92 protein-coding genes and 1 pseudogene (2 of these 93 running past the window's edge) are annotated in these 115,343 nt (G+C 57.1%); 56 read left to right on the top strand and 37 right to left on the bottom strand.

Annotation, left to right across the window (positions count from 1 at the left end; translation table 11 throughout):
* The 4 genes from F1C16_RS06645 to F1C16_RS06630 all read left to right on the top strand — a co-directional run.
* A protein-coding gene (locus F1C16_RS06645; RefSeq protein ID WP_185283561.1) for a carboxypeptidase-like regulatory domain-containing protein crosses the window boundary here: on the top strand, nt 1-357 show its end. It extends 516 nt beyond the left edge of the window; only the last 357 of its 873 coding nucleotides appear in the window; its start codon lies off the left edge, out of view; the stop codon is at nt 355-357.
* A gap of 140 nt (nt 358-497) precedes the next feature.
* Nucleotides 498-3,980 carry a methylmalonyl-CoA mutase family protein gene (locus tag F1C16_RS06640; RefSeq protein WP_185283560.1) on the top strand — a complete coding sequence of 1,161 codons (3,483 nt, stop codon included), beginning with the start codon at nt 498-500 and terminating at the stop codon, nt 3,978-3,980.
* 104 nt (nt 3,981-4,084) lie between these two features.
* Entirely contained in the window at nt 4,085-4,846 is a 762-nt protein-coding gene (locus F1C16_RS06635; protein WP_185283559.1) for a hypothetical protein, read from the top strand.
* A 201-nt stretch (nt 4,847-5,047) separates the two neighbouring features.
* Nucleotides 5,048-6,088, top strand: a complete 1,041-nt coding sequence (locus F1C16_RS06630; RefSeq protein WP_185283558.1) for a Fic family protein — start codon at nt 5,048-5,050, stop codon at nt 6,086-6,088.
* Nucleotides 6,089-6,195: 107 nt separating this feature from the next.
* Here F1C16_RS06630 and F1C16_RS06625 read toward each other — a convergent pair whose 3' ends face one another.
* The gene (locus F1C16_RS06625) at nt 6,196-6,684 is read right to left on the bottom strand and encodes a ferritin-like domain-containing protein (protein WP_185283557.1); all 489 of its coding nucleotides are present in this window, start codon (nt 6,682-6,684) and stop codon (nt 6,196-6,198) included.
* Nucleotides 6,685-7,349: 665 nt separating this feature from the next.
* Nucleotides 7,350-8,390, bottom strand: a complete 1,041-nt coding sequence (locus F1C16_RS06620; RefSeq protein ID WP_185283556.1) for a M50 family metallopeptidase — start codon at nt 8,388-8,390, stop codon at nt 7,350-7,352.
* Between the two features lie 242 nt (nt 8,391-8,632).
* Here F1C16_RS06620 and F1C16_RS06615 point away from each other — a divergent pair, with 242 nt between their 5' ends.
* The 11 genes from F1C16_RS06615 (at nt 8,633) to F1C16_RS06570 (ending at nt 20,449) form a co-directional block, all read left to right on the top strand.
* Nucleotides 8,633-10,456, top strand: a complete 1,824-nt coding sequence (locus F1C16_RS06615) for a penicillin-binding protein 2 (RefSeq protein WP_185283555.1) — start codon at nt 8,633-8,635, stop codon at nt 10,454-10,456.
* Nucleotides 10,457-10,622: 166 nt separating this feature from the next.
* On the top strand, nt 10,623-11,027 hold the full coding sequence (locus F1C16_RS06610; RefSeq protein WP_185283554.1) for a hypothetical protein: 405 nt from the start codon (nt 10,623-10,625) through the stop codon (nt 11,025-11,027).
* A gap of 195 nt (nt 11,028-11,222) precedes the next feature.
* On the top strand, nt 11,223-12,098 hold the full coding sequence (locus tag F1C16_RS06605; RefSeq protein ID WP_185283553.1) for an aldo/keto reductase: 876 nt from the start codon (nt 11,223-11,225) through the stop codon (nt 12,096-12,098).
* Nucleotides 12,099-12,258: 160 nt separating this feature from the next.
* The gene (locus F1C16_RS06600) at nt 12,259-13,689 is read left to right on the top strand and encodes an alpha-L-fucosidase (protein ID WP_258049047.1); all 1,431 of its coding nucleotides are present in this window, start codon (nt 12,259-12,261) and stop codon (nt 13,687-13,689) included.
* Nucleotides 13,690-14,022: 333 nt separating this feature from the next.
* The gene (locus F1C16_RS06595; RefSeq protein WP_246601615.1) at nt 14,023-14,808 is read left to right on the top strand and encodes a DUF2279 domain-containing protein; all 786 of its coding nucleotides are present in this window, start codon (nt 14,023-14,025) and stop codon (nt 14,806-14,808) included.
* Nucleotides 14,809-14,896: 88 nt separating this feature from the next.
* The gene (locus F1C16_RS22945) at nt 14,897-15,031 is read left to right on the top strand and encodes a hypothetical protein (RefSeq protein WP_258049046.1); all 135 of its coding nucleotides are present in this window, start codon (nt 14,897-14,899) and stop codon (nt 15,029-15,031) included.
* A gap of 272 nt (nt 15,032-15,303) precedes the next feature.
* Nucleotides 15,304-16,017: a bifunctional 2-polyprenyl-6-hydroxyphenol methylase/3-demethylubiquinol 3-O-methyltransferase UbiG gene (locus tag F1C16_RS06590; protein ID WP_185283551.1), complete on the top strand. Its 714-nt coding sequence runs from the start codon at nt 15,304-15,306 to the stop codon at nt 16,015-16,017.
* Between the two features lie 209 nt (nt 16,018-16,226).
* Nucleotides 16,227-16,856: an FKBP-type peptidyl-prolyl cis-trans isomerase gene (locus F1C16_RS06585; RefSeq protein ID WP_185283550.1), complete on the top strand. Its 630-nt coding sequence runs from the start codon at nt 16,227-16,229 to the stop codon at nt 16,854-16,856.
* 106 nt (nt 16,857-16,962) lie between these two features.
* A complete protein-coding gene (locus F1C16_RS06580; RefSeq protein WP_185283549.1) occupies nt 16,963-17,427 on the top strand; it encodes a hypothetical protein in 465 nt (154 codons plus the stop codon).
* Between the two features lie 95 nt (nt 17,428-17,522).
* Nucleotides 17,523-19,457: a KUP/HAK/KT family potassium transporter gene (locus F1C16_RS06575; RefSeq protein WP_185283548.1), complete on the top strand. Its 1,935-nt coding sequence runs from the start codon at nt 17,523-17,525 to the stop codon at nt 19,455-19,457.
* A 23-nt stretch (nt 19,458-19,480) separates the two neighbouring features.
* Complete coding sequence (locus tag F1C16_RS06570) at nt 19,481-20,449, top strand: class I SAM-dependent methyltransferase (RefSeq protein ID WP_185283547.1); 969 nt, start codon at nt 19,481-19,483, stop codon at nt 20,447-20,449.
* A 141-nt stretch (nt 20,450-20,590) separates the two neighbouring features.
* On the opposite strand, the gene F1C16_RS06565 is transcribed toward F1C16_RS06570, so the two are convergent.
* Nucleotides 20,591-22,399: a M61 family metallopeptidase gene (locus F1C16_RS06565; protein WP_258049045.1), complete on the bottom strand. Its 1,809-nt coding sequence runs from the start codon at nt 22,397-22,399 to the stop codon at nt 20,591-20,593.
* Between the two features lie 164 nt (nt 22,400-22,563).
* Here F1C16_RS06565 and F1C16_RS06560 point away from each other — a divergent pair, with 164 nt between their 5' ends.
* The 5 genes from F1C16_RS06560 to F1C16_RS06540 all read left to right on the top strand — a co-directional run bounded on the left by F1C16_RS06560 (nt 22,564) and on the right by F1C16_RS06540 (nt 27,732).
* The gene (locus F1C16_RS06560) at nt 22,564-23,127 is read left to right on the top strand and encodes a C40 family peptidase (RefSeq protein WP_185283546.1); all 564 of its coding nucleotides are present in this window, start codon (nt 22,564-22,566) and stop codon (nt 23,125-23,127) included.
* Nucleotides 23,128-23,961: 834 nt separating this feature from the next.
* On the top strand, nt 23,962-24,405 hold the full coding sequence (locus tag F1C16_RS06555; protein WP_185283545.1) for a DUF2147 domain-containing protein: 444 nt from the start codon (nt 23,962-23,964) through the stop codon (nt 24,403-24,405).
* A 131-nt stretch (nt 24,406-24,536) separates the two neighbouring features.
* The gene (locus F1C16_RS06550) at nt 24,537-25,028 is read left to right on the top strand and encodes a DUF2147 domain-containing protein (protein WP_185283544.1); all 492 of its coding nucleotides are present in this window, start codon (nt 24,537-24,539) and stop codon (nt 25,026-25,028) included.
* A gap of 87 nt (nt 25,029-25,115) precedes the next feature.
* A complete protein-coding gene (locus F1C16_RS06545) occupies nt 25,116-25,742 on the top strand; it encodes a hypothetical protein (protein WP_185283543.1) in 627 nt (208 codons plus the stop codon).
* A gap of 82 nt (nt 25,743-25,824) precedes the next feature.
* Nucleotides 25,825-27,732 carry a gliding motility-associated C-terminal domain-containing protein gene (locus F1C16_RS06540; RefSeq protein ID WP_185283542.1) on the top strand — a complete coding sequence of 636 codons (1,908 nt, stop codon included), beginning with the start codon at nt 25,825-25,827 and terminating at the stop codon, nt 27,730-27,732.
* A 78-nt stretch (nt 27,733-27,810) separates the two neighbouring features.
* On the opposite strand, the gene F1C16_RS06535 is transcribed toward F1C16_RS06540, so the two are convergent.
* From F1C16_RS06535 to F1C16_RS06515, 5 genes are all read right to left on the bottom strand, one after another.
* A complete protein-coding gene (locus tag F1C16_RS06535; protein ID WP_185283541.1) occupies nt 27,811-30,618 on the bottom strand; it encodes a pitrilysin family protein in 2,808 nt (935 codons plus the stop codon).
* A gap of 156 nt (nt 30,619-30,774) precedes the next feature.
* Nucleotides 30,775-31,194: a GNAT family N-acetyltransferase gene (locus F1C16_RS06530; protein ID WP_185283540.1), complete on the bottom strand. Its 420-nt coding sequence runs from the start codon at nt 31,192-31,194 to the stop codon at nt 30,775-30,777.
* A 155-nt stretch (nt 31,195-31,349) separates the two neighbouring features.
* The gene (locus tag F1C16_RS06525) at nt 31,350-31,997 is read right to left on the bottom strand and encodes a cytochrome c oxidase subunit 3 (protein ID WP_185283539.1); all 648 of its coding nucleotides are present in this window, start codon (nt 31,995-31,997) and stop codon (nt 31,350-31,352) included.
* A 128-nt stretch (nt 31,998-32,125) separates the two neighbouring features.
* On the bottom strand, nt 32,126-32,467 hold the full coding sequence (locus tag F1C16_RS06520) for a hypothetical protein (RefSeq protein WP_185283538.1): 342 nt from the start codon (nt 32,465-32,467) through the stop codon (nt 32,126-32,128).
* Complete coding sequence (locus tag F1C16_RS06515; protein ID WP_185283537.1) at nt 32,460-32,693, bottom strand: hypothetical protein; 234 nt, start codon at nt 32,691-32,693, stop codon at nt 32,460-32,462. Before F1C16_RS06515 ends, F1C16_RS06520 begins: the two co-directional genes overlap by 8 nt.
* A gap of 183 nt (nt 32,694-32,876) precedes the next feature.
* On the opposite strand from F1C16_RS06515, the gene F1C16_RS06510 reads away from it, so the two are divergent.
* The 6 genes from F1C16_RS06510 to F1C16_RS06485 all read left to right on the top strand — a co-directional run bounded on the left by F1C16_RS06510 (nt 32,877) and on the right by F1C16_RS06485 (nt 40,322).
* Entirely contained in the window at nt 32,877-33,617 is a 741-nt protein-coding gene (locus F1C16_RS06510; protein ID WP_185283536.1) for a hypothetical protein, read from the top strand.
* Nucleotides 33,618-33,782: 165 nt separating this feature from the next.
* Nucleotides 33,783-34,259 (top strand): DUF4920 domain-containing protein, encoded by a 477-nt coding sequence (locus F1C16_RS06505; RefSeq protein WP_185283535.1) that lies wholly within the window; start codon nt 33,783-33,785, stop codon nt 34,257-34,259.
* 118 nt (nt 34,260-34,377) lie between these two features.
* On the top strand, nt 34,378-36,498 hold the full coding sequence (gene ligA, locus F1C16_RS06500) for an NAD-dependent DNA ligase LigA (RefSeq protein ID WP_185283534.1): 2,121 nt from the start codon (nt 34,378-34,380) through the stop codon (nt 36,496-36,498).
* A 263-nt stretch (nt 36,499-36,761) separates the two neighbouring features.
* Nucleotides 36,762-37,136, top strand: a complete 375-nt coding sequence (locus F1C16_RS06495; protein WP_185283533.1) for a rhodanese-like domain-containing protein — start codon at nt 36,762-36,764, stop codon at nt 37,134-37,136.
* A gap of 58 nt (nt 37,137-37,194) precedes the next feature.
* Complete coding sequence (locus F1C16_RS06490; RefSeq protein ID WP_258049044.1) at nt 37,195-38,136, top strand: alpha/beta hydrolase; 942 nt, start codon at nt 37,195-37,197, stop codon at nt 38,134-38,136.
* 290 nt (nt 38,137-38,426) lie between these two features.
* Nucleotides 38,427-40,322 (top strand): T9SS type A sorting domain-containing protein, encoded by a 1,896-nt coding sequence (locus F1C16_RS06485; RefSeq protein WP_185283531.1) that lies wholly within the window; start codon nt 38,427-38,429, stop codon nt 40,320-40,322.
* Between the two features lie 3 nt (nt 40,323-40,325).
* Here the strand turns inward: F1C16_RS06485 and F1C16_RS06480 are convergent, their stop codons facing one another.
* Complete coding sequence (locus F1C16_RS06480; protein ID WP_185283530.1) at nt 40,326-41,654, bottom strand: glycoside hydrolase family 2 TIM barrel-domain containing protein; 1,329 nt, start codon at nt 41,652-41,654, stop codon at nt 40,326-40,328.
* A 309-nt stretch (nt 41,655-41,963) separates the two neighbouring features.
* Between F1C16_RS06480 and F1C16_RS06475 the strand changes: the two genes are divergently transcribed.
* Nucleotides 41,964-44,417 (top strand): glycosyltransferase, encoded by a 2,454-nt coding sequence (locus tag F1C16_RS06475; RefSeq protein ID WP_185283529.1) that lies wholly within the window; start codon nt 41,964-41,966, stop codon nt 44,415-44,417.
* 135 nt (nt 44,418-44,552) lie between these two features.
* Here the strand turns inward: F1C16_RS06475 and F1C16_RS06470 are convergent, their stop codons facing one another.
* Nucleotides 44,553-45,449, bottom strand: coding sequence for a polysaccharide deacetylase family protein (locus F1C16_RS06470; RefSeq protein WP_219733438.1), 897 nt, complete (start codon nt 45,447-45,449; stop codon nt 44,553-44,555).
* A 139-nt stretch (nt 45,450-45,588) separates the two neighbouring features.
* Between F1C16_RS06470 and dapA the strand changes: the two genes are divergently transcribed.
* Entirely contained in the window at nt 45,589-46,485 is an 897-nt protein-coding gene (gene dapA, locus F1C16_RS06465) for a 4-hydroxy-tetrahydrodipicolinate synthase (RefSeq protein ID WP_185283528.1), read from the top strand.
* A 162-nt stretch (nt 46,486-46,647) separates the two neighbouring features.
* Here the strand turns inward: dapA and F1C16_RS06460 are convergent, their stop codons facing one another.
* The 3 genes from F1C16_RS06460 to F1C16_RS06450 all read right to left on the bottom strand — a co-directional run bounded on the left by F1C16_RS06460 (nt 46,648) and on the right by F1C16_RS06450 (nt 49,979).
* Nucleotides 46,648-47,379, bottom strand: a complete 732-nt coding sequence (locus tag F1C16_RS06460) for a (Fe-S)-binding protein (protein ID WP_185283527.1) — start codon at nt 47,377-47,379, stop codon at nt 46,648-46,650.
* 179 nt (nt 47,380-47,558) lie between these two features.
* Nucleotides 47,559-49,055 carry a TlpA disulfide reductase family protein gene (locus F1C16_RS06455; protein ID WP_185283526.1) on the bottom strand — a complete coding sequence of 499 codons (1,497 nt, stop codon included), beginning with the start codon at nt 49,053-49,055 and terminating at the stop codon, nt 47,559-47,561.
* A gap of 81 nt (nt 49,056-49,136) precedes the next feature.
* A complete protein-coding gene (locus tag F1C16_RS06450) occupies nt 49,137-49,979 on the bottom strand; it encodes a hydroxymethylglutaryl-CoA lyase (protein ID WP_185283525.1) in 843 nt (280 codons plus the stop codon).
* Between the two features lie 324 nt (nt 49,980-50,303).
* Between F1C16_RS06450 and F1C16_RS06445 the strand changes: the two genes are divergently transcribed.
* Nucleotides 50,304-51,587: a hypothetical protein gene (locus tag F1C16_RS06445; protein WP_185283524.1), complete on the top strand. Its 1,284-nt coding sequence runs from the start codon at nt 50,304-50,306 to the stop codon at nt 51,585-51,587.
* Nucleotides 51,588-51,630: 43 nt separating this feature from the next.
* A complete protein-coding gene (locus tag F1C16_RS06440) occupies nt 51,631-52,983 on the top strand; it encodes a M23 family metallopeptidase (RefSeq protein WP_185283523.1) in 1,353 nt (450 codons plus the stop codon).
* A 275-nt stretch (nt 52,984-53,258) separates the two neighbouring features.
* On the opposite strand, the gene F1C16_RS06435 is transcribed toward F1C16_RS06440, so the two are convergent.
* The 3 genes from F1C16_RS06435 to F1C16_RS06425 all read right to left on the bottom strand — a co-directional run bounded on the left by F1C16_RS06435 (nt 53,259) and on the right by F1C16_RS06425 (nt 56,515).
* Nucleotides 53,259-53,855, bottom strand: coding sequence for a hypothetical protein (locus F1C16_RS06435; protein ID WP_185283522.1), 597 nt, complete (start codon nt 53,853-53,855; stop codon nt 53,259-53,261).
* A gap of 174 nt (nt 53,856-54,029) precedes the next feature.
* Entirely contained in the window at nt 54,030-54,755 is a 726-nt protein-coding gene (locus F1C16_RS06430; RefSeq protein WP_185283521.1) for a hypothetical protein, read from the bottom strand.
* The gene (locus F1C16_RS06425) at nt 54,752-56,515 is read right to left on the bottom strand and encodes a S8 family serine peptidase (RefSeq protein WP_185283520.1); all 1,764 of its coding nucleotides are present in this window, start codon (nt 56,513-56,515) and stop codon (nt 54,752-54,754) included. Before F1C16_RS06425 ends, F1C16_RS06430 begins: the two co-directional genes overlap by 4 nt.
* 278 nt (nt 56,516-56,793) lie before the next feature.
* On the opposite strand from F1C16_RS06425, the gene F1C16_RS06420 reads away from it, so the two are divergent.
* Nucleotides 56,794-57,600 carry an OmpA family protein gene (locus tag F1C16_RS06420; protein ID WP_185283519.1) on the top strand — a complete coding sequence of 269 codons (807 nt, stop codon included), beginning with the start codon at nt 56,794-56,796 and terminating at the stop codon, nt 57,598-57,600.
* Between the two features lie 189 nt (nt 57,601-57,789).
* Here the strand turns inward: F1C16_RS06420 and F1C16_RS06415 are convergent, their stop codons facing one another.
* From F1C16_RS06415 to F1C16_RS06395, 5 genes are all read right to left on the bottom strand, one after another.
* Nucleotides 57,790-59,175, bottom strand: a complete 1,386-nt coding sequence (locus F1C16_RS06415) for a M20/M25/M40 family metallo-hydrolase (RefSeq protein ID WP_185283518.1) — start codon at nt 59,173-59,175, stop codon at nt 57,790-57,792.
* 89 nt (nt 59,176-59,264) lie between these two features.
* Nucleotides 59,265-59,804 carry a phosphoglycerate mutase family protein gene (locus F1C16_RS06410; RefSeq protein ID WP_185283517.1) on the bottom strand — a complete coding sequence of 180 codons (540 nt, stop codon included), beginning with the start codon at nt 59,802-59,804 and terminating at the stop codon, nt 59,265-59,267.
* Nucleotides 59,805-59,925: 121 nt separating this feature from the next.
* Entirely contained in the window at nt 59,926-60,915 is a 990-nt protein-coding gene (locus F1C16_RS06405; RefSeq protein WP_185283516.1) for a DUF1028 domain-containing protein, read from the bottom strand.
* A 174-nt stretch (nt 60,916-61,089) separates the two neighbouring features.
* The gene (locus tag F1C16_RS06400; protein ID WP_185283515.1) at nt 61,090-63,993 is read right to left on the bottom strand and encodes a GEVED domain-containing protein; all 2,904 of its coding nucleotides are present in this window, start codon (nt 63,991-63,993) and stop codon (nt 61,090-61,092) included.
* A 101-nt stretch (nt 63,994-64,094) separates the two neighbouring features.
* A complete protein-coding gene (locus tag F1C16_RS06395; RefSeq protein ID WP_185283514.1) occupies nt 64,095-64,520 on the bottom strand; it encodes a hypothetical protein in 426 nt (141 codons plus the stop codon).
* 432 nt (nt 64,521-64,952) lie between these two features.
* Between F1C16_RS06395 and F1C16_RS06390 the strand changes: the two genes are divergently transcribed.
* The 8 genes from F1C16_RS06390 to F1C16_RS06355 all read left to right on the top strand — a co-directional run bounded on the left by F1C16_RS06390 (nt 64,953) and on the right by F1C16_RS06355 (nt 73,438).
* Nucleotides 64,953-65,921 (top strand): ABC transporter ATP-binding protein, encoded by a 969-nt coding sequence (locus F1C16_RS06390; RefSeq protein ID WP_185283513.1) that lies wholly within the window; start codon nt 64,953-64,955, stop codon nt 65,919-65,921.
* Between the two features lie 162 nt (nt 65,922-66,083).
* Nucleotides 66,084-66,536, top strand: coding sequence for a hypothetical protein (locus tag F1C16_RS06385; protein ID WP_185283512.1), 453 nt, complete (start codon nt 66,084-66,086; stop codon nt 66,534-66,536).
* Between the two features lie 108 nt (nt 66,537-66,644).
* Entirely contained in the window at nt 66,645-68,213 is a 1,569-nt protein-coding gene (locus F1C16_RS06380) for an ABC transporter permease/substrate-binding protein (RefSeq protein WP_185283511.1), read from the top strand.
* A 117-nt stretch (nt 68,214-68,330) separates the two neighbouring features.
* Nucleotides 68,331-69,239 (top strand): NAD(P)/FAD-dependent oxidoreductase, encoded by a 909-nt coding sequence (locus F1C16_RS06375; RefSeq protein ID WP_185283510.1) that lies wholly within the window; start codon nt 68,331-68,333, stop codon nt 69,237-69,239.
* Between the two features lie 91 nt (nt 69,240-69,330).
* Nucleotides 69,331-70,464 (top strand): AI-2E family transporter, encoded by a 1,134-nt coding sequence (locus F1C16_RS06370; protein ID WP_185283509.1) that lies wholly within the window; start codon nt 69,331-69,333, stop codon nt 70,462-70,464.
* A 440-nt stretch (nt 70,465-70,904) separates the two neighbouring features.
* Complete coding sequence (locus F1C16_RS06365; RefSeq protein WP_185283508.1) at nt 70,905-71,591, top strand: response regulator transcription factor; 687 nt, start codon at nt 70,905-70,907, stop codon at nt 71,589-71,591.
* A gap of 137 nt (nt 71,592-71,728) precedes the next feature.
* Nucleotides 71,729-73,060: a HAMP domain-containing sensor histidine kinase gene (locus F1C16_RS06360; protein WP_185283507.1), complete on the top strand. Its 1,332-nt coding sequence runs from the start codon at nt 71,729-71,731 to the stop codon at nt 73,058-73,060.
* Nucleotides 73,061-73,234: 174 nt separating this feature from the next.
* On the top strand, nt 73,235-73,438 hold the full coding sequence (locus F1C16_RS06355) for a hypothetical protein (RefSeq protein WP_185283506.1): 204 nt from the start codon (nt 73,235-73,237) through the stop codon (nt 73,436-73,438).
* A 184-nt stretch (nt 73,439-73,622) separates the two neighbouring features.
* Here F1C16_RS06355 and F1C16_RS06350 read toward each other — a convergent pair whose 3' ends face one another.
* The 3 genes from F1C16_RS06350 to surE form a co-directional block, all read right to left on the bottom strand.
* Complete coding sequence (locus F1C16_RS06350; RefSeq protein ID WP_185283505.1) at nt 73,623-73,982, bottom strand: putative immunity protein; 360 nt, start codon at nt 73,980-73,982, stop codon at nt 73,623-73,625.
* Between the two features lie 164 nt (nt 73,983-74,146).
* Entirely contained in the window at nt 74,147-74,695 is a 549-nt protein-coding gene (locus F1C16_RS06345) for a 2'-5' RNA ligase family protein (RefSeq protein ID WP_185283504.1), read from the bottom strand.
* A gap of 16 nt (nt 74,696-74,711) precedes the next feature.
* The gene (gene surE, locus F1C16_RS06340) at nt 74,712-75,596 is read right to left on the bottom strand and encodes a 5'/3'-nucleotidase SurE (RefSeq protein ID WP_374940598.1); all 885 of its coding nucleotides are present in this window, start codon (nt 75,594-75,596) and stop codon (nt 74,712-74,714) included.
* Between the two features lie 119 nt (nt 75,597-75,715).
* On the opposite strand from surE, the gene F1C16_RS06335 reads away from it, so the two are divergent.
* Nucleotides 75,716-76,396, top strand: a complete 681-nt coding sequence (locus F1C16_RS06335) for a hypothetical protein (RefSeq protein ID WP_185283502.1) — start codon at nt 75,716-75,718, stop codon at nt 76,394-76,396.
* A gap of 190 nt (nt 76,397-76,586) precedes the next feature.
* Here F1C16_RS06335 and F1C16_RS06330 read toward each other — a convergent pair.
* From F1C16_RS06330 to F1C16_RS06320, 3 genes and pseudogenes are all read right to left on the bottom strand, one after another.
* Nucleotides 76,587-77,091, bottom strand: a pseudogene (locus tag F1C16_RS06330) (phosphoheptose isomerase).
* Between the two features lie 41 nt (nt 77,092-77,132).
* Complete coding sequence (locus F1C16_RS06325) at nt 77,133-78,158, bottom strand: LacI family DNA-binding transcriptional regulator (RefSeq protein WP_219733435.1); 1,026 nt, start codon at nt 78,156-78,158, stop codon at nt 77,133-77,135.
* A gap of 86 nt (nt 78,159-78,244) precedes the next feature.
* Nucleotides 78,245-80,527 (bottom strand): GH92 family glycosyl hydrolase, encoded by a 2,283-nt coding sequence (locus F1C16_RS06320; protein WP_185283500.1) that lies wholly within the window; start codon nt 80,525-80,527, stop codon nt 78,245-78,247.
* A 535-nt stretch (nt 80,528-81,062) separates the two neighbouring features.
* Between F1C16_RS06320 and F1C16_RS06315 the strand changes: the two genes are divergently transcribed.
* From F1C16_RS06315 to F1C16_RS06295, 5 genes are all read left to right on the top strand, one after another.
* On the top strand, nt 81,063-84,218 hold the full coding sequence (locus F1C16_RS06315; RefSeq protein WP_185283499.1) for a TonB-dependent receptor: 3,156 nt from the start codon (nt 81,063-81,065) through the stop codon (nt 84,216-84,218).
* Between the two features lie 154 nt (nt 84,219-84,372).
* Nucleotides 84,373-85,839 carry a RagB/SusD family nutrient uptake outer membrane protein gene (locus tag F1C16_RS06310; RefSeq protein ID WP_185283498.1) on the top strand — a complete coding sequence of 489 codons (1,467 nt, stop codon included), beginning with the start codon at nt 84,373-84,375 and terminating at the stop codon, nt 85,837-85,839.
* Between the two features lie 212 nt (nt 85,840-86,051).
* Complete coding sequence (locus tag F1C16_RS06305) at nt 86,052-86,771, top strand: basic secretory protein-like protein (protein WP_185283497.1); 720 nt, start codon at nt 86,052-86,054, stop codon at nt 86,769-86,771.
* Between the two features lie 160 nt (nt 86,772-86,931).
* Nucleotides 86,932-89,220: a GH92 family glycosyl hydrolase gene (locus F1C16_RS06300; RefSeq protein WP_185283496.1), complete on the top strand. Its 2,289-nt coding sequence runs from the start codon at nt 86,932-86,934 to the stop codon at nt 89,218-89,220.
* A gap of 166 nt (nt 89,221-89,386) precedes the next feature.
* Entirely contained in the window at nt 89,387-90,805 is a 1,419-nt protein-coding gene (locus F1C16_RS06295) for a glycoside hydrolase family 125 protein (RefSeq protein WP_185283495.1), read from the top strand.
* Between the two features lie 206 nt (nt 90,806-91,011).
* Here F1C16_RS06295 and F1C16_RS06290 read toward each other — a convergent pair whose 3' ends face one another.
* A complete protein-coding gene (locus tag F1C16_RS06290; protein WP_185283494.1) occupies nt 91,012-92,040 on the bottom strand; it encodes a patatin-like phospholipase family protein in 1,029 nt (342 codons plus the stop codon).
* Between the two features lie 447 nt (nt 92,041-92,487).
* On the opposite strand from F1C16_RS06290, the gene F1C16_RS06285 reads away from it, so the two are divergent.
* The 3 genes from F1C16_RS06285 to F1C16_RS06275 all read left to right on the top strand — a co-directional run bounded on the left by F1C16_RS06285 (nt 92,488) and on the right by F1C16_RS06275 (nt 95,820).
* Complete coding sequence (locus F1C16_RS06285) at nt 92,488-93,699, top strand: fumarylacetoacetate hydrolase family protein (protein WP_185283493.1); 1,212 nt, start codon at nt 92,488-92,490, stop codon at nt 93,697-93,699.
* A 430-nt stretch (nt 93,700-94,129) separates the two neighbouring features.
* The gene (locus F1C16_RS06280; protein ID WP_185283492.1) at nt 94,130-95,284 is read left to right on the top strand and encodes a zinc-dependent alcohol dehydrogenase; all 1,155 of its coding nucleotides are present in this window, start codon (nt 94,130-94,132) and stop codon (nt 95,282-95,284) included.
* 11 nt (nt 95,285-95,295) lie between these two features.
* On the top strand, nt 95,296-95,820 hold the full coding sequence (locus F1C16_RS06275) for a hypothetical protein (protein WP_185283491.1): 525 nt from the start codon (nt 95,296-95,298) through the stop codon (nt 95,818-95,820).
* Nucleotides 95,821-96,045: 225 nt separating this feature from the next.
* On the opposite strand, the gene acs is transcribed toward F1C16_RS06275, so the two are convergent.
* The 7 genes from acs to F1C16_RS06240 all read right to left on the bottom strand — a co-directional run bounded on the left by acs (nt 96,046) and on the right by F1C16_RS06240 (nt 105,758).
* Complete coding sequence (gene acs, locus F1C16_RS06270; RefSeq protein ID WP_185283490.1) at nt 96,046-97,962, bottom strand: acetate--CoA ligase; 1,917 nt, start codon at nt 97,960-97,962, stop codon at nt 96,046-96,048.
* A gap of 216 nt (nt 97,963-98,178) precedes the next feature.
* The gene (locus F1C16_RS06265; protein WP_185283489.1) at nt 98,179-98,550 is read right to left on the bottom strand and encodes a response regulator transcription factor; all 372 of its coding nucleotides are present in this window, start codon (nt 98,548-98,550) and stop codon (nt 98,179-98,181) included.
* A gap of 37 nt (nt 98,551-98,587) precedes the next feature.
* Nucleotides 98,588-101,335, bottom strand: coding sequence for a sensor histidine kinase (locus F1C16_RS06260; RefSeq protein ID WP_185283488.1), 2,748 nt, complete (start codon nt 101,333-101,335; stop codon nt 98,588-98,590).
* A gap of 166 nt (nt 101,336-101,501) precedes the next feature.
* A complete protein-coding gene (locus tag F1C16_RS06255) occupies nt 101,502-101,714 on the bottom strand; it encodes a hypothetical protein (protein WP_185283487.1) in 213 nt (70 codons plus the stop codon).
* Nucleotides 101,715-101,847: 133 nt separating this feature from the next.
* Complete coding sequence (locus F1C16_RS06250; RefSeq protein ID WP_185283486.1) at nt 101,848-103,335, bottom strand: MFS transporter; 1,488 nt, start codon at nt 103,333-103,335, stop codon at nt 101,848-101,850.
* A 302-nt stretch (nt 103,336-103,637) separates the two neighbouring features.
* Complete coding sequence (locus F1C16_RS06245; RefSeq protein ID WP_258049042.1) at nt 103,638-105,194, bottom strand: hypothetical protein; 1,557 nt, start codon at nt 105,192-105,194, stop codon at nt 103,638-103,640.
* A gap of 141 nt (nt 105,195-105,335) precedes the next feature.
* Nucleotides 105,336-105,758 carry a helix-turn-helix domain-containing protein gene (locus F1C16_RS06240; RefSeq protein ID WP_185283485.1) on the bottom strand — a complete coding sequence of 141 codons (423 nt, stop codon included), beginning with the start codon at nt 105,756-105,758 and terminating at the stop codon, nt 105,336-105,338.
* 262 nt (nt 105,759-106,020) lie between these two features.
* On the opposite strand from F1C16_RS06240, the gene F1C16_RS06235 reads away from it, so the two are divergent.
* From F1C16_RS06235 to F1C16_RS06215, 5 genes are all read left to right on the top strand, one after another.
* On the top strand, nt 106,021-106,287 hold the full coding sequence (locus tag F1C16_RS06235) for a hypothetical protein (RefSeq protein ID WP_185283484.1): 267 nt from the start codon (nt 106,021-106,023) through the stop codon (nt 106,285-106,287).
* Between the two features lie 250 nt (nt 106,288-106,537).
* Entirely contained in the window at nt 106,538-107,005 is a 468-nt protein-coding gene (locus F1C16_RS06230) for a BLUF domain-containing protein (protein WP_185283483.1), read from the top strand.
* Between the two features lie 73 nt (nt 107,006-107,078).
* Entirely contained in the window at nt 107,079-107,402 is a 324-nt protein-coding gene (locus F1C16_RS06225) for a PAS domain-containing protein (protein WP_185283482.1), read from the top strand.
* 18 nt (nt 107,403-107,420) lie between these two features.
* Nucleotides 107,421-108,947, top strand: a complete 1,527-nt coding sequence (locus F1C16_RS06220) for a PAS domain-containing protein (protein ID WP_185283481.1) — start codon at nt 107,421-107,423, stop codon at nt 108,945-108,947.
* Nucleotides 108,948-108,991: 44 nt separating this feature from the next.
* Complete coding sequence (locus F1C16_RS06215; protein WP_185283480.1) at nt 108,992-109,255, top strand: circadian clock KaiB family protein; 264 nt, start codon at nt 108,992-108,994, stop codon at nt 109,253-109,255.
* Nucleotides 109,256-109,293: 38 nt separating this feature from the next.
* On the opposite strand, the gene F1C16_RS06210 is transcribed toward F1C16_RS06215, so the two are convergent.
* Both F1C16_RS06210 and tsaE read right to left on the bottom strand, forming a co-directional pair.
* Nucleotides 109,294-110,520: an alanine dehydrogenase gene (locus tag F1C16_RS06210; RefSeq protein WP_185283479.1), complete on the bottom strand. Its 1,227-nt coding sequence runs from the start codon at nt 110,518-110,520 to the stop codon at nt 109,294-109,296.
* Between the two features lie 97 nt (nt 110,521-110,617).
* Nucleotides 110,618-111,049, bottom strand: a complete 432-nt coding sequence (tsaE, locus tag F1C16_RS06205) for a tRNA (adenosine(37)-N6)-threonylcarbamoyltransferase complex ATPase subunit type 1 TsaE (RefSeq protein WP_185283478.1) — start codon at nt 111,047-111,049, stop codon at nt 110,618-110,620.
* A gap of 327 nt (nt 111,050-111,376) precedes the next feature.
* On the opposite strand from tsaE, the gene F1C16_RS06200 reads away from it, so the two are divergent.
* From F1C16_RS06200 to F1C16_RS06190, 3 genes are all read left to right on the top strand, one after another.
* Nucleotides 111,377-112,528 carry a serine hydrolase gene (locus tag F1C16_RS06200; protein WP_185283477.1) on the top strand — a complete coding sequence of 384 codons (1,152 nt, stop codon included), beginning with the start codon at nt 111,377-111,379 and terminating at the stop codon, nt 112,526-112,528.
* Between the two features lie 208 nt (nt 112,529-112,736).
* The gene (locus F1C16_RS06195; protein ID WP_185283476.1) at nt 112,737-113,993 is read left to right on the top strand and encodes a pyridoxal phosphate-dependent aminotransferase; all 1,257 of its coding nucleotides are present in this window, start codon (nt 112,737-112,739) and stop codon (nt 113,991-113,993) included.
* Between the two features lie 393 nt (nt 113,994-114,386).
* Nucleotides 114,387-115,343: the start of a TonB-dependent receptor domain-containing protein gene (locus F1C16_RS06190; RefSeq protein ID WP_258049040.1), read on the top strand. 1,443 nt of this gene lie beyond the right edge of the window; only the first 957 of its 2,400 coding nucleotides appear in the window; it begins with the start codon at nt 114,387-114,389; its stop codon lies off the right edge, out of view.

Genomic DNA, 115,343 nt, shown 5'->3' with positions numbered 1-115,343 from the left:
AGAAATCCGTTCCGGCAGGTCCGCCTGCGGCTGCTGTTCTACGCCGTCCGCAACAGCCGGCCGGCGGAGTTGTTGCTGCCCGCCGATATTCAACTGGTGCTTACCGAACAGCAGCACGGCTGGATTAGCGTCGATTTGAGGCCTTATAATCTGCAACTCAACAAAGGTCAAAAGATAGTAGTGGCGCTGCAATGGCTCGACGCGGTGGGAGAAACAGCTAGCTATGATTCCTTCGATGTTCCAGCGGCCTTCCCGACTCCCCTGCATCTGGTCTACACCCGGAATAAAAGCCAGGACCAGTGGAAATTCTACCCCGGACAGCCCAGCCTGTACCTGAATGTGCAGAGCTGGCGGTAGGGGCGCGTTGCACGCGCTCGTCGTTGCTGACGTTGTTAGGTAGCACGAGCTGAATGAGATAGCGCAGCACGGACGCTTGCACGCGCCCCCGCTGCCTATTTCGTACCTTAGCCTACCCAAACTACCCTACCCCACCCACTATGCAAACCACCCCCGTTGCTCCTTATAAGCCCCAAAACCACGTTCGCATCGTAACGGCTGCTGCCCTGTTCGATGGGCACGACGCGGCCATTAACATCATGCGACGCATCATCCAGAGCAGCGGCGCCGAAGTCATTCACCTGGGCCACAATCGCTCGGTGCAGGAAATCGTGGACTGCGCCATTCAGGAGGATGCGCAGGCCATTGCCATTACTTCCTACCAGGGCGGGCACAACGAGTACTTCAAGTACATGCACGACCTGCTGCACGAGCGCGGCGCGGGCCACGTAAAGATCTTTGGCGGCGGCGGCGGCGTGATTCTGCCCACGGAGATAGAGGAGCTGGAAGCCTACGGCATCGAGCGCATTTACTCGCCCGACCACGGCCGCGCTATGGGCCTACAGGGCATGATCAACGACCTACTCCAGCGCTCCGACTTCCCGACTGGCCAGCACCTCAACGGCGAAGTCGGCCACGTGAAGGAGAAAGACGCCCGCAGCATCGGCCGCCTGATTTCGGCCGCCGAAAACTTCCCGGAGGAGTATGAGCGGGTGAAGTCGCAGCTTATTTCCGACTTTCAGCAGAGCGAAAACGGAGTGGAGTCTCCCAACTCCCGAACTCCTACCCCTACAACCGCCTACCCTACAACCGCCCCCATTCTCGGCATTACCGGCACGGGCGGCGCGGGCAAGTCGAGCTTGGTGGATGAGCTGGTAAGGCGCTTCCTGCTCGATTTTCCGGAGAAGACCATTGCCATTATTTCCGTCGACCCCAGCAAGCGTAAGACCGGCGGCGCCCTACTCGGCGACCGGATTCGGATGAACGCCATCAACTCGCCGCGGGTGTATATGCGCAGCCTCGCTACCCGTCAGAGCAATCTGGCCCTCAGCAAGTACGTGCAGGACGCCGTGGACGTGGTGCGCGCCGCCGACTTCGACCTGATTATCCTTGAGACCTCGGGCATTGGGCAGTCGGACACGGAAATCACCGAGCACTCCGACGCCAGCCTCTACGTGATGACGCCCGAGTACGGCGCGGCCACCCAGCTGGAAAAAATTGACATGCTGGACTTTGCCGATGTCATCGCCCTCAACAAGTTCGACAAGCGCGGCGCCCTTGATGCTCTGCGCGACGTGCGCAAGCAATACCAGCGCAACCACCAGCAATGGGATGCGCCGCTGGACCAGATGCCGGTGTTCGGCACCATTGCCAGCCAGTTCAACGACCCCGGTATGAATCGCCTGTACCGGGCCGTGTTGCACGTGCTGGAAGAGAAAACGGGCGCTACCTTTGCCTCGCACCTGGAAACCCCGGTAGGGGAATCGGAGAAGATCTATATCATTCCGCCCCACCGCACGCGTTATCTTTCCGAAATAGCCGAAACCAACCGCCAATATGACCAGTGGGTCCACCAACAATCCGCAACTGCCCAGCAGCTTTTCGGACTTCAGCAAAGTGTCGACGCCGTCCGCAGCCTCGGGGCCGGAAGCCCTAGCGGAACCAGCGGGGGCAGCCCAGCCCTCGACGCCGGCGCACTCGTGGCCGGCCTGGAGGCCGCATTCGAGGAAATCAAGCTGCGGCTGGACGGGCAAAACTGGAAACTCCTGGAAACCTGGCCGCACAAGGTAGCCGCATACAAGGCTCCGGAGTTTGTATTTAAGGTGCGCGACAAGGAAATCCGCATCCAGACGCACACCCAGAGCCTCTCGGGCCAGCAGATTCCGAAGGTTTCCCTACCCCGCTACACGGCCTGGGGCGACTTGCTGCGCTGGCAGTTGCAGGAAAACGTGCCCGGCGAGTTTCCCTACACGGCCGGCGTGTTCCCGTTTAAGCGTGAGGGCGAAGACCCTACCCGCATGTTTGCGGGCGAAGGTGGCCCCGAGCGCACCAACCGGCGCTTCCACTACGTCAGCATGGGCCTACCCGCCAAGCGCCTGAGCACGGCCTTCGACTCGGTGACGCTCTACGGCGAAGACCCCGACCTGCGGCCCGATATCTACGGCAAAATCGGCAATGCCGGCGTGAGCATCGCCTGCCTCGACGACGCCAAGAAGCTCTACTCCGGCTTCAACCTAGCCAACCCCAGCACGTCGGTGTCGATGACCATTAACGGTCCGGCCGCCACGCTGGCGGCGTTCTTCATGAATGCGGCCATCGATCAGCAGTGCGAACTCTATATTAAGGAGAACGGGCTGGAAAGCGAGGTCGACACCAAAATCAACCAGCTCTACCAGGAGAAAAACCTGGAGCGACCTCGCTACCAAGGCGCTCTACCCGAAGGCAACGACGGCCTCGGCCTGATGCTGCTCGGCGTGACCGGCGACCAGGTCCTACCCGCCGACGTGTACGCCACCATCAAGGCGCGCACGCTCTCGCAGGTGCGCGGCACCGTGCAGGCCGACATTCTGAAGGAAGACCAGGCCCAGAACACCTGCATCTTCTCCACAGAGTTTGCCCTGCGCCTGATGGGCGACGTGCAGGAATACTTCATCACGGAAAAGGTGCGCAACTTCTACTCGGTGTCGATTTCGGGCTACCACATTGCCGAGGCGGGCGCCAACCCCATTACCCAGCTGGCCCTTACCCTCAGCAACGGCTTCACCTTTGTGGAGTACTACGTGAGCCGGGGCATGGACGTGAACGACTTCGCGCCCAACCTGTCGTTCTTCTTCTCCAACGGCATCGACCCTGAGTACGCCGTGATTGGCCGCGTGGCGCGCCGCATCTGGGCCAAGGCCATGAAGCTGAAGTACGGCGCCAACGCCCGCTCGCAGATGTTGAAGTACCACATCCAGACCAGCGGCCGCTCGCTGCACGCCCAGGAAATCGACTTCAACGATATCCGCACCACGTTGCAGGCGCTCTACGCCATCTACGACAACTGCAACTCCCTGCATACCAACGCCTACGACGAGGCCATCACCACGCCCACCGAGGAATCGGTGCGCCGGGCCATGGCCATCCAGCTCATCATCAACCGCGAGCTGGGCCTGGCCAAAAACGAAAACCCGCTGCAGGGTTCCTTCATCATCGAGGAGCTGACCGACCTGGTAGAAGAAGCCGTATTGGCCGAGTTTGACCGCATCACGGAGCGCGGCGGCGTGCTGGGTGCTATGGAAACCATGTACCAGCGCGGCAAGATTCAGGAGGAAAGCATGCACTATGAGATGCTCAAGCACACGGGCGAGTATCCCATCATCGGCGTGAACACCTTCCTCTCCTCCAAAGGCTCACCCACGGTCATCCCGGCCGAGGTAATCCGCGCCACGGAAGAGGAAAAGCAGTACCAAATCACGATGCTGCAAAACCTGCACGTCCGCAACCATGGCACCACCGAGCAGCGCCTGAAGCAGCTGCAACAGGTAGCCATTGCCAATGGAAACCTATTCGAGGAGCTAATAGAAACCGTGAAGTTCTGCTCGCTCGGGCAGATTACGAATGCGTTGTTTGAGGTAGGTGGGCAGTATAGAAGGAATATGTAGGAAGCGTAATAGAGATAATAATGCGACCAAGTACAGGAAACCCACCAGGCAGCAAGACAGGCTTCAAACGCATATGCACGTTATACTCTTCTTACAGAGTAACAATGAATGATATCTGGCGTGTATTTAATTGCAACAACTTTTTTTATGACATTTTACGAAAGGACATAAAATCCTTTGAACACAAATATCAAATACAGTACCCTGACGCGAATGCTGGGAACACTCTTCTTGTAACTAGAGATGACTTATTTGCTGTAATTGAGCAACAGCAGAAAGTTGGCAATTATGAAAAAGTATTTATAGAAGCAATTATAACGACTGAAAACTTCTTAAAAGACGTTTCACTGATTGTTTATAAAAACTTCCCAAATAAGCTGACTGTTGGAAGCTCTGAACAAGAGAGCGAAAAACGTGAGTCTAAATTATTGTCGATTATTATCAACAGTTTCGACAAAGAAGAAATGTTGGCAAAGTTAACTGAAGAAAAAATTAGAGGCATTTTTTACGGAAACCCTACTGATTTCTTTAAGAAGGATACTGCAAAGCTTGGATTGGCAAAGTTCTTTACAGATAATCATCATAAAACTCTAGATAAGTTTGCTGAAATAATTGCTAGAAGAAACATATTTGTTCATAACGATGGCAAAGTAGATAGAAAATATCTGCGTGAAGTAGCCAATCCTACTTTCAAATTGGGCAACAAAGCCATTATCAGTTATGATTATTTAAAAGAGGCCATTATGACTCTCAAAGCACTGGCAGTACTTGTGACTGACATTGCTGTAAGGAAGAATTATAATGAGGTGCCTAATAAAAGAATAACCGATGGAGTTAAGATTACAAACAAAAGGCTTAATGTCTGATTGCTTGATTTCCCTATCTGGCGCGAGTTTAGCGGAGCGTAACTTGTGACCAACCATAACGTGGAGGCTGTGCCTTTACTGCCGCGCCAGCGGCAAACCGGTGCCGCGCCGCTAGGAATTATCTGGGCGGCGCGCTCGTTTTCTATCGTATCACAAACGAATCAAATCGTATCAAATCGTATCATCCTATATCTTTGTGGTATGGATGAACACGTACATACCGTTCGGGTAACGCTGGATTGGGCGTTGCTGGCCACCATCAGCAAGCTGGACCGTTTTGATGCCAGTTGGTCGGCTATTGAGCGGCGTGAAGGTCAGACGCTTAAGCAACTTAAAGCCATTGCCACGGTGCGTAGCGTGGGTGCCTCTACCCGCATTGAAGGCTCGCGCATGAGCGACGAGGAAGTAGACGTACTGCTGCAAAACACCGATATCAGCAAGCTGGAAGACCGGGATGCGCAGGAGGTAGTCGGGTATTTTCAGCTGCTAGATCTGATTTCGGAATCCTACGCCGACATCGACATAAGCGAAAACAGCCTCAAAGGCCTGCACAACCACTTGCTGCGTTTCAGCCGCAAAGACGAGTGGCACCGTGGCAACTACAAGCAGCACAGCAACGCCGTAGAAGCCTCCCTACCCGACGGCACCCGGCAGACCGTCTTTCAAACCACCGCGCCGGGCTTTGCTACCGAAGATGCCATGCGCGAGCTAGTAGCCTGGTTTCACCGCGACGAAGTCACGCACCCACTGGTGAAGTGCGCCCTGTTCGCCTACGATTTCGTGAGCATTCACCCTTTCCAAGATGGCAACGGACGGTTGAGCCGCTTGCTGGCTACCCTGCTCCTACTGCGTCACGGCTATGTCTGGATTCAGTACGTGAGTTTGGAGCACGAAATTGAAAACCGCAAGACGGAGTATTACCGGGTGTTGCAGCAGTGTCAGTCGCAGCGGCCTGGGGAGAATGTGTCGGCTTGGCTGCATTTCTTTTTCGATGCCTTACGCAACGTGCAGCAACAATTACTGCAAAAGCTAACTGTGCAGGAAGCAGCAACGCAGTTGTCACCCCGCGAAAAAGCAATAATCAGCTTTATCGGGAACCATCCTGGCAGCAAGTCCGGTCAAATTGCCGAAAAACTTGGTATTCCAGGACCATCGGTTAAACGCACGTTAGCCGAGCTGATAGCACAAGGGCGAATTGAAAAACAGGGCCAAGGTCCCGCTACCGTTTATTACCTGGTGTAAAGTATGACCTCTGGTTTCTAACGCTGCAATGCACCCAACGCACACCGCGCCGCCTGGAGCTATCCAAGCGGCGCGGTTTTTATTTGGCAGATAGAGAGGAAGATTCTCTATTCCTGGCCCTCCTCGGCGAGAATCCGCTGGGCAAGGTCGGTGTGCTTGTCGTCGGCTTGTTTGGCTTCTTGCACGGAGGCTTTCAGTTCTTTTTCAGTCTGCGAGAAGCCGGCAGAGGCGGCGTACGAGGCTACCGTGCCGAAGGAAGCAATCCAGTAGTGCAGGGCCATTTGGCCGCTGGCAATGATGCCCAGGTCACGCACGCTGTCGGTTTTGGCTTGTGCCCGAATCTCTTTGCTCACTTGGTAGTGGGCTTCCAGGATTTCGTTGTCCTGGTTGTTCGCGCCACCTACTTCTTCGATGGCACGATCAAGGCGCTTTGCCCACTCCTTGGAGGTTTCATTGCCTTCTTTGAGGGCAGCTTTCAGCTCGGGGTGCGTGGCGTCGTTGAGGATTTCGTCGGTTGCTTTGGCTGCTACCTGGCTTCCTGCTTTTTGAGCTGATAGGCCGTCTTTGATGAGTTGTTTTAGGTCGTCGGTTTTCATGATACAGAGGATAAAAGATCGAAGTGAGAATCACTTGTCTTGCCCTTTCAACGGTCCCCCTGTCGATTTGTTGGCGGCACCGATCAGCAACAAACACCGCGCTTTTATTTGCTATTACTACCTTATTATCAATATTTTGCACTTATAAACAACCTCATTACTTTCTGCGATACGAAGACAAAACCAAGGCCTCCTACCCCATAAATCCTATTGTTGTGACCGCGCTAAGGCCGAGCTTCTTCTTCCGTTTTTCGTCACCAAGCATATAGGTGGCAGTCAACGTTATAGCGTTCTATAGGCCACGAAATTATGCTGCATCAACATACCTAGCTCCGGTATAGTCAATCGCTCTTTCGTGATACTACCCTGTCTCCCATACATGGGCTGGATGAGGGTCGAATGTTATCGGCTAGTTCACGACAGCAGCTCAACAATGTTTTGTCACTGAAGCTGCAAAATGACAATATCCTGTAGGTAAAACAACCTTGGGCCATGAACTGCGAGGTAGCCGAACCTCAGCACGACCCCAGCCAGCACGAGGACGCGCAGCCTACCCCTACGGTTGAAGCTGTTGCATACGGGCTGTATTTTTAGTGGCATGCAGGAAAACCGCTCCGATTGGGTACAATGCCTACTTGCGCAAGCTGGCCCCGACCTTGGCTACCCTACGCGGACGCTACCCGCGCAACGGCTGCTTGTTCTGCCCAGCGCACGGTGTCTTGCAGCCATTCCCGATACAGATGAACGCTACCCTGATCGAGGTTGCGAGGTAGCTCGCGTAGGGCGGCTTGCGCCTGCGTGCGGGCACGCTCGGCATCGCCGGCAAGGCGGGCCAAGGCCGCTTCTACGCGCGGCGGTTGGTCGGCTGGGGTGAAAGCGCTAAGCTTAGCTTCGGCCTGGTAGGCGCGGGCAGCCGTGGCGTCGTGCTCGTAGGCGGCGCTGAAAAACGCGGCTTCCAGCCAGCCGCTGGCTTGCAATGCAGCCGGCACTTGGGACAGATGTTGGCGATAGTAGGCCAGTTGCTGCCCGGCTGCCACCGGGTCGCCCGCGTCGAGGTAGTGCAGGTAGAGGTAGTAGGACAGATGGCATTTCAATGGGTGCTCGACGTGCAGGGCAGCGGCGGCTTCCAGGGCCAAGCGGTTCAACTCACGCGGTCGTATGCCGACCATGCTGCGGATAGAGGCCGTCAGCATACTTACTTCCAGCTCTTGTTTTGGTCCCCGGCGGCTTAGGTTGAGTAGGCGCATGCCGTCGCTGGCGAAGCCTCCGGTGTGAAAGGGAATGATGGTGACGACGAACAACAGAAGAGAAATACCACCGCTCAGGGCCAGCGCTATTACCGGCACCGTGCCTTGAGCTGCGGCCGGCAGCAGCGTGTAGAGGCCTACCCCCAACGCGCCCCATGCCAGGCTTGCCAATGGCCCGCCCGCAGCGAATACGCGGAACCGTTCGCGCAGCCGCACGTCGTCGGGGGGCACGCTGAGGGCCAGGCCCCCGGCTGTGTTCAGTTTGCGGTTCCACTCGAAGCGTAGGCGGCCTGCGGGCTGGCGGCGCCACATCAGCGGGCCTATCGTCAGCCAATGCAGGCAAAACCCTTGCAGGCGCCCGGCCAACGCATGGCCCAATTCGTGCAGGCCGACCGCCACCAGCCACGCCACCGGCAGCAGGGCCAGCAGCCCCAGCTTTTGCATCAGGGTCCAGTGCAAGGCGACGGGAGGGGAAAGTAATCCGTACTTGGCACATAGAAAACCTACAACCCCGCCCACTATTGCGAATATAAATAGTCTTAGTTTCTTCATGATAAAGCTGTTTAGGAAGTTGAAAATAGGGAGGTTGAACGTCATGCTGAGCGGAGTCGAAGCATCTTGCGTGCTGACGATAGATAGGATCACACTCGATTCATCGAAAAGCACGGCCCGAAGCTCCGCAAATGCCTAGCTTTACTCTCATGCGCACGGTTTTCACGATTCAAGGACTACTCTTCTTCTTGCTGCTGGTGGGGCTGGCTGCTTGTTCCTCGTCGGACCAGCAAACCAGCGACCCAGCCCAGGCCGCAGACCCTACCTACACCCGGCAGCGCATCGTGGTGTCCGACTCGTTGCACCGGGGCCGCATTCTGGATCGGTACGACTCGGTGCTGGTGGATACGCGCCCGCAGTTTCTCCTGAAACTCCCGCGCCGCCTGCTCGACACACTGGCACTGGGCCAACTGCTGGGCTGGGATTCGGTGACCGTTCGGCAGCGCCTTGCCGATGCCCTACCCTACGGCCTAGCCTCTACCGGCTACCCCATCCAGTTCCGCCTCACGGCCAAGGAAGCCGCGCGCGTGCGCCGCGACAGCAGCGCCACCGTACTGCAAAAGCTGGTGCTAACCGAGCGGCGCCAGCGCGTGTACACCACCAGCGCGGGCGCGCCTGTGCTGGGCTACCTGGGTGCCGAGGCGCAGGCCTTCTACCGCCAGGCCAAACGCACCAGGCGCGGCCGCTTTTACCGGCTGCGCAACGGTGGAGTAGAAACCTACTATAATGGTCTGCTCAACGGGCATTGGGGCTACCTACACCCCTTAATGGATGCGCAGGGCAACCAGCACGGCGCCTGGGCAAAGGATACTGTTTTTCAGCAAGGCCAGGACCTGCACCTGACCATTGATGCGAAGCTACAGGCCTACGCCGAAAAGCTATTGGGCGGCCGCAAGGGCTACCTGGTGGCCCTGGACCCACGCACCGGCGAAATTCTGGCCTACGTGTCGGCGCCGGTGTACCCGGCCAGCACCATCACCGCCCCCGACCAAGCGGGCGTACGCACCCAGCTGCTGCAAGATGCCGATATGCCCCTGCTGAACCGGCCGGCCATGCTGGCCAACCCGCCCGGCTCAGTGTTTAAGCTGGTGAATGCCGCCGCCGCGTTGCAGTTGGGTGCTATTCTCCCTACCACCGGGTTTCGCTGCGACCAATCGTTGGTGCGTTGCGTGCACCATCACCCCCAGGCCAACAGTCTGACCATGGGCCTGAAGTACAGTTGCAACCCTTACTTCTACCAGGCAATGCAGCAGCTCATCAACCGCGTGCCCGACAGCCTGGCCCAGGATTCGGCGGCGGCCCGCCACGTCAACCTGGCTTTGTGGCGGCGCTACGTCCGGTCGTTTGGGCTGGACTCGGTGCTGGGTGCCGATGTGGCGCGCGAGGCGCCCGGTTTCCTCCCTACTCCGGCCTACTATGACAAAGCCCGCGGCACCAACAAGTGGACTTACCGCTCTATCTACTCGCTCAGCATCGGGCAGGGCGAAATCAACCTGACGGGCTTACAAATGGCCAATATGGCGGCCATTGTAGCCAACCGGGGCTGGTACTACCCGCCGCACCTGGTGCGTAGCGTGGGCAACAGCGGCCCCCTACCACGCTTCACCCAAAAGCACCATACGCTTATTGACAGCGCGAACTTTGCCGCGCTGCTACCCGGCATGGTGGCCGTGCTACAGCGTGGCGGCACGGCCGAAGCTTCCAGCCTGGCCGACGTAGGCATTACAGTAGCCGGCAAAACCGGCACCGTGCAAAACGACGAAGGCGACGACCACGCCGCTTTCGTCGGCTTTGCCCCAGCCGACAATCCTAAGATTGCCGTGGCCGTGTACCTTGAAAATGCAGGTTTTGGGGCCACAGCGGCGGCGCCCTGTGCGGTGCTGGTGATGGAAAAGTACCTGCGCGGCAGCATTGCGCCTAAGCGCAAGCGCTGGGAACGGCGTATGCAGAGTAGGGCCAGGGACGGGTACTAGCGGGCATGGCCGGCTGGTTATGTCGAAATTGCCGTCATCGGGTAGCGAGGTAACTGTTCGCTACCGCCTATGTGTCTACGATCTGGCGCGAAGGCCACCTACTATTGCGTTATTTGCAGCGCTAGTCATTTATTCCCTACCCATGGCTACGCTCATCCCTACTTTTATGGAAACCTCGTTACGCCGCGGCGACGGCAGCACTTTTCTAACGCTGCAGCATAATCAATTTGAAAACTGGATTCATGCCCGCTGGTATGGACGTCAGACGTTGGGAACGGTCATGGATGGAGGGTTAACGCACTTGGATATGATTCGGCAGCAGCCCTGCGCCAAGCTGCTCAACGACCATCGCGACTTAATTGGCACCTTTGTGGAGGCCAACGACTGGATTCAGCAAATCTGGACGCCACTGACTATTGCAGCAGGATTGCGTTCCATCGGGCAGGTGATATCGCCAGACGTGTTTAGTCAATTGTCCATTGAGGATCTACAACACCGTATTGGCAATCAACTGGACCTGTATTTGTTTGACAGTCTGGAGGTGGCGCAAACGTGGCTACGGACTCAGTAGCGGCTAGCGCTACCCTGTAGTTGGCAACAAACGTCTGCTTAGGAGAAAGAAGCTTCTGTTTGCTTTCGGTTCAGGCAATTCAGTTGGCAGGCTGTTCTCTACTTCCCTTGGGAATACCCGAAGTGTGACAACCTATCGGGCTTATTCTGGTTTGGCTAGTGATCTGTTATCTCGTCACGCTCGACGTTCCTCCCCATGCCCTCCACCATCACCATCGCCTCTAACTCCACCCAACCGCTTACCGTCAACCGCTTGGGCTACGGCACCATGCGCCTACCCGGTCCCGATGTATGGGGTGAGCCGGCCAACCGCTCCGAGGCCCTGCAAATTCTGCGCACGGCCGTAGAAAACGGCGTAAACTTCCTCGACACGGCCGATTATTACGGCGAGGACGTCACCAATCGCCTCATCCGCGAAGCCCTCTACCCCTACCCCGCCGACCTGGTTATCTGCACTAAGGTAGGCGCTACCCGTCGACCCGATAAAAGCTGGGTGCCCTTCAACACGCCCGAAAATCTGCGCACCAGCATGGAGAACAACCTGCGCACCTTGGGTCAGGAGCAGATCCAACTGGTGCACCTGCGCCTGATGGGCCACGGCGCGGTGCCCTTGGACGAGCAGTTGGGCGCTATGTTTGAGCTGCAGCGCGAGGGTAAAATCCTGCACGTGGGCCTCAGCAACGTGACCCGCGAGGAGCTGGAAACCGGCTTGCAGCTGGGCGAAATTGCTACTGTAGAAAACATGTACGGCTACGCCCAGCGCACGACCCTAGCGCACGCGCACGGCCACAACCCCGGCGGGGAGGAAGTGTTGGACCTTTGTGAAAATCACGAAATCCCGTTGATTCCTTTTTTCTCGCTGCTGCACGCCCTACCCAAAGAACTCAATAAAATTGGCGAGGTAGCCCGCCGCCACAACGCCACACCTGCCCAAATTAACCTGGCCTGGCAGCTGCACAAGTCGCCCTGGATTCTGCCGATTCCGGGTACTTCCTCGCTGGCGCACTTGCGGGAAAACCTGGCTGCTGCCGCTATCCAACTGAGCGCGGAGGACATGGCGTATCTGGGGTAGGAAACGGCGGAGCGACGTAGCCTAATCGCAAAGTTTGTTTCTTGTAGGCCCGCACCTTTCAACTCTCTGTATGTCGAGAAGCTTCTTCAGCGCCGTTCTACTCTGTGGCTCCACCTGTTTTTTAGCCAGCAAAACCCCCGACTATTTATCTGCCCACCACTTGCCAAGCCGACCTAGTGTCAGCGCGCCGGCGACCCCGCCGAAGCCTTACGGCGCCCTACCCTCGGCCAGGCAACAGGCGTGGCACACCACCGAAGTATATGGCATTGTACATTTCACGCCTACTACCTTCGAGAACAAGGAGTGGGGCTATGGTGATGCGGATCCGAGCGTCTTCAACCCCACCGATTTTGATGCCGAGCAGATTGTGCGAGCAGCTAAGGCAGGCGGCTTGCGCGGTATTATTCTGGTAGCCAAGCACCACGACGGCTTTGCATTGTGGCCCACCAAAACCACTGCGTACAACATCTCAAAAAGCCCTTTTCGTGGTGGAAAAGGCGATTTGGTGAAGGAGATGGAGCAGGCGGCTCGGAAGCAGGGCCTGAAGTTTGGTGTGTACTGCTCGCCCTGGGACCGAAACAACGCTGCCTACGGTACTCCCGCCTACCTACCCATATACCAGGCCCAGTTGAAAGAGCTATACGCCAACTACGGGGAGCTGTTTATGAGCTGGCACGACGGCGCCAACGGCGGCGACGGCTACTACGGCGGTGCCCGCGAGAAGCGCTCCATCGATAACACCACCTATTATAATTGGGACCAAACCTGGGGCATCACCCGCAAGATGCAGCCCATGGCCAACATCTTCAGTGATATTGGCTGGGATGTGCGCTGGGTAGGCAATGAGGAAGGCCACGCGGCCGAAACCAGCTGGGCTACCTTCACGCCTCGCCCGCCCGAGGGTAAAAACGTAGCCGTGCCGGGTCAGGCCAACTACCCGCAAAGCCCCATGGGTATCCGCAACGGCGAGTTTTGGATGCCGGCCGAGTGCGACGTACCACTTCGCAAAGGCTGGTTCTACCACCCCACCGAGGCGCCCAAAACGCCCGAAGCGCTGTTTGATTTGTACCTGAAAAGCGTAGGCCGCGGCGCGGCCCTGGACCTGGGCCTGGCCCCCGACACCCGCGGCCAGCTACACGCCGACGACGTAGCGGCCCTCAAAACCTTTGGCGACATGGTGCAGCATACCTTCGCTGACAACCTGGCGAAGGGCGCCCGCCTCACGGCCAGTAACACCCGCCACGCCACCTACGCCCCTGCCAAGCTGCTCGACGGTAACCGCCAAACTTACTGGGCTACCACCGACAACGTGCACACGCCCAGCCTGGAAATAGCTTTCACCGCGCCCAAAACGTTCGATATCATCAGCTTGCAGGAGTACATTCCGCTGGGCCAGCGCGTAGAGGGTTTCACCCTTGAAGCTTGGCAGGATGGCGCTTGGAAGCCACTTTACACAGGCACGAGCATCGGGGCCAAGAAGCTGGTGAAGCTGGATGCGCCCGTAACGACCACCAAACTGCGCGTGGCCATCACAGCATCGCCGGTTTGTGTGGCCCTGAGCGAGGTAGGAGTGTATAAGCAGAGGCCGTAGATGCAGAGTAGGCCCGGTGAGCACTATACCTCACTGGGCCTGAGATGAAAGCAGGTGGCGGGGCGCTCGAAAGCTCAATGTGTAATCTAGCTTGATAAATGTGAAGCCTCTTATGGCCGTGCAGGACGAATTGCCGTATGTAAGAGACTTTTGCTTCACTTAAAATAGATTTTATTGAATTTTTCTACGCCAACTAATGCGCTTTCCTTTTTCTCCAAATTAGTTGGTAGCATACTTCTGAATGTTGCAACTATATTCCAGACTGTTGCACAACCCACAGCCACCCCATCTGATACGCTGACTACCCATCAGAAACGCACTCGGCAGCTTGTATTGGGTACTGGCTTTGTAGTGGGCTATGCGGTTTCGCTCAAACTGCTCAGCGACGCGTGGTACAAAGAATATCCTCGCACCCGCTTTCACTTCTACGACGACAGCCACCACTGGAAGCAGATGGATAAAGCGGGCCACTTCTGGACTGCTTTCCACGAAAGCCGCATGGGCGTGGACGCGTTGCGCTGGGCAGGCACCTCCGAGAAAAAAGCCATCTGGCTTGGCAGCCTAGTTGGTCTGGCCCTGCAAACGCCCATCGAAATACTGGATGGCATGAGCGAAGGCTACGGCTTTTCCAACAGCGATATGGTAGCTAATGCTGCCGGTGCGGCGGGAGTGCTGGGGCAGCAGTTGGCCTGGGGCGAAATCAGGGTGATGCCGAAATTCTCGTTTCATAGTACGTCCTACCCCACTACCCGCCTCGAAAGCCTGGGCAACAGCTACGCCGGGCAGGTATTGAAAGACTACAATGGCCAAACATACTGGCTCTCGACGGATATATCCCGCTTTCTACCCTCTAGCACGCGCTACCCGAAGTGGTTGAACGTGGCAGTAGGCTACGGCGCTGCCGGGATGGTGGCAGGCGACCCGGCCCAGAACCGGGCGCTGGGCTACCGGCCCTACCGCAAGTTCTACCTTTCTCCCGACCTGAACCTACAGAACATTCCTACCCGCAGTGGCCTGCTGCGCACAGCCTTCTACGTGCTCAGCATTGTGCGCATACCTGCACCGGCTTTGGAATACAATACCAAGCGCGGGCTCGTGTTCCGTCCGCTCTATTACTAAGTTTGTGTACCTACCAGCCATCTATTCAGCTGAATATAGTATCTTTGCCCACAACCAACTGACCATCATCATGCTACCATCCATCACTATGAAAAGAAGCACTGTTGCCGTTTCGTCGTTTCTGTTGCTGAGCAGCCTGGGGTCGTTGAGCTTCCTGGCCTCTCAGGTGCGGGACCTGAACCTGTTTTTTGACCTGCGCGACGGCGAGGAGTTGCATTTCTAGGTTGCTTTTCCATACGGCTAGTTACTACCATGAACCCCGCCTATGGCGGGGTTTTCTGCATTTCAAAAAGTGGCGGAAGGTTGCATTAGCCGTTAAGCTTCTATCTTCACCTCAAATTAGATAGCCAACCTTTCCTCCCAAGCAGGACCTGACATATGCATATTGAAGAGTTTTTCGCATTATTTTTAGAAGAACTGAAGAGTAACTCCAAGCTTACTAGCTACTACAAATTTTTAGAAAATCCCGCCAGTTTCGAGTTTCGGAAGGCGTATGTGGTGCAACGGCTCCAGTATATTCTGGACCACCTGCCTACTACCGATGCCGCTATCTGGGATTGTGGCTGCGGCTACGGCACTACTGCTATTTTCCTGGCCCTGAATGGCTACAAGGTACACGGCACTACGCTCGAATTTTACTTCGCACGTATTCCGGAGCGGCTACAGTACTGGGCACAGTTTGGCGACGTATCGGGCTTCACGTATAGCTACGAAAACCTGTTTGATGTGCCGCCACCGCCGGCGTCCTACGACCACATCATCATTCAGGACACGCTGCACCACCTAGAGCCGCTGCAGGATGCCCTGCGCATTTTTCATCAGGCGCTCCGACCAGCTGGCAACCTCATCATTGTAGAAGAAAACGGAGGCAACGTGGTGCAGAATCTGAAGCTTTATCTGCGGCGCGGCAACAAGCGCATCATCGAAATCTATGATGAGCAGTTAAAGAAGAATATTTTGCTGGGCAATGAGAACATTCGTCCGCTTGCTACCTGGCGGCGCGAGCTGCACAAGCAGCAGCTCACCATTTACCCCGCCGACGTGCGGTACATTCGGCTGTTTCCGCCGTTTATGTTCAAGCAAAACAACACGCCGGAACTGGTCCAGCGGGAAGACCGCATATGGCGCCGCAACGCGCTGCTTAAAGAAAAGCTGTATTTCGGTCTAAACTTCGTGGCCGGTAAAATGCCGGAGGCTCGCAACGCCTAGCTGCGCAGTTCACTCTGCTGTAGGGCAGCTTATTACTTTGCACGTTTGCCCTACCCTGCTTGTCCGGCAGAGCATTTTTGTAGGCTTTTCCGCTACCTACGCACTTCGTTCTACGGGCTCCGCGAACTGGAGCCTGCTTTTTTTCTGCACTTTCGCGCCCATAACCGTATAAGAGCGGCATACACCTAATCGTTTCTAACCCTTACCACATGGAATTGACTTCGCTCAAGGAGCAAATCAGCTACATTATCGGCCGCGACATGGCCAGCAACTTCTCGCAGCAAGGCCTCGACCTAAACGTAGATGTGCTGGCTCAAAGTATGAAGGATGCCCTGGGCGGCAAGCCCAGCGCCCTCTCCAACGAGCAAATTGAGGCCGCCATGCGGCAGCTCCAGGAGCAACTGGGCGGCGCCGAAGAAGATGACACCCAAGACCCCAACGCCATGAACAACAACAAAGCCGAAGGCGAAGCCTTCCTTGCCGAAAACAAAAACAAGCCGGGTGTGACTACCCTGCCCAGCGGCCTGCAATACGAAGTACTGACTGAGGGCAATGGCCCCAAGCCTACCCCTAGCTCGTCGGTGACCACACACTACCACGGCACGCTCATCAACGGCAACGTGTTCGACAGTAGCTACCAGCGCGGTCAGCCCGCTACCTTTGGTGTGAACCAGGTAATTGCCGGCTGGACAGAAGCCCTGCAACTGATGCCCGAAGGCTCGAAGTGGCGCCTCTACATCCCTTCGGACCTGGCCTACGGCAAGCGTGGCGCCGGCCGCGACATCGGCCCCGACTCCACGCTCGTCTTCGACGTGGAATTGCTGAAAGTGAATAACTAACTGTTTCCCCGGCACCCGCTGCATCTCCGATCCGGCGGCTGTCGGGGAAACGTTTTTCCTGCCTTCTCCTACGGACTTTTCTACTCCTCCCCTTCCTCCCGTCGACTTGCCTACCCTGCGTAGCGAGGACAACCGCCTGGAGCTAACGGCCACAACTCTGCGCGTGCACGACCAGCGCTACAGCCTGCTGGAGCTGGAAGCCGCCGAGCTGACGCCTGTGCGGTGGTTGCTGTGGTATATGCTGGGCGCGCTGGTGCTGGCGGGGGTGCTGCTGGCTTTCCTGCAAAACTGGCTGCGCACCCTACCTACTGCGCTGGGTCTGACGGTAGGCGCTCTGCTACTGATTTACGGAAACCGCGGCACCAACCGACTGCGCCTGCACCGGGCCGGCCGCGAAGCCGCGCACTTTTCCCTACCCGGCGACCTGGCCACCTGGCTGCCCCTACTCCGTGAGCTAAACCGCCGCATTCGGGCCCAACATGATGCTGCCGCGGCCCATGCCGCGCAGCTGCTGGCTACCCTCACCCCGCCCGACGCTGCCCCGGAAACTCCACCTACCGATTCGTTTTAACCCGTCATTGCTTTAACCGCGCATCCAGTGGTTTTGCTTTACCTTTGACGCGTCCGTTTCACTGGTTAATACCACCGTTTTCCCTCCTATTTTTTATGGACTCTAAACACCAGCACACCGCCATTTCTACGGCAGGTTTGCTTATCGCCCTGGGTATTATCTACGGTGATATAGGCACCTCGCCACTCTATGTGATGAAGGCAATTGTGCCGGGCACCATCGACCCGATTTTGGTGTATGGCGGCATCTCGTGCGTACTCTGGACGCTGACGCTGCAAACCACCATCAAATATGTATTGCTGACGCTGAACGCCGATAACAACGGTGAAGGCGGCATTTTTTCGCTCTACGCATTGGTGCGGCGCCGAGCGGGCTGGCTTACCATCCCGGCTATTGTAGGCGGCGCGGCCTTGCTGGCCGACGGGGTTATTACGCCTCCCATCTCGGTGTCGTCGGCGGTAGAGGGGTTGGAGGCTATCTACCCCACTATCCCTACGGTTCCTATCGTTATCGGTATTTTGCTGCTGTTGTTCTTGTTGCAGAGCTTCGGAACGCAGATTGTGGGCAAGGCTTTTGGGCCAATTATGTTTTTGTGGTTCAGCATGTTGGCTACCCTGGGCATCTTAGGCATTGTGCAGCATCCAGAAATTCTGAAGGCTGCCAACCCCTACTATGCCTACGACTTGCTGGTGAACTACCCCGGCGGTTTCTGGCTACTGGGTGCCGTGTTCCTATGCACCACTGGGGCTGAGGCGCTCTACTCCGACCTGGGCCACTGCGGCAAAGGCAACATCCGCATCAGCTGGATGTTCGTGAAGCTATGCCTGCTACTCAACTACTTCGGGCAGGGCGCTTGGCTGATAAGCCATGCGGGCGAACAGCTTGATGGTCGTAACCCATTCTATGCTCTCATGCCCGAGTGGTTCCTGATCATCGGCATCGGCATTGCCACCATTGCAGCGGTTATTGCCTCGCAAGCGCTTATAACGGGCTCGTTTACCCTGGTAGCAGAAGCTATCCGCCTGAATATGTGGCCCAAGGTGAAGCTCAACTACCCTACCGATGTGAAGGGCCAGCTGTTTGTCCCGAGCATGAATCGGCTATTGCTGTTTGGCTGCATTGGGGTAGTGCTGTATTTTCAGCGCTCCGAGCACATGGAAGCAGCCTATGGTCTGGCTATCACCCTCACCATGCTGATGACGACGCTGCTGCTCACCATGTGGCTGCGCAGCAAGCGGGTACCCATAGCCGCTGTCGTGCTGTTTGTGCTGCTCTACGGCAGCATCGAGGGGTCATTTCTAGTGGCCAACCTCATCAAGTTCCCGCACGGGGGCTGGGTGTCGCTGGCCATTGGGGCGGCGCTGGTGGGCGTGATGTATGTGTGGCTGAGGGCCTTCTACATCAAGAAGCGCCTCACGGAGTTCGTCAAGATTGACCCCTATATGGAAGCGCTCAAGAATCTGAGCCACGATGATTCCATCCCCAAATATTCCACCCACCTGGTGTTTATGACCTCGGCCGAGCGGGCTTCCGAAATTGAGTCGAAGATCATCTACTCCATCTTCCAGAAGCGTCCCAAGCGTGCTGATATCTACTGGTTTGTGCACGTAGATACCACCGACGAGCCGTATACCATGGAATATAAAGTGGTGGAACTAGCGCCCAACGATGCCTTCCGCATCACGTTCCGACTGGGCTTTCGGGTAGAGCAACGCATCAACCTCTATTTCCGCAAGGTGATTGAGGACCTAGTGCGCAACAAGGAAGTGGACATCACCTCGCGCTACGAGTCGCTGAGCAAGCAGCACGTGACGGGCGACTTCCGCTTTGTGGTGCTGGAGAAGTACCTGTCTGTCGAAAACGACTTCCCTACCGTGGAAAAGCTGGTAATGCAGGCGTATTTCTACATCAAGCAATTCATTGCGTCGGAAGACAAGTATTTCGGCCTCGATACCAGTTCGGTGAAGGTGGAAAAAGTACCGCTGGTGATTGCGCCCGTTCGTGACGTAGCCCTTAAGCGAATTCAATAAGTACGGCTCGCCCACCTGTTGCTATGCCTTTACTAACCCGCGACGATTTTTCAGAGCTGCTAGCGAAAGTGCAGCAACGGGGGGCAAGTTATCTTTTCTCAAAGCTGAACCCTAGCGCCTTAGCCCGCACCCAGCGCACGTTCGACGACCCGACGCTGCAAACGGCTAACTGGTGGATTGTGCCTGCTGTGCGGGCGCGCTGGAATCAGAGAATCACGGGCGACCCTACCTTCCCCTACGAGTCCTACGTGGTAGCAAAGTATCTGCGAAACCGCACGGGCCTGTCGCTGTGCTCGCTGGGAAGCGGCAGTTGCAGCCACGAACTGGCTTTTGCCCGCCACGCCGCATTTAGCCAAGTAGAGTGCGTAGACATTGCTCGTGCCCTACTGGACCAAGCTAAAATTCAAGCTCAACGCGAAGGGCTGCATAACATGCACTTCGTGGTGCGCGATATCAACCGCCAGCACTGGCCGCAAAACACCTACGACGTGGTGCTGTTCCACTCAGCCCTCCATCACTTCCAACATGTGGACGACGTGCTGGACAATGTGTGGCACGCCCTGCGCCCCGGCGGCCTAGTGGTCCTTTATGATTATGTAGGCCCCAACCGCTTGCAATGGAGCGCTGCGCAGCTGTTCGCTGCCAACGAGTTGTTGGCGACCCTACCGGCCTCGTATCGGCGGCGCTACCGCAGCCAGCGTCTGAAAACGCGCATCAGCGGCCCCGGCCTGCTCCGGATGCTGGTTTCAGACCCTTCGGAAGCTGTGGAGAGTGAACAGATCAGAGGAGCAGTAAAGCAACGCTTTACGCTGCTGGAGGAAACTGAAGTAGGCGGCAATTTGCTTGCCCTCGTGCTCAAGGACATTGCCCATCACTTTCTTGCTAACACGCCACAGACGCACCAGTTATTGGCTACGTTGTTTGCGGCAGAAGACGCTTTCCTGACTCACCATCCCAGCGACATTCTGTTTGGGGTGTACCAGAAAACCTGAGCTTGCATTTTGTCACAATAAAACGGCCCCGCTGAATCTTTCAGCGGGGCCGTTTGCAGTTAAAGGGCGTTGGGTTAGAGAGATATAATAGGACGAAAGCGTACAAAAAGATTATTGTTTACTTCTCCTACTATCTATAACCTACTGCCCTACCGGCAGCCACTTGCGCAGCACTTTCAACTGCGCTTCGGTAGGGTTTTCTACCTGCTCCACGCGGTAGCGCTGGGTGGTGCCGGCCAGCAGCGGGAAGCTCACTTCCTTGATCTGGCCGTCGCGGTTTACCAAGAATTTGACGGTGGTACCGGCCGGCCGGCCAGTGAGGGCCGTGTTGGGGTCGGTGGTAATGCGGCCGCCGTCGAGGGCCAGGATTTCGTCGTTCACGTTCAGGCCGCCTTGCCAAGCGCTACCGTCGCGCACGACCGTCGTGACGGTAGGCGCGCCGCTGCGGGCACTGACCACGGCGCCTAGCACACCATCGGAGGTAGTAGGCGTGTTGGTGAGGCGCAGGCCCGCGTAGCCCAGGGCCGTGTTGTAGGGTAGGGTTTCGGTACCGTACACGTAGCGACGGAAGAAGTCGTCGAAGCGTTGGCCAGCTATTTTGGCTACGGCCGCCTGGTATTCTTCGTCGGTGAAGCCGCGCTTTTTCTTGGTGTAGTACTCCGAGTAGAGGTAGCGCATCACGTCGTCGAGGCTTTTCTCGCCCTTGGTGGCGTTAATCACCATCAGATCCAGCACAGCGCCAATCACCTCGCCCTTATCGTAGTAGCTGATGCTGGTGTTGTAGGAGTTTTCGTTGGGCCGGTACTGCTTGATCCAGCTGTCGAAGCTCGACTCGGCGGCAGACTGCACTTTGTTGCCGGGCGTATTTTCTACGCGAGTAATCACGTTGCTGAGATCGGCCAGGTAGTTTTCGGGCTTCACGAAGCCGGCGCGCTGGGTAATCAGGTTGGAGAAATACTCCGTGCCCCCCTCGCTCACCCACAACATGTGCGTGTAGTTTTCCTTGTCGTAGTCAAACGGCCCGAGTGCGATGGGCCGGATGCGCTTCACGTTCCAGAGGTGGAAATACTCGTGCGCCACCAGCCCCAGGAAGCCTTTGTAGCCACCGGGTGTGTTGTAGGTGGTGCGCGACACTTCCAGGGTAGTCGAGAACAAATGCTCCAGGCCGCCGCTGCCGCGCTCCAGGTTGTGCACGATGAACACGTAGCGGTCCAGTGGATTCTGGCCCACCACGCGGTGCGCTTCCTCGCACACCTTCTTCATATCGGCCAGCAGTTGCTGCTCGTCGTAACGGGCTTCGCCATACATGGCTACCGTGTGGGGCGTGCCGTTGGCAGTGAATTGCAAGATTTTCTGGTTGCCGATTTCAATGGGCGAGTCGGCCAGCTCGTCATAGTTGGTGGAGCGGAAGGTGAAGGGCGCGCTGCCGCTCACCGGCTTTAGGCTGGTGCTCACCTGGCTCCAGCCAGTGGCGGGCTGCACCGTGAGGGTACTCTCCAGCGCTTTTCCCTCGGCCGGATACATAAACACGCTGGTGCCGTTGAGGTAGCCGTGCGAAGCGTCCAAGAAGCTGGTGCGCACGCTCAGTTCATAGGCGTACACCTTATATTTAACGGTGAAGTCTTTGGCTTTTGGGTGATACACGCGCCAAGTGTTTTTATCCACCTTATCGACTTGCAGCGCCTGCCCGCCGGCCGTTGCTACCAAGCCCTCCACGTTTTTCTCGAACTCCCGCACCAGGTAGGAGCCGGGTGCCCACACGGGCATTTTCACGTCGGTGTAGGGTTTGTTGAAGCCTCCCAAGCTCATTTCCACCTCGAAATAGTGCGTTTGCGGGGCAGGCATCGAGAGGGTGTAGCGCAGGGTAGGCGAAGCGGCGGCGGCCGTGGCGGCCGTCAAAAATGACAGCGCCCCAGCGGCCACCAGTGTGCGGAAACGGGTAGGCAGCATGAACAAAAAATAATAAGTAGAAAAGCAGGAGTACACCCGACCCCAAAAGGCAGCCGGGGTTGCAAAGTACAGCCGATTTTTGAGCCTACCTACTCGTCCGCGCCTACCCCGCCGGAACCCCTACCCGCTGGTTGCCGTTAGGCTGCTTACTTCCCTACCCTCTTATGCGCTACGTTTGGATAACCTTTCTGAGTTTGGTAGCCGTGCTACTGGCCGTATTTCTCTGGCCACGCCCGGCAGCTCCTTCTGCTCGCGTGGTGCCTACCCAAGCCGTGCCGGTGGTAGCCGTTGTGCACCGCACGCCCCGCGCCCCTACCCCCGTAATGAACGACCGGGCTGAGGCCATCATCCGCTTTGCCGAGCAGCAGTTGGGCACGCGCTACTGCTACGCCGGCACCACGCCCGCGGGTGGCTTCGATTGCTCAGGCTTCGTGTACTACGTATTCAAGCAGTTCGATATCAGCGTACCGCACTCCACCGCGCAGCTTATCAGCGTGGGCCGGCCCGTGGAGCGTAGCCAGGCCCGCCCCGGCGATATTGTGGTGTTTACGGGTACGGCCGCTACTTCCACCACGCCCGGCCACGCGGGCATTGTGCTCTCGGAGCCCGGCGAGCCGTTGCGTTTCATTCATTCCTCCTCGGCCCGCCATGAGTCCGGCGTAAAAATCAGCCAGGTAGAAGGCTCCGGCTACGAGCGCCGCTTTATGCAGGTGCGGCGGGTGCTTTAGCATGGTGAAGTTGAGAGTTTGTGAAGTTGTGAGTAGGCAAGCGTCTGTCATCCTGAGCGGAGTGAAGGACCTTATGTCCCAAGAACGAGTCGTTGTTACGCTTGTCGTTCTGCCGTGATAAGGTCCTTCGCAAGCTCAGGATGACAGACGCCTTCTTATTATACAAACTCAAGTACACTTCTCTACCCCACAAACTCCCAACTCCACCTTTCCTAAAAAAGCGATGCCCGGTACTGCCTGTGCAGGCCTACAGAAAGGCTGCTGGGCAATACCGGGCATCTAATCCTTCAAATCTTACCAAGCGACGGGTCTGGGGTACAGCCCCGCCATCCGTGAGATAAGACCTTGCCAGAATGCGGGAGCACGCCCTGCTGGGCTAACAAGTGCTCCGCGCGAAAAGCTGTTATTACGCGCGTCCGGCGGTGATGCGGACTACATTCGACAGGCTCGGCAGGATTTGGTTGGGACTACTAGACATTTTGTACCTCCTTTCTTTACGTTCGACATAACCGTTGTTCGCGCGGCCCAGCACCTTAGGGCTGCTTGAACAGGGCTGTAGCACTCGCTACTGGTCTGTAAAGTTAAAAGCCCACCGGATGGTTCAAAATAAAAACCCTACTATTTTACCCCCTGAAGCTACTGCCCTGAGCATCAGCACGTTTTTTTCAGAAAAAAGATGTCTTTCTTTTCGCTATCGTCTGATTGGTAAGCTGGCGTTATGTTTGCATCCTAAGCATGGTACTCTGGCGCGGTCTGTTTGCACTCAGTTGCTTTGATCGTTTCATGGTTTTCCTCTATCTTTTTTCCCCGAACCCACCACTCTCTATTATCACCATGAAAAAGATGTTGTTTCTCTGCCTGGCAATGCTGCTGGGTTTCACTAAGCTTGCTACGGCCCAAAGCCTCTCGCCATTGGGCATATGGACAAACTCCGAGAAAAAGGCCACGTTTGAAATTTACAAGTGCGATGGCAATAAGCTATGCGGCAAAATTGTGTCGCTGACCGTACCAAACGACCCTAAAACCGGCAAGCCCAAAACCGATACTGTAAACCCCGACCCTAAGCTGCGTAGCCGCCCCCGCCTGGGCATGGTATTCATGCAGGGCTTTGAGTACGACTCCGATAATAAGTGGGACGATGGCAAAATCTACGACCCCGAAAGCGGCAAAACGTATTCCTGCTACATCAAAATGCTGAATGCAAATACCATGGAAGTGAAGGGTTACATCGGCTTTTCGCTGATTGGCCGCTCGCAGACCTGGACGCGGGTGAAGTAACCGACGAACTTATTTAGCAGGCAGCGGCGTTTCCAGCGGAACGCCGCTGTTTTTGCTTATATTCAACCGGTTACCGCCCTGGCGTAGCTACACTCTCTTTTCTTACGTAACCAGTTTGTTTCCCTGCGCCTATGCCCATCCTTCCCCGCCCCATTGCCAGTGCCGTTCCTATGTTTTCTATCTGGCTGCTCTGCCTGGGCATGTTGCTACCACTGATGGGTCAGGCGCAGGCACTGTCGCCGGTGGGGATGTGGGAAGACGACTCGGGGGAGGCCCGCGTGGAAGTGAGCGTGCGCGACGGTGAGCTGACGGGCCGCCTGATTTGGATGCATCACGCCATTGACCCCAAAACCGGCCAGCCCCACCTCGATGGGCGCAATCCTAACCCCACGCTGCGCACCCGTCCGCTTCAAAACTTGGTGGTGCTGTACAAAATGCGCTATAACCCCGACTCGGGCCGCTGGGAAGACGGCGAAATCTACGATCCGCACAGCGGCCACTACTATTCCTGCTACCTGCACATGGAGTCGCGCGACCGGCTGGAGGTGAAGGGCTATATCGGTTTTTCGCTGCTGGGCCGCTCCCACTATTGGCACCGCCTGAAACCCGGCACGGCGCTGTAATTGCGCAGCCTTCCGACGCCCCTACCCGGAAACTATTTGCAAGGTCGAGTGTTCTTTTGAAACTCCGAACCTGCTTTCCTTCCACCCTTGCGTCGTTTTTTCAAACAGCTTTTTGGTTCTACTGCTGCTGCCTGTCAGGCCGAGTGGCAGCCGTTGGTGCGTACCAATGTGCAGCAGCAAGCCTACGCCCGCTGGGTGGAGCAACGGGTGTACCTGAACTGGATGGGGCCATTTTTCAAGGCCTATCACTTTCAGAAAACCAACGTGCGCGGCCGGGGGCTGCGCGTGCAATTGTTGAGTGAGGGTGGCCGGCAGGGGGCTCTATTTTTCTATGATCCCAGCATTGGATCTAATTTTCAACACCTGTTCGACTTCATTCGCGACCGGGTGCTGGCGCTGGGCTACCACCTCTCTACCTCCGACCGGCGCCGCCTACCCCACCCCGAGTACACCGAAACCATTGAGAAGCACTTTCTGAAGCCCACGCCCGGCGACTGCCCCGATACGGGCCGCTGCAACCAGCGCTTCGGCAACGTGACGGTGGACCTGGTTCGCATCAACGACCAGCCAGGCTTCATCCGGTTTGTGAGCAACCCCTACCACGACACCATCTTCGCCCCCGCACATACCTTCGATGAGTTGCTAGATGCCGTGTTTAATCTACCCGCAGCCAGTGCAACTGAGCAGGCGTGCGCCCAGCAGTTTCTTAAATAGCGTTAGCATCTGGCCTATTATGATTTGCCGCGCCGAAGCAGTATCTTTTCAAGGAAAAATATCCTTGTCTTAAGATGGTGCTATGGCTTGTTTTCTACGCTTGTTAGGGAGTGGTGGGCTGCTTATACTGTTGCTGCTGCTGAGCTTTTCAGCAAGGGCCACGCACATTGTGGGAGGAGAGATGGACCTGCAATACGTGTCGGGCAACAATTACCAGCTGACGCTCACGCTCTATTTCGACGCCATCAACGGCAGCCCTGGCGCACTGGATAACGACCTGACGGCTGGTATTTTCGACAAAGCCACCAATGGGTCGATGCAAAATGTGGTGCTGCCGCTGGTGGAGAATACGTACGTGGCCTACACTAACCCGGCCTGTACGTCGCCCTCGCTTAGCACACGCAAGCTGGTGTATCGTAGTGTGGTGCAGCTTTCGCCCAACGTGTATACCGGCGCCCAGGGCTACTATGTAGCCGTGGAGCGGTGCTGCCGCAACAACGGCATCAGCAACATTGTGAGGCCGGGCGAGTCGGGTCAGACGTTTTACCTGGAGTTTCCGGCGGTGCTGCGCAACGGCCAGCCCTTCCGCGACTCCACGCCCCGCATTTTTCCGCCTCTGAGCGACTATGCTTGCTTGGGCGAGTTGTTTTACTACGACTTTGGCGGCCAGGACCCTGATGGCGATTCGTTGGTGTATGAGCTGGCTACGCCGCTCAACGGCTACTCCTCTACGCGCGTACCCAAGCCGGCCACGGCTACCTCAGCGCCCTACCCCACCATCAGCTGGGGTCCAGGCCGCAGCGAGCAAAGCCAGATACCGGGCGCGCCTACCCTCACCATCAACCGGCGCACAGGGCGGTTAGAGGTACGTCCTACCCAGCTGGGGTTGTTTGTATTTGGTATCAAATGCTCGGAGTACCGCAACAAGGTGAAGATTGGCGAGACGCGGCGCGACTTTCAGTTGAAGGTGATTACGTGCCCTACCAATGCCGACCCGACTATTACCGCGCAGGCCCAACTTGGCAACGCTACCTACCTGCCCGGCCGCGACACCATTCGGCTGGTGCCGGGCGGCAACCCTTGCGTGCGCCTGCGCTTCACCGACGCGGATAATGCCTCGGCGCTGTCGCTTTCCTTGCAGCCCGTCAACTTCACGGGACCCCTACCCAGCATATCACTCCTACAAGGCATGGTGCGCGCCACTGGCATGCCCGACACCCTCATTTCGCAGTTGTGCTTTCCTACCTGCTTCGACACAAAGGGCCAGGTGTATTACCTGAATGTGATTGTGGCCGACAACGGCTGTAGTCTGCCCAAGCGCGACACCGTGCAACTGGCTATTCTGGCCCAGCCCGCGCCTACCCATACGCCCGAGTTAACTTCGGTGCCTACCTTGATGCAGGACAACAACACGCCGCTGGTGATACGCGTAGCCCCCGGCAGTGTGTATGAGGCAAACCTCACGGCTACCGACGCCGACAACGACCCACTGACCCTTACGGCAGCCGGCACTGGCTTCGATATGGCAGCGGCCGGCATGAGTTTCGTGCCGACGAATGGTAAGGGGCGGGCTACAGGCGTGTTTCGGTGGGAGGCGTCTTGCTCGGTGGCGCTCCTGCAACAGATGGAGGTCACCTTTCGGGTGCAGGAAAGCACGTGCTACCCGCAGCCCCAGGTGCAGGTGGTGCGCTTTGAGGTAGTAAGTCCCGACACGCTAGCGTTTCTGCCGCCCAATATCATCACGCCCGGCAACCACGACGGTAAAAACGACGAATTCACCCTACCTACTCTCCCGCCTGACTTCTGCGACAACCGCTTTGCTAACATCAAGATTTTCTCGCGCTGGGGCAACGAGGTATACAGCTCCGCCGACCGCAACTTCCGCTGGGACGGCGGCGGCCGCCCCGCCGGCGTGTATTTCTACCTGATTGAGTACACCAACAAGCGCCGCTTCAAAGGCATGCTGACGCTGGCGCCAGCCTATCAGTAACGAGGCTTTTGCAAAAACAAAACGCCCTGGTCGTGCAGCACGACCGGGGCGTTTTGTTTTTTGCTTCTGGCACCTACTCTACGGTTTGGCCGGTGGGGCCGAGCGGTAGGCGGGTTCTTTCGCTTTCTTCTCGGCCAGAGTCTTCTTGGCTTTCTCGAAGTCGCCGGCTTCCACGAATACCAGTTTGTTGTAGTCGAGGTACTTCTTCACGGCGGCGTTTACTTGCTCGGGTGTAAGGGCGGCTACTTTCTTCTCGAAGTCGGCATCCCAGGCCAGGGTGCGGTTCAGGTCGAGGTAGGAGTTCAGGCGGCCGGCCAGGGCATCGTCCTGGGCCCGCGATACGGAGCGGCTTTGCAACCAGCCACTCTTGGCCGCCTTGATTTCATCGGCCGAAAAGCCAGTTTTCGACATCGTGGCAAATTCCTCCTGAATGGCTTTTTCCAAACGCTCGTTGTTTTCGGGGTTGTAGATGGCGTACACCATGTAGGAGGCCAGCTTGTCGCGCGAGTCGGCACTCACCTGCGAGCCGATGCCGTAGCTGATGCCCTCTTTCTGCCGCACCCGCGTAGCTAGGCGCGAGTTTAGGAAGCCGCCGCCGAACAGGTAGTTGCCCAATACCAGAGCGGGGTAGTCAGGGTCGTCGTCGCGCATGGGTAGGTTGAAGCCGGCCACGTACACGGCGTTGGCCTTATCGTTGGCCTGCACCGACTGTTTGCCGGCCTTCACATCCTGGTAGTTGCGCACGATGCGGGCGTAGGGCTTGTTGGCTTTCCACTTACCCAAATCGGTTTTCACCAGCTTCTGCACAGCCGCTTCGTCGGTGGCGCCTACTACGGCCACGGTGGCGTTTTCGGCGCCGTAGAAGTCTTTGTAGAACTGGCGCACATCGTTCACGGTAGTGGCTTTCAGGGCGTCAATCTCCTCATCGAAGGTCATCACGTACAGCGGGTGGCCCTTGGGGTAGGGATTCAGCACGCGCTGGCTGGTATTGAACGCAATGGCGTCTGGCTCCTGCTTCTGCGACTCCAGCGAAACCAGTCGCTCCTGCTTCAGCTTATTAAACTCCTCCTCCGGGAACGTCGGATTCTTCAGGTAATCGGTTACAATCTTCATCACGGCCGGCAGGTTTTCCTTCGAAGCTTCCACCACCACTCCGGCCGACTGGCTGCCGCCGTACACGTAGGCGCGGGCTTTCAACTTGTCCAGTTCGTCGCGAATTTGCTGGTAGGACCGGGTTTCGGTGCCTCGCTCCAGCATAGAGGCCGTAAGGCTGGCCAGGCCGGGCTTGTTGGCCAAGCTCTTTTCGTCGCCGTAGCGCAGGGTGAGCTGCACGTTCACGCTGTTGCCGCGGGTGCTTTTGGGCAATACGGCGTATTTGGTGCCTTTGCCCTCCTCGCCGCGCTTGGTGCGGGCCTCAATGTTGGCAGGCGAGGCATCGAAGGCTTCGCCGGCGGCTACGGCTTTCTCGCCCTTGTAGTCCTTCACCAGCGCCAGCACGTTAGGCGTTTCCGGAATGTCGGAGCGGTCGGGTTTCTGCTCGGGGATGAAAGTGCCGACGGTGCGGTTCGAGGGTTTCAAGTAGGCGTTGGCCACGCGCTGCACGTCGGCGGGCTTCACTTTGCGGATGTTGTCGCGGTAGAGGAACACCAGGCGCCAGTCGCCGGCCGCAATCCACTCGCTCAGGTCCAGCCCTACCCGGTCGGTATTCTTAAACAGCAGCTCAATGCCCGTGAGCAGCTTGGTTTTGGCGCGGTCTACCTCCTCGTCTGTGGGCGCTTTGGCGGAAGCCATGTCCAGGGTGTGCAGCATGGTAGTGCGGGCCGAGTCCAGGGACTGTTCCTTTCGCACTTCGGTGTAGAAGAAGGCAAAGCCGGGGTCATGCAGAGCGGGCGTCCAGCCGTAGGTATAGGCAGCTTTCTTGCTGTCGATGAGCGCTTTATACAACCGGCCCGATGGCTCGTTGGTCAGCACGTCCATCAGCACGTCGAGGGTAGCATAGTCGGGGTGGGCGCCGGCAGGGGTGTGATAGGCTACGGCCACGCTCTGCGCATCGCCCACGCGGCGAAGGGTCACGCTTCGCTCGCCGTCCTGGGTAGGCTCGGTGGTGTAGGCCTTGGGTAGCTCCCGCGTCGGCTTCGGAATGGGGCTGAAATACTTGTTTACCAAAGCCAGCGTCTTGGCCTCGTCCATCTTGCCGGCTACCACCAGCACGGCATTGTCGGGCTGGTAGTATTTCTGGTAGAACGCCTTCAGGTTGTTAATCGGCACGCGCTCAATATCTTCCTTCGAGCCGATGGTGGACTTACCGTAGTTGTGCCAGATATAGGCCGACGACAGCACGCGCTCCATCAGCACCCGGCTCGGCGAGTTTTCGCCCATCTCAAACTCGTTGCGCACCACCGAAAATTCCGTGGCCAGGTCCTTCGCATCGATGAAGCTGTTCACCATACGGTCGGCTTCCAGGTCGAGGGCCCAGTTCAGGTTTTCGTCGGTAGCCGAGAAGGTTTCGAAGTAGTTGGTGCGGTCGTACCAGGTGGTGCCGTTGGGGCGGGCGCCGTGCTCGGTCAGCTCCTGCGGGATGTTTTTGTGCTTGGCAGAGCCCTTGAAGGCCATGTGCTCCAGAAGGTGCGCCATGCCGGTCTCGCCGTAGCCCTCGTGCCGCGAGCCTACCAGGTAGGTGATGTTGACGGTGGTAGTCGGCTTGGAGTTGTCGGGAAACAACAGTACCCGTAGGCCATTTTTCAGCTGATATTCCGTGATGCCTTCCACCGATGCTACGCGGGTGAGGCCTTCGGGCAGCTTGCTTTGCGCCGCCGATGGCAACGCAGTTGGTAGGAGCGCAGCTACCAGGGGCCACAGTCGGATAAAAGAACCAAAACACTGCATAAGATAGTAGTTATGTGAGTAGGTTAATACGCTGCATACTACTTACTATCTATCTAGAAACAAACACTATACGGCAATATTCATATACTATTTGAAACAGTCTATTTCTTCTGCAACACAGTGTCTTTTTCGCCACTAATTAGGCACGCCATCTACTCAAACAAGCGCTTTGCGCAGAAAGTAGCGAGTGAAGCCGGTGGGGTAGTTTTCGAGTTGTCCGAACACGGTGTAGCCTTGCTTCAGATAAAAGTCTTTGGCTTGAAACCCGAACGTATCGAGGTGGGCGTGCTGGCAACCGCGCTGCTTAGCGGCCTGCTCGGCCTCTTGTAGCAGGTGGGCACCTAGGTCCTGGCCGCGTAGCGCCTCTGGCACAAATAGTAGCTCTACAAACAGCCAATCGTAATAGGTGCGCCCCCACAAACCGCCGATGGTTGCGTCTTGCTCATCGAGGAGCAGCACGGCCAGCAGTTGCGATTCGCCAGGCACTTGCTGCCGGTTGTATTCCTGCAATCCTGCCAGAATTGGCTGGCGGGTGGCGAGGTCAGGATCAGTAGTCAGGAGCAGGCGTGGTGGCATGGAAGCGTGTTATAACTAGTTACCACAGGACTTCCGTGCGGAGTCGTGTACTAAGAAAGGGCCTTAAGTTAGATGAACGAATCGTTGTTACGTCGGTCGTTCATCTAACTTAAGGCCCTTCGCGTTGCTCAGGATGACAAATAACTAATTTCAGCCTAATACAAGAATAGGAACGCACAGAATAACAGCACCCACAGCCCATCCACAAAGTGCCAGTACGTGCTCATGAGCTTGAGCTGCAAGCGGCGGTACGGGTCGCGGATAAACAGCAGCGTGCGGATACTGTCGCGGGAAGCGTGCTGGGCGCGCAGGAACAGCAACATCAGGAAGAGTACGCCACCGAGCAGGTGCATAACGTGAATGGCAGAGATGAGGTAGACGTAGGTGCCGCTGGGCTTGTCTCTGAAGAAGACGCCCTGCACCTGCAAATCATGCCAGCCCAGCGCCTGCAAGCCGGCAAAGGCCAGGCCTAACAGCAGCGTAGCCCCAAGGCAGCGCGCCAGATTCGTAACGTCGTCTTCTCGGTAGAGGCGTTGGGCCTGGCTGAGCGTGTAGCTGCTGGCCAGCAATACCACCGTACTGATGGAAAAGTAACGCGGAAACGGGTGCAGCCCCGCCGGAACCCCGCTGGTGTAGCGCGTGTGCGCGTAGGCCGATATTAGCACCACAAACAAAACCAGGCTACCCACCAGCCCCAGGTAGAGCAGCAGCAGCGACAGGGGCACCCGGGCGGGACGGGTGGAGGGGGTAGGGCGATTGGCCCCGATTCGTCCCTGGCGTTCTTTACCGAAATCAGAATTCATTACAGAGCAGACGTAGCAGCATACGGTTGGGCAAGTTATTTCAGGGACCTTTAGTTCCGTGGCAAACCCATTGAGCCTTTTGCCAATATAAACAAAACCCACACGGATTGCCGCTTGTTTTCGTCGGCTCAGCTGCGAAAGAACGACCCGATTTTGCCCAGTACCGCGTGGAAGGTGATACTCGGGCGTTTGCCCTGCCCAAACGTGACGTAGGTTTTGCCATTTACACGCAATTCCAGCACCAATCCCAGGCGCTTGGCCAGCTCATGCAGCTGCTGCAAGGGGTCGGGTTTGGGGCCGGGGGGGCGCGGGGGGGCGTTGGGGTCTTTGGGTGGTCCGCTGGTGAGCTTGTCGAGGACGCGCTGGCTGGGCACGTTCAGGATGAGGTAGGTGCCGGAAGCCGCTAGTTGCAGCTCGTCGCCCTCTATCGTAACGGTCAGGCGGGCATCTATTTCGAGGCCGCTAGCCAAGGGACGAGGGCGTGGAGCCGGGGGTAGGGTTTTCGCCGCGCGTGCGAATGCGCAACGAGCCATTGATGCGCCAGGTGGCGGGCGCGCCGGTAGGGTTTTGTGGGTTCGGCACCTGAACTTCTATCTGATCGAAAGCGCAGGACAGCTCGACCCCGCCCGAGAGCTTAGATAATACGGAAGCAGCCATATCGGCCCAATTGGTGGTAGGAGCGGCAGAATCAGCCATATAGATTTTGGTAAGAAATTTGGGTAGAAGCGTATTCGAGACACGTTGGCTGTAAGCTACGGCCCTGCCCCGGCAAACGCAAAACACCCCACAGGGTTGTCCCAAGCGTAACTTTCGTCCCCCCGTCTCGCGTATGGAGCAGAACAGATAGCCTCCTACCCATATTGTATTTTTCCTCCTTCTATGCCTTTCATTTTCACGCGTCCGGCCGCGCTATTGGCACTCCTGCTTGGTGCCAGTGCCTTCGCCCCTACCCGCCCTCTTTTGGAAGGCCCTACCCCCTTCCGTCTCGCCGATAACGTCGAGCTGGTATATAACTTGTTGGATGCGAAGGGCAAGAAAACCGGCTATATCACCCAGCGTGTGGTGCTGCTCGGCTCTGAAACCAACAAAAAACAAACGCTTACTACCACTACCGCCCTACTGAAAAGCGGTACCTACGACGCCAAAAACCGCTTGGTGCGTTTGCAAGACCTCACCTATGCGGCGCACCGCGACACGTCCTTCACAGATGGCACGGCCGAACTGCCACCCGATGCGTTGCGCCGGTTTCGGGACCGTATCTACACCTATCAGCCTACTCGCTTGGCCTGGCCCGATAACCCTACCGTGGGCTCGCAACTGCCCGACGGCGGGATAGTGGTGCAAGTCAGCAGTTCAGCGGTAGACATTGCCAAAGTACAGGCCATGCTCAAAAACCGGCGGGTTGTGGGCGGGCCCCAACCCGTGACCACGCCCGCCGGCACCTTTCAATGCTACAAGGTAGAAGCCGAGCGTGACCTGACCACACGGGCGCGTGCCGACATGGCCATTCGCAAAGTGGAGCGCGAAGTAACGTATTATGATCCGGCCGTGGGCATTGTACGCACCGAGTACTACGATCGGGATAAGCTGCGCGAAGTGAAGGAGTTGGCGAAGCGGTAGGCCAGCACGTGTGGCGCGCTGATGTGCGGTTTGTTTGCTATTTTGCAACAGTACGCCCCGATCATCAGCCTTTCTCTTTAGACTACACCTAAGCTATGGCAGTGGCGACTTCACCTTACTTTCATTCCACTCCCGATGCGCTTTTTGCTTGTAGCTGCCTGTAGTTTGTCTTGCACCCTGGCCGTAGGGCAAGTCGATAAATCGCCTAAAACCACCAAACCCAGCACCCACACGGCGCTACTGGCTACCACGCAGCCGCAGACCTACGGCGCCTCCGTGACGCCCGCCGGGGCCGTGCCCGTACAGCAGCTGCAAACGGTGCTGGCCGGCCGCGACTCGGCCCGCGTGAAGCTGGTAGGCCCCATTGCCGACGTGTGCAAGGCAGAGGGCTGCTGGCTGACCATGCAGCCCGCCCCTGGCCAGATGATGCGCGTGCGATTTAAAGACCACGCCTTCTTTGTGCCCAAGGATATCAGCGGCAAAACGGCCGTGATAGAGGGCGTGGTAGTGCACGAAACCGTATCGGTGGCCCAGCAGCGCCACTACGCTGAGGATGCCGGCAAATCTAAGCAAGAAATTGCGGCCATCACCAAGCCTGTAGAGCAATACAACTTCATTGCCGACGGCGTACGGGTGCAGTAAGGGATGAAATTGTGAGGTGGTGAAATGGTGAGTTTGCCGTTTTTGCGACGCAACTTGCAGTATCTGCGCGGCGAGAATTTCAAACTCACCCTCTCACCACTTCGCACTTTTCACTACTATGCCTAGCATTCAGGAACAGATAGCCACCCTCACGGCCCGCCTGCACCACCTTAATTATCAGTATTACCAGAACGACGTGTCGGAAGTGCCCGACCAGGAGTTCGACCAGATGCTGGCGGAGCTGGCAGCTCTGGAAAAAGCCCACCCCGAGCTGGCCCTACCCAACTCGCCTACCCAGCGGGTAGGCGGCACCATCACCAAGCAGTTTCCTACTGCCCTGCACCGCTACCCCATGCTCAGCCTGGGCAATACCTACTCGGAGGCTGATTTACGCGACTTCGACGAGCGGGTGCAGCGCGGCCTGGAAGGCGCCGAGTACGCCTACGTGTGCGAGCTGAAGTTCGACGGCGTGGCCATGAGCCTGACGTACCACAACGGCCAGCTCACGCAGGGCGTCACGCGCGGCGACGGCACCCGTGGCGACGTGGTGACCAGCAACGTGCGCACCATCAAAAACCTACCTCTGCACCTGCGCCACGCCGGCCCCACTCAGCCCGAGGAGTTTGAGGTGCGCGGCGAAATCTTTATGCCTCAGCCGGTTTTTGCGGAGCTGAACCAGGAGCGCGAAGCCAACGGCGAGGCGCTCCTGGCCAACCCGCGCAATGCCGCCAGCGGTGCCCTCAAGCTGCAAGACTCAGCGCTGGTGGCGGCGCGGCGGCTGCGCTTCTTCGCGTACAGCTACCTCAGCCAGGGCCGCGACTTCCCTACCCACAGCGCCGCCCTGGAAGCACTGCGCTCCTGGGGCCTGCCTGTGTCGGACACGTGGCGCAAGTGCCACTCGTTGGACGAAGTGTTGGAGTTTATTCATCACTGGGACAAGCACCGCTTCACCCTCCCCGTGGCTACCGATGGCATTGTGGTGAAGATAGACGACCTGCGCCAGCAGGAGCTGCTGGGCTACACGGCCAAGAGTCCGCGCTGGGCCATTGCGTATAAGTACCCGGCCGAGGCTGGCCGCACCCGCCTGCGCGAGATACAATACCAGGTAGGCCGCACCGGCGCCGTGACGCCCGTAGCCCTACTCGACCCCGTGCCGCTGGCCGGCACCATCGTGAAGCGCGCCTCGGTGCACAACGCCAACCAGATTGCTGCCCTCGACCTGCGCCTGGGCGACATGGTATTTGTGGAGAAAGGCGGCGAAATCATTCCTAAGATTACCAGCGTCGACCTCACGGCTCGGCCCGCCGACAGCCAGCCCATTGTCTACCCCACGGAGTGCCCAGCCTGCGGCACGCCGCTGATTCGGCCCGAGGGCGAGGCGCACTTCCGCTGCCCCAACGACCGGGGCTGCCCGCCCCAGCTGAAAGCCAAGCTGGAACACTTCGTGTCGCGCAAAGCCTCAGATATCGATGGTTTGGGTGCCGAAACCGTGGGCCGATTCTTCGACCTGGGGTTGGTGACGGACGCGGCCAGCTTGTATGATCTGCCCAGCAAGGCCGACGAACTCGCTCAGTTAGAGCGCATGGGCGAGAAATCCGTACAGCGCCTGATTGCGGGCCTGGAAGCAAGCAAGCAAGTGCCCTTTGATCGGGTGCTGTTTGGCCTGGGCATTCGCTACGTAGGCGAAACAGTGGCTGAGAAGCTGGCTGCGCACTACCGCACGGTGGAGGCGCTAGGCGCGGCTACGGCCGAGGAGCTGGCCGCCGTGCCGGAGGTAGGCGGTGTCATTGCCGAATCGGTGGCGGCGTGGTTTCAGGAGCCGCAAAACCGCGAGATGGTGGAGCGGCTGCGGGCGGCAGGGGTTCAGTTGGCCCTCACTGGCGAGGCGCCCAAGGCCCAGAGCGACCGGCTGGCCGGACAAACCTTCGTACTGTCGGGCGTGTTTGAGCAGCACAGCCGCGAGGAGCTGCAACAGCTTATTCAGCAGCACGGCGGCAAGGTAACGGGCAGCATTAGCAAGAAGCTGAGCTACTTGGTGGCCGGCGACAAGATGGGTCCTGCCAAGCGCGAAAAAGCTACGGAATTGAAGGTGCCCATCATCTCCGAAACCGACCTACTGGCGATGCTCCCGGATGCCGCTACCCTCCCCGACTCCGAGGCCGAAGCCGCCGCCGATTCGGCGCTGGATGCCCTCGCTGCCCCGACCCTACCGCAGGGCGGCCAAGGGTCGTTGTTCTGATTGGCATAAGTGACGCGTCGCTATACAACAGCTCTGTCACTAAATGTTGATCAGTATCACGTATAGCGTTCTAAACCTTGTTGTTACTAATTTTTCTTATAGAAGCTGTTTGAGGTAGTTGTTGCACGATGTCTCGTCGGCTGCGCCGTGTGGACGAAACTGTTCAGCGATGAGACGCAAATATGCGTCTCTACATCGTACAACAACTACCTCAAACAACTTCTAATTCGTGTCCCGCTTCTCAAACACTTTCCCTACCCATCATGTCCCGTTTCCTTCTACTGGCTTTCGCCGGCGCACTCACCTTCACGCAGCTTTCCTGCTCTTCAAACACATCGGTAACGCCTACCGAAACCGCCGCGCTGCTGCAAAAGTCCGACGTTGTGGTGCTGGATGTGCGCACGCCTGAGGAGTACGCCGATGGCCACTTGGCCGGCGCCCGCAACATCGACTTCAAAGCGCCGGACTTTGACGACCGGATTGCCCAGCTCGACAAATCCAAAACCTACGTGCTGTATTGCGCCTCCGGTAACCGCAGCGGTAAAACAGCCACGCTGATGGCCGAAAAGGGCTTTGCCAAGGTAGACAACGCAGGCGGCTTCAAAGATTTGAAGGCAGCCGGCTTGCCAACGGAATAGCCCGATGGGTGTTTTCTGCTGTAAGCGTGGCGGTTGGGTGCTGGTATTAGGACTGCTCTTGGCTAGCTGGGCAAGCCGTGCCCAAACGCCTACCCTGGCGCGCGATACGTCGTTCACGGTATACAGCGCCCTCGCCAAAGCCCGCAAGACCGACCCTACCATTACGCTGGCCCGGCCAGTGGTACCGGCAACTATTCGCTCGCAGATGAACGTGCCGTACTGTACGGCTAGTGGGCGGGCGTTGCAGCTCGACGTGTTCTACCCCAAAGCCCGCCGCCGGGGCGGCTACCCGGCGGTCCTGTTGATTCATGGAGGTGGGTGGCGCTCCGGCGACCGGAGCCAGCACGTGCCGATGGCCCAGCAACTAGCGGCGCGCGGTTTTGTAGCCGTCACGGCCGAGTACCGCCTCTCCACCGAAGCACCCTACCCCGCGGCTGTACTGGATTTGAAAGCTGCTGTACGATGGATGCGGGCGCACGCCCGGGAGTATCATCTCAATCCCAAGCAGATTGCTTCGTGGGGGTTTTCGGCGGGTGGGCAGTTGGCGGCGCTGCTTGGCACCACCAACGAGGAAACCCGCTTCGATTCGTTGGCGTGCAACACGGGCTATTCCAGCCGAGTGCAGGCCATTGTGGACGTAGACGGCATTTTGGCCTTCATCCACCCCGAATCGGGCGAAGGCGACGACCGGAAAAGTATTTCGGCGGCCACCTATTGGCTCGGCAGCCCCAAGACTGAGCGGCCTGATTTGTGGCGCCAAGCTTCAGCCCTCACCTACGTAGGGCCGCGCACGCCCCCTACCCTGTTTCTCAACAGCTCCGTGGACCGCATGCACGCCGGCCGCGACGATATGATGCAGCAGCTCAATCAATTCAACATCTACCACGAAGTGCACACTTTCCCCGACGCGCCCCACCCCTTTCCATTGTTCAACCCCTGGTTTGCGCCTACCTTGGACTACACTGTGGCGTTTCTGAATAAAGTATTCAGCGGGAAGTAGCAAATCGCTATTGACTATTACCATTTTGGTAGCTATACTCAATTCAGCAATTGAGATTAGAGGACCTCATGTACATAATTATGTCATATCCAATGTATCACAAGCTAGGTTCGGAGAAGTTTATTCTTTAAAAATTAACAAAATCACAAATAAGCATTCTCATTACTCATAATAAAATTTGTTTAATACAACAATATCTTTAATTCTGCTTCTAGCACCTATGTTCTTATATTAATCCACATTACATCAGGCATTATCATTGAAACGGGCTTGGCAAAAAGCCCGTTTCAATGATAAAACGCTTACTATTTTTTCTGCTGATCCATAGCTTCTGTATTACGTCCAGCAATGCTCGTACATTTTATCTAAGTGCTACCGGCGACGACACAAAATCAGGGTCGACCATCGAAACTGCCTGGCGTACCATTGGTAAGCTGAATACAATGGCTCTTAGTGCGGGAGATTGGGTATTATTTGAGAGCGGCAGTACTTTCGAAGGTAGTCTTTGGATTCGTAGCCAAGGCACTCCTGAGCAGCCTATTGTACTTAGCTCTTACGGCAAGGGTAGGGCCACGATCAATAGTGGCAAAGCGTACGGCTTTTATGCTCACAATATCGCCGGTATAGAGTTGCGCCGACTTAATTTCGTAGGATCTGGACGACTAAACAACACCAGTTCAGGCATTCTGTTCTATCTCGATTCGGCGGCGACGCATTTGCAACATATCGTCTTAGATAGTATAGATGTAAGTGGTTATCAAACATCTGGCATTTCAATTGGCAGCTGGCGGGGAACCAGTGGCTACCATAATGTACGTATAACCAATTGCTATAGCCACAACAACGGGGAGAGCGGTATTGCCTCGTATGCGCAAGAGCTAAACGCACATCGTGATTGGTATATTGGTCATTGCAAAGCGTACAATAACGCAGGCCGTGCCGACATCACCTATACGAATACTGGCAACGGCATTGTGATGAGTGGTATCGACGGTGTCTTAATAGAACGATGCGAAGCCTACAATAATGGCTGGCTTAATGCCAATCCTAGCGGAGGACCAGTAGGTATCTGGGGGTGGTGCTGCAACAATTTGATCATTCAGGAATGTGAATCACACCACAACCGTTCGGGTACCGCCCACGATGGAGGCGGCTTTGATCTAGACGGTGGCTGTACGAATTCTATTCTGCAATACAATTATTCGCACGATAATGAAGGACCGGGCTACCTACTGGCGCAGTACTATGGAGCCCCCCCTCTGCACGATGTGACAATTCGCTACAACATCAGTACAAACGACGCCCAGCGCTATAACCAAGGAGCTATTATGATATGGTCTTCGGGGGATAATGGCGGTATCCAACGCGCCTCTATTCATAATAATACTGTGTATGTATCACCGCCAGATAATGGTAGCAAGCCGAAAGCAGTGTATGTCAGCAGTGCTGGTATAAGTGGTATTACTTTCCGTAACAATGTGTTTCAGACAGAGTCAGGACTAGCGTTGCTAGAATCTGCTACGGCGTTTGGAGTTCGGTTTGAAGGCAACTGCTACTGGAGTTCGGACTACCCATTCACCATTCGTTGGCAAAATCAGCACTATAGCACGCTCACGGATTGGCGCGTGAAAACAGAGCAAGAGATGATTGGTACCCGCATCTGTGGTCTAAACGTAAATCCGCAATTAGCATTAGGCAATATTACAAACAGCAGTACGCTATCGTCAATTATCCCCGGTACCACACCCTTCCGTCTTTCCACCACATCGGCTCTTATAGGCGCAGGTTTGAACCTAATAAAGGAATTTGGTCAACAGCCTGGTTCGCGTGATTTTTATAACAATGCTACGCCCACACAAGACCAACGAGGAAACATTGGTGCTGATGAGAATAGTGCAGTAGTGCAAAGCAACCAAAATCGTTATACGGCTACCTCTACTTGGTGTACAGTATATCCCACTATCGCCCACGATTTTGTAAATGTACTTATAACTGGCTCATCGCCATCTACTACCATAGTCCAACTGTACAATATGCAAGGTATACTCTGTCGTACACAGGTTTTATCCTCTACAACCTCTAAAGCCTATTCGCTCTCACTAAATGATTTGCCAGCCGGCCGTTACATTCTGCGTGCGACGCGGGGAGAGCAGATCACTGCACAATCATTAATAGTGACGTATTAAGCACTATTCGTAACATCTAAACGGCTGGTTGGCGGTAGCAACGCTACCGTGACCATCCGAAACTGTAACATACAAGCGATAATAGCCTGCTGTGCTTGGCATACGTATCTGGGTACGTATACCCCGTACTTGTTTAATGCTGCCTGGCACAGGTTCCAGCGGACTGTCATCGCCTACCGAAACAGTGTAGCGCGTGGTACCCTCCGGCAGGATTTCCCAACGTGTCGTTAATGAGTCACCATCTGGGTCGAAGGCAACAGCTTGCGCAGAATAGGTCTCGTTAGCCTGCAATAATAATTTTTTTGCTTTTGACTTTCCTGCCAGTTCAAACAGGCGGATTTGCGGCGCTGCATTTGGTGCCGGCTGATGCGACCAGAGCTTGTACATAACATCAATAGCTTGTGTCTTCTCACCAACGGCATTCGTAAGACTAAACCAAGTAGGGGTCATTTCATTCTTTTGCCCCCAATAGAATATATAGCTACCCAAACAATGGGTGGAGTCAGCTAAAATCGACTCTTGATATCTTTCCTGTAGAAAAACTGCTTTTTCTGTACTAGTTTGTTCAAGTGGTGCGCCCCAGGCAGTACTATCTGATTCCCAATATCCTTTTGCTCCAAATTCAGTGACTATATATGGCTTTGTCCATTTAAAGCGTTGCAGATCCTGGGGGAGCGTACGAAGCCCTCCGAAAGTGTTTACAGACAACAGGTCGATTTCCGGGCTCATGATTCGCACAGCATCCGCTAGATTCAGCGAGCTATCCAGTATAGTAGTTACCGGGTGAAAGGGGTCTAACTCATGAATCATGCGGGCTGCCTCGTTCACAACTTGGTAGACGTTTGGATCAACGATGTGCATATTTAACTCGTTGCCTAGACTCCACATTAACAAAGCAGGTGAGTTACGATACTTTATTACCTCTTCACGTAAGTTTTCCATGAGCTTGGCTACTGACTTCTGATCATGATAGTCAAAGCCGCTCCTGTTATGAGGCATCCATAAACCAAGTGTGACTGTTAGGCCCTGTCGTTGGGCCTCCTCCAATAGCGGTTCTGCATAATCAGTACTCCATAGCCGTACAGAATTGCCACCTGCTAAGCGCACTTCATTAAAATACTGCAATCCGGCAGCTCCTTTGATGAAGTAGGGCTTCCCTCCCCTTAACAATTGATATCCTGTAGGAGTAGTAACAATCTGTACAGGTAATATACCTGACGCCCGGACGGCTGCCCCCGTGGTATGTGTTTTATCATCTGAACTACAGGCCGACGCAATAACTACAGCAAATGCTATGATTTTAAAGCACAAACACTTAACAAACTTTGTCATGAAATAGTACAATTTTACGCAAAAGCTGAAGCAAATACATAAGTAACCATTTCCGAAATTATTGCTCCTTAGATTACCACATCTTTTTTTCAGCCCATTAAACTATATAAGAAAAACACAATGCAAATATATAAACTATAATAATAAAAAAATCATATTAATTTTTAAAAAATTCATATACATTTGCTAGAGACATCGTTGCATCTATAGAAGAATAAATGGAACTCTTAAATGTGTGAGCAACCATTCCTGAAGGAAAAAAGTGAATCAGCGGTTGTCAGGTATAGGGCGGCGCCTCAGCTGTATAAGATGCGGCTATTGGTCGGGCTGGGTGTCCTTTTTCTGCTACGCTTTGGCTGGTGGTTTATCGCCAGCAGCCCGGTTGGCTTCGCGCCCCTGTTCTGGCTACTCACTCTCTCGCTTGGGTTTGCTCTACTCCACATTGGCTACGAATGGTACCACTACGTGAATGTACGAGAGCCGGTGGCCAGCCACGCCACCAGCAGGCTAACCGTTGACGTACTCACGACAGCTTGCCCAGGCGAGCCGCTGGCCATGATTGAGCAGACGCTGCGGGCCATGAAAGCTATACGCTACCCCCATACAGATTACCTCTGCGATGAAGGCAACAACCCCTACCTGCAAGCGCTCTGCAGCGAACTTAATATTGTGTATGTCACGCGCCAGCTAAAAGTCAATGCCAAAGCAGGAAATATCAACAATGCCCTACAAGGAGCCACCGGCGACCTATGTGTGGTCCTCGACCCAGACCACGTACCCACCTCGGATTTTTTAGAGCATGTGCTCCCGTACTTTGCTGATCCTACGGTAGGCTTTGTGCAAGTCGTCCAGTCTTATGGCAATCAGAGCGAAGGCCTCGTGGCACTGGGCGCTGCGCAGCAAACGTACTACTTCTACGGACCGCTTATGATGGGCATGAACGCGTACGGTACGGTGCAGGCCATTGGGGCCAACTGTACCTTCCGGCGGGCGGCCCTGGACAGCATTGGCGGGCACGCAGCCGGCCTTACGGAGGACATGCACACAGCCATGCGCCTGCATGCTAAGGGTTGGAGATCGGTGTATGTACCGCGCGTGCTCAGCAAGGGCTTGGTGCCCTCCTCATTGGCAGCCTACTACAGCCAGCAGCTCAAATGGAGCCGCGGGGCGTTTGATTTACTGCTGCGGGTTTACCCGCGCCTGTTCGCTCATTTCTCCTGGCGCCAGCGCCTGCATTACCTGCTGCTGCCGCTGTACTTCCTGTCCGGCGTCATTACGCTGATCGATCTGGCGATTCCGATTGCATCGCTGGTGCTCTATCAGTTTCCCTGGCATATTCCCATCCGGGAATTTATGGTCTATGCCCTACCCTTGGTCGGGCTGATCTTTTTGATCCGGCATTATGCTCAACAATGGCTGCGCGAGCCCCACGAAACCGGTTTGCACATAACAGGCGGGTTTCTGCGCGTGGGCACATGGTGGGTATACGCCATCGGGTTTTGCTATGCACTGCTTAGAATCAAAGTACCCTACATTCCGACCCCCAAAGAAGGCAAAATTGAGAACGAATGGAAACTTAGCTTGCCCAACATCCTGGTAGCTTTTATAAGTATCGGGGCAGCAGTGTACGGCGTTAGTATCTCGTCAACTAATGCCACTAAGATGATGGCTGGATTTGCCGTCACCAATGCCATTATTCTGCTCATTGTGGTTCTGATGGGCCAGCATGCCCTTCTACGCTTTTTGAACGCAAAAGCCGCCGCTCTTTTTGGACGTAATCTACATCAGCGGCTAAGTCATTTCAGCGCTTCATTGACTTCAGTCTTAGAAACGGCTGTTCGTCGATACAGCCTCGTTATTGCCACTGTTTTGGTTGTGTCGGCTGCTTTTTCTGATGTATTAGTTTCACGGAGGCATAGTATGCTAAAACAACGCCAGGCAGAGAAATGGATTCATACTGGTGGCGACGATGTACATTTCGGCTTGATGTTACCTAATCAGGATACCATACAGACGCTAACAAGCCAAGAAGTAGACCAATCCATGCTTCCGGCTACTTCGCCTTCCCGGATTGTGGCTATCAATCTTTCTACAATAAATAGTTCTGGTCTTCCAGTTATTCTCATTCAGTCGCTCCTCCAACGTCATACTGTCCCTCTACTTACTTGGCATGTTAATGCAGGTGACACGCTACCATCGACGCTTATTGCCCATCAACTAAAACAAATTGAGGGGATGGTGATGCTAAGACCTATGTTATCAGCTCATAGTGCATCAGCATATCGCCGGGAATGGCAACTTTTAGTTGGTCGTATCCAAAACGCTGGTGGTACGAATGCAGCGTGGATCTGGTCACCGCCACAACCTGACTCTTTGATCCAATATTTCCCAGGAGCCCGCTACACAAACTGGATAGCAGCAGATTACCGCCATCAAAACGTACGAGAAATATGCGGTGCTACTTCTCCCTACCAAAAAATGCGCTTGCAAATATCTTCTCGCATTGAATTACACGAGAGACCAGTAGTGTTATTTGCTGCTCCTGATCTTCATCAACAATCTGCTGCGCAGAGTAAGATTATCCGAAGTGCATGCGCTGAAATTAAAGCAGTAGTTTATCAAAGCTCTATGTCAAACGACAAAACTGTTCTAAGCCAGACCAGACGAAAGCGCAGACGCCTTTTAGCGAATGTGCACGATACAGGTAGCAAAAAAACTACACATCTTAAAAACTTAGAACTTACAAAGTCGCCCGTTTTTTAGCCCGCAGGGGCAGCATATTAGTAGTAACTACCTGGGGAACAAGAACAAATCTCCAGCGGGGCGATACGCTTCAGAACGGCAACCTAGTGTCGCCCCTCCGGGGCTAGCAAAAGCCGCTTTGCGTAAGTCCTAAAGCTAAAAGCTGCGCACCATGCTGTTATGCAGCGTGCGCGGCGTCCAGTAGCCGCTGGCAATGATGCGACGAATGGTGAACAGCGGGTCTTGCTGGTCGCGCTTTTCGGCTAAAGAAAAAGCTGCCACAAACCCGCGCTTCTTTAGCTCTGGAATGGCCTCGGGGTTCCAGAGGCCGAAGGGGTAGGCAAAATAGGTAATCTTCTGCCCCGTGATTTCCTCCAAGGTTTTGGTCGGCTTTTCGATCTGCGTCACCCAATCCTGACCCTGGTATTTCTTTACGTTGTGGTGGTCCCAAGTGTGTGAGCCAATGACGTTGCCTTCGTCGGCGAGCTGCTTCACTTGTGTTTTGCTCATGTATTTGGGGCGGCCCAGGCTCACGGTCATCACGAAATACACTGCCTTGAAACCGTGCTTTTCCAACTCGGGGCGAGCCACGGTAAACTGGTCCAGGTCTGTGTCGTCGAAGGTGAGCATCACGGGCTTGGGGGGTAGTGGCGCGCCGGTGGCGAGGTAGGCGTAGAGCTGATCGGGCAGAATGGTGTGGTAGCCCGAATCGGCTAGCATCTGTATCTGCTTTTTAAACGCGTCTACCGGCACAATGTAATCCTTAGCCGATTTAGAATCGCGCGGGCGCCAGTCGCGTATTTGATGGTAGCACAGGATAGGCACCTGCGGCCGGGCGTAGATAACCGCCGCGCTAGCTACGCTAGCCGCCGGAATGCTAGCGGGCGCAGCGGCAACTGGGGCCGCAACAGGCGCTACGACAGTAGCAGAATCGGTAGTTACAGCTGTAGGAGGGTCGGTTTCGGAAGCGGTGGCAGATTTGATATCGCAGGCGGGTAGGGCCAGCGTAGTAGCCAGCCCAGCGGCTAGCAAAGCGGTACGAAATACAATCATGAATATTTAAGAGCACCACGCTCTCAAAAAATGGGTATTTTTGAAAATAATTAATGGGAAAGGCTACGCTGGCTGAGTGCGTTTATGCATTGTACTTTCAGCAGAGCAGCTTCCTTACAAATCAACTGATTTTCCACTCATGAACCAACTCCGTGGTACGGGCGTTGCGCTCGTCACGCCTTTTTTGCCTACCCCTGACCACGCCGTGGATTACGCCGCGCTACGTCGTATAATTGACTTTACACTAGATGGAGGCGCTGATTATCTGGTAATTAACGGCACCACGGCAGAGTCGCCTACCCTGACAGTGGAAGAGCGAGCAGAGATTCTGCGTGTAGCCCAAGAACAGGTAGCTGGCCGCGTGCCGTTGGTTTTCGGATTGGGTGGCAACAACACCGCCGCTGTGGCGCACACCCTGCGCACCATCGATCTTACCGGTGTAGTGGCCGTTCTGTCGGCCTCGCCCTACTACAACAAACCGTCGCAGGCTGGTATCGAGGCGCATTACCAGCACTTGGCCGATGCCTCGCCCCTACCCCTACTCCTGTATAACGTGCCTGGTCGTACGGGTTCTAATATCACGGCGGATACTACCCTGCGCCTGGCCCAGCACCCGAACATCATCGGCATCAAGGAGGCCAGCGGCAACCTGGAGCAGTGCATTGCCATTGCTGCTGGCAAGCCCGATGATTTCCTGCTGATTTCGGGCGACGATATGATGACGACTTCACTCGTCAGCTTTGGTGCCGTGGGTATCATCTCGGTGCTGGCCAACGCCTTCCCACGCTCCTTCTCCGACATGACCCGCCACGCCCTGGCCGGCGACTTCGCCCAGGCCAGCCAGCTGCTCTACGATTTTGTGGCCCTCAACCCGCTGATGTACGAGGAGGGCAACCCCGTAGGCGTGAAAGCTGCTCTGGCGGCACAGGGCTTATGCTCAGCTGCTGTGCGCCTACCCTTGGTAGAAGCGTCGGAGGGCCTACAGGAAAAAATTACAGTGCTAACGCACAAGTTACAGGGGGTAACGGTAGGGTAGCCTGCACAGCAGCGCTAAGCAATCAGAAAACGGGGGTCATCCTGAGTGTAGCGAAGGACCTTATCACGTTAGTACGACAGTCGTACTAACGTGATAAGGTCCTTCGCTACACTCAGGATGACCCCCGTTTTCTGTCTATTTATTTATTGCTACCGTTGCTCTCTACCACCCACTGGCCAGCACATCGGCCACGTGCAGGGTTTTGATGGGCTTTTTCTCGCGGCGGATGTAGGCGTCGAGGTGCATCAGGCAACTGGTATCGGTGCTGATGAGGTAGTCGGCGCCGGTGGCCAGGGCGTGCTCCACCTTTTGCTCAGCCATGGCCACGGAAATTGCCTGAAACTTGACAGCGAACGTGCCCCCGAAGCCGCAGCAGGTTTCAGTTTCGGCCATTTCCAGGCGCGTGAGGCCTTGCACGCTGTCGAGCAGCTGGCGCGGCGCCTCCCGAATACCGCACTCGCGCAGGGCCGAGCAGGAGTCGTGGTAGGTGTACTGGCCGGGTAGGGCAGCGCCGGGAATGGTGGTGATGCCCAGCACATCTACCAGAAACTCGGTCAGCTCGAACACGCGCCGTTGCAGACCGTAGTGCTGAGTTTGCAGCGGTGTGCCTTCAAACAGCTCGGTGTAGGTGTTGCGCACCATGCCCACGCACGAAGCCGACGGGCTGACCACGTAGCGGCCCGGCTCGTTGGGAAAATCCTTCAGAAACTTGGTGGCTACCTCGCAGCTTTCGGCCTTGAAGCCCGCATTGTAGGCTGGCTGGCCGCAGCAGGTTTGGTTGCCGTTGTAGTGCACCTCGCAACCCACGGCTTCCAATACCTTCACCATATTCATGGCCGTGGTAGGAAAAAGCTGATCAACGAAGCAAGGAATGAAGAGGTCGACGGCAGGCATAGGATGTTTGGCTATTGGCTACTGGCTGCTAGCTTTTTCACTGCGAAACGGTAGCCGAATCTGGAAAAGGACAACAATGCCCTGCAAAGGTAGGGGCAGCCAAGCAATGCAAGCTCTTATGCTGTCTCGATTGTCTTCTACCGAAACGCTATCAGCTAACGGCCAATAGCTAGGAAAACTCACCGCGCCAGCAAATCGGCAATGAGGGGCTTTAGCTCGGGGTCGTTGGGGCGCAGGGCGTCGGCGTAGCGCACGATGCCGTACTTATCCAGTAGTACGTAGCGCGGAATGCTGTTGACAGTGAAGCGTTTCAGGAAGCCAGCCGTGGTAGGACTAGCGAAATGATACTGCTCCCGCACGCCCGCGAGAAACTTCTTGCCGGCCTGCTGCCACGCCTGCTTGTCTTTGTCAGTAGAGAGCTGAATGACTACTACCGGCTTGCCCTGGTAGTGGCGGCGCAGCGCTGCCGTGGCGGGAAATTCCATGATACAGGGTGCGCACCAGCTGGCCCACAGATCGAGGTAGATGACTTTGCCACGGTGCCGGGCCAGCAGCGCGGCCAGCGTTTGGCGGGAGCCGTCGGGGGCTACCAAGGTATCGGTGGTAGCCATTTGCTGGTTGGGCATCACCAGCGTGAATTGATCCTGATGGGTGAGGCTGCGTACGAAACGGCTTTCCGGCATCACCCAGGTGCGGTAGTCTTTCAGCAGCGGGCCGATGGGGCGGTGCATGAATTGGGCATCTTCTAATATCGAGTAGCACACCCACTCCCGCTCCAAGCCTTTATATTCTCGCTTCGCGGCAGCATACTGCCCGGCTGTGGTAGGTGGCTTATTTACAAGCAGCGCTACATAAATAGCAAAGCCCTTTAACACCTCCAGCCGCTCGCGCGAGGCTGTGGCTGGCAGCAATTGCATACTTCGCAATAGCCGCGTGTACGCCCGCACCGAATCCTGGTACGCTGCCGGAAACGAGGGTATCATCGTCTTCTTGTGCGTGGTATCAGTCAGGCGGGGTACAGAGGGATTAGCGGGGTAGAGCGCGTGGTAGCTTATACCCTTGAGCAGGTAGATGAAGGTGCGAAGCTGCAACTCCCGCGTCAGGGTAGTAGCTACCACCGGCCGGATGCCGGGCCGGGTACGTACTATGGCCACCAGGCTGTCGCCGGTGCGGCGCAGGCGCTGCCAGTAACGCATATATTCCTCCAGGGTAGGCGGCATCCAAACAAGGCTGTCACTTTGGAAATGTACGCTGCCCCAGTTGCTCAAATCACCCAGGCTGAACACGCCGCGCCAGAGGTCGTGATAGATTTGCAGTTCAGCGGGGTATTTACCGGAAAAGGAATACTTCGTAGCTGACTCATTGTATCGGACGGTAATAATATCACCGGGCATCACCAGCAGTACCGGCTGCTCCTGCGGCTTATCCAGATCCATGTAAAAGTAAACGGGTACCGGCAGATAAGAATTCTCGTCGAATGTGATGCGCAGCGTATCGCCGGGTTCTACTGAGTGGTTTTCCAAGTGATCTTTGCCTTTTTGCAGAATATCAGGCCATGCAGGGTGAATAGCGTCCCCATCTTTACTAGCAATCAGCAGTGCTTCCCGCCGCTGGGCATAGCTGCTACTACTAGCAAACAAAGCAAATACCACAGCGAGCAATAGAATCCGACACATCAGCATAGCGTAATAGGTAGTTGTGAATCAATTCAATATCTCACAACTAACGCATACTACCTGACAATCAATATAGCGCGCTTAAAATACTTGCCCAGCCGCTACCTGCGCCTCTTGGAAAGCCTGCATGTCCAGGCCCAGCGCCTCGCCCTGGGTTTGCAGGTAGGCTACTAAGTGCTCGGTGGGCATGTTGCCGGTCAGCTCGTCTGTGGCCATTGGGCAGCCGCCGTAGCCGCCCAGCGCCCCATCGAAGCGGCGGCAGCCGGCGTGGTAGGCGGCGGCTACCTTTTCCTGCCAGGCATCGGGGGTGGTGTGTAAGTGCGCCCCGAAGGTGATGTCGGGGAAAGCCGGAAGCAGGGTTTCAAACAAGGGCGTGATGGTGGCGGCTGTACTCACCCCAATGGTATCCGACAGGGCCACAATGCGCACGCCCAGCGCCGCTAGCCGGCGTGTGAACTCCGCCACAATATCCGGGTGCCACGCCTCACCGTAGGGATTTCCAAAACCCATCGACAGGTACACAACTAACGTTTTGCCTACCCGCCCGCACAATGCCTGCATCTGCGCTACCTCTTCCAGGGCCTCCGCAATGGTTTTGTTGGTGTTGCGCCGCTGGAAGGTTTCGGACAGGGAAAGCGGGAAGCCGAGGTAGGCAATTTCGGAGAAGCCAGCCGCCGTTTCGGCCCCGCGCAGGTTGGCCACAATGGCCAGCAGCTCGGTGGGCGAGTTGCCGGTGTCGAGGCCGGCCAGCACCTCGGCCGTATCGCGCAGCTGCGGAATGGCCTTGGCCGACACGAAACTACCGAAATCCAACGCCGAGAAGCCGACGCGCAGCAACTGGTTGAGGTAGGAAATTTTAGTGGCCGTAGGGATGAAGTCGGCCAGGCCTTGCATGGCGTCGCGGGGGCATTCAATGAGTTGCATGGACGGTGATACGTGGGTGGGGGTAGGTATACGCAAAAGTACTACGAACCCGACCAGCGACTTCGGCCCTGTTGCCTAGAACTAGGATATACGTGCTGCTGCGCCTAGCTTCGTGGCCTATGTATACTATTGGGCCGATGTGGAAACGCTCTTTATTCAGCGTACTTATTGTATTCGTGCTGGCCTGGCTGGGCCGTTCTTTTTATCAATACATGCACCTCCCTATAGATGGCGACCTGGCCGCCATCGTGGTACCATCGGGGTGGTATGCGCGGGTACTACACGACCCATTTGGGTGGGCCGTGCTTACGCATGATGCCGTGTATGCCGCTCCTAACCGTTTTTTTCGCGCATGTGCTGCTCAACCAATACTTTCGGCACGTACCCGGCTGGTTGCAGCACTTCCTTGCTCCCATCCAGAGCGTGTATGTTGCCATCGCTCTGTTGAAGCTGCTCACGCACCTGTTGCTACTCTACTTGTTGGCTGTTTACGCCACGGGTGCCAGCAAGCTGAATCATCGAGGGCTGTGGCTGGTCATGGCGCTGTTGCTCCCTTTGTTTCAGACGGCAGGCTACAACCTCCAGATGGGCATCATTGACCATGCCACTACTTACGCCGCGTTTTACGCCCTACCTATGGCACTACTGCTGCTGCTGCTATTGCCTTTTTATCGGGCCGCACAGCACGGCGTATGGCGGCCACTCCGGTGGGTTGAGCTAATCGCCTTGATCGGCCTGACGATGGTAGTAGCCTTCAACGGCTCCGTTGTGCTAGGGGCAGTGGCCGTGTTGCTACCTGGCATTGTGCTCTATGCGCTTCGCCGCCAGGCGCAAGTAGATAAGACGTTTTTATGGTCTTCCTGGCAGCCCATTTTGCTGCTCAGCTTGCTGGGCCTGTTGTGCGTCTACTCGTTGTACATTGGCCTTAACAACAGCGAGAACCCTACCGTACTACCCTCGCTGTGGGAGCGGTATCAGCGGTTGCCACTGGGTTTTTTCCGGCAGTTCACGGTGAAGTTGGGCCTTCCTCTGTTGCTGGTCATGCTCCTGCTCAATGCGCAGCTGATTCGGCGGGTACTGCCAGCTACTTCCGAGGGGCAGCACCTGCTCCGCAGTCTGCGCTGGCTGGCCCTATTTGCCCTAGTCTATATTCTGCTGCTTCCGCTGGGTGGCTACCGCCCCTACCGGCCGCTGCTGCTCCGCCGCGATACGGTGCTACCCATTATTCTGGGCATGGTGTGCCTATACGGTGCCTCCTCCTACTACGTGTGGCGCTACCTACCCATGGGCCGGCTGCGGGTAGGCTACATAGTGCTCCTGGGTGTATTCTCTGCTATCTTTCTAAATGCCGACCGGCTGCACATCTCGCCGGTTGATAACAACAACTGCGAGCAACAGGCGCTATCCTATCTGGCCCACGCACCAGCCGGCGTAGTGCAATTGCCGCAAGCGTGCCCCGTTTTGAGCTGGAACGTGGCTACTGATCCCGCTCAGACCACCGTACAGGCGCAGCTACTCAACTTGTGGGGTATTACGCGGGGTCTCACAGGGTACTACCAGCAACCTCCGGACCCAACTCAGCAGTTGCTCCCTACCCCACCGAACTAGTTTGGGACGCGGGAAGTTGAGAGGAAGATTTACGTCTTCCTTCATGCTCCTATCCTCCGCACACCGCTTTGCTGCCTGGCTCTTTCTACTTATTTTAGTTTCTTCCTGCGGCAAGCAGCAAACCCTGCAAGGCATTTTCAATCAACCCCGTACCCCGCACGAGGCCTATGCCCGCCAACTGCACCAAACCCGCCTCGACGAAACCGCCCTGGGCCGCGACTGGCTCCAAGCAGCCGACCAGGCCCTGCGCGATTCGCTGGTCGTGACGCTGCCCTTCCGGGAAACCGGCATTTTTCGGGCCGATAAAGCCTCCGCAGCCGCATACCGCTACGCCGTACGGGCCGGCGAAACCATTCGCGTGACGCTCACCCTAAGTCCCGGCACCGATGCCCGTGTGTTTCTGGATGCGTTCGAGCTGAACCCCGACCGCCCTACCCCCCAGCCCATCACCTCGGCTGATACCACAGCGCTTACCTTCAGCTACGACGTGAAAGATGACCACCAGCACCTGCTGCGCGTGCAGCCCGAGTTGCTGCGCGACGGCCGCTATACCGTTCGCATTCAGCGGGCGCCTTCGCTGGGCTTTCCGGTGAAGGGTAAGAGCGACGTGGCAGTAGGCAGCTTTTGGGGCGCCAACCGCGACGGGGGCAAGCGCCGCCACGAGGGCATCGACATCTTTGCCAAACGCGGTACGCCTGCCGTGGCCGCCATAGATGGCTACGTGACGCGCACCGGCGTAACCAACCTCGGCGGCAACGTGGTGTGGCTGGCCGATGCTGAGCACGGTCAGCACATCTACTACGCTCACCTCGACAAACAACTCGTGCAGCCCGGCCAGCAAGTGCGCCAGGGCGACACGCTGGGCCTGGTAGGTAACACTGGCAACGCCCGCACCACACCGCCTCACCTGCATTTTGGCATCTACCGGGGCGGACGCGGGGCTGTAGACCCCTACCCTTTCATTCGCCATGCCGATGCTACCCCGGCCGCGCCGCGCACCAAGACAGAGCGCCTGGGTGAGTGGGTGCGTGTGCAGGATAAAAGCACTGATTTACAGTACAGTCCCGCAAAGAAAGCCGGGCGCGTAGCAGCGTTGCCCCGCCACACTCCCCTATTGGTGGTAGGCAGCCAAACTGACTGGTACCGTGTACAACACCCCGATGGCCAACTGGGCTACGTGGCGGCCCGCGCCGTGGTACCCGCTACCACGCCCCTGCGTCGCGAGAGTCTCACCCGCTCCACCGACCTCCTGGCTACCCCCCTCCCCACGGCACCGATGCTGGACACCCTACCCGCCCAAACCAAAGTAGCTGTGCTGGGCGAATTTGGTGGCTACCAGCTAGTACGCGCCGCCAGCGGCAGCCTGGGCTGGCTGACAAAAACGCCTGCTTCCTGATGAGCTGTTAGCTGTTAGCTGTTCAGATACGCTTAGGACCGCATAGCAGCCGAAGGTTTGCAAAAGATAACTCAACAATAAACTCAGCAACTTCATCTTTCGCTCATGCGCCACGCTCTACCTTCGAGCCGGTGATTGGAGTACAGCGCGGCATATTCTCTTCGGAGGGTGTGCCGCGTTTGCGTTGGCGGCACTTCAACTTAGTGCTGCTCAAAACACAAAAGCCGCCCCGCAGTGTATGCAGGGCGGCTTTTTTGTATCAATTTTGACAACAACTACTCGGCAATAACGACGGCTTTGCCCAACGTTTTGGCATAGGCGATGCGCCGCTCGCGGCCGGTATTCGAGGTATAGTCGAAGCCCACGGCTTTGGTATCGGCTTTCACGGCGCGCCAGTTTTCGGCATCTACGTTGGCGGGCTGGGTAGCGGCACGCGGCACAGCCGGCTGCGTAAACCGGTCGTCGGCAAAGAAGGTGTTCATGGCCTGCAAAATCGCAATTTCCTTGGCGCGGGTGGTAGCTGCCTGCGGGTCTTCCAGGTTGCGGGCTTCAATGAGGGCAACGGCCGGAATCATTTCCTTACGCAACGTATCGCCGGTGCTGGTCAGGATGATGAAGCGGGCCTGGGCATTCAGAATCTTTGCGCCTTGCAGTTGCAGAATGAAGTTATCCTTGGTTTTGGCGCTGGAAAAATAGTGCGTGGTGCGCACCGTATTCAAGATGCTGCGGGTGGTAAGGCGGTTGCTTTCCGTAGGCGGCGAATACACTTTGTCGGCATTCTTGGAGTTTCCTACTTCGCGCTCGGTATTGATGCAGGAAGTGACCTGGAGCAACAAAGCAGCGGCGACACCGGAGAGAAGAAGTTTTTTCATTGTGCGGCCGTGGCCAATTAAAATCATGCGGCAAGATACGCGGCTGACTCGCTTCACAAATCAACCCACCGCGCCCGACCGCGAATTTTATACCAGAATTGGCTATCGGGCGCGTTCTTTTCTGCCTTTCTTATACGCATCAGGTAATGTCAGGGTCACATGCCCGACGCGTTCTTACAACCAGCTCAACTCCAGCCCAAGCGTCCAGCGGGGTAGCTCGGGGTAGCGCGTTTGGGCACTGGAAGTGAAGGTATCGGCCAGGCGGTAGCGGCCTACCAGCGCAAAGCGCCCGATGCCGGCGCGGGCACCTACGCCGTACGGCCAGCGCCGCACATAGCTCAGCCCCCGCTCGGATACGCGCTGCTTGCGGGCTCCATTCGGGCCGGGGCGGTCCTCGTAGAAGTGCGTGCTACCCATCACCCAGCCGCCCCAGCCCAGTAGGTCCACGTAGCGCCCAATGGCGTTGCCGCGTCGGCCGTAGTTGATGCGCACAAAGCCGTGGGCCTGCGCCTGGTGCAGCGCCAGATACTCTGTATGGTGCTGCGCAGAAGTGGGCAGCACTTTCTGGTCGTTCTGACGCAGGTAGTACGCCAGGCGGTCGTAGCGCAGATCGGCGCCTAAGGATAGCGTTTGGTTCAGGCGCCACTTGTTGCGCAGACCCACAAAGATGTCCGCTGAGCGGCCGTATTCCAGCTCTGCCCCCGTACCGGCCGAGGGCCCCACCACAGCTGCGTAGCCGAAGTAAAAATGATTGTAAAAAGCCCGGTTGGGGCCATAGATCTCGTAGGTAGTATCGTTGGCGACATTGGCGCGCAGTAGTATTCGTTGTGCCTGGGCGGCGGGTAGCCACCAGGCCAGCAGCAAGCCCAGCAAGCCTACTCGTTTCAGTACCAGCATCATGGCGTAGCAGTGTAGGTTTGCGTGAAGCCCCAATAGTGCACGCGTAGCATGTCGCCGGGCTGGAGCAGGCGCAGGGGCACTTCCAGCACGGCCCGCTGAGTCACATCGCGCACCTCATAGCGGCGCAGCACGCCCTGGCGGTTGGCAATGTGCCAGTAGAGGTAGCGCGGCGGCTCCTGAAGCACGGGTTCCTCTTCGGCGGGTGCCTCAGGGATAGGCACGGTCGATTCCTTCCCCAGAGCGGGCACTTCGTTGGGGCGCGCGGCCGGCGTCACGGCCCGCACCGAATCGGCGTAGAGCGGTAGCGTGCGCGCGGGCACCGTTGCCGCGGCCACCCGAATGACAACGGCCACCACCGAATCGTGTCGCACAAAATCGAAGGTAGGCTCCGGAGTAGCCGCTAGGCCAGCCGGCGCCAGCAGAGACGCAATTTGCGGACGGCCGTAGCCGTGGGCGTAATCATAATACGGATATAATTCCCCTGCCTTTTCCAACTTTCGAAACACCTCCATTGCCGTGAGCTGACGCTGTTGCTGCCATACACACGCCGCCAGCCCTACTATCAGCGGACTGGCAAACGAGGTTCCCTCAATGCGCTCATACCCACCGGGTGCGGCCACCAGGGCTGTGCCGAAAGCCACCACGTTGGGCTTCAGCCGCCGACCGGCACCGGGGCCATAGCTGCTAAAGTCGCTGTGCAGGTACGTGTCGGGGTCGAGTCCTCCGACGGTCAGCACCGAGTCGCCGTCGGCGGGCGTGCCAATGGTGTGCCAGTCCTCGTCCTCGCCGTCGTTGCCGGCGGCATTCACCACCAAGATGCCTTTGCGCGCCGCCATTTCGGCCGCGCGGGCAATCAGGCTGATGCGGCCGTTCATCTGCTCGGGAAAGTAGCGGCGGTTGGTGTACCCTAAAGAGGAGTTGATGATATCGACGCCTTGGCGGTCGGCCCACTCGGCGGCGGCCAGCCAGGCTTCTTCCTCGGCATATCGCTCCCGAAACATCTGCTCGGTGCGGGCCAGCAGAAACTCGGCACCGGGGGCCAGGCCCAGGTAGCTGCCATCGGGTAGGGCGCCTGCCACGCAGGACAGTACCTCGCCGCCGTGGTTGGCTCCGTGGTACACGTTGGGCTGACGTTTAAGAAAATCATACGTCGCCACAATGCGCTTTTCGGTGCGCAGATGCTCAAACGCCGGGTGGCTGTCTACCCCATTGAAGCCCGCATCGAAGATGGCAATGCGAAGGCCGCGGCCGTTGAGGTGGGCCCGGCGGAGTTGCACGGCGCCCAGACTCTCCGTCTGACGACGGGCCAACTGGCGGTTGACGGTCGAAATCTGCATAGAAGCTCCTTCCGCTGCTGTGGTGTGCGCTGCTAGTTGTAGCTGACGTTCCGGCAACAGCGTCACGCTGAGCACGCCCGGCAACCGGCGCAGTACCTGCGCCTGAGCTGGCGTAGCCCGGCACACTACCCCATTCAACCACCGGCTCACCAGGGTCACCGAGTCAGCAGTGGCAGAGAGGGCGTGCAGGTAGGCCGGGCGTACGGGGTAGTCGGTGCTATCAGCCGTGGGCAGATGCTGACGCACACGTCGGGCTAGTGCCGCTGGGACGAAATAGGCTTTAGGATTAAAATCAACGCCTTTTTTATCGCGCAACTGCACCCAATAGCGGGTGGTGGGTGCCTGCGCCTTTCCTGTCGAAGGTAGCCATACACCTACCCCCAACAGCAACTGGCAACACAAGAAGTAAATGCGTTTACTCACAAAGTTCAAAAGCCAAAACGAAACGAGGCGTAAGGTACAACGCGAATGGCATACCCGTTGGCCAAGAACGAATGCATCATCAGTCAAGATTAGCGCATCTGTAGATATTCATTTTTCCTACTATTATTGCTGATGGCCAACTGCTCTATGCAACTTACCTTTCCCGGAAAAGCACAATATATCATCCCGGCCAGAGTTTTTGCGTATACAACACAGTTCGCCAGTAAGCCCAACGGTAGCCGGCCTATCACTTTGTTTATCCCCTGAATCTTAAATACATGACCTCTCCTCTTTCCCGTGTGGCATTGACTGCTCTTCTGGGCGGCACCCTCTTGATTGCCCCCGGATGTAACAAAAAAGAAATTGCTGCCCTTCAGCAGCAAAACCAAGAATTAACCCGTTCGCGGGAGCAATTACAAGCCGAAAAAGATGCGCTGGCTCAGGAAAAAACGCGTTCGGAAGAAGAATTGCGCTCCAGCCTGCTCAATAAAAACCAGCAGGTAAGTCAGCTCAACGAGAACCTGGGCATGACGCAGCAACAGCTCAAGGAGCGTGAGGCTCGCATTGCGGAGCTACAGCGCGTGCTAGACGAGCAGCAGGAGCGGGTGCAAAATTTGCGGCAGCGCGTAGCCGACGCACTGCTAGGCTTCAACGCCAATGATTTGCAGGTGCAGCTCAAAAACGGCAAAGTATACGTATCGCTTTCGGAGCAATTGCTGTTCAAATCGGGCTCTACTAAGGTGGACCCCAAAGGTCAGGATGCCCTTAAAAAGCTGGCAACCGCGCTGCAAGGCAACAAAGACGTGAACGTACTAGTAGAAGGCCACACCGACGATGTGCCGATTGCCCGCGGCACTGCCGGTATGCAAGACAACTGGGACCTGAGCGTGCTGCGTGCCACGGAAATTACCCGCCTGCTCACTACCAACGGCCTCAACCCCGACCAGGTAACCCCCTCGGGCCGCTCGAAATATTTGCCGATTGTAGCCAATAATTCGGCCCAAAACCGTGCACTCAACCGCCGCACAGACATCATTCTGACCCCAAAACTGGACGAGTTGTTCCAGATTTTGGAGCAGAATTAGAAAGTGGTGAGGTTGTACAGTGGCGAAGTAAAAATACGGCTGTCATCCTGAGCGGAGCGAAGGACCTTATCACGTCAGAGCGACAAGCGTAACAACGACTTGTTCTAACGTGATAAGGTCCTTCGCTCCGCTCAGGATGACAGCCGTTTTGCTATTCACTATTTCACAACCTCGCAACTTCACCACTTCTCACAGCCCGTATTTGCTGATGAGGTAGATGAGGGCGGCCATGCTGGCGCCTCCCATTTCCAGCTCGCGGCGGTTTACCTTGTCGAAGGTGTCGGCGGCGGTGTGGTGGATGTCGAAGTAGCGCTGGTCGTCGCAATCGTAACCGATGAGGGCTTTCACCTGGCCTTTCAGCGGGCCGATGTCGGTGCCGCCGTGGCCGGGGCCGATTTCCTCGCTGTGGTAGGGCACGAACAACGGTGCCCAACTCTGGATTTTAGCCAGCGTGGCGGGGTCTGCCTCTACCCCGAAGCCGCGGGGCGTAAACCCACCTCCGTCCGATTCCATAGCGGCCACGTGCTTTTCGTTGGCAGCTTTAGCTAACTCGGCGTATTTCAGGCCGCCGCGGGTGCCGTTTTCCTCATTCATAAAGAATACGGCGCGCACGGTGCGCTCGGGGCGCAGGCCGGTGGCTTTTAACAGGCGTAGTACTTCCATGCTTTGCACAATGCCGGTGCCATCGTCGTGGGCGCCTTGGGCCAGGTCCCAAGAGTCGAGGTGGCCGCCTACGCTGATGATTTCGTCGGGATATTTCGAGCCTTTCAGCTCGCCTACCACGTTGTAGCTTTTCACCTCGGGTAGCTGCTGGCATGCCATTTCCAGCTCGAAGGTGAGGGTAGGATTGGCTTTGAGGAGTTGGCTGAGCTGGTCGGCGCCATTGGTGCTGAGGGCGGCGGCAGGTACCTTGTTCACCTTGTCGTCGTAGCTCATGGTGCCGGTGTGCGGGTAGTCGTCGTGGGCCAGGGAGAGGCTACGCACCAGGGCACCCACCGCGCCGCGCTTGGCCGCTTCGATGGCCCCGCGGCGGCGCTGGTCGCCGGCGTCGCCGTAGGCCCTACCCGTCTCGATGAAGGTAGGGTTCATGGGGCGATTATAGAAGATGAACTTACCCTTCACCTGGTTGTCGGGCATGGCGGCTAGCTGGTCCCAACTGGTCACTTCCACCACGCCTGCTTTCAGCTTGCCTTTGGTGGCTACCGAACCGCCCAGGGCGCATACGTTGAACTTAGTGGCTTTGCTACCGACTTTGGCTTCGGCCTTCTCTTTGGCGCCGCGTACCCAATGCGGCACCATTACTTCCTGTAAATACACACGGTCGAAGCCGGCCTTTTCCATGGCGGCTTTGCCCCATTCCACGGCCTTTTGCGCCTCCGGCGAGCCGCTGAGGCGGCCGCCTACCTGGCTGGTGAGCTGGCGCAGGTTCTCGTAGCTCTGCCCGCGCAGCAGGGCCTCGTCGTAAATAGTGCGGATGGCCAGCGAGTCGATTTTGGAGGCAGACTGGGCCTGGGCAGCGGGAGCCAGCAGGGCCGCCAGGGCCACGGCCGCTACCCCGCGAGAGAGAAAGCGCATGTAGTGAGGGGTATGGTAGAGAGTCAGAAAAGCAGTCAGAACGAAGTCGCAATATAGAAAGCCTGCCCAGGGGAAGAAACGAAAGCGCCTTATTTCGCCCCGGCGCCGTAGTGCTGCACTGCCACCGTACCGGGGCCACCAGCGCGGGGCAGTTTCACCTCAAACAGATAATCATACTCATTATCAGCTATTTCCTGTAGTGGGCGCGTCACCTGCAATTCGTCCAGCAAAGGCAAAATCGTATTGGAGTGCCCAACTACCACCACGGTTTTGCCCGCGTATTCCTGCCGGATTTGCTCGGCCAAGCCCCGTTGGTTGCGGGGGTTGTACACAATGGGCGGCAGCCGTAGCGCGGTGGCCAGCGGGGCCACCGTCCCGCGGGTGCGGCGGGTGTCGGTCGTAAAAATGGCCGTTACGGGGCGACTTTCCAGCAGTTCGCGTAGGGCCACGGCGCGCTGTTCGCCGGCTGGTGTCAGGGCCGGATCCGGCAGGTTGGGACCCGGGTCTTTCTCGGCGTGACGCACGATGTACACCGTGGTAACGCTGGCCTGGCCGGGGTTGGCCGAGCGCGTGCTACCGCAACCGGCGAGCAATAGAAAAGAGAAAAAGAGAAGTAGAATGTTGCGCATAGCGGGTGGAAGTAGGGGCGCCTGGTAGCCGCCCGTGAGGGTGAGATAGTTAGAATGAACAACTGCCGAAATGAGGCCCGCTCAGTAACAAAGCAGGCGAACGGGCGCCCGCAAGGCGCTTCTACAGGCTCATAATCTGCTTCAGTTCAGCGGGGCTCACCGTGAGCAGCCCTACCTTGGGTAGGCGCCCGGTGAGGATGCGCCAGTTGGGTTCCTGCTGAAAAATAGGCCGCAGCAATGCCAGCGCTGCGGGCACCTGCTGCTTATTAGCTAGGCTGATGGCGTGCCAATACTTCATTTCCAGGTTCTGCGGAAACATTTTCTCGGCGGCCTCATACTCGCGGATGGCGCCGGGCACGTCATTTTTCTCCACGGCTAGGTCGCCGGCGTTCATGTGCTCGTAGGCGCGGTGCAGGTTCAGCAGACGGCGCAGTTCCTGGAGTGGCTCCGCGGCATCGTCCACGCGCAGGTCGATGAGACGGTCGGCCCAGGGGCCTTCGGTGGCGGTGCCGCGCACCACCAGCAGTGCCGCCGACTGCCGCCCGCGGATGTCGCCGCCCGCTGCCTGAGCCGCGTCGAGGGCAGCCAGCACGCGCTCGGCCAGGGGTAGGGTGGCGTTTTGCTCGTAGGCCTTGGCCATGGCGGCGGGCACCGTATTGTTGAGCATCATGTTGGCCTGCACCGAAAATTGATTACCCTTGACGTGACCAGCCTCATCGATGCACTTTTTGCCCGTGTGGGTGGCCACGTTGCCCTTGGCGTCGAGGATGGCGACTTGGCGCACGTCGCGGCTTTCGTCGGCGGCCAGCAGCGCATCCAGCGTCTGCTGGGCGGTTTTGCCGCTTTTGAGCAGGGCCAGTCCGCGCGGCCCGAAGGATTTGTTGGTGAAAGACTGTGTCGCCACCACGCCTACCCCGGCCTCACCCCAACTCACCGACGTACCCACCGAAAACCAGTGGCTCTGCACGGCCACGGCCATATCGCCGGTTTTCAGGTCGCGGGCCACGATGGAAAACGTGTGCGCCAGCGGGTCGGTGACGGAGTATACCTGGGCCGAGGCGAAACGGCTAGCAAGCAAGACGAGAAAACACAGGATGGTTTTGCTGAACATAGGAATGGCGTGAAGTCGGTTTCAAGATAAAGCAGAAGACGCACATACAGCCCTCTCATCGTGTCTCCGGGCAAATGGAAACGCGATGAGAGGGCCGTATGTGCGTCTTCTTACAGTACCTGCCAGATTCCGGGCACAGCAGTATAACCTGTTACTGCTGTGCCCAGTAGCCTCTTATTTCGCCTTCAGCAAACGGAAGCTTTGGGCCGTTTCGCCCGTCGTCAACCGCACCAGGTACATACCTTCGGCCAGGTTTCGGCTGTCCACCGGGAATTGGTAGTTCCTGCCGGCTTCGGCGGTACCAGCAGCAATGCGCTGGAGCAGCCGCCCGGTTACGTCGTAGAGTTCGAGCACGTAATTTTGCGTTTGGGCCTGCTGGAATTCAATGACTGCCTCCTCCGTGAAGGGGTTTGGATAAATGCTGAGCTGCTTATTCATACTTCCTACCTCATCCGTGAGGTGCTGGGCACTGCTCGTAGCGGTGGCTAGTAGCTTAGCCGAGTTGCCATCCAGCGGACAGCCGGCACTGTTGAGTTTCTCGAGCTTATCCGCTAGTGCGTTTGCTGCTTTTTTATCCTTGCTCGTGAAAGCCGCATTTACATCGTTGATAAGCTTCTGCGTATCGCCCCGGTAGGGCGCGCCGTAGCCTACTGTGCTGCTACAAATATTTTGCAGCGCCGCTACCGATTGCCGGCCCAGGTTGTAGTTGCCACCACCACCGGACTTCAGCACTTCCAGCAGCGTTTTGGTCTTGAGTTCGGCGGGGGCTGACTGAAATATACTCCGATAGAGGGTAGTGGGGGTGTAGCATCCCCACCGGTCGGGGTGGTTTTTCCAGTAGCCTAGCCCGCAGCCCTGGGCCACGGCATTGTCGCTAACGGTTACCGACACCACCGCGGAGGTAGCTGCCAGCCCTTTCTCGTCGGTGGCGACGGCCGTGAGGGCGTAGGTGCCGGCTCCTACCCCACTCCAAGTATAGGTGTAAGGAGCAGTCAGCACTTCCCCTAGCTTGGTGGTTCCTGCAAAGAATTCCACCTTCGCTACGCGGCCATCGGCGTCGGTGGCGTCGGCTGTGAGGCTGATGGTGGCCGGCGCACTGAAACTGGCGCCAGGGGCCGGCGACGTGAGACGAACAACGGGCGCTTCATTAGCTCGGATGGTGATGGTGTAGTCCTCTGCCTCACCGTAGGTCATCGACGACGATGACTGCCCGCTCGTTATCTGAGGGCTATACGTGCTCCGTACCCGCATACGCGTGGTGCCCAGGCGCGCTGTGGCCGGAATAGCAATGGTAGTTGCGAAAGGAGACGTGGAAGAAGTAGGCGAGGCGTATACAAACTCTCCTTCGTCGTCGAAATCCTTGTCTTGGTTGAAATCGATCCACACGCCAAAATACATGGAGTAGTTGGCCGCCTGCATTTGCATGGCGTAGCTTTCGCCGCGGGTAAGGGTAGTGGTGAGCGTACCAGTTGGAGGATAGATGGTGTAGCCATTGGCCGTGCCACCTCCGCAGCCCGAATTAGCATTTGCCAACGTGCTGAAGCTAAAGTTATTGATCAGCGTTGCGTAGTTAGTACAACCATCGGCGTACGTCGGTTGCTCGTAGTCTTTTGTAGCAATGGAGTAAGCGCCCAGGGAAGCATAATCGGAGTTGGCCCCGAGTGCGCCCACCGTACCATCAATGGTCAGATAATACACCCCGGCTGGCCACGTGCCTTCCAAGGAGGCCGAAAGCGTGGCCGGGTCGGCCGTGGCTACTACGGTGCCGGCCGCGTCGCGTAGGGTCAGCAGCACGTCCAGGTTAGGGTGGGCAGGATCGGGGCGGACGCTGAGGGCCAACGGGCCGCCGGCGTGTTTGATGGAGAAGACGTCTACATCCGTTGTGGTGGAAATAACACCCTGGTTGGCCGCCCCCGATACCACCCCGCCTGCGCCTACCACCAGCGGGGTAGCCGAGGCCAGGTCGTTGCCGTGGTCATCGGCCCGGTAGCCAAAGCCGTTCATGGTGCTGATTTTCAGCAGATCATCTTCCATATTGTTGGCGTAGGGATACTCACCCTTGCTCCACTGCGCCACCGGCACATAATAGCCCACTCCCATGATAGGAGCCCAAGACTGCTGACCAGCAAAATAGCCTTCGGCGGGGGTAGTGCGGCCATCGTGCCCCAGATACAGGGTGTGTCCGCCCTCGTGCGAGCCGGCTTCGCCGGCCCCTTTCACGCCTCCGTTGAAGACCCAGCAGGGCGTTTCGCCGTAGCTAGTGCCACCCCAGGCGAAGGACCCAATATAGGCTACGCCCCCGGCCCCAGGGTAGAAGTCGGTGGTAGGCGTGAAAATAACCCGCATCCGCCGGTTGGCCGGCGCCTGGTTGAACACGGCTTCACTCGTGGTTACATTCAGGGCAAAGGGGCGGTAGTCCTCGCTAACCAGTTTCCACACCTCGGTCATTTCGCGTTCCGACAGAGTCGCGGGGGCTGCCTCAATGGGGTTGCCGTCGTTGAAATTGTAATTCCACAGGGTATTGGTTACCGTCTGCCCGTCAAAATCGAGGTACAGCACGGCACCAGCACCCGGCAAGCTCTCCAGGGCCGGCACGGCCGCTGCCACCGTTACGCTGGTAGTCGATTGAGTGGCAGGGGCGATGTTCTCCCGGTCTTGGTAGCCCACGCACAGCACTTTGTCGATGTCTTCTTCCGTCAGAAACACCGAGCCGTCGGCGGTAGAGGAAAAGCGGTAGTATTTCTTTTCATCGCGCAGTATTACCGAGCCCGTGGCCTCCCGGTCCGATACCTTCAGGTAGAACGTGCTGTGCTTGGTGCTGGTTACTTCGCCGAAGAACAACTCGGCGGCTCCCTGCCGCTTGCTTGCCGTGAGGGTAAGCGCCAGCGCCTTGCCTTCGGGTAGGGCCTGACGCACTGCTGCGCCTCCCCCCTTGGCACTGACCGCCGCCTGGACGGGCTTTTTGTATTGCGCGGCCACTTCCTTCAATTTGCCCAAATAGAGCGGTTTCTGGCCGTAGGCCGGCACCCAAAGCCCCCCAAACAAGAGCAGAATCAATACGCAGTAGATGTTTTTCATAGAATGTAGAATGAAGTGGAAAGGATGAATGGTGTGGTTTAGTATGGGAAAGAGTCGGCACGGCACGGCGTGCCCTTTCGCTGCCAGGGAGCGTGCGGCGCTTACTTTCTGGTTAGCGTAACTTGTATTTCTGAGCCTGGCCCTGCGGGCGTAGTAGTCGCCGGCGTAAAGAGGTTAGGCGAGCGTATAGTCAAGCGTTCCGCCGTCAGCTGGTAGGTAGCGAGCCACACCATATCCTCCCGCGAAAAGCTGAGAAACTGGCCATTAGCCTTATAATGCATCACCGCACAAGGCTCTGTGGCAGTAGCGTATACAGCAAGGGTAGCAGGACCAAACGTGATAGTGGAGCCCGGCCGGATAGCCTGACACAGCGTAGCAATACTTACTGGCGTAGCCGATTGCTCAACAACAGTCCACTCGCCTACCAGCGTAAGTTGCGAAGCCTTGCTTTTTCCTGGGTGCTGCACCTGGGCACACCCCACGCAGTGCAGGGCCAAAAAGAGCACTTGCACGATAGACAGTGTCACGGTTAGTTTCATAATTCCCTATCACCTCATTCACGAACTATACAGAGCCTAGCATTAGGCACCAGCTTCTTTATCTCTTATTCTCTCCTAATCCTTTGCCCATCCGGCAGAAGGCAGACTAATGGACTACCCTCTGGATATAAACTACTGACTACTTCGTAGCTATAGGAGCATCAGCGAAGCAGAACAGGTGTGGTATAAATAGACTGCATGCTATAATTATTACCTTACTATTCAAAATATAATTAGAATGTTTATATAAAATGAGAAATGTTAAAATGGTCTCCTCCTATGCCATTTACGCGTGAGGGCTAGGTAGCCAGCCTATATTCACTGACGGGTGCATGCTATGGACCGCAAACAAAATTTCCTTCTTCTCGCTTACCTTGACGCTTTGTAGCATAGCTCTCCTACCTTCTTCTCATCACTCCCTTGCCTACCCCCGCTATCCACGTCCGCAACCTGACCAAACGCTACCAGGACCGCGCCGTGGTGCAGGATATTTCCTTTGCTCTGACGGCGGGCGAAACGCTGGTGCTGCTCGGCCCCAGCGGCTGCGGCAAAACCACGCTGCTCAAGATGCTCAACCGCCTCATCGAGCCCGATGGCGGCAGCATTGAAATCAACGGCCACGACATCCGGCAGCAGAACCCCGCCGAGCTGCGGCGCGGCCTGGGCTACGTGATTCAGCAAGTAGGGCTGCTGCCGCACTACACTGTAGCCGAAAACGTGGCCGTGGTGCCCAAGCTCCTGAAACACAACCCGGAGCAGATTGTCCACCGCACCCAAGAGCTGCTCACGCGCCTGCACCTTCCGCCCGCGCAATACGCCGGGCAGTACCCGCGCCAGCTTTCAGGTGGGCAGCAGCAGCGCGTGGGCATTGCCCGCGCCCTAGCCGCCGATCCGCCCATTGTGCTGATGGATGAGCCCTTCGGCGCCCTCGACCCCATCACCCGCGCCGCCATCCGGCAGGATTTCCGGGAGCTGGACGAACTGCGCCGCAAGACCATTGTGCTCGTGACCCACGATGTGCAGGAGGCCTTTGAGTTGGCCGATCGGATTGCGTTGCTGAATGGTGGGCAGATTCAGCAGATGGGCACGCCGCGGGAGCTACTGTTCTGCCCGGCCAACGACTTTGTGCGCCAATTCTTTGCCGCCGAGCGGCTGGCCTTGCAGCTGCGCGTGCTGTGCTTGGCCGATGTCCTGCCGTTTCTGCCGGCTACTCCCGCGGCCGCTGAAGAAGCTTCAACCCTACCGGCTACTGCTTCGGTGCAGGAGGCCCTGGAGCTGCTCAGCGGCGCGCCTGGTAGCCAGATAGGCATCAGCGAGACGAACAAGCGAGTAGACCTTTCGGGGCTGATGGCGGGGTTTGAGCGGGCATTAGCAGCGGCAGCATCCTGAGCTTCGGACCGCGGCTTCGCCCAACGTTGCACCAGTTGTGGTCCCTACCTGGCAGTCGGCGCTAGTAAACCCTGGCCGCTACGCACAGTGTGTTGGCGGGCTTTCGGGTTGCTAAAATATTTAGTGCGCTGTACCTTAGCTAAAAAATGTACTTGATTCCGTATGGCTACCCGTAAGAAAAGTACCGCCACGTTTGTACCCGATGTCATGCACGTAGCTGACTCAGACGCCATGGAAGTGCTGGATACAGATACAGAACTAACGCCCGCACACACCTCCGACCTGGATGCCTCGCTGTGCGCCACGTGCGGGGAGCCGCTGGCCTGGCACGAAGAAGCTTGTAGTGTGCCCGACGCCACTCCTGAAAGTCGGCCTACCCGCTCCGTCTTAGAAGTCCTGCCAGAAACCGACCCCGGCCTGACTCCGCGCCCTTTCGCCTATGCGCTGGGCCAAACCGTGCAGCCTACCCCCGATGCGCCCGCGCATACCATCGTCTGGCGTGGCCAAGTGAAAGCCCGGCACCCGCGCCTGGGCCTTATCCATCGCGTAAACGTCTACCGCCTCGACAACGGCTACTGGGACTGTTACTACGAAACGGACCTGCGCGCTGCATAAGGTCGCCGTTTCTATGCCGGGCTGCTTCTGCTACGAGGCTATTATTCGTGATTCCTACGCTGTATCCGCTACCCTACCTAGCTTCTCCAATCATCTACACCAGCCCCCGTGCAAACCCTCTCCGACCTTTTCTCCTTCTGGCATGAGCAAGCTGCTAAACTTGGTCAGCAGACCATTCAGCACATTGGCCTGACGGCGGCGGCGCTGCTGCTGGGCGTGCTGGTAGGCGTGCCCGCAGGGCTGGCGGTGGCGCGGCGGCCGCGGTGGGCGGGGCCGGTGCTGGGCTTCGCGGGTATCTTGCAAACCATCCCGAGTATTGCGCTGCTGGGCTTTCTAATTCCGCTGATGGGCATTGGCTACGAGCCGGCCATCTTCGCGCTGTTTCTGTATTCGTTGCTGCCCATTGTGCGCAATACGGTGGAAGGCGTGCGCGGTGTAGATGCTGGCGTGGTGGAAGCCGCCCGCGGCCTGGGCCTCACCAATTGGCAAATTCTGCGGCGCGTGGAGCTGCCGCTTGCCCTACCCGTTTTGTTTGCGGGCATCCGCACGGCCACGGTGATTAACGTGGGCGTAGCCACGCTGGCGGCCTACGTGGCGGCGGGTGGCCTGGGCGAATTCATCTTTGGCGGTATCGCCCTCAATAACCCCGTTATGATTCTGGCCGGCGCTATTCCGGCGGCTGGGCTGGCGGTAGCCTTTGATGTGGCACTGGCGGGCGTGCAGCGCCTGAGTGCCCGCCAGCTCACGCGGGTAGGCACGGCGCTGTTGGTGGTGCTGCCGCTATTGGGTGGCCTCTACTTGATACCCCGCGCCAGCGCACGGCTACGAGCCGGCTTCAGTCCCGAGTTTGTGGGTAGGGCCGATGGGCTACCGGGCTTGGCCACGACCTACGATTTGCACCCCAGCAACGTCATTCTGGCCCCGGCGCTGGTATACGAAGCCGCCCGCGCCGGCGAGGTAGACCTCATCGATGGCTACTCCACCGACGGCCGCATCAAAGCCTACGATCTGCGCGTGCTCCACGACGACAAGCAGGCTTTTCCGCCCTACTACGCCGCCCCGGTGGTGCGCCCGCAGGCACTGGCCGCCCACCCCCAGTTGGCGCCAGCGCTGGCCAGACTAGCCGGGCAGATCAATGATTCGATGATGACTGATCTGAATTATCAGGTTGATTATCTGCACAAAGACCCTCGCGCTGTAGCCGAAGCTTTTCTGCGGCAGCGCGGTCTGTGGGCCGCACCGCGCCCTACCCCAACCGGCGCCCCTACCATCACGCTGGGCGCCAAGATTTTTGCTGAGCAAACTATTCTGGTAGAAATGTACGCAGCCCTCATTCGGGCCAATACAGATCTAAACGTAGCCACCAAGACCGGCCTGGGCGGCACCAGTATTTGCTTCGAGGCCCTGCGGCGCGGCGAAATCGACTTGTACCCGGAGTACACCGGCACGGGCCTGCTGGTGCTGTTGCAACCCTCCGCCGCCGTGTTAGACTCACTTGGCGGCAACCCGCAAGCCGTGTATGACTACGTGCAACGAGGTTTCCGACGGCGCTACAACTTGGAGTGGCTGGCGCCGCTGGGCTTCAACAACGCCTATGCCCTGTTGATGCGGCGCCAGCAGGCCGCCAACTTAGGCATTGCCTCTATTTCGCAGTTGGGCGCCTACCTGCGGCAGTAGAAAAACTGTCGGCTCGCGGAGGCGGAGCTTTGCGGAAACGTATTTCTTTTTACTTTATTGAAACATTGTTGCATATATTTGTTGTATAGTTATTCTTCTACCTTCTTGCTTTTTGTTATGTCTTCTGACACGCTTTTTGATGCACTAGTTGTTGGTGGCAGCGTAGCTGGTCTCAGCGCCGCGCTGATGCTGGGCCGCTCACGCCGCCGCGTGCTGGTACTGGATGCTGGCAGTCCGGCCAATCGGCAGACGCCCCACTCCCACAGCTTTTTCACCCGCGACGGGGCTACCCCCCAGCAGCTGCTTTCCATTGCCCGCGAGCAACTCCTACCCTACACCACTGTACAGCTCCGCACGGCCACTGTCACGCACATCACCCCTGACGGCCACTATTTCAGCCTGAGCACCGAGGATGGACAGACTTTCCGGGGACGTAAGCTACTACTTGCCACGGGCATCCGCGATGAAATGCCCGCACTGCCGGGCTTTGCTGACTGTTGGGGCATCTCGGTGCTACACTGCCCCTATTGCCACGGCTACGAAGTGCACAGCCAACCTCTGGGCGTGCTCGGCAATGGCGACATGGGGTTTCATTTTGCTCGCATGATTCAGCATTGGTCCGCTGATCTACGTGTGTTCACGAATGGGCCTTCTACCTTCACCGCAGAGCAAACCCAGCAGTTGCAAGCCCATTCTGTCCGCATTATCGAAACACCCTTGGCGGCGCTGGAGCATGAGGCGGGTCAGCTGCGCTACCTGCGCCTGACTAGCGACGAGCAGGTACCGCTTACGGCCTTGTTTGCCCACGTACCTTTTTCCTTGCCGCTTGACTTTCATGCACAACTTGGTTGCGAACTCACGGAAAACGGGCACCTGCGCACCAACGAGATGGGCGCTACTACGGTGCCCGGCGTATTTGCGGCAGGCGACCTTACTACGCCGATGCGGCAGATATCCGTTGCCAGCGCTCAGGGTGGCATGACAGGTGGTGCTCTAGACCGGGAATTGATAGCAGCAGACTTCTAACGCTATTGCTTCGCGGTAGGCGATGCAAGAGGGCGCTGGTCAACTTTACTTAGCCGAGCCAGTATCAGTACTATACTTACTGGCTACCCACATGCTCGATTTTATCCGCAATACATTTCAGGCGGCGTCACCGGCGGCGCGCACACCTTCTACTCACTCCAACGCTTCCAAAGGCCCATTTGACCCGAAGCAGCAGTCGGATGGCTTCATGACGCGAGTGCTGATTGTGGTAGGAACGGTGCTGTGCGTAGGGCTACTGTTGTGGTTTCTGTGGGCCAGCATTTCTATCCTACTCTTGAGCTTTGGATCGGTGCTGTTTGCGGTGTTGCTGCGGGCCATTGGCCGTATATTTTGCCGGATTTCCAGCAAAATCCCGCAGAAGTTAGCGGTTACGCTGGCTTTGTTACTGCTCATCGGACTCATCACTGGGTTTGTGATGCTAGCCGCGCCGCGCATATCTGAACAGGCAAGCACGCTGTCGTCTAATCTGCCGGCGGCCGTCAACAAAATTGAGAGCCAACTGGAAGAGACGCAATGGGGCCACTACATTATCGATAAGGTGCGCTCCGATGCCTCGGCCCCCAACCTCAGCCGGATGACGGGGTATGTGGGCAGCTTTCTGGGTATCGTGGCCAATACCGTGGTGCTGCTCATTGCGGGCTTCTTCCTGGCTCTTGACCCTAACCTGTACGTGAACGGCTTCACGCGCTTATTTCCAATAGCCCGCCGGCAGCGGGCACGCGAGGTAGTGGGTTGCGTGGTACAGCAGCTGGAAGGGTGGCTGCTCGGGCAGTTTATTGCCATGCTGGCCGTGGGCATTCTTACCTGGGCGGGCCTAATGCTGCTAGGCATTCCGTTGGCGCTGGTGCTAGGAGTATTGACGTTTATCCTGGACTTCGTTCCCTTCATTGGGCCTATTGTGGCGGCCGTACCGGGGGTGCTGCTGGCGGTGCTGCAAGGCCCCGAAATGATGCTGTACGTGGGCTTGGTGTACCTGGGCGTGCAGCAAGTGGAAAGCTACGTGGTGGTGCCGCTGGTGCAGCAGCGCACCGTATCGGTACCACCGGTGCTGGTGCTGCTGGGGGCGCTGCTGGGTGGCGTGCTAGGTGGCTTGCCGGGTACCATCATTGCCATGCCTACCCTCGTCACGTTCATGACCCTGATTCAGGAACTCTATATTAAAGATGCGTTGGGCGACCACCAGTCAACGGACGAAGACAAGTAGCCCTCGCTTAAACCGCTTCGATGTGGTTTTAGCGAGGGCTACGGCTCATTGTATTCGCTAGTGTTTTATTAGTTTCTGCTACGTTATGTGGCCACTTACTGTCACTTCCAAAAGGTACAAGCCCGATTAGGCTAGCAGATTACGCAACGCGCAGGCAGCCTCAGTCAAGTCATTGGGTATGAAAATGTATTAGTACACCTGCCGCTCATCGGCGGCCAGTAGGTAGGCGTGATCTTTAGTGACCTTGGACATAATGCCAAATTTGCCGAGTTCGGTGCTCCATAGCCGGATGGACCGCTCTGCATGGTAAATCTTTACAGATTTGGTCCTCCCGTTTCACCAGTGGGTAGTATTCGTATTTGGCGCTTCACCTCTCCTTCACGCCTGATTCCGTATGTTGCTGCCCTGAACTTTTCCCCTTACCCGTCTGCCTTTAGCTTATGTATGTACTGATTGTCGAAGACGAAAAAAGCCTGCACCAGGAGGTGCGCCAGTTCCTGACGCAGTCGCAGTATATCTGCGACTCGGCCCGCACGTATGCCGAGGCGTCGGAGAAAATCTTCGTGAATAGCTACGATTTCGTGCTGCTGGACCTGGGCCTACCCGACGGCGACGGCCTGGATTTGCTGCGTGAAGCCAAGGAGAACGAGAACCAGGAGGCCGCCTTCATCATCCTCACGGCCCGCGGTGCCATCGACGACCGCATCAAAGGCCTCGACCTGGGCGCCGACGACTACCTTCCTAAGCCCTTCTCGCTCATGGAGTTGCAGAGCCGGATGCAGGCCATCACGCGGCGTAAGTTTGGGCTGAAGCGCCAGGAAGTGGATTTCGGCAATGGCTTTCACCTAGATGTAACGGGGCGCACGCTGCACTACCAGGGCCAGGAGGTGACGCTCACCAAGAAGGAGTTTGACTTGCTGCACTACCTACTGCTACACAAAAACCGCGTGCTCACGCGCTTGCAACTAGGCGAACACCTGTGGGGCAACGTGCTGGAAGACGATTCCGATTCCAACTACATCGACGTACACATCAAGAACGTCCGCAAAAAACTCGGCCAGTTTGCGCCCACCGATTTCCTGGAAACTGTGCGCGGCATTGGTTACCGCATTACGGAGGGAAATTAAACGTCAAACACCCCTGTCATCCTGAGCAGAGCGAAGGACCTTATCACGTGAGAGCGACTAGCGTACCAACGACTCGTTCAACGGACATAAGGTCCTTCGTTCTGCTCAGGATGACAGGGTTTTAGCAATAGTAAACCATGCGGTTAGAAGCAAAGCTGGTCTTATTTAATGCGCTGTCGAAGCTGCTGCTGGTGCTGCTGGGCGTGGTGGTGCTGCCGCCAATTGTGAGTAGAGTATCCGTGGCGCACACCGACCAGCGCCTACGCGAGAAGCAAACGGAGCTGCTGGACCTAATCCGGCGCGACGGCATTTCCGCCTTTGTACGGCAGGAGCAGAACGCCGAGGCATACGCCGATTATAATATCCTGAAGCAGGAGTACATCAGCCTTACCCCCCTACCCGACACTACCCCCGAGGAACCCGTGCGGATGTTGGAGGAGCAGCGCCAGGTAGACAATGAGATTGAGGACTTTCGGATTCTCAGCCACGTATTTCGGCGCGGCGGGCGGGCCTACCGGCTGGAAATCGGGAGCAGTCTGGCTACGGTGGAACTACTAACCTACACGCTACGCCACCTGGCGCTGTGGGTGCTGGTGATTGGCGCCTTGCTGACGGTATTTACCGACGCCGCCTTTGCCCACTACCTGCTGCGGCCGTTGGGTAGGCTGATCACCCAGAAACTACAGGCCGTGAACCACCCCTCGGCGTTTCCCTTTGAGCCGCTGGTCACCACTACCGCCGACTTCCGTCGCCTCGACGACAGCCTCAACGGCATGATGCACAAGATACAGCGGGCTTTTGCCAAGGAGCGGGAGTTTATGTCGAATGTGTCGCATGAGCTGCTGACGCCGGTGAGTATCTTGCAAACGCGGTTCGAGAACATGCTGCAAGACCCGCGTCTGAGCCACGCGCATTCTTTGAAATTGGTGGAGTCGCAGAAAACACTCTACCGCCTGCGCAACACGGTGAAAACGCTGCTGCTCATCGCCAACATCGAAAACGAGCAGTATCTGCGCAACGAAACCGTATCGCTGGCTACGGTGCTAGCCGACGTGACCAATGAGCTGGAAGACCGCCTAGCCCAACGCGAAATAAAGCTATTAGTGGAGTTGCACCCCGATTATGTGCTCCCCAATGCCAACCGCACGCTGCTCTTTACGCTCCTGTTCAACCTGATTAGCAACGCCATCAAATACAACCGCGAGGAAGGCAGCATCACCGTCACGGGCCAGCTCCTACCCGATGGCCGCTACCGCCTGGGCGTGCACGACACGGGTCCCGGTATTGCTGCTGAAAATATTCCGCACCTGTTCGACCGGTTCTTGCGCTTTCATAAAGGTGCCGCTGCGCCGGAGGGCTACGGCCTGGGCCTACCCATCGCCAAAACCATTGCCGACTTTCACGGCGCCGACCTGCGGGTGGAGTCAACTGTGGGCGAGGGCACTACCTTCATTCTGGAGTTTGCGTGAGGTAGTGCGGCCGCTAGGCTAGCACCGCTACGCACGGGAATTTTTTCCTAAAAAAGACGCTCTGACTCAAATCAGAGCGTCTTTTTTTGTGATAGGCTGACTTGGTATCGACTGGTTTCACGCAGGCTTCATTTTGCTGCGCGTAGCTTTCGGACACAGAATTTTTCTCAGGCCATGAAGAAGCTGCTGCTCTTGTTACTAGCGGTGCTACTTGGGCTGATCGGTGTGTTGTGGTACCAGCAGGCAACACACCACCGGCTCCCCGTTAGCACCAGCATTCCTGTCATTCATAAATCTGACAATCCCGCCTTTGAGCACAAGCACGTGCAGGCGGTGCATACAGCTATTCTGCACCATCGGCCGCAACAGGTACTATAGCGGCCGGCTAGGCGCACTACCTTGCAGACAGGAAAAGCCTCGTCCTTTGGACGGGGCCTTTTTTTTGCGCTCTACTTTCAAACCGAAGAATTCCCTACCCCAAGACCTACACTATGCGTTGCTGGCCTTAGTTGACAGTTGAAATGCAAAGGTGAAACCAGAGCCATTGCAGCGCAAGGGAGTGTTATGCTGCTAAAGCAGTTGCTTTGGCAGCATAAGCGGCCACATGACGAGCATGGGTATACATATGTGCCACTGCGGCCGCCTGACCAGCAGCACGAGCAGCGGCTACGGCGGCTGGTTTGCTAGCGGCCCGTGCCGCCGCGTGCGCACCAAACGCGGCTTTCCGACAAGACAGCATGCTCGTCTGCCCTTGCACCCAAGCCCGCAACGTGGCTAATGCCTCGCGGGGACGCATATCGTGGGGGCATACCTGCTCAAATAAAGGTAGTACCCCCTCCGCGCAGTCAGCGGCTTCCAGCGCCAGCGCATGATGAATAGGCAAAGCAGGATTTTTAAATGGTGGTTTAGGAAAATCATGCATAAGTGTAAGCAGCTCATCAGTAACAGCCCGAATCAACTCTACGAGGAGAAAGGACCGGGAGGTAGGGCACCACGCAAGAACAGCAGAGTGAAAAACTCGCCTAGCACAGCATTCGCCAACTCGCCAAGCTACCATGTGTATCATCCTTTTAATTAACGTCTTTGCTATGCCGCAGTAAGCGCAAAGGCCTGGACCACCTGCCATTGCTGCCCATCGTGGCGAAATAGCTGGAATGTCGCTACCTCAAAAGTAGCCGCGTAGGTACGCGCCGCGAACAGGGACCGTAATTCGGGCACCTGTCCGGCGGGCAGGTCGCGGGTAGCGAGGGTGACATGAGGCGTAAAGGGCCGGGTTTCGCGGGGCACTTCTGGCAGCTGCGCCGCGCACCACGCCTGCAAGGCCGCGTGGAAAGCCCGTACGCCTTCGTCCTCCGGCACGCGCACAAACAACGTGCGGTTGCCGAACCACGCGAAATCCTGCACCCCTACCCCAAACGGTTGTTGCGTAACCGCGAAAGCTGCCAGGGTCTGCCGCGCCTTCTGCTCAAACTCGGGGGATTGGCGCAGGGGCGGAATGAGGGTGATGTGCGGGGGTAGGCGCACGGCGTTGCGGCTGCCCGTGCGCTGGTGCACTTCCTGCTTCAGCGCCCACACCTCTGCTAGTGCGGGCTCGGGTAGCAGCAGCGCTACCAGGTACAGCGGTTTCGTGGGCACTGGAGTGGGGCCTACCCTACTCCGGGCGCGGGTCGGTAGGGGTAGCGCTGCCGATATAGGGCGTGCGCGGCTGGGTAGGACGGCGTGGCGGGTGGTCGCCCAGCGTCAAGTCCCAGCTTTCATTGAGCTGGCTGAGGCCGTAATGCGCAGTGAGGTCGAATTGGCAAGGAACTACGGAAATGTAGTTGTTGGCCAGTGCCCACTCGTCGGTGTCTTCACCTTGATCTTCATTCACGAAGTTGCCAATCAGCCAATAATAAGGACGGCGGTGCGGGTCGTGGCGCAGGTCGAACTCCTCCTGCCACTTGGCGCGAGCCTGCCGGCACAGGCGCGTACCCAGAATGGGCTGCTCCTGCTTCTTGGGAATGTTAATATTGAGGGCTGTACCCGCCGGAATGCCGTGGGCCAGGGCTTGCCGGGTGAGGTGCTCCACCCACTCTTCTACGTGCGAGAAATCAGCCTCGTGGCCGTAGTCGCAGAGCGAGAAGCCGATGGCAGGTAGCCCCTCAATGGCCGCCTCAATGGCTGCCGACATTGTGCCCGAGTACAGCACATTCACGGAGGAGTTGGAGCCGTGGTTGATGCCCGAAACTACTAGGTCGGGGTTGCGGTCTTTTAGGACCATGTGTTTGGCCAGCTTCACGCAGTCGGCGGGTGTGCCGGAGCACTCGTAGGCCTCGATGCCCTCATCCGCAAACACGCGGCTAGGGTCGAGGCGCAGGGGATGGCCAATGGTGATGGCGTGGCCCATACCCGACTGGGGCGAGTCAGGCGCCACTACCACCACCTCGCCCAGGCGGCGCATCACGCGCACCAGCACGGCAATGCCGGGGGCCGTAATGCCATCGTCGTTGGAAATCAGAATAAGTGGTTTGCGGGCAGAAGCGTCGGGCACGATCAGAAAGGTTTTGGATGAAAAAAGCTCGGCTAAAGGTACGCAAGTCGGCTGCCTTCGGTCGTAAAGTTTTGGTTATGCAGGTTTCCTCTCAACACCAAGCCGCTCGTTGCCGTAACTCGGACATGCTACCTTCAACTTTCTTTCTTCCCGGTATAGGGCTGCTGCGGGCCGCCCTGCTGCCCCTGGCGCTGCTGGCTGGGCTGACCGCCTGCGACTCGTCTACCACACCCACGGCCTCTAGCGGAGCATCGCCCTTTGCCGGCGACTCTCGCGCCACCGACCCCGACGCGGCCGCACAACGCATTGCGCAAACTCCGAATATGCCCGATTCGCTGCACCTGATCAGCCCCGGCCAGGCCGGGCGGCTGCGGGTGCGGATGCCCGAAAAGCTGCTCCTGGCCCGCGTACCCGCTGACCAGCTGCGCAAGCTCACGCGCACGGTGGGCGACAGCACCTACCCCGCCTACGAGATGCGCGATGCGCAAGACCCGTCGGCGCCGCCTACCCTACTGGAAATGGCCGGCAACCAGCAACGGGGTTTTTACCTGCGGCGCATCATCGTTACCGATCCGCAGTACCGCACCGGCGAGGGAGTGGGCGTAGGCTCGCCCTTCGGTGCAGCGCGTCAGCTGTTTGGCTTAACGCGGGTACGCACCACCCCCGATGGCTTCGCGGCCGTCTCACGCCAAGCTCGCATGGCCTGGCTGCTAGACGAAAACTCCCTCCCCGCTGACCACAGCACCGACATGCCTTCGGCTGAAATCCCTACCGCTACGCGTATTACAGGAGTTGTGGTGTATTGAGATGGTAAGATTGTGCAGTTGTAAAGAAGAAAGCGTCTGTCATCCTGAGCTTGCGAAGGACCTTATCACAGTAGAACGAGTCGTTAGTACGATGGTCGTTCCACTGAAATAGGGTCCTTTGTAAGCTCAGGATGACAGACGCTTTCTTCTTTACAACTGCACAATCTTACAAACTCACTCAGTCACTCGTCTAGCGTCCGAAGTCGTCTTGTACGCGAACGATGTCGTCTTCGTCAGAGGGTTGCTGGGGGTCGGTGTGCTGCCAGATTTCGGCAATGATGCCCCAGTCGTCGAGGCCGATAAGGCGGTGCCGCTCGCCCTGTTGCAGGACAATTTGCTCGCCGGGGCTGTAGCTTTTCAGCTCGCCTTCCTCATCGGTGTCGCTGGTGATAACGCCCACAGTACCACGTACCACGCGCCAGATTTCGGCGCGGCGGTGGTGGTACTGCCATGACAAACGCTGGTGAGGTGCTACCAGTAGGATTTTAGGGCTGAGCTTGCCCGAGATGCGCAGGCTATCCACCGACAGCCCATCGAAATAGGCATCGGCAAAAGCCTGGGCCTGCCTCCTCGTCCAACACAAAAAAGCCGCCCCACGGACGCGTATCGTCCCGGCGGTCGACGGTGAAGCCCTGCTGTTGCAGGTGCTCGGCTACTTCGGCAAAAAGCGCGGATTTAGCAGCGGTAGTTTCCATAAGAAGAAAAAGGTAAAAGAACCAGATAATTAAAACAGAGGCTAGTGTAAGCGGCGAATCGATGACTGCCGGATGAGTAGGGACGGCGGCAGCTGCACTTGCGTGGTCCGGCCTTTCTCGTCGCCCCCTTCCAGGGCGGTTAGGAGCGTGCCAATAATATTATCGGCCATCACCTCCATGGGCTGCGCAATAACGGTAATTGTGGGCGAATACAGCCTAAAAAGGTCGGAATCGTCGAAGGAAACAATGGCAATATCCTCCGGAATGCGCAGCCCCAGGCGGCTGATGGCTTCCAGCCCATACACGCTCAGGTAATTGGTAGAGAACAGGATAGCATCGCACAGCGGATTGGCGCGCAAAAACTCGTGAATGCGCTGAATCATCTGTTCACGTTCCAGCAGAAAATCCACCTCCAGTACCAACTCCGATAAGCCGTATTCGCGCATGGCCTGCGCGTAGCCCTGCCGTCGGCCCAGCATCTGGGTCTGCCCGGAGTTGATGGTCACAAAGGCCACCGACGAAAATCCCTGGCTCAGCAAGTGCCGTGTGGCCTGGGAAGTGCCGGCGGCGCCGTCTACCACCACGGCATTGGCCAGCACGCCCGGTAGCAGGCGGTCGAACAGCACCACGGGTTTACCGTTGCGCACCAAGGCACCAATTTCTTCTTCTACCCCGTTGGGAGGCGCCACCACGTAGCCATCCACGTGTCGCTCCTGAAACATGGTGAGTAAGTCGCTGGTCTTGGCGGTGTCGTTGTTGGTGCTACAATAGATGATGCGGTAGCCGCGCTCCAGTGCCTTCTTCTCAATCAGGCCCGCCACCGTGGCAAAAAACGAGTTGGCAATATCCTCTACAATTAGCCCAATAACGTGGGTTTTGCCTGTGCGCAGGCTCTTGGCCAGTTGGTTCGGCTTGTACCCAACTTCCTCCACATATGTTAGCACCTTCTCAGCCAGCGCGTCGCTGATGCGGTTTTCTTTCGCTTTCCCGTTAAGCACCAACGACACAGTGGCAATGGACACATCCAGGTGCTGCGCAATGTCGCGGATCAGGGTTTTCTTTTTCAAGTATTTGGGGTCTTGGGGTCTTGGGGTCTTGGGGTCTTGGATGATGTTCAGGTATTTCATTGAACATTATCCATGACCCTAATACTCTATTCATACACTTCTTTTGGGCGATTAGCCGCGGCAGCGCCGAAGCTTGTATTGGGCTGTGGGCCCATGGTAAGCTCTAGCGTGCCACCGGCTACTACATCTTTGTGCAGCAGGTAGCTGTTGGGGTAGGGCTTGCCGTTGAGCTTCGCCGACTGAATATAGGGATTGGCGGCACTATTATTCTTCGCTTCCAGCACGAACACCTTGCCTTTTGGCAGGCGAATAGTAGCCTTATCGACGATGGGGCTACCCAGTACGTAGGCACCACTGCTGGGGCTCACGGGGTAGAAACCCATAGCCGACATAATATACCAGGCCGACATTTGCCCGCAGTCCTCGTTGCCGCTGATGCCGTCGGGCTTGTCGAGGTACATTTCGCGCAGCACCTGGCGTACCTTGGCGGCGGTTTTCCACTGCTGGCCGGCGTAGGGGTAGAGGTACACCGTGGCGTGGCTGGGCTCGTTGCCGTGGGCATACATGCCAATCAGCCCCGATATATCCGGCGAGGCGCTTTCGCCCAGGCTACCCTGCACCACAAACAGGCTATCGAGCTTCTCCACAAACGCCGCATCGGAGCCGAACAGCTTGATCAGGCCAGGTGGGTCTTGCGGCACCAGCCAGGTGTACTGCCAGGCATTGCCCTCGGTGTAGTTGTTCTGGCGGTGAATAGATTGAATGGGGTCGAAGGGCAACTGGAACTTGCCATCCGAGGTGAGGCCGCGCATGAAGCGGGTGTGCGGGTCGAAGTATTTCTTATAATACTGGGCGCGTTTGCTGTAGTTCTGATAATCTTCCTGCTTGCCCAACTTTTTGGCTACCTGCGCAATGCTCCAATCGTCAATAGCATACTCCATGGCCTTCGCTACCGACTCGCTTTCTTTGTCGGCCGGTATGAAGCCCAGTTCCTTTACGTACTTCACGCCCTCGTCGTCGCGGGTGCTGGAGGCGCGCATGGCATCCAGCAGCTGGTTGCCGTCGAGGCCGGGCGTGCCTTTCAGGTATGCTTCGGCCAAGGCTGGCACGGCGCTGTAGCCTACCATGGTGTTGGTTTCGTTGCCCATCAGGTGCCAGATGGGCAGCTTGCCCTGCTGCCGGTAAATAGCCAGCATCGACTGCATCATGTCCCCTACCCGCTCGGGCTGGGCCAGCAGGTAGAGCGACTGCGCCGTGCGGTAGGTGTCCCAGAGCGAAAAGATGGTGTAATTCTGAAACGGCGCTTTTTCGTACACCTTCTTATCGGTGCCGCGGTAGTCGCCGTTGGCATCGTTGAACAGGGCCGGCGCAAACAGCGCGTGGTACATGGACGTGTAGAAAATGCGCCGGGCCGTTGCGTCCTTGGTTTCGATGGTGACCTTGGCTAGCTCCTTGTTCCACTCCGCATCAGTGGCCTGCTGCACCTTGGCGAAATCCCAGCTAGGAATTTCGGCCTGAATGTTTGCCAGCGCATTTTCGGTGCTCACTGGCGAGATGCCTACCTTCAGCAGTAAGGTACTGGGAGCCTTCGCAAAGTTGAACACCCCTTTAATAGACTGCCCCTTTCCCGATTTACCCGTGAGCTTTTCGGCCTCGTTGTAAATAGAAAACTGCGGCACCGGCGCCGACGTCTTGATGGCGAAGTATAGGCGCTGGTCGCGGGCCCACCCTTTGGAGAAGCGGTACCCCACAAACGTCTGCGCGTCTATCTGCTCTATATACGTATCGGTGGCTTTGTCGTCGATGCCTTCTTTAAGGTCGATGATAACATGGGCCTCTTTACCGCCAGCAGGGAAGGTGTACTTGTGCATGCCTACCCTTGCGGAGCTGGTCAGTTCGGCCCGGATGCCGTAGTCGTCCAGCGTCACGGCATAGTAGCCGGGTTTTGCGGTTTCGCGCTGGTGCGAGAAGCGCGAGAGGTAGCCTTGGTGGGGCGCTTTCTGCTGGCCTTTATCGGTTTTGAGCGGACCAGTGTAAGGCATGATGAGCACGTCGCCGAGGTCGGAGCCGCCGGTGCCACTGAGGTGCGTGTGCGAGAAGCCAACAATCAGACTATCGGAATAGTGGTAGCCTGAGCACCAGTCCCAGCCCTTGAAAATGTTCTGCGGCCCTACCTGTACGGCTCCAAAGGGCACATTAGCCCCCAGAAATACGTGGCCGTGCCCGCCGGTCCCAATCATGGGGTCGACGTAGGAGGTGAGTTTTTGGTTTTGAGCGTGAGTGGTGGCGCTAATTAGCAACAGTCCGCCAAGCAGCCAGCGAAATGGCCGAGCAGCGGCCTGCCGGAAGTGAGTACGCGCTTTTCGCATGCGAATAGGTTAGGATAAATGGCGATGGGAAAGCAGCCTGTATTGGGTGCGGCCGGGTGATGTGGGCCTGCAATTCTTAGTGGCAACAGTATGGCCTTACAGTATTATAGCTTCTGGCTTGCCGGGCAAATATGCTAAAAGCTTTTAGCAGTTGTTTGGTAGATCAAAATAAATACTTGATATTTTCGCTCACAAACCGCTTTTTTGCTTTAGGCTAGTGCAATGGTTTCTCTTTGCTGCTTACGACCTACGCTCTAATTCAGCTCTTTTCCTAACGCGTCAGCTACCTATTCTATAGGTCATTATAGCTGTCTTCCCTACCCTACCCCGAGCAGCTGGCCCGGGTAGCCCGTAGCTTTTCACGCGCTAATCTTCAGCTTTTCGCTTTTGCCTCGCTTTTGATTTCACTTTATACATCGACATGCTAAAACGTTTAAGTTTTCTTTGCAATCGATTTCTACAAGGGTGAACATTTTAGAGAGACAAGCCTACTTCATTGTTTTTTTCATTTCCATCTTCCACCAAATCTTACCTTATGACCTCTTCTTTATCTGTTAAACAGTTGTGTAGGGTACCGCTGCTGGCGCTTAGTGTGGCAATGGTGTTACCTCTCACACAGGCTACGGCCAACAACCATGCGGCAGAGACCTTCCGTCGTGTTGACGTGACGGTGCAGGGCCAAGTGCGGGATGACCAAGGCAACCCATTACCCGGCGCCACCGTGGTACTCAAAGGTGCTACGGGCGTAGGGGCCTCATCTGATGCGGAGGGTCGTTTCTCTCTGACGGTGCCTACCGGCAACGAAACGCTGGTCGTTTCTTCTATCGGTTACGTAGCCCAGGAAGTAGCTATTGGCGGCCGTACCACGCTGACAATACGGCTGGTAACAGATAATAAGGCGCTGGACGAGGTAGTGGTGGTAGGCTACGGTACGCAAAAGCGTTCCGATGTGACGGGAGCTGTAGGTAGCGTAAGCAGCAAGGAGCTGGAAGAACGTCCCATCGTAAACGTAGCGCAGGGCTTACAGGGCCGGGTAGCGGGTGTTGATGTATCTCTGAATTCGGGCCAACCGGGTAGCAGCCCACTCATTCGGGTGCGGGGCTATGGCTCTATTAATGCGGGCAACAACCCACTTTATGTAGTAGATGGCGTATTCTGGGATGCAGGTATTACCTCGCTGAACCCCAATGATATTGCCAGCATTGAAGTACTAAAAGACGCTTCAGCTACAGCTATTTATGGTGCGCAAGGTAGCAATGGTGTTATTCTGATTACGACTAAGCGCGGCAAAAAGGGCACTCAGATTGGTTACGACACCTTCGTGAGTGTGAGTCGCATTGCCCGCAAGCTGGATGTGATGGACTCGCAGCAATTTCTGGCCACGGAAGACTTGGCGTATCAGAACATTCAGAAATATGACCCTGCTGGCTGGGCCGCTGGCCGCTACGCCAACCGTGACCCGCGCATCAAGCGACGGGCGCTGACTGCTGCCAATAGCCCGCGTCCGTTGTTTGACGACAACCTGAATCCACTCTACAACACTGACTGGCAGGATGAAACCACCCAGACAGGCGTGACCCAAAGCCACAACCTGTCGTTTTCGGGCGGTAGCGACCAGCTTACGTACGGTTTGTTTCTGAACTATACCAACGCTCAGGGCACTATCCTGAATACGTTTCAGAAGCGCTATAATGCCCGCTTGGTGGTTGATAACCAAGTGAAAAAGTGGTTGAAAGTGGGAACTACTATCAACTACAATAATATTGATGAGCGTATCGGCAATGACTTCGTGGGCGGCAACAACATTCCGCGCATGATGATTGAGATGATTCCTATTATGCCCGTCAGATACCCGGATGGCACCTACGCCAGGCGCCAAGACTACCCGGATATGGAAACGGGAGACAACCCGGTTGCCATTGCTCAGGAGGATGAAGAACTCCGCCGCCGGCAAGTTTTCTCGGGTAACGGCTACCTGGATTTCACGATCCTGCCGAGCCTGAATTTCCGCAGTGTCTTAGGCGCCACAATACAGAATTACAACGACCCATCCTACGCTACCACCCTGATTCAATTACGGGGGCAGCAAGGCTACGCCAGCATCAACGACTACAACGCTACTAGCTTGCAGTGGCAGAACTACCTCACGTACAACAAACAGTTGAACGAAGACAACTCGTTGAACGTGGTGGTAGGTGTAGACTCCCGCCGCTTCCGAAGCCTAGCAAATGGCAGCAGCACTACCCTATTGGTAGACAATGCGTTCAGCTTTTATAATCTAGGAACGGGCTCTACCCCCAACCCACCCAGCTCTGGCTACAATGCCGACCAATTCTTCTCCATCTTTGGACGCGTGAACTATGGCTACAAGGACCGCTACCTGCTGACTCTGACCACCCGTCGGGACGGCTCGTCGCGCTTCGGGGAAAACAACAAGAATGCGATTTTCCCATCGGCGGCTATTGCCTGGCGGATTTCGGAAGAAGATTTCCTGAAGGAAAACCGCATTTTCTCGGATCTGAAGCTGCGCTTCGGCTATGGTCGTACCGGTAACAGCGGTCCTGATTTTGGCAACTATGTGTCGCAGACGTTTTTGGGCACCAACGGCTATATTTTTAGTGGAACCCGCACAAACGGTATTACATTGGGTTCCTTAGGCAACCCAGACCTTAGATGGGAGACGGCCGATCAGTTTGACCTGGGTCTGAACGTAGGGTTGCTGCAAAACCGCGTCACCTTTGAGGCTGATCTGTACCAGCGTACCACTAAAGATCTGCTTCTCAACGCACCCGTACCACGCAGCAGCGGCTATGGCTCTATTCCGAGCAACGTAGGTAGCGTGCGCAACCGGGGCTTGGAGTTGTCGCTGAATACAGTAAATATTCAGAGCACAGACTTCACTTGGAATACGACCTTCAACGTTTCCTTCCTGCAAAACCGCATCCTACAATTGGGCGCAGCTGGCGACGATATTTTTCCTGGTCCGAACTTCCTCAACCAGACCACCGTGCTGCGCGTGGGCAACCCGGTAGGTTCGCTATTTGGACTAGAGCGTCTGGGCACTTGGAACACCAACGAAGCGGATGAAGCTGCAAAATATGACCGCCTACCCGGTGACCTCAAATGGAAGGATCAAAATAACGATGGCCAGATCAACGACCAGGACCGGGTGATCTTAGGTAAGAACATTCCTACTGGCTTCGGCTCGTTCATCAACAACTTCCGCTACAAAGGCTTTGATCTGCTTGTGGACTTACAATTCACTTATGGCAACAAGGCTATGAACTTGACCCACCACTCGGCGCTGGACCGCACCGGGCAAGCCAATAGCTACGAGCAGGCTCTGACAGGCGCCTGGACACCGGAGAATCAGAATACCAGCATTGCTGAAGTGCGTCCCTCTTACATCCGCTACGATTCGCGCATTGACTCTTATAAAGTGCAGGATGCATCGTTCCTGCGGGGTCGTAACCTGGTACTGGGGTATAACTTCTCCAACGAGTTAATTCAGAAGATTTCGCTGAGCCGCCTCCGTGTGTATGTGTCGGCGCAGAACTTCTTCCTACTCACTGATTACTTCGGCTACGACCCTGAGACGTCGACTTACGGCAATACTTTCTCCCAAGGCATTCAGTTCTTCGACTATCCCAAGGCTCGCACTTTCACAGCTGGCCTGAATGTATCTTTCTAGTTGTCAATTATCTGTTGTCAGCGATAAATCGGCATTGCTTGCCAACTGACAGCTACTTAAGAACAACTACTCTTCATTCTTTCAAACGTCTTTTCTTATGTTTTCGAATATACAACGCTTCGCCCGAACTACAGTCTTGGGCACAGGACTGCTCATGGCAGTTACCAGTTGTGATGATTTCTTGGGTGTTGATAGTCGTTCCCAAATTCGTCCCGACGACTACTACAGCACCGCCGGCCAAGCGCAAGCTGCTGTGAACGGCCTCTACAACAATCTGCGTATTGTGCAAAACGACACGGGCTATGGTGAAAGAATTTGGGTGACGCTGGAGTTGATGGCTTTACACGCTACTACACTGGGGCAGAGCTTCAACAACAACCAATTCATTAACCAGAGCATTGACCCAGCTAACCCCTCCTTCTCCAGTGTTTGGAACACCGCCTACAATGGCATCGGCGCGGCTAACCTAGCCATCACTAGGATTCCGGCCATCGACATGGATGAGACGCAGAAAACGCAACTGCTGGGCCAAGCCTATTTTATCCGGGCCTACCTCTACAACCTGCTGGTGCGCCTCTACGGTGATGTGCCTTTGCTGACGGAGCCGGTGAATGGCCCCGGCCCCAACCTCTACCCTAGCCGCAGCCCCAAGGCCGACGTCTATAATCTTATCATCAGCGACCTACAAACAGCTGAAGCAGCCGGCCTACCCGTGGTAGATCGTACCGGGCGCATCTCTCAGTCGGCCGTGAAGGCCCTACTGGCTGATGTGTATCTGACTACGGCAGGCTTCCCCATGCAAATCAAGGAGAATTACCAGAAGGCTGCTGATAAGGCCGCCGAGGTAATTGATGCGGGCAGCTATCCGCTGTTCGCCAACTACATCTCGCTACACAACAACACGGACAAAAATCAGGGTGAATTTATTCTGCAGGCCCAATATGCCAACGGTATTGCCACCAACGCTATCAGTCCCCTGATTGTACCCTACAACGTGGGCATTTCGGCGTACGGCGACGAGTATGGATCCCTGATTCCGACGGAGGAGTTTTATAACTCGTACGAAGCAGGTGACCTACGGGCCCAGGAACAACAATTTTACTTCTCTGAATATCGGGCGTTTGATAGAAGCACCAATCAACAGAAGACAAACATTGTCAAATTCAACCGGCATGCACTTTATAAGTATTTCCACTTGGAAAGCGCTTTGAACCGGAACTACAACTGCGACGAAAACTGGACCCTGATCCGTATGCCTGAGGTGATGCTTATTTACGCCGAGGCCATCAACGAGGCTAGCGCCGCTACCCCCAAAGCATACGAACAAATCAATAAAATTCGGGCACGGGCTAAACTACCTGCGTTGAGCGGCTTAAGCCAGGACGCGTTCCGTCAAGCTGTATGGAAGGAGCGTTACCACGAACTGGCGTACGAGAACAAGGCCTATTTCGACATTCAGCGTACCCGCAAAGCCTATGATGTAAAGAACAACACGTTTGTCAACGTCATCGGCTTTAAAGGCGAAGTGGGACCAGCCTTTCAGGAAAAATACCTGTTGTGGGGCATTCCATCAACTGAAATAAACAACAATAAGGAACTCACTCAGAACCCTGGGTGGTAGGTAAGTAGAACGTCATGGCCGGGTGCGCGGCAAGTGTGGGTGGTGGTTCTGGGAATTTCTGTCACTTCGCTACCCCACCCGGCCTGACGTTCTTTTTTTGTGCTTGTGCTAATATGAAGCCAAGGTTTCTAGCACTTTTCATTCACCTCTGACGCAACCATTTGGAGAATACTTCTACATTGTTACACTACCCGTTCCACTAACCAATCTGCATGCCAGGACTTTCGCTGAGTTTTTTTCTCGCTTCGCTGACGGCTCCTCCCTCGCCGGCCCTACCAACGCTTGCTCCCTTACCCCAGCAAGTCGCCGTCACCCGGGACTCCTTAACGAAAAAGGGATATACCCTGATCTTTATCTCCAAAGATCCAGCCCTGAACCCCGTTACCAAGCAACGCATGATTGATGCGTTTTACACGGTATATCCGAAGGAGGCCAAGCGGTTCAACCCTAATACCCTGAAGAAAGTCACCTTCATCGTGGATCCGGAATACAAGGGGGTGGCGGCTACCCACAATGGCATTGTGCGCTACAACCCTACCTGGCTGAAGGACCACCCGGAGGACATTGACGTGGTGACGCACGAGGTGATGCACATTGTGCAGGGCTACCCCAGCGGCTCGCTGGGCTGGCTCACGGAAGGCATTGCCGACTACACGCGCTACGCGCTCGGTATCAACAACCAGCAGGGCAAGTGGGCTCTACCCGATTATAAAGAAGGCCAGAGCTACACCAATAGCTACCGCATCACGGCTCGCTTTCTGGCGTGGCTGGAGCAAAACGGCTACCCCAAAATTGTGAACGAGATGGATGCCGCGCTGCGCGCCCACACCTACTCGCCGGAGCTGTGGCAGCAAAAAACCGGCAAAACGCTGGACGAACTGTGGGCCGCTTACACCGCCAACCCTACGGCCGTGAAGCTGGCCTATAAGTAAACCGCTACCATGAAAAAAACAGAACGTCCTTTTGACCAGCGGGAGAAATCTTGCGTGCTCCCGGTAAGTACTCTCCGGGGTCAGCACGCGAGATTTCTCCCGCTGGTCAAAAGGACGTTCTTTATATACCCTTCAGTTACCCTACTCTTTCCCTAACCGAATGCCTAAACTCTTTCCTATTCTTTCTGCCATGCTGCTGACCGCAGCCCCTACCCTAGCGCAGGGTCCGGTGGCGACGAAAGATTACGCCCAGTGGGTGAACCCCATTATCGGCACCGATTCCAAGCCTAGCTTGTCGAATGGCAATACTTATCCAGCCATTGCGCTGCCCTGGGGCATGAACTTCTGGATGCCGCAGACCGGCAAAATGGGTAATGGCTGGGCCTACCAGTACTCGGCCGATAAAATTCGGGGCTTCAAGCAAACGCACCAGCCTTCGCCGTGGATGAACGACTACGGGCAGTTTGCTATTATGCCCATCACCGGCCAGCGGGTGTTTGATGAGGATGCGCGCGCCAGCTGGTACTCGCACAAGGCCGAGGTAGCCGAGCCCAACTACTACAAAGTGTATTTGGCCGACCACGATGTAACGACCGAAATTGCGCCTACCGAGCGGGCGGCCCGGTTCCGCTTCACCTTCCCCAAAACCGACAGCGCTTACGTAGTGATTGACGCGCTGGACAAGGGCTCGATGGTGAAAATCATCCCCCAGCAGCGCAAAATAATTGGCTACACCACCCGCAACAGCGGCGGCGTGCCCAAGAACTTCAAGAACTACTTCGTTATTGAATTCGACCACGACTTTACCAGCACGGCCGTATTCAAAGACAAGGAATTGGCCGTGGGGCTGATGGAAGCCACCGTGAACCACGCCGGCGCGGCCGTGGGCTTCAAAACCCGTAAGGGCGAGCAGGTGCAGGCCCGCGTGGCCTCGTCGTTTATCAGCCCCGAGCAGGCCGAGCTGAACCTGAAAGAAATCGGTGACCAGAACTTTGATGCCGTGCGCCAGAAAGGCCGCGATGCCTGGAACAAGACCCTGGGCCGTATTGACGTGGAAGGTGGCACTGCCGACCAGAAACGCACGTTCTATTCCTGTCTATACCGCGCCCTGCTTTTTCCACGCAAGCTCTACGAGCTGGATGCCAATGGCAAGGTGATGCATTACAGCCCCTTCAACGGGGAGGTGTTGCCGGGCTACATGTATACCGATACGGGCTTCTGGGACACGTTCCGGGCTTTGTTCCCCTTCCTGAACCTGCTCTACCCCGACCAAAATGCGGAGATGCAGCAGGGCTTGGCCAACGACTACAAGGAAAGTGGTTGGCTGCCGGAGTGGGCCAGCCCCGGTTTGCGCAGCGTGATGGTGGGCAACAACTCGGCCTCTGTGGTAGCCGACGCCTACCTCAAAGGCATTCGCGGACAGGACATGAACGTGCTGTATGAGGCGTTGGTGCACGGCGCCAACAACGAAGGTCCGCTGGATGCCGTGGGCCGCAAGGGCGTGGCGTATTACAACAAGCTCGGCTACGTGCCCTATGATGTGAAAATCAACGAAAACGCGGCCCGCACGCTGGAGTACGCCTACGACGACTTCACTATCTACCAGTTGGCCAAGGCCTTGGGCAAGCCCAAGAAAGAAATCAACCTCTACGCCAAGCGTAGCCAGAACTACCGCAACCTGTTCGACAAGGAAAGCGGACTGATGCGCGGCAAGAATGAGAATGGCAAGTTCCAAGCGCCGTTTAGCCCTTTTAAGTGGGGTGACGCCTTCACGGAGGGCAATAGCTTGCACTACACCTGGTCGGTGTTTCATGACGTAGCGGGGCTGATGGACTTGATGGGCGGCAAGCAGAAGTTTGTGGCTACGCTAGATACCGTGTTTGCCCTACCCCCCGTGTTCGATGACTCGTATTACGGCGGCACCATCCACGAAATCAGGGAGATGCAGATTGCGGGCATGGGCAACTATGCCCACGGCAACCAGCCCATCCAGCACATGATTTACCTGTATAACTATGCTGGTCAGCCTTGGAAAGCGCAGTATTGGCTGCGCGAGGTAATGAACCGCCTCTACCTACCCACCGCCGACGGTTACTGCGGCGACGAAGATAACGGCCAGACGTCGGCGTGGTACGTGTTTACGGCGCTAGGTTTCTACCCCGTGTGCCCTGGCACCGACCAGTACGTGCTGGGCGCCCCACTCTTCCCGAAGGCTACCCTGCACCTGCCCTCTGGCAAAGACATCGTGCTGAATGCTCCCAAGAACTCCGATCAGAACCGCTACGTGAACCAGCTGACCATGAACGGCAAAGTCTATGACAAAAACTGGCTGAGCCACGAGGAGCTGATGAAAGGCGCTACCTTAGATTTTGACATGACTTCTACGCCTAATAAAACCCGAGGCACTAGCAACGCCGCCGCGCCGTTCTCTATGTCGAAGTACAAGTAAGGCCTGACGAATATCCCACCCCCTAGCCCCCTCCCCTCCGGGAGAGGGGGAACTAACTCTAGAAACTAGACTTCTAGAAATCTAATGATTAGTTCCCCCTCTCCCGGAGGGGAGGGGGCTAGGGGGTGGGGTACCGTTGCACTAATTACCCTACCCACCATTTTCCATGAATCGCAGAAATTTTCTTCACGGCTTCTCCCTTCTCTCCACTAGCGTTTTCTTCAACCAATACTCTTTTGCTGGCACCGCGCCCAAGTTTCCGGTGGTGCGGCCTACGGCTGATAAGCGTCGTTTCCGCAGCAAAGCCGTGGAGGCGGCCATTACGGAGTTTCAAAAGAAGGTGAAGGATGAGGAACTGGGCTGGCTGTTCAACAACTGCTTCCCGAGCACCTTGGACACCACTGTGACCCACGGCACCCGCGACGGCCGCCCCGATACCTACGTCATCACCGGCGACATCGACGCCATGTGGCTGCGCGATTCCTCGGCCCAGGTGTGGCCCTACCTCCAGCTAGTGGGCAAAGATGCCGAGCTGCGCCAGTTGATTGCCGGCGTGATTAACCGCCAGACCAGCTACATCCTGAAGGACTCTTACGCCAACGCCTTCTACGACGACCCCAACAAGGTAGGCGAGTGGAAATCGGACCACACCAAAATGCTGCCCGGCGTGCACGAGCGCAAATGGGAAATCGACTCGCTGTGCTACCCCATCCGCTTGGGCTATCACTACTGGAAAACCACCGGCGACACCAAGCCCTTCGACGCGCAGTGGCAGAAGGCTATCAAAACCGTGCTGCAAACCTTCCGGGAGCAGCAGCGCAAGGACGACCGCGGCCCCTACTCTTTCCAGCGCGAAACGACCAACGCCACCGATACCCAGCCCATGAAGGGCTACGGCTACCCCATCAAGCCGGTGGGCTTGATTTGCTCGGCGTTCCGCCCCAGCGACGACGCCACGCTGTACTCTTTCCTGGTGCCTAGCAACTTCTTTGCGGTAGTGAGTTTGCGCCAAGCTAGTGAGATGATGACCAAGCTGGCCAAGGACGCCAAAACAGCCAAAGACCTCACGGCCCTCGCCGACGAGGTGGACGCTGCCCTGAAACAGCACGCCATCGTCAACCACCCGAAATACGGTAAAATCTACGCCTACGAGGTAGATGGCTTCGGTAGCCAGGTGCTGATGGACGACGCCAACGTGCCCAGCCTGATTGCCCTACCCTACCTGGGCGCCATGCCCGTATCGGACCCTATTTACCAGAGCACCCGCAAGATGCTGCTCTCTGAAGACAACCCTTTCTACTTCAAGGGCACGGCCGGTGCAGGCATTGGCGGCCCGCACGTGGGCCAGGACATGATCTGGCCCATTGGCCTCGTTACGCAGGGCCTTACCAGCACCAGCGACGCGGAAATCAAGCAGTGCATTCAGACGTTGAAGTCTACCCACGCGGATACTGGCTTCATGCACGAGTCCTTCAACAAGGACAACCCGGCTAAGTTCAGCCGCTCGTGGTTTGCCTGGGCCAACACCATTTTTGGGGAGTTTTTGTGGAAGACGTATAAGGAGAAACCGCAGCTGTTGGCGTAGCCAGCAGCAGGTAGTGTAGCACGCCCGTTTGGGGCGGGTTCTGTTGAAGGGGAGCTATTCGCACGCTTTCCTTCAGCAGAACTCGCCCCATTCTTGTTGCTTGGACCTAATTTAAGCAGCTGTGCATAGGCATAGGCAAACGCACATTATTCATATTACAACTATCTGTTAATAAACTAGTAAGCTAAAATCGAATGGCTTACTACTTATGTGAAGCGCAACGGGTCGGGGTCCGCGGTAAGCAGCAGGTCCACGATGCGATTTAGGTCGGCGTCGTGGGCGGCGGCGGCTGTGCGGCCGAGTTGCACCAGCGCCCGCAGGTTGGCTGGGGAGGCGTTGTCGAGGTCGGAGCTGGCGGCGCCCAGGTCGGTGGTTTGTAGGCGAAAGTACTGACTGCCTTTGCCAACAGCGGAGAAGATGCGCTTGGTTTGGTAGTCCGTGACGGCCGCGCCGCCCGACATTAGAATGTCAATCAGGGGCTTGGGCCATTCCACCTTGCCCCAATCCTTGGCCTTATGGTAGGGGTAGGGCTTATCGACCTGCCCCGTACCCAACGACACCAGCAGCATGTCTTCGGTGGTGGGGTTGCTGGCGGCGTTGCGCACCTCGGCGTAGGCGCACAGGGCGGGATTGTTGGCAAACACGCCCCCATCAATCAGCGGGTAGGCTTTGCCGTCCAGGGCTGGTGTCAGGGCCGCCTCGAAGTAGGTAGGCGCCGCGGCGGTGGCCCGACACACGTCTTTGAGCAGAAAATCATAGGCAGGGCCGTGCCGCCGGGCATCGTGCTGGGTGAAAAAAAACTCTTGCCGGGCCGTAATGTCGTAGGCCGGAATCAGGCACGGGCGCAGCAACTGACTCAGCTTCAGGGAGCCAAAGTGCCGGTCCAGCACCCGCCGCAAGGCTGCGTCGTCGTACTTCTCGTCGGTGAGGCCGTTACCCGAGCGCACCTTCTGCCACAGCGACACGTCGAAGATGGCGCTGCCGTTTTCCACGTACAAGTCTACGGCCTGCTGGGCCGAGAAGCGGGCTTTGGTCGGATCCTCAGCGGCCGGGCTCAGGTACAGACACGTTAGAATCCCGCCCGTGCTGGTGCCGGCCACGAAGTCGAAAAAGTCGGCGAGGCGGGCTTGGGCATTGCCGCTGCGCTGCTGTAGCTTCTGCTCCAGCGCCACCAGCACCTGTCCCGGAATAATACCGCGAATGCCGCCACCGTCGATAGAAAGAATCTTTTTCATGCTCGCTTATCCAAACGTCCGGTTCACCATGTCATCCTGAGCTTGCGAAGGACCTTATACTATGTTGAACAACTGACGTACCAACGACTCATTCCAACATAAGGAGGTACTTCGCAGGCTTAAGATGACCATTTTTTAAAAGATTACTCGACAGCTACTAGCAGCCGTGGGGAGGCACTACCTATCACTTCTCTACAAACGGCAATTCTTCCAACTAGGCGAAACAACAACCCGTCGAGCAGACAAGGCTGCCTGACCGGCGTGCGTGAGAGAATCGGCGCATAGTAGAAACGTGCATCCGCAAGACCAGCAGGAAAGTTAAGATGACTCTTTGCTATTGATTTCTATAACACCAAAATCCCACTAAGCTCGGCGCCTAATAGCACTTATCCGTACAATCTGATCCGCTAGCTTGGCTTTTCTACTCCTGACTCTTCTCTCTCCTGCATGGCTTCTGCAAACGACCCTACCCTACGCTCTTGGATTGACATTCCGCCGACCAGCGACTTCCCGATTCAAAACCTCCCCTTCGGTATTTTCGAGACCGACGAGCGGGGTGCCCGCGTGGGCGTGGCCATTGGCGGCTACGTGCTCGATTTGTACGCCGTGAGCCAGTGGGGCTTCTTTGATGACTTGGACTTGCAGGGCCAACAGCCGAAGGTATTTCGGCGCCGGTCGCTGAATGCGTTTATCCGGCTAGGTCGCCCCGCCTGGCGAGCCGTGCGCGAACGGGTGAGCGAGTTGTTGCGCCACGACAATACCGTGCTGCAAAGCCCCGAGGTGATGCGCGACTGCCTGGTGCGCCAAACCGACGTGCAGCTGTTGTGCCCCGTGAAGCCGCGGCAGTTTGTACGTTTCGCGAGCCACCTGGCCTCCAACACACCTACCCCTACCGATGAAACCAGCCCTACCCCTACGGGCAGCTATGCACCGGCAGGCAGCCTGGTGGCTTCGGGCACGCGCATGCGGCGACCCACGCGCACCTACCTGCTCGATGCCGAAGACACCCTGCGCGGCCCCGTGCAGCGTCTCGACTTTGAGGTCCAGCTGGGTTTTGTAGGCGGACAAGCTACCGACCTGGGCGCAACTCTATCCGTAGAGCAGGCAGAGGAAACGTTGTTTGGTCTGACGTTAGTACTGGGCTGGTATGCCCACGATTTATGCCGAGGCTCGGCGCCGGCCCCTCTGCTGGACCGTAGCTTTGGCAGCACGCTCTCGCCTTGGGTGGTGCTGCTGGACGCTTTGGAGCCTTTCCGGGTAGCTGGGGCGCCGCAACTGCCGGAGCCAGAGCCGCATTTGCGCCAGAATGGCCAGCACCATGTGGCCGTGCAGTTGGAAGTAGCCTTGCAACCCGCCGACGGTCCCGAAACAGTGGTTGCCACTCCCACCACGCGCAGCCTGTACTGGAGCATCGGCCAGCAGCTTGCCTACCTCACCAGCAGTGGCACTCCTTTGCAAGCAGGCGACCTATACACCAGCGGCACCGTGGCAGATGGCAGCCTGTACGACCTCACCGTCAACGGTACGCAGCCCCTGGTTCTCAACGATACCACCATGCGTATCTTTCTGGAAACCGACGACCAGGTACGGCTCTGCGGCTACTGCGATCAGGAGGGTGTGCGCCTGGGATTTGGGGAGGTAACGGGCGTAGTGAGTTAAGTCTTGCTATGCTTATGAGTTGATGGACTACCGGACTGACAAACTTGTATACAACCTGTCATCCTGAGCTTGCGAAGGACCTTACCACGTGCGGACGACAGGTGTACCGTACCAACGACTTGCCCGCACGTGATAAGGTCCTTCGCAAGCTCAGGATGACAGCTTCTGTTTCAGCTTATTCTTTATAATCTAGAGGTCGAACGGAGTGTTCGCGCTGCTGAAGATACTGCGTACTTCACCCAAGCACATACAGTGATGCATCCGTATTAACACCCATTTACCCCGCGATTAACCGCAGTTTTACAACCCTATAGGTACGCTAGCTGGTACTAGTAAGCACCGCAGTCTATTGCGCTTGCGTACCTGCTGCCTGTAGCTATAGGACCGCTTCTATACTACTCCTACTCTTTCTACTCCAAAACCAACACCTATGTTAGCAATGGAATACCGGGGTCCTAAGCGGATCCGCGCCGTTCAAAAACCCATACCCGAAATCAAGCACCCGCAGGATGCCATTGTGCGCGTATTGCGCACGTGCATATGCGGCTCTGACTTGCACCTCTACAACGGCAACATTCCCGACACCCGCGTGGGCTCCACGTTTGGCCATGAGTTTGTGGGCGAAATAGTAGAAGTGGGTGATGCCGTCACGAAAGTGAAGGTAGGCGACCGGGTGATTGTGCCGTTCAATATTGCCTGCGGCGAGTGCCACTTCTGCCGGCAGGAAATGTACGGCAACTGCAACGAGTCGAACACCGAATCCTCGGCCATCGGAGCCTTCTATGGCTACTCGCACACGTCGGGCGGTTTTGATGGCGGCCAGGCCGAGTACGCCCGCGTGCCCTACGCCAACTTTGGCCCTACCATCATTCCCGATGACATGGACCTGGATGATGCCGTGCTGCTGACCGACGTGATACCTACCGGCTACCAAGGTGCCGAAATGGCCGGCATCCAGACCGGCGACACGGTAGTGGTATTCGGGGCTGGTCCTATTGGGATTGTAGCCGCCCGCTGCGCTTGGCTATTTGGCGCGGGTCGGGTTATCATTATCGATAAAGAAGATTACCGCCTCGAATTTGCCCGCAACTACTCGTACTGCGAGGCTTATAACTTCCAGGAGATAGGCGACCCAGCGTTGTTTATCAAGAAACAAACCGACTGGCTGGGAGCTGACTGCGTAATTGACGCCGTAGGCGCCGAGGCCGCTGGTAATACCCTGCAAACCATTACCGGCCGCAAGCTGCTGTTGCAAGCTGGCTCGGCCACGGCGTTGCACTGGGCTATCAATTCCGTGAAAAAAGGCGGCGTGGTGTCGATTGTGGGCGTGTACGGCCCAACTGATAACCTGATTCCGATTGGCAACGCCATGAACAAGGGCCTGACCATTCGGGGCAACCAAACGTCGGTGAAGCGCTTGCTGCCGCGTTTGATCGACCACGTGCAAAACGGCGTGTTGAAGCCCAAGGAGCTGATTACGCACCGCATGCCGCTGGAAGAAGTAGCCGACGGCTACCGCATGTTCTCCCAAAAGCTGGACAACTGCCTGAAAACGGTGCTGATGCCCCCTTCCGCCAACCAGTAATTCCCCTTCTCATGAAAGATAACGCAGTGAATACCCCCATCGACCCGAAGACGATTAAGGGATGGGGCATTGATGCCGACCCCGAAAACGACCCTACCTACCCCATGCGTCGCCATCGCATGAACATCGGTGAGGACCCCCAAGCCGGCAACCGCCCCGACAACCTGCAACCCGTTGACGTGGAGGTGCTGAAGTCGGTGGAGCGGCCCAACGTATCGGCCGTGTTTGGCACGCCCCGGCCGCCCAGGGGACTTAGTGGCGCAATTCGCCGCCAGACCTATAAATACAGCGAAAACGAGTACAAGCGCTGGCTGCCCCTGGTGCTGGCCGACCGCGTAGACATGGTAGAAGGCGTGTTGTCGGACCTGCTCCACGGCAAGCTGCCCAACATCTGGGCCGAGAAGGGATACGACGTGGAGATGAAGTACAACCGCACGGCTTTCCTCACCAAAATGGCCACCATCGGCGCCGTCACGGCGGGTTTGGTTGTATGGTTGAGCGCTGACTCGAAGGATAAAAAGTCTAAGCGCAACTAGCGCGCAACTACCGGCTGACAGCCAAAGAAGCCGCCGTTGGGGTAGGAAAACGCATTTTCCTACCCCAACGGCGGCTTCTTTGGCTGTCATGCTGTTCAGGGGGTTGATTAGTGCCACTAGGCCGTCATGCTAAGCTTGTCGAAGCATCTCGCGTGCTGATGAAAGATAGTATTCAACATCAGCACGCGAGATGCTTCGGCAAGCTCAGCATGACGGCCTTACGGGCTACTTCCTACCCTCTACAATCTTCTCCACAATCTCAGGGTCGAGGAGGGTCGTGATGTCGCCGAGGTTGCTGGTGTCACCCTCGGCCACTTTGCGCAGGATGCGACGCATGATTTTGCCCGAGCGCGTTTTGGGTAGGCCCTCCACAAACTGGATCTTATCGGGCTTGGCAATGCGGCCAATTTCGGCCACAATGGTTTCGATGATGCTGGCCTCTACGTGCTTGCGGCTGATGTCGTCGTCGCAGGCGCCGTCGCGGCAGATCACGTAGGCGTAGATACCCTGGCCCTTCACATCGTGCGGGTAGCCCACCACTGCCGATTCTACTACTGTATTATTCTGGTTGATGGCGTTTTCGATTTCGGCCGTGCCAAAGCGGTGACCCGAGACGTTAATCACGTCATCTACGCGGCCCTGGATGCGGTAGAGGCCGTCGGCCTCACGACGGGCGCCGTCGCCAGTGAAGTAGTAGCCGGAGTACACGCCAAAGTAGGTTTGCTTGGCCCGCTCATGGTCGCCGTAGGTGGTGCGGATGATGCCCGGCCACGGCGCTTTGATGGCGAGGTAGCCCTCCACGTCGTTGCCCTCAATCTCCTGTCCTTCCTGGTTCAGCAACACAGGCTGCACGCCCGGCAAGGGTAGGCCGGCGCGGGCCGGCACGCTGGGCGTAATGTTCGCCAGCGCCGAAATCATGATGCCGCCGGTTTCGGTCTGCCACCACGTATCTACAATGGGGCAGCGGCCCTTGCCGATGTGGGTGTGGTACCAGTGCCAGGCTTCCTCGTTAATCGGCTCGCCCACCGAGCCCAGCACCCGCAGCGAGTCGAGGGAGTAGGCCAGCACGTGGTTGATGTCGTGGGCCATGAGCGAGCGGATGGCCGTGGGCGACGTGTAGAACACGTTCACGCCGTGCTTGTCAATTACCTCCCAGTAGCGGCCGGGGCTGGGGTAGGTAGGCACACCCTCAAACATGAGGGTAGTAGCGCCCGATAGCAGCGGACCGTAGAGCAGGTAGGTGTGGCCCGTCACCCAGCCGATATCGGCTGAGCACCAGTACACGTCGTTTTCCTCCACCTGAAACACGTTGCGGAAGGTGTAGTCAGCCCACACCATGTAGCCGGCGGTGGTGTGCACCACGCCTTTGGGCTTGCCGGTGCTGCCGGAGGTATAGAGAATAAACAGTGGGTCTTCGGCGTCCATTTCCTCGGCGGGGCAGGTTTTTTCTACCTCCTGCACCTCGTCGTGGTACCACACGTCGCGGCCATCCTTCATGTGCACGGGCCAGCCCAAATGCTCCACCACAATCACACCGCGCACGGAGGGGCAGTGCTCCAGGGCCTCATCTACCACGCGCTTCACCGGAATTTGCTTGGCGCCGCGCTCCAGGCCATCGGCCGTAATCACTACGGTGGCCTGGGCGTCGTTCACGCGGTCGGCAATGGCATTGGCCGAGAAGCCGGCGAAGATGACAGAATGCACCGCCCCAATGCGGGCGCACGCCAGCACCGCAATGGCCAGCTGCGGAATCATGGGCATATAGAGGCACACCCGGTCACCCTTCTCTACCCCATTGTTGTGCAGCACATTGGCAAAGCGGCACACCTCCTGGTGCAGCTCGCGGTAGGTATAGCGAATCTGGCGGGTTTTGGGGTCGTTGGGCTCCCAGATGAGGGCCAGCTTATTGCCGCGCGTGCTCAGGTGGCGGTCGAGGCAGTTTTCGGTGATGTTGAGCTTGGCACCTTCATACCACTTGTTGTGGCCTTCTACCAGATCAGCCGTCAGCACAGTGTCCCACTTGCGGCGCCAGGTGAAGGGCTCGGCCACATCGGCCCAGAACTGCTCGGGGTTTTCCACGCTACGGCGGTAGGCATACTGATACTCTTCGGTGGTTCGGATGCGGGGATGGTCGGTGGGCATGGGGAAGGAATTAAGAATTAGAAAGTATGAATTATGAATCGGGAGTAGGGTGGTTCTAGACTGTCATGCTGAGCTTGCCGAAGCATCTCTACCGTGAGTAATCATCTACTATCCGACGAAGCGGTAGAGACGCTTCGGCTCTGCTCAACATGACAGTCTTTACCTAAAAAACCAGCGCGGGTGTAGGGTAAACTACGCAAAACACGGGAGCAGTGCCTACGCAGCCAGCAGCCCCCGCACCTGTTCCATGAGCTGGCGGGTGCTGAAGGGCTTGGGCACGTAGAGGTCGGCGCCGGCGGCGTAGCCCTTCTGCACATCGGCCTCCCGGCTCTTGGCCGACAGGAAAATGACCTTGGTTTCGTGATGGCGCGGATGGTTTTTCACGTGTTGGCATACTTGGTAGCCATCTACGTCGGGCATCATCACGTCCAGCAAAATCAGGTCGAAGGGGGTGCGGTCTACGGCCTCCAGGGCTTCCATGCCATTGCGGGCAATGCTGACCTGGTAGCCATTCTTGCGCATCAGAAATTCCAAGGACATCACGATGTTCGGTTCATCATCAACGAGTAAAATGTGGGCTTCTTTCATAGCCAAAATGGTTTTCGAGGGCGGCGGGTACTAGGACTTATTCAGTGGGCTGCGGCTGTCGTTGCGGGTGCAGCGGCAGAGTCAGGGAAAAGCTGGCGCCCTGCTCCGGCGCACTTTCCACCCAAATGCGCCCTTGGTGCAGCTCCACAATGTTGCGGGTGATGGCCAGGCCCAGCCCCGAGCCCTCGGGCTTGCGCATGGTCTGGTGCTGAGCCTGGTAAAACTTGTCAAAAATCAGGTGATGGTAGGCTGGGTCGATGCCCTTGCCGTTGTCAGTGACGCGCACGTGCAATTGTCCGCCGATGGCTTCGGCCCCTACCCAGATGCGGCCGGAGCCATCTGCCGGGCAGGCTTTCACGGCGTTAGATAGTAGGTTGACGAGCACTTGCATCAGCCGGTCACGGTCGGCGGGTAGGGCGGGCAAATCGGGTGCTACGGCTACGGTGAGCTGAATGCGGCGGGCCTGCGCCAGCTGCTCTACCGCGGCCGCAGCTTCGGTTATCAGTTCGCCTACCCCTACGGGGGTCGTAAGCAGGGTAGCCTTGCCCGACTCGTACTTTTCTAGATCGAGTACCAACGTAATCAGCCGGCTCAGCCGCTCCGATTCCTTGGTGATGGTGTGCAGGAAACGCAGGCGTTCCTCCTCGTCTAAATCGGGGTTGTCCGACAGGATTTCCGATAGTGCCCGAATGCTGGTGAGTGGGGTGCGCAACTCGTGCGTCACGGTATAGAGAAACTCGTCCTTGCGCTCGTCTAGGGCTTGCAGCTGCTCGTAGGCGACCTGCAAATCGGTGGTGAGACGCTGCAACTCCTGCGACTGGCGGCGCAGCTGGCGGTTGGCAGCCAACAGCTGTTGGCTTTCGCGCAGAATCCCTACTACGTTATCAAACCGCAGTTCCTCTACCCCAATGGCCGAAGACAACAGCAGGCGCGCCGAGGCCGGCCCGATGCTACCGGCCAGCAGCTTCTCGGCGTAGGCCAAGAGGCGCGGGTCGGCGTCGGCGGGGGCAATGGGCTCGGGGGGTAGGGCATCGGGGAAGCGCGTAGCGAAGGCCTGCAACGCCTGCGCGGTGCGCTTCTTCCCCAGAAAACCGCGCAGCAACGCCCGCACCGACAGCACTGGGGCTGCGCCGCGCCACTCGGCGCTAGTGGCCGGGCGTGGCCGGAAGGCATCCACGAACTCCTCAGCCTGACGTAACTCCAATCCCGTAGGCACGCGCCCCAGCACCGATACGCCCACGTACAGCCCCACGTTGAAAAACCAGCTCCAGAACAAACCGTGCGATAGATAATCTAAGTCTGTAAGACCAAACAGTGCGAATGGTCGCAGGGCCCCTACCCCAAAAAGGCCGTCATCCATAATGGAGGCCGACAGCAAACCGGGCGCAATCATAGTAGGCATCACCAGCGTAAAAAACCACACTGCAAAGCCCGCCAGAATGCCCGCCGTGGCGCCTTGGCTGGTACCGCCTTTCCAGTACAACCCACCCAGCACCACCGGCACAAACTGCGCCACCGCCGCAAACGACACCAGCCCGATATTCACCAACGACAGCAGATGCCCTACCGTGGCGTAGTAGCCATAGGCCAGCAGCAGCACCAGCACCACTGCCAGCCGGCGGCTTTGCAGGGCTACTTGCCCCAAATAAGCAAACCACCGCGCCGACTCGCCCCTGGCGGCCGGCACGCGCACCAGCAGCGGCATCAGCAGGTGATTGCTCATCATCACGCTCAGGGCAATGGTTTCCACGATAATCATGCTGCTGGCCGCCGACAGCCCGCCCAGGTACACCAGCAGCGCCAGCCAGCGGTGCTCGGCGCCCAAGGGTAGGGCCAGCACGAAGGTGTCGGCATCCAGTTGTGTGCCGTAGCGCAGCACGCCGCCAAAGGCGATGGGTAGCACAAACAGATTAATAACGATGAGGTAGAGCGGAAACAGCCACATGGCTTTGCGCAAGTGGTCCTCGTTCACGTTCTCTACCACCGATACCTGAAACTGCCGCGGCAACAGCAGCACGGCCGCCATGCCCAGCAGCAGTAGCGTGAGCCACTGCGCCCCACCAATGCCAGTGGTGTGCAGCGTGAAGAGCCTTTGCAGCCCCGGCACAGCCGCGGCCTGATCGAACACATCGGCAAAACCATCGAACAGGCCGTAGGTAACCAGCAGGCCAGCCGCCAAAAAGGCCACTAGCTTTACTAGACTTTCCAGGGCCACGGCCAGCACCATGCCCTCGTGGCGCTCGGTAGCCTCCACCGAGCGCACCCCGAAGATGATGGTGAAGAAAGCCAATACGCCAGTGGTAATTAAAGCCGTGTTATCGTCTAGCCCGCCCAGATCGGCCCCACCGGCCATCACCTCAAACGATGTGGCTATTGCCTTAATCTGCAAAGAGATATACGGAATCACACCCAGCACGCACACCGCCGTAGCCAGCGCCCCAAGGGCAGCACTCTTGCCATAGCGCGCCGAGATGAAGTCGGCAATGGAGGTAAGGCGCTGGGTGCGACAGATGCGGATAATCTTGCGCAGCACCAGCCACCACGCGGGCGCCAAGAGGGTAGGTCCCAGGTAGATACCCACAAACTCCAGCCCGAAATGCGCGGCCCTCCCCACCGAGCCGTAGTACGTCCACGCGGTGCAGTACACAGCCATGCTCAGGGCGTACACGTAGGGGTTGCTTACTAGGCTCCGCCGCGCTGCCGAGCGTCGCTCAGCCGCGTAGGCCACCCCAAACAGCAACGCCAGGTAGCCAAAGGAAAAGCCGATGAGCAGGAGTTTGGACAAGGTGGTGAGGTTGTGAGTTTATGAATGATGGAGTGGTGAACAGAGCTCATTTGTCATCCTGAGCTTGCGAAGGACCTTCTCACGGTAAAACGACCATTGTACTAACGACTCGTTCTCACGTGAGAAGGTCCTTCGCAAGCTCAGGATGACAGATGGTTCACAGTCACTACTCCACCTTTCTAACAAGCCAGCCCGTGAGTAGCACGATGCTAAGCCAGAGCAACAGCAGGTAGAGGTAGAGCACCGGGATACCCCCTACCCTACCCTCGTGGTCGAAGACGGCTAGCAGGGGAAAGTTGAGCAGCACGGCAAACAAGCCGCTCACAAACAGCAGGCGCTGCCCTCGTCGCTGCTCCGCTGCTTCAGTTGATTCGGGCATGAATAGGTAAAATCGGTTTAGGGAGTAGAGACACAACAGATTGTGTCTCTACTTATTGGCCTCGCAAAAAAGTCCGCCGACCCAGCGGCCCGACGGACTTTTTGTACCAGACCAACTTCACTTAGTGCTTCTGTTACTCAGCCACTCGCTCGTCCATCAGACGCACGTTGCGTATGTCTTTCATGTAGATCATACCCACCACAAAGCAAATCAGCGCCACCGTAATGGGGTAGATCAGACCCAGCAAACTGCTGTGCTCCTTGGCAAACGTGCCTTCGGGTTGCGTAGCGGCCCACACGCCAATGGAGGTAGCCACCAGCGGCACAAAGCCGCCGAAGATACCGTTGCCAATGTGGTAGGGCACCGACAAGGACGTGTAGCGCACCTTGGTGGGGAACAGCTCCACAAGGTAGGCGGCAATGGGTCCGTACACCATCGTCACGAACAGCACCAGGCAGAAAATCAGGGCTGTCATGGCGGGGATGTTGGGCGTCAGGGCTTTCATCACGGCAGGCACGGCCTTACCAGCAGCATCCACGGTAGCAGGCGTAATTTCGGTGAGCGGTCCGGCAAAGGCCTTCACACCGTAGAACAGCGGGGCGGTGAACAGGGCACCGCAAATCATACCCGTCATGATGATGCGCTTGCGCCCGATGCGGTCTGAGAGCGACCCAAAATACACGAACAGCGGCGTGGCTAGCAGCATGGATACCACCATGATGATGCTCGAATCGACGATATCCAGCTTGAGGGTAGCGTTCATGAAAGTGAACACCTGAAACTGGCTGGTGTAGAAAATCACGCCCTGGCCCATGGTCACGCCAAACAGCGCAATGAGTACCAAACGACGGTTTACGGGGTTCATGAAGGAGTCGCGCAGGGGGCTTTTGCTGGTGGTGCCAGTAGCCTTCGCCTTAGCAAACAGCGGAGACTCATGCAGCTTGCGCCGGATGTAGTACGAAGCAATGACCAGGAAGCCTGAGAGCAGGAACGGAATGCGCCAGCCCCATTCTTTGAAGGCGTCTTCACCTACAATCTTGCGGGTAATCAGGAGCACCGAAATACTCAGGATCAGGCCACCAGTGGCCGTAATCTGGATGAAGCTGGTGTAGTAGCCGCGCTTTTTGTCGGGGGCGTATTCGGCCACGTAGGTGGTTGCGCCGCCGTACTCGCCACCCAGGGCCAGGCCCTGCAACAAGCGCAGAATCACAACTACCACAGGAGCCGCTACGCCAATGGTATCGTAGCTGGGGATGAGGCCGGTAACGAAGGTAGCCCCGCCCATAATCAGTAGCGTGACCAAGAAGGTGTACTTGCGCCCAATCATATCGCCCAGCCGGCCGAAGAACATGGCCCCAAATGGTCGCACCACGAAGCCCGCCCCAAACACGGCCAGAGCGCCCAGCAGCGTATCCTCAATCTTACCCGCGTGCCCAAACAGCACCGGCCCGATGATGGCCGCCAACGAGCCAAAAATGTAGAAGTCGTACCACTCAATAACCGTCCCTACCGAGGAGGCCGTAATTACCTGCCAGATGGTGCTGGTAGATACTTGGTTGTTGTCGTGCTCGAGGGGCGCATCCGCCACCTTTCCGTAACCGGGATTAATGCTTTGTTCCATTGAAAACGGGGAATTTTAGTGGAAAATTAAAGCGGCAGAGGCCCGGCGGTCAGGCCGTAGCGCTCCTGTTTTCGATTCATTATCAGGCACAACTACTTGATAATAAACCGAAATAAGCGGTAAGCGGGTAGCCGACGAAGCGGCCGGTAAGCGCGGAGGGAAAGCTGCTGAAAAGCCATCATTTCGACCAGTGGGAGAAATCTCGCGTGCAGCGGTACTCTCAATCGGCAGGAGTTACTTCCAACGGAGACTTCTCTCGCTAATCAAACTGATAGGTTAAGCAGGTAGAACAAGGTCTTTCCTTACAAGAAAATCTGCGTTTGCAGCGTAATTTCTGGCTTGTAGTCCAGGCCGTTGACCTGCCCCGTAGCGAGGTTGGTGCGCGAGAAATCAGGACGGGCACGGTAGTTCAGCGTCACCTTGGCATTATGCCCATCCAGCAGCAAATTGGCCCCGACGTCGTAGACGTTGGAGGCTTTTGAGAGAAACTCGTAGTCGCTGTGCAGGTAGGCTACGTAGGGTTGCAGGCGGGCTTTGGGGCCCAGCAGCTTTTGCGGCAGCAGGTAGCCTACCTGCCCGTAGAAAGAATTGCCCGTACCCGATTGTGGCACGGCATTGCCGCGGAGGGCGGCGGTATAGCCACTAGCTACTCCATAACCAGGGTTTTCGGCGCCTATAAACCGGACGTGATTGGGACCCATGTTGTAGTTGTAATACACCCCATACAGCGTAATAGCCGTGCGGGCAGCCGTGTCCAGGGGCACATCATAGAAAGCATCCACCCCGAACATAGCCATATCATGCTTGCGCGTCGGGATGTTGGCAAACTGGTCGGCGGCAGAGGGTAGCGTGGTGTAGGTGACACGACTATCGGTGCCGCGCGAGTACATGGCATCCTTATTATACAGGAATCCCGCTCCTATGCTGAACACGCGCTTGGTGCCCAGGTAGGTACCCGTGAAGTAGGGCAACAGGTTGGCCTCCGGCTCCAGGAAGTTGTAGCTCACGTAGCCCTGGTACACATGCTTGGTGTTCTGTGGGCTATAGGTAGCAATGCCGGTGCCGGTGTTCACGGTGGTGGTAGTTGTTACCCCACCCACGGTGGTTGAACTAGTACTAGTAATGGCACCTAGGCCCAGTGGTGTACTGGCTTGGTTGGTCAGGAATGGGTCACTGACCGAGAAACGGTAGTCAAGCTTGCCAACGCGGCCTTTGGCATACACTCCCAACCAGCGGGCAAACTGGTCGGTTTGCTCGATGGTTGGGAAGTTGGTGAGCGGCAAGTCCATGGGCAGAATGCTCGTGGTGCTGGCGCTGGTGAGGCGCGAGATGCCGTTGAGGTAGTGCAGGCCAGCGCCCAGGCTCAGGTACTTGTTGACTTTGTATTCCGTAACGGCTTCGTGAATGAAAAACTGGGGCTTCTTGCCGGGAGCGGCAGCATCACCGAGTAACCCGCCACTCACTGCATTCTGGTTGTTGATGCCCATGTGCGTGTAAATCACGAAGCGCGGATTGAGCTGGGCCAGAATGACGAGGCGGGAACGGCGCAGGCCGAAATCAACCTGGTCTTTTTGCTCTTTGCCAGGGGCGCGGGTGGTGCCTTCGTTGTTTTTGGTGTAGCGCGTGTATATCTGATGCCAAGTCAGGAAGCGGATGTACTTGGAGCCATCGGGCGAGAGGTTCACCTTCAGGCCAGCACCGTAAGGCACCGATTTGGCGGGCGCGGCAGGCGCGGGTGGTGGGGTAGGCGCGGCGGGCGGCGGGGCTTGACCACCAGCAGGAGGAGGTTGCACTTGAGCTGAGGCCGCGGCAGCAGTCAGCAAAGCACCGGTAAGCAATGCGTAGCGAGAGGGGCGCATAGAGGTGGGATGGGGTGAGTGAGGGTAGCGCAGCAAGCAGAATGTTCCGGCTTGCATCAGCAAATCGATCTGACACAACTAAATAGCAAAACCCTCCTATCGAATCCGCCGCGTTGCTGTCGTTCTGCTAACCCTATAGCTCTACCCCTGCTTAAACCGCTCCCACCGAATCATCATGTACTTATCACCCAGCTCCGTAACCACCAGGCCCGCGCCCTGCACATTAGCCGGGTTCTGGAAAAACTCCGCCAATTCCTTTTGATTGAGAATTTTATAGGTCGGATGATAGTCGGTTTGGCGGGGGGCTTTCACGCCGTATTTCTTCACCCAGTTCATCACGCTCACGTGGCTCACGCCCAGCAGGCGCTCAATCTCGCGGTAGCTCACGCCTTCTATATACAGTTGCAAGGCTTTGATGACGTAGTAGGAGTTTATCTCCTTGCCTACCTTAGCCACCGTGTAGTGATAGCCGCACTGCTTGCACTTAAACCGCTGACGGCCATCGATTACACCACTTTTCGTGGCTTCGGAAGAGTTGCATTTGGGGCAAACAGGTGCTGACATACAAAGGGCTGAAAGGGTAAGCTATAGCTATTTAGTAAATATATAGTATTTTAGCAAGTATTGAATGTCAGACCAAGCTATAGAACCTGTTCATGAGGAAACTATATGGTACAGAGCGGCTTGTTCAACCTCCCATCAGCTTACGAGTGGACCCCGAGGTATTATAGCGTAGGCATATAGTAGGTGTCTTTGATAATAAGACTACCCTTTCAGACGCGGCTAGCGTACAAGGAGGTACTTCTCATCAAAAACCCTCTCTCCTATGACTTCCTCTGATTCCACTTCCGACCTGTCGCAACTAATCCGCTATTCTCTTACCATTGATAATCTGAATGATGAGCAAGCCGTGGGCCGCGCCCGCATGGCGCTAACTGCCCTCACCCTCATCGTCGATCAGATTGAAGCGGGCACGCCGGGTCGGGCAGAGGTAGCCACCGTCCACGCCGAAACGCCGGGCACAGACGATATCCGTTTGGCCCTCCGCGAAGAAGGATTCGAGCTGCTGGATATATCCCGGCAGGTAGGATAAAGCACTGTATTTCAGTATACTTGACAGGCCCTTGTGCGGACTGCGTGGCTCAATTACATAGTTCAGAAAGCCAATTTCAAGAGCTTGCAAAGTCACATTCACTAGTCCTCCCACGAGAGAATAGTAGTGAAGCGCAACAGGTTCGATCTTTTTAAAAGCAGAAAGCGCCTTACTTTGCATCCTTACTTGGCGGCTAGATTTCCTGACCGTATCCTCGAAACTCAGCGCCAAGCTCAACCGTTGTAGGCACATGAATCTGAACCACATCGTGTATATCAGCCGGGCCGTGCGCCCGCTCACTGACCAGGATTTGCACGAACTCCTGGAGCAATGCCGCCGTGATAACAGCAAAAACCACATCACGGGCATTCTTTTTTACAGTCACGGCAATATTGCCCAACTCTTTGAGGGCGAGCCAGAAATAACGGAGGCCCTTTTTAAGCGCATCAAGCGCGACGGTCGTCATTCGCACGTGCAGAAGCTTATAGACAAGCCTATTGATGTCCGGAGTTTCCCAGACTGGCACATGGCCTTTCATCCGCTGGAAAGCGTTGGGTTCTCGCAGCTACAAGGGTTTCTGATGCCCGACCGGGTGCCCGCCCCACCCAGTACGCTTACCATTGCCGACGCCATGCTGATTGAGCTAGTTCGCTTGGCTGTTTTTGGCACGCCTACTGAGCAGGCCTTCCCGGCATTGCCTGGCCCCACCTCCGTCTAGCTGAACCTTTAAGGCCTTCTTCTGCTTATTCAACGTACCTTCTCTTCTTTCTGCCACCCTACTCTATCCTTTTATGCGTGAACAGCACCTTCACGCCCTTCTGCACCATTTGCCTGCCGGCGTTGCTACCTTACAGGGTTTCGACCTACGGTACGGGTATTTAAACAAAGCGATGCAGGAGTTGCTGGGCACTGATGTGGCAGAAGGCCAGTGCGTGGCCGATCATCCGGGCGTACTCCCCTCCGATTTAGTGGATGTGCTACACCAAGTGTATCGCACAGGTACTCCTTACATAGCCAAAGCCTGTTCGCTGCCCCTACCTACCCAAGAGGGGAAGGAGTCCGTATCCCGCTGCTACGATCTGGTGCTAGAACCCGTGCGCGACGAGGAAAACTAGGACATTACCGGCCTGGTATTGTTTGCCGTAGATGTGACCCAGCAGGAGGAAGCCCGGCAGCGAGCCCACACACTGTCGATGGAAACCCGCCGCCTCGATGCCCGCCTGCGGGTGTTGACTGAAACCGTGCCGCAAATCACGTTTTCGCTGGATGCCGAGGGTTTATATGAGTACGTTAGTCCGCAGTGGTACTACTTCACCGGCCAGCCTCCTACGGCCGACCTGAATGCCATCTGGCCCCTCCTCATCCACCCCGATGACCGGCTGCGGGTGCTCTATCAGGGCGATGCTGCCCGCAAAGCTGGCAAGGGCTGGAGCTACGAGTACCGCCTGCGCCGCCACGATGGCCAGTACCGTTGGATGCTAAGCCGCGCCCTACCCGAACTGCACGCCCCCGACCAACCCGTGTTCTGGCACGGTGCCCTCACCGAGGTGCACGACCAGCGCGAGTTATCCGACGCCTTGCGCCGGGGCGAGGCCGAGCTACGCTTTCTAGCCGACAGCATTCCGGAGTTGATCTGGACGGCCACGGCCGAGGGCTTCATCGACTATTACAATCACTACACCGGCGAGTATTCAGGTCTCACCAAAGAAGAGCTGGGCCCTACTGGCTGGGTGAACCTGCTGGAACCGCGCAAGCAGGCCGAAGCAGCCCGCCAATGGGTGAAAAGCGTGGCCACGGGCGAGCCGTTTGAGGGCTTGTTCCGGATGCGCCGGCACGATGGGCAATATCGTTGGCACATCATCCGGGCACGGCAGCTGGCCGACGAGCGGGGCCCGCGCTGGTTTGGCGCCTGCACCGACGTAGACGACCAGCACCGTCTGCGCGAGGTGCTACAGGTGCAGTACGACGAGCTGGCCCGCACCAACCGCGACTTGGATACCTTCGTCTACACAGCCTCCCACGACCTGAAGCAGCCGCTGTTCAACCTGCGCGGCTTGTTTGAAGAGCTGCGCCGCAGTGCTAGCTTCGACGACCCCGAGGAGGAACAGCTCCTCTCGATGGTAGACGACTCGCTGCACCAACTTGATAGCACCTTGCAGGAGCTGGCGGCCACTGTACAAGACCAGCGGGGCCTCTCGGCGCCAGTGGAAAAGCTAGACTTGCGCCACATCACCGATGAAGTGCTGTTGGGCCTGCGTGCCCAGATTCAGGCTTCTGATGCCACGGTTCATGTGGAAGTAACTGAGGCCCCTACCCTGCTCTACGGCCGGGCCAACTTGCGCTCGGTGCTGCATAATCTACTCAGCAACGCCCTCAAGTTTGCGCACCCCGAGCGCTTGCCGGTTATTACGTTGCGCAGCTACTTGTCCAAAAACAATAAACCGGTGCTCATGGTGCAGGATAATGGCTTGGGGATGAATATCCCCAAAACCTCGACTGCCGCATTTCAACCCTTCACCCGCCAGCACCCCCAAATAGGCGGCTCGGGCGTGGGCTTGTACTTGGTGCAGCGTATTCTTACCTCCCGCGGCGGCCGCCTAGAGGTAGCCAGCACTATGGGCAAGAGCACCACCTTCACACTGTACTGGTTTGAAGCGTAATTTCCTTTGCCTGCTTACTCCTACCTGCTACCGTGCCGCCGCTTATGTATGAGCTATACTTATTTATAGCGGGCGACTCTCCCAAATCCAGGCAGGCGCTAGCCAATATTCAACGGCTGACGGAACACCATTTGGCCGGCCGCTACACCCTCACCGTCGTTGATATTCAGCAGCACCCTGAGCGGGCACAGGAGGAAGGTCTGATTGGCGTGCCCATGCTCCTCAAAAAAAGCCCCGGTCTGGTGCGCCGTCTTGTAGGCGACCTGTCCGATCAGGAGCGGGTGCTGAAAGCGCTGGGACTCGCGTAAACACCTCACTACCCTACCCTTCTACCCTTAACAATTTGTTAGTTGCGCACGGCAATCAGCAGTCCCAGCTCCTTGTAGCGCATATTGAAGCGCTTGGCAATGGTGGCATTGGTGAGGGAGCCCCGGTAGATATACACACCTGAGCGGAAATGCTCGTTGCTGAACAGCACCTCATTAATGCCACCATTCTGGCTGATTTCCTGCATGATGGGCGTGAAGATGTTGCTCAGTGCGTTGGTAGCAGTGCGCGGCACCCGCGAAGCGATGTTGGGCACGCAGTAGTGAATCACATCGTACTTGCGGAACACCGGCTTGTTATGCGTGGTCACCTCCGAGGTTTCAAAGCAACCTCCTTGGTCGATGCTCACATCGATAACCACCGAGCCGGGTGCCATAGTGGCAATCATGCTCTCGGGCACCATAAACGGCACGCGGCCGTCCTCGGCATTGAGGGCACCAATCACTACGTCGGCCCGGCGGATTTGCTGGCTGAGGGCAAACGTGTCGAGGGTGCTGGTGTAGAGCTGGGCACCTAGGTTTTCTTTGAGGCGGCGCAACTTATACAGGTGATTGTCAAACACTTTCACCTCGGCCCCCAAGCCTGTAGCGGCGCGGGCAGCGTACTCGGCCACTGTGCCTGCGCCCAAAATCACTACCTGCGACGGTGGCACGCCCGTGATGCCGCCCAGAATCACGCCCTTGCCCTCGTTGGAGCGCGCCAAGTACTCGGCGGCTACCAGCATCACGGTAGAGCCCGCTATTTCGGACATGGCCCGCACCACCGGCCGTGCCCCAGAGGGGTCTTTAATCAGCTCGAAGCTGATGGCATTGATTTTCTTGCGCAGCAGCGCCGTGATGTATTCGGCTGACAATGAACCGAATTGTAGGGCTGAAATCAGCGTTTGGCCGTTGCGCAGCAGCTCCACCTCCTCCAAGGTAGGCGGCGCCACTTTCAGCACGATATCCGCTTCGTAGACTTCTTTGGGCGAGTAGGCAATGGTGCCACCCGCCTCGGAGTAGTCGTGGTCGGAGTACTTGCTGGGCTCGCCGGCGCCGCTCTCAATCACTACCTCGTGGCCGCCCTCTACCAGGTGCTTCACCGCCTCGGGCGTGAGGCAAATGCGGTTTTCCTGCAACGACGACTCCCGGGGCAAACCAATAAACAGCTTGCGGCGGCGGGTTTCGATGGCCAGCATCGACTCCTGCGTGAAATAGGCGCGGCTCGCGGCCAGCGACTCAAATCCGGGGGGAACGGCTTCGGGCATTTGTTTTCAATTAAAAATTAAGAATTAAGAGTTAAAAATTAGCTTGCTGCCGGTCCATCTTCCTTCTTTCAAATGGTTAGTAGGCAGTTTTTAATTTTTACTTCTTAATTCTTAATTCTCGGGAGGAGGGTCCGGTAACGGTGAGGGTAAGAAGGAGATGATCCGGCGGCAACAAGTCAGCTATGCGGCTGGGCCATTCTATCAGGCAAAGATAACCCGAATCAAAGTATTCCTGTGCGCCCATCTGCGCAGCTTCCTGCGGGTCGTTGAGGCGGTAGAAATCGAAGTGGTAAACAGGGCGGTTTTGGGCGTCGCGGTATTCGTTGACCAGCGAAAAGGTAGGCGAGCTGATTTCGTCCGTTGGCACGCCCATGCTTTCGCACAATACCTTAATAAACGTGGTCTTACCTGCGCCCATTTCCCCTTCAAAACACAGCACGGTAGCGACGCCCAGGTGGGCACGCAACGCGGCAGCGGCTTCGGGCAGAGCCTCTAATGAGGGAATGGTAATGATCAGATCTTGCGCCATAGCATGAAATAAAGCGGCGCAAGTTCCGAAAGTTTTGCCGGAGTGGTGACATAAGAATATTCCTCCGAATAAAATACGCCCCAAGGCTGAATCCCTGGGCTACGGAGCGGTTTCGTCCACCGTTCCACTGATCACTAAAGCTTCAGCCTTGAGGCGCATGGGTAGCGAAACTGCTCCACTGATTAGCCCAGGGTCTCAGCCCTAGGCCGCATGGGTAGTGAAACCGCCATATCTTTTGTCAGCACGCAAGATTTCCCGACAAGCTCGAAATGCCATTCAACGAATAGTTTATTGTAGCTTTCTACCTCCTCCACACCACACCTACCTATGCGCAAACCCTACGCCCTGCTCCTGCTGTTGCTACCCGTGCTGGCTTGCTCGCACCTACCCACCAGCACCACTACCCACACCTACTACCCCGGCCGGGGCAACGCCTGGAAAACCCGCGCGCCTGAGCAAGTAGGCCTAAATGCCACCCGGCTCGCGGAGGCCATTGATTTTGCCAAAAGCCAGGAAACCACCCAGATTGCTCCCGATTTCAGCAACCAAGCCGAAATCTTCGGGACGCCGCTGGGGCCGCTGCCACCCGGCCGGGCCGCTACTAATGGGCTCATCCTGCGCCACGGCTATATTGTAGCCGAGTGGGGCAACACAGAGCGCCCCGACCCTACCTACAGCGTGGCCAAGAGTATGCTCTCCACAGTGTTGGGCATCACGCTGGACAAGGGAATGATCAAGGACATTCATGATCCGGTAGCGCAATATGTGACCGATGGCGGCTACGCTTCGGCGCACAACCAGCCCATTACGTGGGAGCAGCACGCCCGCCAGACCAGCGAGTGGGAAGGCGAGCTGTGGGGCAAGAATGTCGACTTCATCGGGCACGAGGCCTTTGGCAAGGGCGAGCGGAAGCCGCGCACGCTGCAAGCGCCCGGCACCTATTGGGAATACAACGATGTACGCATCAACCGTTTCTCGCTGTCGCTGCTCACGCTCTGGCAAAAGCCCCTACCCCAGGTGGTGAAAGAGCAGATCATGGACCCCATCGGGGCGTCGGACACATGGCAGTACCTCCCTTACTTTAACTCGATGGCCATGATTAACGGTCGGCCCCTACCCTCAGTGAGCGGTGGCACGCGCTGGGGTGCGGGTCTGTGGATCAGCGCCCGCGACGAGGCTCGCTTCGGCTACCTGCTGCTGCGCCAGGGCCAGTGGGGCACCCGCCAGATCGTATCGCGCGACTGGGTGCGGCAAGCCACCACCCGCGGCCCCATCGGCCCCGACTACGGCTACCTCTGGTGGCTGAACACCGAGCAAAAAGCCTGGCCCCACGCTCCCGCCACCAGCTTCGCGGCCCTGGGCGCCGGCTCCAACACCATCTGGATTGACCCCGAGCATGATATTGTCATTGTGTGGCGCTGGCACAATGGAAATCCCGATGAGTTGATTAAGCGGGTGCTGGCGGCGGTGGAGAAGTGAGGTGATGGTTTTTGATATGAGTTGATTTGTCGTCCTGACGAAGGAAGGACCCTATTACGTGCGCAGGAGTCATAGCATACTTGCCGTTCGCACGTGATAAGGTCCTTCGTCAGGATGACAGGCCTGGTTCAGATATTCCAGCTAACTCACAACTACTTGCATCGTACCTTCGCGGGCAGTTACTCTGTCACCACTTAACGACCCGCAAATGCAAGTTTCTCGCATGGCTGGCAGCCTCATCGGCTCCGAAATCATCAAAATCGGCAACGAAGTAAACGATATGATTCGCAAGGGGGAGCAGATTTGCAACCTCACCATCGGCGACTTCACCCCCAGCATCTTCCCCATTCCGGAGCAGCTGCGCGATAATATCACGGATGCCTACGCGGCCGGCCATACCAACTACCCGCCTGCCAACGGCACGCTGGACCTGCGCACCGCCGCCGCTGACTTTCTGCGTCAGCGCCTGAGCCTGGATTACTCACCCAACGATTTGCTGGTGGCCGGCGGCTCGCGGCCGCTCATCTACGCTACCTACCTGGCCCTGGTAGACCCCGGCGACAAGGTAGTATTCCCTACTCCTTCCTGGAATAACAACCACTACTGCCACCTCTCCGGCGCCGAGGCCGTGATGGTGGAAACCCTGCCTGAAAACAACTTTATGCCCACAGCCGCCGAGCTGGCCCCGCACCTGCCGGGCGCTACCCTACTGGCCCTGTGCTCTCCGCTGAATCCCACGGGCACCATGTTCACCCGCGAAGGGCTGCTGGAAATTTGCGACCTGGTGGTGGCTGAAAACCAGCGCCGCCAGCCTGGCGAAAAGCCGCTCTACCTGCTCTACGACCAGATTTACTGGATGCTGACCTTCGGCGACGCCCAGCACTTCGACCCCGTGAGCCTGCGCCCTGAGCTACGTGACTACACCATTTACATAGACGGCATCTCGAAGTGCCTGGCCGCTACCGGCGTGCGCGTGGGCTATGCCTTTGGGCCGGCTGTGATAATTGATAAGATGAAGGCTATTCTGGGCCACGTGGGCGCCTGGGCACCCAAAGCCGAGCAGATAGCTACCGCTGCCTACCTCACCAACGACGCGGCCGTGGAGGAGTTCATCCCCACGTTCAAAGACAAGCTTCAACAGAGCTTAACGACGCTATACGACGGCTTGCAAAACCTGAAAGCACAAGGCTACCCCGTGGATGCCATTGTGCCAATGGGCGCCATCTACCTTACGGCCAAGTTGGATGTGCTGGGTAAAACCACGCCGGCGGGTCAGCAGCTCACTACTACCAAGGAATTAACGTCCTACCTTATCAGTGAGGCGCGGTTGGCACTGGTGCCGTTCAGTGCGTTTGGCACCAGCGACACGGCGCCGTGGTTCCGTATGTCGGTGGGCGGGGCGTCGTTGGAGTCGATTGAGGCGGCGCTGCCGCGGTTGCAGGCGGCTCTAGACGCACTGCAATAGAGGTATTTCCGTTGCTTGTTCGGCCCGATGCGGGGCCGGCTATTGTTGCAGCAATAGCCGGCCCCGCATCGGGCCGATTTCGTTTTAGAGTGAATCTGCTGTATTATAGAGGTAGATTATGCTTCTATTAAGAAAAGTCATGCATGAGTTGTATGATTTTACTTTTTAATAGCATATTCTTGCAATTAGGTTCATCTGAGAGTTGGTAAGCGTCTGCTGATTTGCCTTCTTTCACGAACTGATTTCCACTGCCCTCCGCCCTACCTACTTTATTGCAATACCCGTGTTTTATCTTATTACCTGTACATTTTTTCTTTCATGCGTCATTATGTTGCGCGGCTATTGACAAAACGTTTCCTTACGAGTCTAGTTGCAGTAGGATGCGTGACAACCGTGCCGCAACTGCAGGCCCAGACTACCCCTACCCTCACCGGCACCGTGCGCGATGCCGCCGGGCAGCCGTTGGAATACGCCACCGTTACGCTGCATCGCGCCGCCGACTCAACAGCGGTTAAAACGGAGTTCTGTGATGCTCAAGGGCGCTTTGTCCTACCCACTTTGCCAACGGGGGAATACTTGGTATCGGTAGCGCTGGTAGGGTACAACCGCGTTTGGAGCGCGCCCGTGGCGGCAACTGGTCAACCGCAGACTCTTGGCCCGCTCGTGATGCAGCCTAGCGCTGCCGCTACCTTGCGTGAGGTGAAGGTGGAAGCGCGCCGCCCTTTGTACGAACGTGAGGCCGACCGCACCATCGTGAACGTGGAGGGTAGCACCTTAAGCGCCGGCGCTACTTCGCTGGACGTGCTCGGCCGCGCCCCCGGCATAACCCTAGACGCCGCCGACAACTTAGCGCTGCGTGGCCGGCAGGGCTTGTTGGTGCTTATCGATGGCAAACGCGTCCCTATGAACGGCACGGAGCTGGCCGACTATCTGCGCGCCCTACCCGCCGAGCAACTCGCCAGCATTGAGCTGCTCAGCAACCCGCCTGCCAAGTACGATGCCCAAGGTGGGGCCGGCGTCATTGCCATTCACCTCAAAAAAGACCAGCGCCTGGGCACCAACGGCACCGCCAACCTCAGTTACGGGCGCGGGCGCTACGGTAAGTTCACCACCGGCCTCACGCTGAACCATCGGCGTAAGAACCTGAATGCGTTCGGGAGCTATACCTACACCGACCGCCGCAATTTCCTGGACCTGGATTTCTACCGGCAATTTTACGGCAGCAATATGCAGCCCGGCAGCAGCGAGCAGTTCAACCGCAATACCAGCCATTTACAGTCCCATAGCTGGAAAGCAGGTCTGGACTACAACCTGTCGGCCCGCACGCTGCTGGGGGTGAGCGTGAGCGGG

The sequence above is a fragment of the Hymenobacter sp. NBH84 genome (assembly GCF_014217645.1).
Lineage (GTDB): Bacteria > Bacteroidota > Bacteroidia > Cytophagales > Hymenobacteraceae > Hymenobacter > Hymenobacter profundi.
This window is presented reverse-complemented; position numbering and strand designations above follow the sequence as displayed.

Excerpts from the sequence above, each read along its gene's own strand:
- F1C16_RS06640 (WP_185283560.1), top strand. The coding sequence starts at position 498 with ATGCAAACCACCCCCGTTGCTCCTTATAAGCCCCAAAACCACGTTCGC.
- F1C16_RS06635 (WP_185283559.1), top strand. The coding sequence starts at position 4,085 with ATGAATGATATCTGGCGTGTATTTAATTGCAACAACTTTTTTTATGAC.
- F1C16_RS06630 (WP_185283558.1), top strand. The coding sequence starts at position 5,048 with ATGGATGAACACGTACATACCGTTCGGGTAACGCTGGATTGGGCGTTG.
- F1C16_RS06625 (WP_185283557.1), bottom strand. The coding sequence starts at position 6,684 with ATGAAAACCGACGACCTAAAACAACTCATCAAAGACGGCCTATCAGCT.
- F1C16_RS06615 (WP_185283555.1), top strand. The coding sequence starts at position 8,633 with ATGCGCACGGTTTTCACGATTCAAGGACTACTCTTCTTCTTGCTGCTG.
- F1C16_RS06610 (WP_185283554.1), top strand. The coding sequence starts at position 10,623 with ATGGAAACCTCGTTACGCCGCGGCGACGGCAGCACTTTTCTAACGCTG.
- F1C16_RS06605 (WP_185283553.1), top strand. The coding sequence starts at position 11,223 with ATGCCCTCCACCATCACCATCGCCTCTAACTCCACCCAACCGCTTACC.
- F1C16_RS22945 (WP_258049046.1), top strand. The coding sequence starts at position 14,897 with ATGAAAAGAAGCACTGTTGCCGTTTCGTCGTTTCTGTTGCTGAGCAGC.
- F1C16_RS06585 (WP_185283550.1), top strand. The coding sequence starts at position 16,227 with ATGGAATTGACTTCGCTCAAGGAGCAAATCAGCTACATTATCGGCCGC.
- F1C16_RS06575 (WP_185283548.1), top strand. The coding sequence starts at position 17,523 with ATGGACTCTAAACACCAGCACACCGCCATTTCTACGGCAGGTTTGCTT.
- F1C16_RS06570 (WP_185283547.1), top strand. The coding sequence starts at position 19,481 with ATGCCTTTACTAACCCGCGACGATTTTTCAGAGCTGCTAGCGAAAGTG.
- F1C16_RS06565 (WP_258049045.1), bottom strand. The coding sequence starts at position 22,399 with ATGCTGCCTACCCGTTTCCGCACACTGGTGGCCGCTGGGGCGCTGTCA.
- F1C16_RS06560 (WP_185283546.1), top strand. The coding sequence starts at position 22,564 with ATGCGCTACGTTTGGATAACCTTTCTGAGTTTGGTAGCCGTGCTACTG.
- F1C16_RS06555 (WP_185283545.1), top strand. The coding sequence starts at position 23,962 with ATGAAAAAGATGTTGTTTCTCTGCCTGGCAATGCTGCTGGGTTTCACT.
- F1C16_RS06550 (WP_185283544.1), top strand. The coding sequence starts at position 24,537 with ATGCCCATCCTTCCCCGCCCCATTGCCAGTGCCGTTCCTATGTTTTCT.
- F1C16_RS06540 (WP_185283542.1), top strand. The coding sequence starts at position 25,825 with ATGGCTTGTTTTCTACGCTTGTTAGGGAGTGGTGGGCTGCTTATACTG.
- F1C16_RS06535 (WP_185283541.1), bottom strand. The coding sequence starts at position 30,618 with ATGCAGTGTTTTGGTTCTTTTATCCGACTGTGGCCCCTGGTAGCTGCG.
- F1C16_RS06530 (WP_185283540.1), bottom strand. The coding sequence starts at position 31,194 with ATGCCACCACGCCTGCTCCTGACTACTGATCCTGACCTCGCCACCCGC.
- F1C16_RS06525 (WP_185283539.1), bottom strand. The coding sequence starts at position 31,997 with ATGAATTCTGATTTCGGTAAAGAACGCCAGGGACGAATCGGGGCCAAT.
- F1C16_RS06515 (WP_185283537.1), bottom strand. The coding sequence starts at position 32,693 with ATGGCTGATTCTGCCGCTCCTACCACCAATTGGGCCGATATGGCTGCT.
- F1C16_RS06510 (WP_185283536.1), top strand. The coding sequence starts at position 32,877 with ATGCCTTTCATTTTCACGCGTCCGGCCGCGCTATTGGCACTCCTGCTT.
- ligA (WP_185283534.1), top strand. The coding sequence starts at position 34,378 with ATGCCTAGCATTCAGGAACAGATAGCCACCCTCACGGCCCGCCTGCAC.
- F1C16_RS06495 (WP_185283533.1), top strand. The coding sequence starts at position 36,762 with ATGTCCCGTTTCCTTCTACTGGCTTTCGCCGGCGCACTCACCTTCACG.
- F1C16_RS06485 (WP_185283531.1), top strand. The coding sequence starts at position 38,427 with ATGATAAAACGCTTACTATTTTTTCTGCTGATCCATAGCTTCTGTATT.
- F1C16_RS06480 (WP_185283530.1), bottom strand. The coding sequence starts at position 41,654 with ATGACAAAGTTTGTTAAGTGTTTGTGCTTTAAAATCATAGCATTTGCT.
- F1C16_RS06475 (WP_185283529.1), top strand. The coding sequence starts at position 41,964 with ATGCGGCTATTGGTCGGGCTGGGTGTCCTTTTTCTGCTACGCTTTGGC.
- F1C16_RS06470 (WP_219733438.1), bottom strand. The coding sequence starts at position 45,449 with ATGATTGTATTTCGTACCGCTTTGCTAGCCGCTGGGCTGGCTACTACG.
- dapA (WP_185283528.1), top strand. The coding sequence starts at position 45,589 with ATGAACCAACTCCGTGGTACGGGCGTTGCGCTCGTCACGCCTTTTTTG.
- F1C16_RS06460 (WP_185283527.1), bottom strand. The coding sequence starts at position 47,379 with ATGCCTGCCGTCGACCTCTTCATTCCTTGCTTCGTTGATCAGCTTTTT.
- F1C16_RS06455 (WP_185283526.1), bottom strand. The coding sequence starts at position 49,055 with ATGTGTCGGATTCTATTGCTCGCTGTGGTATTTGCTTTGTTTGCTAGT.
- F1C16_RS06450 (WP_185283525.1), bottom strand. The coding sequence starts at position 49,979 with ATGCAACTCATTGAATGCCCCCGCGACGCCATGCAAGGCCTGGCCGAC.
- F1C16_RS06445 (WP_185283524.1), top strand. The coding sequence starts at position 50,304 with ATGCCGCTCCTAACCGTTTTTTTCGCGCATGTGCTGCTCAACCAATAC.
- F1C16_RS06440 (WP_185283523.1), top strand. The coding sequence starts at position 51,631 with ATGCTCCTATCCTCCGCACACCGCTTTGCTGCCTGGCTCTTTCTACTT.
- F1C16_RS06435 (WP_185283522.1), bottom strand. The coding sequence starts at position 53,855 with ATGAAAAAACTTCTTCTCTCCGGTGTCGCCGCTGCTTTGTTGCTCCAG.
- F1C16_RS06430 (WP_185283521.1), bottom strand. The coding sequence starts at position 54,755 with ATGATGCTGGTACTGAAACGAGTAGGCTTGCTGGGCTTGCTGCTGGCC.
- F1C16_RS06420 (WP_185283519.1), top strand. The coding sequence starts at position 56,794 with ATGACCTCTCCTCTTTCCCGTGTGGCATTGACTGCTCTTCTGGGCGGC.
- F1C16_RS06415 (WP_185283518.1), bottom strand. The coding sequence starts at position 59,175 with ATGCGCTTTCTCTCTCGCGGGGTAGCGGCCGTGGCCCTGGCGGCCCTG.
- F1C16_RS06410 (WP_185283517.1), bottom strand. The coding sequence starts at position 59,804 with ATGCGCAACATTCTACTTCTCTTTTTCTCTTTTCTATTGCTCGCCGGT.
- F1C16_RS06405 (WP_185283516.1), bottom strand. The coding sequence starts at position 60,915 with ATGTTCAGCAAAACCATCCTGTGTTTTCTCGTCTTGCTTGCTAGCCGT.
- F1C16_RS06400 (WP_185283515.1), bottom strand. The coding sequence starts at position 63,993 with ATGAAAAACATCTACTGCGTATTGATTCTGCTCTTGTTTGGGGGGCTT.
- F1C16_RS06385 (WP_185283512.1), top strand. The coding sequence starts at position 66,084 with ATGGCTACCCGTAAGAAAAGTACCGCCACGTTTGTACCCGATGTCATG.
- F1C16_RS06375 (WP_185283510.1), top strand. The coding sequence starts at position 68,331 with ATGTCTTCTGACACGCTTTTTGATGCACTAGTTGTTGGTGGCAGCGTA.
- F1C16_RS06370 (WP_185283509.1), top strand. The coding sequence starts at position 69,331 with ATGCTCGATTTTATCCGCAATACATTTCAGGCGGCGTCACCGGCGGCG.
- F1C16_RS06365 (WP_185283508.1), top strand. The coding sequence starts at position 70,905 with ATGTATGTACTGATTGTCGAAGACGAAAAAAGCCTGCACCAGGAGGTG.
- F1C16_RS06360 (WP_185283507.1), top strand. The coding sequence starts at position 71,729 with ATGCGGTTAGAAGCAAAGCTGGTCTTATTTAATGCGCTGTCGAAGCTG.
- F1C16_RS06355 (WP_185283506.1), top strand. The coding sequence starts at position 73,235 with ATGAAGAAGCTGCTGCTCTTGTTACTAGCGGTGCTACTTGGGCTGATC.
- F1C16_RS06350 (WP_185283505.1), bottom strand. The coding sequence starts at position 73,982 with ATGCATGATTTTCCTAAACCACCATTTAAAAATCCTGCTTTGCCTATT.
- F1C16_RS06335 (WP_185283502.1), top strand. The coding sequence starts at position 75,716 with ATGCTACCTTCAACTTTCTTTCTTCCCGGTATAGGGCTGCTGCGGGCC.
- F1C16_RS06320 (WP_185283500.1), bottom strand. The coding sequence starts at position 80,527 with ATGCGAAAAGCGCGTACTCACTTCCGGCAGGCCGCTGCTCGGCCATTT.
- F1C16_RS06315 (WP_185283499.1), top strand. The coding sequence starts at position 81,063 with ATGACCTCTTCTTTATCTGTTAAACAGTTGTGTAGGGTACCGCTGCTG.
- F1C16_RS06310 (WP_185283498.1), top strand. The coding sequence starts at position 84,373 with ATGGCAGTTACCAGTTGTGATGATTTCTTGGGTGTTGATAGTCGTTCC.
- F1C16_RS06305 (WP_185283497.1), top strand. The coding sequence starts at position 86,052 with ATGCCAGGACTTTCGCTGAGTTTTTTTCTCGCTTCGCTGACGGCTCCT.
- F1C16_RS06300 (WP_185283496.1), top strand. The coding sequence starts at position 86,932 with ATGCCTAAACTCTTTCCTATTCTTTCTGCCATGCTGCTGACCGCAGCC.
- F1C16_RS06295 (WP_185283495.1), top strand. The coding sequence starts at position 89,387 with ATGAATCGCAGAAATTTTCTTCACGGCTTCTCCCTTCTCTCCACTAGC.
- F1C16_RS06290 (WP_185283494.1), bottom strand. The coding sequence starts at position 92,040 with ATGAAAAAGATTCTTTCTATCGACGGTGGCGGCATTCGCGGTATTATT.
- F1C16_RS06285 (WP_185283493.1), top strand. The coding sequence starts at position 92,488 with ATGGCTTCTGCAAACGACCCTACCCTACGCTCTTGGATTGACATTCCG.
- F1C16_RS06280 (WP_185283492.1), top strand. The coding sequence starts at position 94,130 with ATGTTAGCAATGGAATACCGGGGTCCTAAGCGGATCCGCGCCGTTCAA.
- F1C16_RS06275 (WP_185283491.1), top strand. The coding sequence starts at position 95,296 with ATGAAAGATAACGCAGTGAATACCCCCATCGACCCGAAGACGATTAAG.
- acs (WP_185283490.1), bottom strand. The coding sequence starts at position 97,962 with ATGCCCACCGACCATCCCCGCATCCGAACCACCGAAGAGTATCAGTAT.
- F1C16_RS06265 (WP_185283489.1), bottom strand. The coding sequence starts at position 98,550 with ATGAAAGAAGCCCACATTTTACTCGTTGATGATGAACCGAACATCGTG.
- F1C16_RS06255 (WP_185283487.1), bottom strand. The coding sequence starts at position 101,714 with ATGCCCGAATCAACTGAAGCAGCGGAGCAGCGACGAGGGCAGCGCCTG.
- F1C16_RS06250 (WP_185283486.1), bottom strand. The coding sequence starts at position 103,335 with ATGGAACAAAGCATTAATCCCGGTTACGGAAAGGTGGCGGATGCGCCC.
- F1C16_RS06245 (WP_258049042.1), bottom strand. The coding sequence starts at position 105,194 with ATGCGCCCCTCTCGCTACGCATTGCTTACCGGTGCTTTGCTGACTGCT.
- F1C16_RS06240 (WP_185283485.1), bottom strand. The coding sequence starts at position 105,758 with ATGTCAGCACCTGTTTGCCCCAAATGCAACTCTTCCGAAGCCACGAAA.
- F1C16_RS06235 (WP_185283484.1), top strand. The coding sequence starts at position 106,021 with ATGACTTCCTCTGATTCCACTTCCGACCTGTCGCAACTAATCCGCTAT.
- F1C16_RS06230 (WP_185283483.1), top strand. The coding sequence starts at position 106,538 with ATGAATCTGAACCACATCGTGTATATCAGCCGGGCCGTGCGCCCGCTC.
- F1C16_RS06225 (WP_185283482.1), top strand. The coding sequence starts at position 107,079 with ATGCGTGAACAGCACCTTCACGCCCTTCTGCACCATTTGCCTGCCGGC.
- F1C16_RS06215 (WP_185283480.1), top strand. The coding sequence starts at position 108,992 with ATGTATGAGCTATACTTATTTATAGCGGGCGACTCTCCCAAATCCAGG.
- F1C16_RS06210 (WP_185283479.1), bottom strand. The coding sequence starts at position 110,520 with ATGCCCGAAGCCGTTCCCCCCGGATTTGAGTCGCTGGCCGCGAGCCGC.
- tsaE (WP_185283478.1), bottom strand. The coding sequence starts at position 111,049 with ATGGCGCAAGATCTGATCATTACCATTCCCTCATTAGAGGCTCTGCCC.
- F1C16_RS06200 (WP_185283477.1), top strand. The coding sequence starts at position 111,377 with ATGCGCAAACCCTACGCCCTGCTCCTGCTGTTGCTACCCGTGCTGGCT.
- F1C16_RS06195 (WP_185283476.1), top strand. The coding sequence starts at position 112,737 with ATGCAAGTTTCTCGCATGGCTGGCAGCCTCATCGGCTCCGAAATCATC.